Raw genomic sequence first — 89,302 nt, 5'->3', positions numbered from 1 at the left:
CCCAGCGGGCGGCACCGGTCGGGCTGGGCGTTGCGATTCCCGCGCATCGCGCGGTGGCGGACGGACAAGACTGCTTCCCAGGCGGATACGCTGGAATCGTTGGTCCGGCTGTATGAACAAGCGCAACGCGCGGAGGGGAATCAGGCAAAAGTTGACGCGCATGGCTCAACGGATCCTCGTGAAATTACCGAACAAGGCCAGGGAGGCCGCCTTACGGCAAAAAAACCAGGACCGGGAACAGCCTCCGCGGAAACGACGGAGGGGAACAAGCCCGCTTGGTCGCAGCAATCATTCTGGGAAGGCGAGGTCAATTGATTGTTCCACCTAGCTGGCGGACATTTCCGTGCTAAATCACCTTGATTATGTCATAGCGCTGGCTGCTTGTACTTGGTTATACCATTCACAAGGAATCATAGCGCAGCTTTTATCCGGATTACAAGAGTTTGCAACTCCGTTGGAGTAGGGGGGCATTCGTTATTACCCTCTCACCCAGGGTTGTTCGCTGCGCTCCAACCACTGGGCTGCGATACGGAACCGCTTCGCGGTAAGCTTTTACCGCAACGCGGTTGTGGTACTCAGCCCAGGGTAGTCGCGTAGCGGTTACCCTGCGAATTTTGCAAGCCAAAAATTCAACCGCAACGCGGTTGCGTAATTCCGAAATTACCCATCACAACTTCGTGCCTTTACGAAATGCTTGCTGCGCTAGATTTATCAAGGACTGGTATTACTTGGCCTGCAATTCCAACATCGCCTCTCCCATGGCGTGGCCGATGCGCATGAACCAGATCGCGCTTCCCAGGTAATGATAGGCAAAATCCCCGCCGGTGCGGTCCCATTCCTCGCGCTTTTCGCGCCAGTGGGGATAGAGCTCTTCGGCGGCCTTGTCCACCAACACGTCGGTGCGGATGGATTTCACATTTCCCGCGAATTCCGGCTCGTGCATGACGGCCAGTTGCGCTTCTTGAATGGTCAGCATCGCGCCGGTGGCGGGCTGGGAGCCGTTTTGGCCCATGGCGGCGATCACCACGGGCAGCCGCGGCGCGTCCAGGTCCTTGCGCACATCGCGGATTAAGTGCCGCAAATTCTCGGCGTATTCTGTTTCCGCCTGGTTATATTGATCGTTCCACCCCTGGAACCAGACAAACCCCGCCAACTCAAATTTTTTGTCCGCCAGTTCGGGAAATAGCTTGCCCAGTTCCGCTTTGGTTTGGCGGACTTCGGCCAGCATGTCTCGATAGGACGCTCCATAGCGGGATTTTATGTCCTCCAGCGTGGGGAGCGGATCTTGCTTGTTTTGCTTTTCGTTATTGGCCGCGACTCTTTTTTGATTTTCCGCCAGTTCCTGTTGCAGTCGTTCCGCGGAGGGCAAACCCGCGCTGGGGGGGCGAAAGTTTTTTTGTAGCGAATGTCCCCCCCAGGCGGTTTTGATCAGCAGCACCGGTTCTTCAAAGTGATCCCCCAGCATTGTTCCCAGTTCCAGTTCCACGCCGGTTCTGTCGGGAGAGCCATATCCCAGGGTGAGCGGGCCATGCCGATCAAAAAACTTGATGAACACATCGTCCCGCTTGATCCAGCCGTCCCCATTGCGCAAATGGGCAAAGAGCTCTTTGGTGGCGGGGGCCTGCGCCTGATATTCCCATAATTTATTGGGAGCCTTTCCCTCCATGTTAGATTGGCCAGCCAGAATAAAGACCTTGACCGTGTCCGCCGCGTCACAGGGATTTGCCACAAAAGCGATACCGCAGATCGCCGCGCACCAACAGGATAAGGCCAGCCGACGAAGGATCATGGCAAACTCCAGGATGAAAATACGGAACGGACCAGGGTAGGGTCAATGCGCTGGAGTTGAGTCGGGCAAATCAGCCGACGGGCGCGAACCCACGGTTGGTAAAAGGCAAAAACCGTGGGTGAGCGCCTTCTGGTTGGGCCGAAAACGAAGCGTTGACCGAGCGCCAGGGGAATAAGCATTGATGCTACCAGCCCGGCGTGCATGAGGCAACCAGCCGGGCATGTCGCGCTGGCGAATTAAAAGCGCGGAGGCCGCTCCACCGTTTGGCGAGCGCGGGGGCTAATGTCAAAAGAGGTGGCCGGAGCGGTCGCGGGCCGGTCCAACCATTGAAGCTGCCCCACCAACCGTTCAGCGTCGGTCGCCCCCGCGATCAGCCGCGCCTCCCACAAGGTGCGCAAGGTCCCCGAATCGCAAAACGCCTCGGGCGGAAAACAGCTCAGCAGGCTTTCGGCAATTTGTCGATTGAGGTCGGCATTGGCCGTGGCGGGAGGGGGGGAATCTTGAAATGTCGCCCGAAACGACGCCAGCAGCCACGCCGCGCGGGCCTGGGGAACGGCGCTGACCAGCGCGCCCGTCGGCCATTCCTCTTTAAAATCAATCAGCCGCGCCGCATCATGGGCAAATTCGGCGACATCGCCGCTGATTTGCAGTCGCGCCAACAACACATCGGTCCAACGCTCGCACCTCCAGCGCAAGCGGTTTAAAATTTGTCCTTCGTGCGGGCCGACTCCCTGATAATCCAAAATGAGTTCCAGCACCCGTTGGCGACTGGTGATATGGCCGTTTAGGATGCCGCGGGCGATGGGGCCGCCATCCGTCTGGCCGCAATGCCGATCATGCAGACACATAATAGCCGCCCACAGCCGGGATAAAATTTCACCCGTGAGAATTTCATCGCAGACCGCCTGAATAGCCCGCCAGCCCGGTCCGTTAAATCCAGGCTGAGTTGTGAAGTTTTCCCGGAGCCAGATTAACTCCCGGTCCCACCGGTCCAGTCGGCATTTGCAGGCAGCCCAATACCGCGCGAGTGATCCCGCGGGGAGCGCCGCGCGATGCTCCGCCAAAATGGGGCCTTGCCAAGTCAACAGTTCCGCCAAATTCAATAGTTCGCGGGCGTGCATAATTCCGGTGCCGGAAGGGAGATAAATGCTGCCCCAGGGTCCCCTCGCAGCCCGAGGGGACCAGGGCTGCGAGGGAACCGGGGCGAATCCCAATCACAAAGGGGCCGCATCCTGGCTGGCCCGTCAGTTTAGTAAGGCAGATGCCGCGCCGCGGGCGTGGCAACTTGCCAGAAAACCTGGTCCATCGACGCAAGTAGCGGCATTCAAAGAAGTTACGGTTAAATATTTCCGCCGGACAACTACCTGGGATTTTGGGAGCGAAGAGTCCATGTTGCCAAAACACCACATTTCCGCAACCGTTGGTGGCAAATGATGGCAAGAAATAATGCCATAAAGAGTGCTATGAGCGAATAGAGACGACTAGTGTCAATCCTGCCAATTCGCGTTATCCGTACGACTAACCGTTGAATTCTAGATTAGTGTGCGCGGAATTGATTGGCAAATTCAATTGTGGGCCATCGACGTTTGATCCTTTGCGGGCCAAAGGCCCGGCCTATCCCAGCCTAGCTGCCTGTTGAAAAATCCTTAGTTGACATAATTTATCGTGATTTTGTTGCGCGTCAAAAAAACAACCACTGGCCGGGTAAGTCGTTTGAGTTACGATAGGTGGCAAAGTAAACTTCGTTCGGTTTGAAGTTGCAACCTGATCCAGGTTTAACAGAAAAGCAATTGAACCACTAATCCGCACTGATCTTCGCTAATCCAGACGGAATTTCCAAGGTAAGCGGACCGTTTAGATCGATTGCGGTGGCAAAATATACTCTGGATTAGTGTTGATAAGCGAAGATTAGTGTTCACAAATTCTTCTTCAAGAACCTTTTTCACCTTTCATTTGCGATCTGTTGAAAAGTAATTGCTGATACAAAATGCCGTGGTTTTGACGAACAAACAGCAACCAGTTTCCATGCATGCGGTTTGAATTTCAACAGGCTACTAGGAGTTATTCCAGGGTTCCCCGTTCGCGCGCGTGCCGCACAACGTCACTTCGCAGCCGAGCGCGGCGGCACAGGCGGCCTTGGCCAGGACCAATTGATCCGCGGCGGCGGCATCGGTGGCGTAGGCCACCTGAATATGGTTGCTTTTATGCCGGGCCATCATTTGATCCCGTGTGATGCCATAAAACACCGTATGCATGATCGGCCATTGGGGAGTCGTCGCCCGCCACCGGCGTTCGGTCTCTTCCGGGGGAAGGGCGATCGCCCGCGCGCGCCCCAGATCCAGCTTTAGTTGTTGGTCCTCGATAAAAAAGCGAGACCAGACGATCTCGCCCGGTTTGCTGATCCCCTTCAGCGTTCCCCCGCCCAGGCGAAAGTACATGGGTGGCTGGCGTTCGCTGCTGGCTCCGGCATAGCCATTGATAAAATGTGCAGGGGGCGCGGCACCGCTGATCAGCAGGACCCACACATAGTCGGCGGTCGTGCCGGTTGGGTCGCGGTCCCCCCAACGCAGATCGTGCAGCGTGGTTTCAACCGGCTGGCCCAAAGCCGCGTGCAGGCGATTGGTCAATAGCGCGTCCAGTCCCGCGCACTCGTCCACTTCGTTAAAGTGGGGGATCGCGCGGTCGGCAAAGAGCACGCGCTGTCCATCGCGCCCGCGGACCGGCGGACGATCGGCGTTATTCAGGAGTCCCTCGACCAGATCGCTGGCGGGAAGCAGGTCTTTGAGTCCTTGTTGATACTGGATACCGATGGCATCGCAGCCAAAATCGTCCGCCAACCGGACCGCCGCGATATACATTTGGCACTGGCGGAGGATTTGGGCGTCGGTCAGATCGCTCGCTTCGTCCGGACCGGTGACAAAAGTCATCCCCCGCTGTTCTAGCCAGGCGCGCACCTCCGCCGCCTCCGCCGGATCGACCTGGGTGGTTTCATAATAGAGGGCCGATTGGCTAAGTCGTTCCTTAAATACGCCCGTGGGGTGTAAAAGCTCATCGGGTATGATGGCGTTAAACATGCCCATGCATCCCTCGTCAAAAACGCCGAGGATGGCTTTTTGCAGGCGCAGATTAACGGCGATTTGCGTCCCGAGTGCGCGGCAAGCGGGCGGAATCTTTACGTGGGCCAGAGGTTGCACATGCGAAGCGTCATGCCGCACCGTGCCGTTCGCTAGCCAAGACCGCAGTTGGGTGGTGAACCGTTCATCGGTAAAAGTTTCGCTCCAGAGCGTGGAGTAGGGGATGCCCGCCTTGGTCAAGGAACCGTTAAGGTTCAGCATGCCGACCAGGCCGGGCCACTGGCCCGACCAATTTGCCACGGTGAGGATTGGTCCGCGGTGCGTGGTCAGCCCCGCCAGGACATGATGCGAATATTGCCAGACAGCCTCCGCCACGATCAACGGCGCGGCGGGGTCCAATTCGGCAAAGACCCGCATTCCTTCCTTTTGCGAACTGATAAATCCATGCCGCCGATGCTCACAATAAGCATGCCCCCGCGACAATTTATAACCGCAAGCCGCCACCGCGCGGGCCAGGGCCTGCTCCATGTCGTGTTGCGCTGGCCAGCAGACTTGATTGGCCGATTCGCGTAAGTCGCCACTGGCCACCAGTTGCACGCGCGGCGGGAAATCGCCAGGGGAAGCAGAAAATGTCAACGGAAGTATCCCAAAAAAAAGAGAGGTTGGGTTGGTAAGTATAGAGCGTGTTAATCCGACTAATTCAACCAGGGAGCGGGGGGGATATGTTTAATACCCAGCCAATCGGCCAGTTGGGATTTACCGCGCATCCCGCGGATCAGTGATTCCCACAAGGCGTCGTTGGCGGCAAAGATCTGCGCGGGTTCGGCCGCGTGCACATGCCACCCGCCAGCATTCAATTCGTCTTCGAGCTGGCCCGGCCCCCAGCCGGCATATCCGCCAAACAGCCGCAGGGGATCGGCCTGCTGCTCTAGCACCTCGCGGATTTGTTGAATATCAGAAGTAAAGTATAATTCCGGCAGTACCTCGATTTCGCTTTGATCGGGGATCTGGTGCAGGGCCATCAACGGACCGCCGCAGGGACCGCCGACATACAGCGGCGCCTCCAACGGGCAAGGCTCGTTGCACAGTTTTTCCCAGACAGTGTTAAATTTGAGGGGGGCCTGGCGATTGAGCACCAGCCCCACGGCCCCTTCGTCATTATGGCGAACGATCAACACGACCGTCTGGCGAAAATTCGGGTCGAGCAATTGGGGGACGGCAATCAACAACTGGCCCACAAGTGTTTTCATTCCCCCATTGTGCGCGGAAAATCCCGCCTTTGCAAAGTGGAACCCCTGGCAAAATGCCGTTAAAAAAAGTCCACCAGCCCGGGTGGTCAAGGCCCCGGGCCGGTGGGAGTGGAATTTACCCCTAGCGGCAACGTTGGTTATTTTTTGCGGGTGTAATGGATCCGCATGGCCAGGGTTTCCTTGCCATCGGGGCCGGGGCCATACATCTCAAAAATTTCATGGTCGGCGTCGGTCATTTTGGTGACGGTCCGGCAGGCCATCTCTTTTTGGTGCATGGGGCAGTACATCGTCCCTTTGCATTCCACCAGCATTCCCCCCTTAGACGGGGTGCCATGGCCAACCATGGTGCCGGTCCCCATCGAATCAATCCAGACCGAGGTGTACTTTTTTAAATTGTTGTCATAACCCAGGGTCATGATCCCCTCAAAAGGCATCCCGGCCATCGTCCCCTTAAACTCTTCCTGTAAATATCGCCCCCCCATGATCATCGAGCGCTTTGCCGTGGCGGTGGACTTTTCCACCGGCATGCCAGGCATAAAGTGTTCGACCTGGGCCTCCCACTCGCCCACCATTTTGGCCAGTTCCTCATGGTGTTTGCCCGGTTTTGCGCTTTCTAAATACGCCTGCAGGGCGGCCGCCGCATCCGGCGCCGCTGCCTTTGCCGCGGGATCGGCGGCATGCACGACCAAGCAACCACCCACCAGCATACCCGCCGCCAGCAAAGCGCGGCACCATCCGGCATACAACGATTTCATCTTAAAACTCCTCTAACAAGAAAAGGGAACGCGCCCCAAAATATGAACATGCGTGCAGTATATCAGATTTTGCCGCTTTGGCAAGGGAATTTGAGAAAAATAATTTTCTCCCTGGCCCGCGGGCAACGCAAGACTTTTTTAGCCAAACTTAAGGCAGTTTTCTAGGCAAAATTCACCGGTTGGTTTTTTGTCGCTCCGCTCCCTTGACACCGCTGCTCGCGGGTTGCACATTGAACAGAGAAACTTGTTTGCGATTTATTATCAAAGCATTTTGTTTTGATGAGCGGTGGCTTCTTTGCGTTTTGATCGTGGCCCCTTTTGTCACGCGGAATTCTGCATGCCGGCCTTGCCACCAGCCAAACGCCATGCCCGCCAAATCGCCACGCGACTGCGGCGGCACTATGGCACGGCCGAATGCGCCCTGCGGCATGATTCGCCGTTTCAATTGCTGGTCGCGACCATTCTTTCCGCCCAATGCACCGACCAGCGGGTCAATCTGGTCACGCCGGCCCTCTTTGCAGCGTATCCCACGCCCGCCGATCTGGCCGCCGCCAGCTTGAAACAGATTGAGCGGTTGATTCAGTCGACCGGTTTCTTTCGCAACAAGGCCCGCAATATACAGGCCTGTTGCCGCGCGCTGGCGGATCAACATGGCGGGCAGGTCCCAAACCAGCTCGACCAACTGACCAAATTGGCCGGGGTGGGGCGAAAAACCGCCAATGTCGTCCTGGGTACAGCCTTTGGCATTCCCAGCGGCGTTGTCGTGGACACCCATGTCGGACGCATCAGCCGCCGCCTGGGCCTGACCCCCCATACCGATGCCGTCAAGGCCGAACAGGACTTGATGGCCTTGCTGCCCCGGTCAAGTTGGATCGACTTTAGCCACCAATTGATCCATCATGGGCGGGCCATTTGCGCCGCGCGCAAGCCCCAGTGCGAGATTTGCCCGCTGTTGGATCTGTGCCCCAGGATTGGCGTGGCGCCACCGGCCGTAACCGCGCGAGACAGAGCCCAAAGTTTGCCAAAAGAGCGAGTCCCCGTGTTAAAATCCACGAAACATTCCCGACCGATACTTTTGAATAAGGTGCAGCCATGATTTTGTCAGGCGCGGAAATCCACCGCCGGCTGGGGGAGGATATTTGCATTGATCCGTTTGAAGAAAGCCGCCTCAACCCCAACAGCTACAACCTGACGCTGCATGACGAGCTGTTGGTTTATGAGGAAATTGTGCTCGACATGAAAAAACCGAATCGGGTGGAGCGGTTGTACATTCCGCCCGAGGGGCTCATCCTGAATCCCAATCAGTTGTACCTGGGCCGGACGGCGGAACGGACCGAGACGCACAATCTGGTGCCGATGATCGAGGGGCGGTCATCGATTGGCCGGTTGGGGCTATTTGTGCATGTGACGGCGGGCTTTGGCGATGTGGGCTTTTGCGGTTACTGGACGCTGGAGATGTTTGCCGTGCAACCGGTCAAGATTTATCCCGGCGTGCCGATTTGCCAGATCTTTTATCATCAAATTTGTGGCACGATCAACGAGTACCGCAGCAATAAGTACCAGCATAACCACGACATCCAACCCAGCCTGTTGCACAAGGAGTTTTTATCCGAGAAAGAACGGGAAGCGCAGTTGACGCTATTTAGCGGCGAGCGGTAAGGCGGCAAGTGGGTAGTGGGGCGAGAGACGAGGAGTGGGATACGAGTGATGGGAGGCGAGAGAAAATGTAGGAGGCAACTCCGTTGCCGAATCTCCCCGTAACGGCGCATTTTACTTTTTAGCGGCGAGCGGTAAGGCGGCAAGTGGGTCGTGGGGCGAGAGACGAGGGGTGGGATACGAGTGATGGGAGGCGAGAGAAAATGTAGGAGGCAACTCCGTTGCCGAACAACAGGCTGCACCCCGTAGCGGCGAGTTTTACTCGCCGAATTTCCCGTAGCGGCGAGTTTTACTCGCCGAGTTTCCCGTAATGGCGAGTATTTCTCGCCGAATTTCCCGTAATGGCGAGTTCTACTCGCCGAGTCTCAGCTATCGTTCCGCGCTGCTAGTCGGACATGCCGCGGGTTTACTGGTACTTAAACGCGGTTATCAAGGAATGGCTTCCCGCCGCTTCACGGCCCAGGAACAAGTTCCTGGGGTAGCCGTTTTGATCATGAGTGCTAATCGGGAGTACCCGGTTTTCACATTTCTTCTTGGATCGGGGGCGAACGAAGCAATCGTTACCTCAAGCCTTCTACTTTTTTTCAGTTTTGCCCGTGTCATACTCGGTTGGCATGAATTTTGGCACAGAGCGACGATGTTCGTTATAGGATTTTCCCTTGCTTTTCGCCAATATCATGCAAGGCCTTCAAGCAGGACTTCCGGACGCGTCGATCAGTGTCATTTAGCAATCGCTTTAGCAGCGGCACAACGGTGCTTGCGACTGCTAAATTACTAGCCAGCATATCGGCAGCCATTCGACGCGTCACAACATCATTGGATTTCAGGCCATCATCGATAATTGGAATTATGCTCTCCAAATGCCCCTCTACAGACCACAAAGCTTGAGCAAATAAAATTCGTGTGCGAGTGTCCATTTGCGGAAGTTTGCTTTTCAGAATTGATGTAGCTTGGTCAGATTTAACGCTACTCTTTTGAATCGCAATCGATATTTCAATCGCAGCGTCCGGATGTGCATCAAGAACACCTGCAAGCGCATTAGTGATTTCAATCGTGTCGACGCCAAGTCGTCCAATTGCCTGGATAACCATATTTCTAACCCACTCGTCATAGTCATTAATAAATGCTAGTAGCTGTGAAATACAAGGCTTACACTCGGAACTCGCGCCGCGAAGTGCAATAGCCGCTGAACGTCGAATTTCAACCCTTGAATCACGAAGCTGATCGATTTTTAGTAATGCTTCCGGTAAACTAAGCCGTGGAGGTTGGTCAAAGCGGTGCCAAGACCAAACTGAAATCGCGAGTAAAAAGGCTATCGCTGCAGCGGCATATAATAATGCCCACATTAGACCTCCAACGATCGCACCTAAAACCATAGAGGCCATTGCTACGGAAACTAGTAGCAATGGGCTTGGTACAAAAAAAGGCTTGAAGGAAACCATGATGGCAACCGTTCACAAAGTGCATGAGAATTGTGTTGGCGATTACTAATCTGCACAATAGCACAACACCAAACCCATCGGACGATCTGGATTCAAATTCTGTAAATAGCAGATGAAACGGTTCATGTACCCAAGGTTTATTTTACCGCCACCAGCACATGTGCATACACACACGCAATTCGGTCCTTTTATGGCAATATAAACAGCTGCACCAATCGTCACAACACCTGCTACGATTAACCGGGTACCCCAGGAACTTGTTCCTGGGCGGCGCAGCCGCAAGAAGCATTTCCCAGAAAAAACTCACCATCCGGATTCATCTCTTCCAGACCTAGTCACACTCCACCCAGCGGATCGGCACGGCGGGGTGGCACTGACGAATGCTATGCATTTTGATTATAGCCATGCCCTGTTCTTGCTGATAGTCATTTCCTTGCACCCCCACGAACAACCAAAAACTTGGCCATTTTGTAAAACAGTCGGGTGCCACTGGTGGAACACCAGTGCCGAGACGGGAACTTGATAATTTGAGACGGATGGAACTGCGAGAAAGTCTTGACCATAAATTTCTAAGCTATTAGCAGTGGCATACCCTTTGGCTAAGCACTGTCAAAATGACAGTGGCACCCCAAGTTTTTTGAAAATGGCTAAGTCTGGTGCAAGGAAATGGAACCGGCAAGAGCAGGGCCAAGACTTGCTGAAAAGGAAAACTTCAACGGTGCCACCCCGCCGTCATTTTGGGGTTGCACTTATTTTGGCACAGGGCGAACTCTTCGCAACTTGTTTTATTCATCCACCAAGTGCTTGTAGGTGCTGCGCATAAATGATAATTGCAATAAAGCCAGCAATCTTTATGATTGTGCCAATTATAGTTTCCTGATTGGCTATATACGCAATTAAACGTGATAAAATAAATATACAAATGCTAGTTCCATACATTGGTGTGTAATGATACAATTCATGGGAACGTACTGGTGTGTATAAGAAAAAAATCGCACAAACTAGCAACATGCTTTCAGCCAATGAGGCAATCTGCAGAGTGTAACTTCGCGAAGAAAAAGCTAGTTCGGCAAGGTTACTTTTCATAGTACGGGATAGGGTTGCAAAGGATGATAGGGAAATGGATTGGGTTGCGGTGGAGGATTTGCCGGCACCGAACTGTTTATTGGGTTGTGAGGCGGCGGGGTGGCACTGACGAATTTTCTCTATTTTATTCTAGCTTTGCCCAGTCCATGCTGACAGCCATTTCCTTGCACCCCAAGAACAACCATAAACTTGGCCATTTTGTGAAACAGTCGTGTGCCACTGGTGGAACACCAGTGCCGAGACGGGAGCTTGATGATTTTAAACAGATGGAACTGCGAAAAAGTCTTGACCATGATAATCTAAGCTATAGGCAGTGGCATACCCTTTGGCTAAGCACTGTCAAAATGACAGTGGCACCCCAAGTTTTTTGAAAATGGCTAAGTCTGGTGCAAGGAAATGGAACCGGCAAGACAAGGTCAGCACTGGTTGTAAATGGAAACTTTAACGGTGCCACCCCGCCGCGACCCAGGAACAAGTTCCTGGGGTACCCGTAAATTGTTAGGTGTCCCGGTGTTATCCGTAAATGTCACCTTGGTTTGGCGGCCCAGGGCGTCATGGGTGTAGCCAAACGTGTTAAACGTGGTCCAAGAGGCCCCGGAATTGGTGGAGGTTTAGGCGAAATTTTTTTTAATTGCCATTTCCAAAGTACTTGACAAAAGTACAGTTATATGGTATGTTGAGTCGATCCAGCTATGGCGGCTATAATTCGTTTTTAACTCGGCGGGTGTGCTGTTGCAGCTTGCTTAGCATTTGTTCATGCCTTGTTTCCACACACGGGAGACCCCCTGATGGCCACGCTTACTTGGCACGGACATGCCACCTGGACGGTACGGACCGGCGGACACACCCTGCTCGTTGATCCTTTTTTTACCGGCAACCCCGCCGCCAACCAGACAGCGCATCAGGCCAATGCCGATGTGATCCTGGTCACGCATGGGCACGAGGACCACACGGCCGACCTGGTGGAGATTGCCCGCCGGACCGGCGCGGCTGTTGTGTGCAACTGGGAAATCTCGGAGTGGTTGCGCGGCCAAGGGATCGATAACACCGTCCCCATGAACATCGGGGGGACGGTCAAGTTTGACTGGGGAACGGCCAAGATGACCCCCGCGCTGCACAGTTCGTCCTGGCCGGATGGAACCTACGCCGGCAATCCGTGTGGCTACCTGCTGACGCTGACGGAAAACAAAACCACGATTTATTTTGCCGGTGACACCGCCCTCTTTGGGGATATGACATTGATTGGGCGGGGGGGGATTGATGTGGCGGTGCTGCCGATTGGCGATGTCTACACCATGGGCGTGGAGGATTCGCTGGTGGCGATTGACCTGCTGAAGGCCAAAAAAGTGTTGCCGTCCCATTACAACACTTGGCCCCCCATCGCCGTCGATGCCAATCACTGGGCGACACGGGTCGGACATGAGGCAAACGCCCAGCCGATCGTACCGCGGGTGGGAGAGGGGGTGGAAGTTTGAAGTCAATTAAGAATTACGAATTAATAATTAATAATGCAGAACAGCTTGTATAATCAAGAAAATGCGATCGTTGCTAGCATGCTAGCTCTTTTCTTTACCCCCTAAACTGCTCTAGGTTCCCGCGGCACCGCCAGCTAAAATCTGGCCCGCTTTTGGCCGCGCGATCGCGGTCGCTCTCCGTCCGTTTACGGAATTATCCCATGCCGCACGCCCCTCTTCGTATTTTCGCGCTATCCTGGATCCTTTTGGGTGGCATGGCGAGTCTGGTTCACGCCCAGGGTCCGGGCGTTCCGGCGACGGTGCCCCCACAAAATCAGCCACAGCCCAATCAGCCGCAACCGTATCGGCCGCAACAAAATCAGGCGCAACCGAATCGGCCGCCAGTTTCTGCCTATCCGTCTGGCAATTATCCCGCGCCGCGCCAGCCAGCGGGCGCGGTGCAACCGGCCAATTTTCAGCAGCCGAATGTGCAAAATTTCCCCCCCACGCCGGGTCAGAACGCCGGCGCGGCACAGCCCGTCCTGCAACCGGGGCAACTCTTGCCCGCGCCCGCCGGACAGTTACCCCCCGCGGTCAACGGCCAGCCCCAACTGCAAAATGGACAACAACCGTTGCAAAATGGCCAATTGCCATTGCAGAACGGCCCTCCCCCGGTTGGCCAGCCGCTGCCGGGCATCCCTCCCGTGGCGATTCAAAAGATCAACCAACCATTTCAACTGACGCCGCAGCAGTTTCAAGAGCTCGAACAGATCCTCGACGCTTGGGAAAAAACCAGCGCCCAGGTCAAGACGTTTCAGTGCGACTTTACCCGCTGGGAATATGATCCGGTGTGGGGCCCCGCCCAAGGGCCAAAAACCGAATGCGCAGGCAAGTTAAAATACCAAGCCCCCGACAAGGGGCTGTTTCAAATTGTCACGCCCAAGATTTTTGATGCCGCCACCGGCAAAATGGTCGCCGGTACGGAAGAACAAATCGAGCATTGGGTCTGTGACGGGACGTCGATCTACAACGTCAAATACAAAGAGAAGGTGATGGAGGTTTCGACCTTGCCGGAAAATATGCGGGGGCAGGCGATTGCCGACGGGCCGCTGCCGTTTGTCTTTGGCCAAAAGAAAGACAAGATGCTGGCCCGTTATTGGGTGCGGGTGAACACGCCGCCGGACATCCAGGGAAAGGAAATCTGGCTAGAGGTGTTTCCCAAATATCAGGCGGACGCGGCGAATTATATGAAGGTCGATGTGATCCTGAGCGCGAAGGATTTGTCGCCGCTGGCGATCCAGACCCACGACCCGGGGGGCAAAAATCGGACGGTTTTTCGTTTGTCCGGCCACGCGGTCAATGGACTGTGGGACAATTTTATAACAAACTTTATTGAGCCCAAGATGCCGTGGGGATTTAAAAAGGTCGTGCTGAATGATAACCTTCCGCCAGCAGCGCCAAACAATCCAGCAAACAACCAGGCGCAGCGTCCGCAACCGGGCCAGCAAGGATTTTTGCCCCAGCCCCCCGCGGGCGCGCCTGGCAATCCGGGGGTGGGCGCGAATCCCTCTCCTAACACAAATCCGGGCTTGGGCGTCAATTTGCCACCCACTGGACCAGGTACGAACGCGGCTCCTCAGAATTTTCCCGCGACGAATCCAGCGACGAATCCCAATGCTCCGGCGGGTACTGTCACCCAATTCCCGCGCGGCAACGCACCGTCTCCTGGTCAACCTGCCCCTGGTCCGTATAACACCAACCCCAGCGCGACCCAGCCACGGGTGGGGAACGTGCCGGGGAGCTTGCAGCCGCGTTAGGGGGGAGAGACGAAATACGAATGCAGATTTTTTGCTCAAGCACGTTCACGCCGATTAGCACGCGTGGCCAATTAAACTGCCGCGTAGCGGCGGTGGATGCTAGCCGGGGGTGCCAACCCCCGGAATGGCATGCGTAAAAAGGGCACAGCCGCGCAGCGGCGAAGTCATTCCCACAGGTAACGCTCATCGTAATCGACTTGGTGCTTTTTCAAAAGTAATAACAGTTCTTCCTGATACGCTATTTCCCGATGATGTTCTGGCTGTGACAGAATGTATTTGCCAACAATGTCCGCATTGGATTGACTAACGGAAAAAATCGCGTAGCCATCTTGCCAATGAAATTTGCCCGCCCCTCCATGTGTTGCATTAATCCATTTGGAAGAATTCGCCTTCAATTGGCGGAGTAAATCAGGAATAACGATTGTTGGTTTAAGTTTTATTAGCAAGTGCACATGGTCGGCAACACCTCCGATTTGAATTGGCAACCCCCCTTCTCCCTTGATGATCCCTCCTAAATATCGGTGTAACTCTTCCCGCCAAGAGGAATTGAGACAGGGCAATCGCTGTTTGGTGCTAAAGACCAGATGATACAGCAGATTGGCGTATGTGCCTGCCATGAAATTATGTACCACGACTTCGCCGCTGCGCGGCTTTGACTTTCTACTTATCTTATCCGTGGGCTTGCGCCCACGGCTACGATACTGTACCGCTGCGCGGTGGATAATGCAATTTTTTCTTGAATCAGTCGCACAGCGGCGGACGGATTCTAGCCAGCGGTGCCGACCTCCGGTATGGCTTAGCTTGCATTTTACTCCAGCGCGTGCAACCGCGCGATTCCCGCCATGAGACTATTGCCGTCATCGCCACCAGCCGCTTGGAAATAGCGGTCGATTTGTTGCGCGTTATTCCCGTCCGCATCAGGTGTCCATAGCAATCCCCGCTGGGCACAATACAAAAACGGTCGATTGTTATATGGATCCAGCGGCAGTTCGGGAGCAATGCCGGACGAAACAATTTCCTCTAATGCAGTTGGCCGGCGCTGATGTAGCCGCTCAAAGATCGCGCAGAGAAACCGCTGATAGCTCAGCCGGTGCTGCATGACCGTCAGCCGATAACGGTGCATGGCGGTAGGTTTGCCGATCTGCTGAAGCAGAGCCTCTTCCAGCGAATACTCGTTGTAGGATGTTTCAGATACCCGCGAAGTCTCGGACTCTTCGCCAAGTGACTCCCCGCGAAGCTGTGCCCGGTAAATCGCCACCCAATTGTCAGCGACATTCACTGCGCAGTTTTCTTCGCCCGGGAACTGTTCAAGTGGCCCGCTCAGCAGATCGCGGCTCAGTTCCGGTTCGTGAAGGCAAATGCGTTCATTGAGCAATTGCTCGAATACCGCTGTGCGATCAAGCGGCAGCAAGCGAGTGGAGTTGCCCCGCGCGAATCGCAGCAGTTCTTGGTGCCAATTCGACTGGCGCGCGGCGGAATCGCTAGCCAGTTCCCGCATTATCGCGCTCATTTCTCCGGCAATCACGGGATCGGGATGAATTTCACTGGCTGGTTGTGGCTGCTCTAGCGGATGCTCGCTTTGTCCCACCACGCCAACTCCAAATATCGCCAGGTATTGATTGACGATATCGCGGCATTGCGGCAACCGCGCCAGCGCGCTCAATCCCCATTCCTGGAACTCCACTTGCCGCACGCGGTTCTCGCCCGGCGGTAGTAATGCCGCCGCGCGATACAGGGGCACCAGCCCGGAAAGTTTATCAGTAGCATAATCGGGATGCCGCGCCAGCCAGTCATACAGATTAGCAAGGATATTGCATATTCCACGGATAACGAGAAAATCCATTTGATACATCTTGCCCGCGGCCAAGCGATCGGCAATGGCCAAACCGCGGGAGATTGTTTCTTGCACCGCATTCCAATCCCGTTCCCTGATTTGGGCATAACCCAAAAACGATAGCATCAGGATCGCTTTGCGTATATTGATGTCGATAAGTCCAGCTTGAAAATTGGAGTCGTATTCGAGTTCCTGGGACTTGTACGTGGAAATATAATCACACTTTTCCGGCAGTCGCTTTAGTCGCGCTAGCGATTCAAAATGAGCGTCCAGCCAGACTTTTACTTTGCGATATTGGTCCTCGTCCGGCCAGGGTATGAGTTGGTTTTCTTTCAAGTCCCATTCTTCGTCAAGTTGGCCGCGCTCGTCGGCGGTAGTCGTGGGCGTGGCGTAAAAGTCGGTGTAGAGCTGCAACGACTCATTGATCTCCCGCAGTTCCTGCGCGCCGTTCCGCGCGTCGGACGGCAAAGGGGAGCGATAGCGGTACCGCTCGGGGATTTGGGCCACATATTCGGCATACGTCCGCGCCGCCTGGTCGTGATCATAGACCAACTGTCGCAGTTCGGGCATTTTTGGGCGACTAAACGGCCACAGGCGGGAAAAGAAAGACATGTGTACCCCTGATAGACGGTGCCTGCCGCATTCCTACTTCGCCACTACGCGGCTTCTGCTTCTTTGTTTTACCCAACCTTGGGCTTGCGCCCACGGCTACGATACTGTACCGCTGCGCGGCGGGAAATGCAATTTTGCTCTTTCATTGCCGCGCAGTGGCGGCGGAGCTAACGCCCAGGGGTCGGGAGTCTCGTTAGAATCAGCCTGCTTTGCCGTAAACTTTGGCATCACTTCTTAGTACCGCTCCCCCAGCGCCTAACGCGATTCTATTCTCAACACTGCGGTGGCCCGCGACTGATTTTTACGCTCCACAGGTTGTGCGGATCGCAGTTTTTACGCTCCACAAGTTTTGCGGGACAAACATTCCCCACCACAAATTTCCGCGAAAAATGAACATGATAGATCTTAGGGCGTACCCTGCCCAAATAAAAGTCTTGGTGTTCGCTCGGACTTGTGGCAAAATGCAATCCGCGACGAGTGATGCCACTCCCCCGGGTCGCCTGAGGTGCGCAATAGCCACGGCGACCCCTTTGATTACTTTTTTGGAAGGGATGATTTCATGATTGGGCGTGCTCTGGCGGACTTGGGGATCATCTCCTTGTGCGGGTTGATGTTATTGGGTGGGGTCGTACCCTCGCGCGGAGAACCGGCGGACCCCGCCGGCGCGGCGACTCCCGCCGAGGCCGCCATTCCTTACGAGGTGGCGGTTCCCCCATTGCCAAAGGACTTTCCCCCGCCGCGCGAGTATGTTTGTCCCAAGACGGCTGCGCCTCCGCGCATTGACGGCGCGCTGGACGATTCCGCCTGGGAGCAGGCCCCCTGGAGCGAGGATTTTGTCGATATCGAAGGCCCCGCCAAGCCCGCGCCAACCCATCGGACGCGCATGAAAATGCTCTGGGACGATCACGCGCTCTACATTGCGGCGGAAATCACCGAACCCAATGTCTGGGGGACCATCACCGAACATGACGCGGTGATTTTTCAGGATCCCGACTTTGAAGTATTTCTCGACCCGGACGGAGACCGCCTGCTGTATGGCGAATTGGAACTCAATCCCCTCAATACCACGTGGGACCTGCTGTTGCCCAAACCGTACAATGACGGCGGCCAGGCGATCAATGGTTGGGAAATTATCGGCCTGCGCACGGCCACGCGCGTGCAAGGAACCCTAAATGACCCGCGTGATCGGGATACCGGTTGGACCGTGGAAATTGCCTGGCCCTGGAAGGGAATTAAGGAACTTACCAAACAACCCCTTCCCCCCCGGCCCGGCGACTCCCAGCGGATCAATTTTTCCCGCGTGAACTGGGATGTGCAAACCGTGGAGGGCAAAGTGGTCAAGATACCCCAGCGGCCAGAGCACAATTGGGTCTGGTCCCCCCAGGGACTCATCAATATGCATGTGCCGGAGCGGTGGGGGCGGGTGAAATTCGCCCCGGCGTCAAAGTAACATCCGAGTTCCCTAACTCCATTTTGGTTGGTTTTCGGGTTAACGTCGCTTTCATGGAACATGGCTTCCCGCCGGGAAACCCACTTTTTTGGGGGGAATAAACTAGGTCTGGCCAGACGAATACCTTAAAATAGAGTAGTCGGTAAAAATCCTTAATTCTTCCCCCTTGAGCTTGTCCCTATCGTAGGTGCGTGCATGCCCCCCCGTGTTGTCCTTTTGCTACTGCTGGGCCTGCTGGGGTTGCTCTATCAGCAGAGTGGGCTTATAGCGGCGATCACGCCCGAACAGAAAAAAAAAGTAGAAGCGGCGGCCACAGCCCTGGGCAAGGTCGAGGCGCAACTCAAGGCGGGCAAATATGACGCGGCGGCCAAGCTGTTGCCCGCCGCACAGGATGCGCTTTTGGAATTTGCCGCCCAGCCGGAAATGGCGTTGCCTGTGGGCAATTTGGCCAAACGACTGGACGCCGCGCGGGGTGAGCTCGAACTGCAAGGGGTGACCATCCCCCCCTTTACTCTGCCGATGGTCGAAAAACCGGCTCCAGGGACCCCCGGCAAAGGAGGGGGCACGATCAGCTTTGTCAAGCAAATCGCGCCCTTCCTGGTGGCCAAGTGCGGCAATTGCCATGTGAATAACGCCCGTGGCGGGTTAAATTTTGCCAGTTACGAAGTCATCGAAAAAGGGTCGCAGGGGAAGCTCCTCTTACAAAAAGGGGATAGCAAAAATAGCGAAGGGGTCCGCGAGATTGAAAGCGGCAACATGCCCCGCGGCGGATTAAAGGTCGAACCGGCGGAACTGGCGGCCTTTAAAAAATGGATTGACGAGGGGGCCAAATTTGACGGTCCCGATCCCAAGGCCCTGCTTACCAGTTTGGTTCCGCGTGGCAACACGCCCCCGCCCATGCCCCTCGCGATGCCGATGTTGGACGTCGTGGCCGCGACAGGCAAAGAGACCGTCTCTTTTTCCCGGGACATAGCGCCGATTTTGACCAGCACCTGTTTTGATTGCCATGGAGAGGGGCAAGGGGCCGACCGGGGGGGATTGCGATTCAATCATTTTCGCAACCTGTTAAAGGGGGGGGATAGCGGCGCGATTGTCGTTCCCGGAAAGCCTGGCGATAGCCTGCTGATCAAAAAGCTCAAGGGAACCGCCGGCGAGCGGATGCCGCTTAACCGTGATCCGCTGGCGGACACCCAAATCGCCCTGGTGGAAAAATGGATCACAGAAGGAGCCAGCTTTGACGGCGGCGACGCCATGCTCAATCTGGAAACCGTGGTCGCCACGGTCAAAGCCAAAAGCGCGACGCACGATCAGCTCAAAGCCGACCGCCGCCAACAGGCGGAGCGGTACTTTCGCACGGCCGTTCCCGACGAGCAGCCCAAGATTTTTGAAACGCATAATGTCCTGGTCATTGGCAATTGCAGCGAGGATGTGCACAAACAAATCGGCGAGGCCGCCGACGCGCAACTCCGGGCGCTCGCCGTGCAATATAAAATTCCCAGTGACCAGCCGCCGGTCAAGGGACGCATCACACTCTTTGCCCTGCGAGAAAATTTTTATTATCGCGAATGGAAACTGGTCGAAGACCGCGAAATCCCCATTGGCTTGCATGGGCATATCCGCTATGACGTGATCAACGCCTATGGCGTCATCTGGCCTCCGGCAAAATCGAGCGATTTTTCGCTGAAACTCTTAGCCCAAGAGCAGGCCAGCGGTCTGTTTATTGGCAATTTGGGCATGGGGCAATTTCCCAGTTGGTTTGCCACGGGGGCGGGCAAGGTCCTGGCGGCGAAGCTCGAACCGCGCGACCCGCGGATCAAATATTTTGACAATAACATCGCCGCGGCGTTGGGTGGCACTCGCAACGTCGGCCAGTTACTGTCCAACAACGTGGCGGGAGAAGCCAACGATATCCTGGCGTACGGCTTTGTCAAAAGTGTCTTCATGGGCAAGAACACGAACTTTAATAATCTGCTGGCGGCGGTCCGGGGAGGAGCGAACTTTGAAGCTGCCGTAAGAAAAATCTATGGCGGCACCGTACCGCAACTGCTCAGCCAGTGGAGCGGCAGGCGCTAAACGCGCGGCCAGCTCCACAGCCGCCACAAGATTTTTTTTATTGGCCACAAAAATTTGTATTAGCCACAAGAAAAGCAAGAAAGGCAAAAAATGCGAATTGCAATAATATGCTAGCCAGGCGAATACCCCTTCAGATTTTGCAATATTTATTATTCTTGCAAATAAGCAACTCTTATCACCTATTGCTTTTTTTGTTATTCTTGCGGCACCCAGCATTTTTATTTTTGCCTTTGTTGTCCTTCTTGCGGCACCCTCTTTCTTGCTGTTCTTATGGCTAAGCGCGAGAATCCCTACGAAGTCGCCTTTGCCGCTTATCTGCGGCACCGCCGCGTCCCTTATGTGGCCATTCACGAGTCCCACCGCCACAGCCTGGGGGATGGCTCCATCAAAAATCTCGACTATCTGATCTCGCTTCCCGGCGGCATGTCCTGGCTGATTGATGTCAAGGGGCGGCAGTTTCCCGGCGGCGGCAAGCAAAAACAATACTGGAAAAATTGGGCCACTCAAGAGGACTTGCGGGGACTTTCCGCGTGGGAGCAACTCTTTGGCCAGGGAAGTTGTGGGCTGCTCGTTTTTGCGTATTTGCTGACCGGCGAGCAAAGCCCCGTGGCCGTGCCGGAACTTTTTTGCCACGCGGGGCAATGGTACGCCTTTTTGGGGATCCGTTGGTATGATTACGCCAGCGCCGCGCGGGTGATTTCTCCCCGCTGGGGAACGGTGGCCCTGCCAGCGACCCGCTTTCGCGAACTAGCCCGCCCCATAAGCGAATTCTTGCAACCGGGGCGGCAGGTGGGAGACGGTATTCATTCCCAGTCTACGGTAACTTAAAAAAGTGGTACACTCAGGAGTTTATTTCTGCGGTAAACGGTATTTTGGCACTTCTTGAATAAGCATGAAATCATTGGCATTTATGACAATATTTCACACAACTGTTAGAGTAGTACTTGAGTGGATTCAAGTAATCAACCCATATGTGTTACTTGTAATTAATTGTGCTGTTATTGTGTCAGTGCATTTTCTATATCTAGATAAGTTTCAAATTTCATGGGACACGACCATGGTGTCTAGCAGGGGTTTGTTTGCCCATTGGATCTATCTATTGTTTGCATGCATCTCCAGCGTGGCAATTGTCCGTGCAAGAAATGGGTAAATTTAATTCTAAGCTTTGCCTAACGCTAATCGCAGTGTTGTATTTTCTGTTGATAATTGTAGGACTAGGAAATATTGATGCCGTGACACATGTTAACGCGGATGATGATTTTCTAATGAAAATTGCATATTTCCGCTTTTTTGTTGACAGAAACTTTCTGCCTAATATTATGAACATGCTGATTGTTATTATCTGCAACTACTGGCAAAACAGCGTTAGCCTGCAATTCGATCTTAAATATTTTATGATCAACTTTACTACTGCGGGAATTTACTTGTGTGTATTGGATTATTTGTGGGTATCTTAGCCATTGGGCATCCCGTTTAACGCTTCATCCAATCGGCAACCTTAGTAACGTATTCCTGAACCCGTAACGCCTGGGAGATCGGCGACGGAGTCGCCTCCTACAATTCTTCCGCCCCCCCCGCTACCGCTCCAGCAGCTGACTAAGTAGCCATCGGCGGCTTTGTTCACCGTTCCCCATCCCCCATCCCCCGTTCCCCGTTCCCTCACCCCTCACCCACCGCGCAGGCTCGCCGATTCTTCCATAACAAACGCGATCAGTTCTCGCATCCACCCCGCCGAGTGCGCGGCCTTTTTCTAATAGCTGCCCACACTCTTGGCCGCGCAAGGGACCAGCGGCGAAATCCACGCCGATATCGATGTTTTAGAAGTCTGCGGCATTAACGATTGGCTGCTGCGCAACACCGGTTCGCCAGCAAACGATGCTACCCGCGGTTCGTCCTACTGCGGCTAGTTCTTGTTGATCGGGTTGATTTTTCGCCATTCTTCGTATTTCTTGAACGCGGCTTTGCGGGTTTCGTCTTTGGTGAATCCGGAGTATATCCAGTTTTCGAACATATCGCTGTGCGAGCCAAGAATGTCGAATCCGTAATCCTGAAACGATTGCCCGCTCAGTTTCACGCAGACCGCCAAGGCATAATCGCAAGCGCGGGTTTCGACTTTGATCTTCATTGCGCCGTTCAAATCGAAGCCGACGACTGGTTCCAACGTCGTCTCGTCCTTGAAGAGTTCTTCCTCAAAAAAAGCAATCCGATCATTCTTGGAGATGCTCGCCACCGCCACCAGCGACATCGCCACTCCCTTATGGTATGGCAGTCCCCGTGCGGAGGTCGAGACGGCGAGATCCATGAGGAATTCGAGGGTGTCCGAATCGCTCTTTAGATTCATAACCTGTTTGTTGATCATGTCCTGGATGAAGAACAGGAAGGATGACATGGCGAGAGGTTCGGGGAGTCGTTTGGCCCAACCGAACAGCAGCTTGCGGAAATAGGGTCCGTTGTTGGCATCCATCATCACCGCCTCATATTTTGGCGTCCAGAGGAGCCCGATCAAGCGGAGGTAGTTGCGGTCGCCCCCTTTTGGCTGCTGGCGATTCGCTTCTTCGATAGCTGGGCCGATTTTCTCGTCGGCGGCGATCAGCAACAGCGCGGCGACTTCCGTTTCCGGACTGAAATCGCCCTTGCCGCGTTTTTCGATCTCGTTGATGAGATCGATAAAGTTTTCGCCCATCGTTTGGGGGTTGTTGGCGGCGTATTCGAGCAGTTGCAGGTGGTTTTTACAGAGCTCGAAGTAGAACTTGCGGGCATTCTCGTCTTTACCGCAGATTTTCACGTAGGTGGCGCACAACGGCAGGGTCTTTGCGATGCGCCCGTCCTTGTCGTCGGCTAACAGCTCGATACGCCGCTTGAGATCGTTCGCGCGAATCGTTTGGTTCAAGAATTTGCAACGGGCCACTATCTCGGCGTCGGGATTTTTGCGACCTTCCTCGATCGCCTTAAGCGCGCCGAGGCCCAATTTCACCAGTTCCTGGCTCGCCGCTTCCCGTTCCCGGTATTCGGGGTGGCCGAGTTTGCCGACCAATTCCTTGGCCAAGGTCTCGATCTCTTGCGGAGTTTTCTCCGATTCGGCCGACTGAGCCGGTACGGCGAACAGCAACGCCACGGCCAACATTAAAATCGGAATAAATATTTTCATAGAACCACTCTGATGAAGAGGAGACCGACATCGTCGGACCGAGAATCATGACGAACACCAACGCATCAATTCCACATAGTTTAGTCTCCCGAGGTCGTCGAGTTTCTCGCGAATTGTGCAAACGAATTTTACACTTGCCACCCCGTCACGGCCAAGATGACACATCACTTGGACTTGGCCTGGCGAACGCAGTACAGATGATCGACCCCGCGGAGATAGAGGTCACCCCCCGCTACTGCCGGCGATGACCAGAAGTTGTCATCGAGCTTGCCGTTGCCAACCACCTCGAACTTCGGCCCGGCTTTGATTATCGCAGTCGACCCATCCTCGTTCGTCACAAGCACCTGGTCCCCGGTTCCGACCGGGCTGGCAATCAGCCTATTCATGTTCGGCAGGCGCTCCTTATATTGCTCCTTCCCGGTCTTTGCGTCATAGCAGGCGAGCACGCCCTTGCCTGGGACGTACAAGTATCCATTATAGGCCAGCGGGGATGACCAGCCAGCCCCGCCCCCGGTCACGTTCCAGGCCACGAATTCGCTGGGCTGATCAACCTTAGTGGTGATGTCCCCACTCGCCCCAGCCCGGATGGCGAACAGCGGGCCGCCCGAACTCTGGCTGCCGTTGGAAAAGTAGAGCGTGTCGCCGTCGACAGTCGGTGACGAGGTGAACGGCTGGAACCCAGACAACCGCCAGAGTTCAATCCCTGTATTAGTGTCCAAACCTAATACACTGTCGGGGCCACAGACCACCAACTCGGTACGCTTACTGTTCGCCCAGACCAGGGGGGAACTGTACGTGGTCACGCCCCCGTCCGACCATTTGAACCGCCACACTTCTTCGCCCGTCTTGCAGTCGAGGCCGACGACGAACCCCGATGCGTTGCTGAAACTGGCGACGAACACCTTGCCTCCGCCGAGCGCTGGCGACGATCCGCTTCCCCAATTGGCCGCGGTCGGATATACGCCGAGTTCCGCCTTCCAAACCTCGTTGCCTGTGTGGTCGAACGCCGCGAGCGTTCCCGTCGCCCCGAAGTACGCGTATACCCGTTCGGTGTCGGCGCAGGGTGTCTCGGTGGCGTAGCTGTTGCACGCGTGGACCGGGTGCTTCGGCTTCCCCTTGGTTGCCGACTTCGCCCAGAGAGTCTTGCCAGTATTGCGGTCCAGGGCGACAACCTGCCAGTCGATCTCCACGTCCGGTAACATCTCCCGCCCAGTTTCGATGACCCCCTGGCCAAAACTCTTTGGCTTGCGGAGGTTGTCAGAGACGGCGGCGGTGACGAACAGTTTGTCACCGACCACCACCGGCTGCGACAAACCGGTGCCGGGCAGTTTCACTTTCCAGGCGAGGTTCTTGTCCGTCGACCACTCGCTCGGTAGAGCCGCCCCCCTTGTCGTTCCGGACCCGGTCGGGCCGCGGAACTGGGGCCAGTCCTCGGCCGTCACGGGAGTGGACACATAGAGGCCAAGGCCCAATGCCGAGGCGAGGATAAATCGTATCATACGGTCTCCAGTGATCAGGAAGGTGTCAAGTTTCAGGTCGATTGCGAATCGCTTGCCATAAACCATACGCCAGGGTCCGCCAGACCACTCGGCCAGCCCGAAGTGAAAATGGGTGAGCCAAAGCGGGCTGTACACAAGTGAAAACGAGTTAGGCTAGCCAGATATCTACGCACGAAAGCCGCGGGTCGCCAGGGGAGAGTCGGCGGCTGCTTTGAGACAGCAGCCGCCCCGGATCACCCGATTGAGGTCCCAATCAGTCGCAATCGGATCAGTTCCCCTCGGCTTGGCTTAACTCTTCTTGCGACGGCTCCGACTCCTGGGAAATTTCTGGAGAACTCAGAGCCACGCGGAAGCCGACGTAGTCGGAGCGAACACTCGGTGGGAAACTGCTCCGGACCCCCGATTTGAAGATCACGGCATCAAACATCCAATTGCCACCACGGAAGATTCGGAAATCGCCCTTCTGTGGGCCAGTGGGATCGGTGACCGCACCCTCCGGGTAATCACCGGCCCAGTCGCTGCACCACTCATTCACATTGCCATGCATATCATGCAGACCCCAGGCGTTCGGATCCTTCTTGCCGACCGGATGCGTTTTGCCTTGACTGTTCGAACTGAACCAACCGTGGTCATCGGCTAGTTCCAACCCGCCAAACGAGAACGGAGCGTTACTGCCAGCCCGGCAGGCGTGCTCCCACTCCGCCTCCGTCGGCAGGCGGTACACCCGACCAGCCGCCTTCTCCTCGGGCAACTCCGACAGTTTCTTGCAGAATTCGACAGCGTCCTCCCACGAAACTTGATCGACGGGATGATTGGAGCTATCACCGACCTGATAACCTTGAAAGTGACTCGGGTTGTTGCCTATCAGCTTCAAATATTGGCCCTGAGTGACCTCAAAAGCGCCCATGTAGTAGTCCCGAGTGATTGTGACTTCGTGCCGGGCCTCCTTAAATCGGCTTGAACCCCCCGAGCCCATCTGAAGCTGCCCCTTGGGGATCGGCATCAGCTTCATGCCAACGCTGTTGGTGATTGCCTTGTCCGCTTGTGCCTTGGCAGCTTCAGCACTGCTCAGACGGGCTTTCTCAAGCGCAGCCTTCACATCGTCGGGAAGATGCTTGGATGCGCTCGAGATGGGCTGAACCTCTTTAGGCTCTTGGCCGCGAAAGATAATGGTTTTTTCCGAGAGGTCGATTTGCACTCGCGCGTCGACCTTGCCGGCCTGTCGGAGGTGAACGCTCCCCTCGGTCCGCTTCACCTCGGTGTAGGCAACACCACCGCTCATCCAGGTGTTCGGGCCGGTCTGTACGAACGACTTCTCGATGTCGGTGCCCTGATAGGATATCTTTGTCACGGTCTGACCATTGATATCGGGGTCGATGGCTGGCTTCGAAACCTCTGCCGGCCAACTATTGCGGACCATCCGGAACCCGATGCTGAAGCATTGACTCGCCCCCTGCCACCGATAACTGCGGGTCGCCAGCCGGCAGCGGGCGGCTTCCTTGAACCAGCAGCCGCCCCGGATCACCCGGTCGAGACCGATTTCCTTCGCAATCGGATCCGTTCCGCCCGGCAATTCCACGTAATAACAATCCTGAACCCACTCCCAGGTACTCCCGTTCATGTCGTGCAGGCCCCAGGCATTCGCCGTCTTGGTGCCAACCGGCTTCAGATAACCGCCGCTGTTTCCATCGTGCCACGCCACCTCATCCAGATTGCCGCCGGGGTACATTCCTGCCTCACCCGCTCGCGCCGCGTATTCATACTGCGCTTCGGTCGGCAAAGACATCTTTCCGCCATCCTCGCTCCCAAGAGTGGAATTGACCTTTTCCATAAACTTCTGGGCATCGTCCCAACTGACGCCCACGATGGGGTGATTCGGGCCTTTGTTCTTATCGGAGAAAGGCAAGCCGTAGGGGCCTCGATCTTTCAGTGGATTGCTCGCCATCACTGCTACCCACTGCGACTGGGTCACTTCGGTTTTTGAGACCCAGAAGCCCTTGCTGAGGGTGACTTTGGCCTGATCTTCGCGTGTGCCTTCTCGGCCCTGCTCGGATGGGGGGCTCCCCATGATAAACTCACCCGCCGGGCACCAGCAGAAGGTCATCTTCACGCCGGGCGCGATCTCGAACTCACGCTCCTCACCCGCACGGCTACCCCTGAGCTTTGCGTAAGCCTCTTCACTAGGGGCAAGGGGGGTAGCGACGACCAGTGACTTGGATGGTGTTTCTTCTGCCGTTGCCAGGCTTGCCATGGCAACGATGACAGCGACTGTTTTCAGGAATGTTTTCATCATTGTGGTTCCGTATGGTTGTTCCGCATCTCTGTTTGAACCCGGAAGTGGGTTACCACCAAGAATTCGCTGAAATCAAGAATGCGGATTCAAAAAAACGCTTTTTCTTAGAAAAATAGCGAATGTTTTCTTTGAAATTGAGGATTCGGGCTGCGGGGGTCCCCCTCACCCGCCGCGGATTTTTGCCGATTCTTCCTTAACAATCGCGATCAGTTCCCGCACCCGCGCGGGGTCGGTTTGGGGGACGATGCCGTGCCCCAGGTTAAAGATGTGTCCGGGGCGCGATCCCGCCGCTTCCAAAATGGCCCTTGCTTGCCGCCGCAGTTCCCCGGAACTGCCCAAGAGCACCAACGGGTCCAGATTTCCTTGCACCGCTCGCGCGTGGCCCACGGCTTGCCAGCCCGTGGCAAATTCCGTCCGCCAGTCCAGGCCGATGACATCTCCCCCGGCCTCGGCAATCAGCGGCAAGAGCGCCGGATTTCCCGCGCCAAAATGAATCACTGGCGCGCTGGGGGTCAGGCCCGCGAACAGGCTCTGCATGTGTGGTAGCACATAGTGGCGATAATCGGCGGGGGAGAGACAGCCCACCCAACTGTCAAAAATTTGCACGCAGTCGGCCCCGGCGGCGATCTGGCCGTTCAGGTAACGGACAATCGCGCGGGTCAGCAATTGACACAGGGCGTGCCAGGCGCCGGGGTCGGTATACATGAGCCGCTTGGTATGGGGGTATTGGCGGCTGCCGCTCCCTTCGATGGCGTAGCTGGCCAGGGTAAAGGGAGCTCCCGCAAACCCGATGACCGGGATGTGGGGTGGTAGGCCCGCCTTGGTCAGGCGGACGGTCTCTGGCACAAACTCGAGCGCGGCGAGATTTTCCAATTCACGCAAGCGGGCCAGGTCGGCCCCCGTGCGCACCGGGTTATGAATGATCGGTCCTTCGCCGGGGGTAAATTCCAGTTCAAAACCGAGCGGCTCCAAGATGGGAAGCAGGTCGGCAAAGATAATCGCGGCGTCGACTTGCAGTTCCTCCACTGTTAGCAGCATCACTTCGGCGCACAGCTCGGCATTTTTGCACAGTTCCAGAAACGTGGTCTTTTCGCGAATCTGGCGATAGCAAGGCAGGTACCGACCCGCCTGCCGCATGAGCCAGATGGGTGTTCGCGGCGTGGGCTGCCGACGGCAGGCGCTAAGAAAGAGGCTAGACATGGGCGGAATGGATATGAGGCTGGCTGGCCGCAGTCGGACAACATGGAGAATGGGCTTGGAATGCTCTTTAGCGCAATTTATAATAGTCATAATAAGCTATTTAACGACTAAGATCACCCGGTATTATTATTCACCACAGTGGTTTTTCCCATGAGGTTGTGGTTTTGCCCAGGTTTGCAGGCAATTTCATGCAGCCAAAGTCTCTGATAAACGCGGGGAAGGAAAACGATGATTCTCGATCCTCGACAAATGGCGGCGGGATTATTGATCGCTGACGAGACGGCATGGCTAGAGGCAACAGCCAGTCTGGTGCGGCAGGGACGCTGGGACCAAATAGAAAGCCAAAATCTTGCGGAGTATTTGCTCGATATAGCACGACGCGATCGCCGCGAGGTGGATAGCCGGCTCACTGTATTATTGACCTATCTGTTAAAGTGGGAACAACAACCGAATAAGCGTTCGGCCAGTTGGCGGGCCACGCTGGTAGAACAACGCCAAGAATTGGAAAGCCTGTGTGGGGTGGGCAAGGAGTGCTTTACAACCACGCCCAACATGTCTTGGCGGAAAGTTATGCCAAGGCGCTTGAGCGTGTCGCGGCGGAAACGGGTCTGCCCGCGGGAGTTTTTCCGTCAAATTGCCGGTACACCCTGGACGAATTGTTGGCGGGTACGGTCGAGATGTAACTATTTGAAAAGTACTGCAACTTACAAAATCCATGCAAACATACGATTCGATCTTCAATGCGGCCGTGCAATTGCCCCTCGCCGATCGCCAGCGACTGCTGGATGAACTGGCGGCGAGTTTTCCCGAGGAGGTTCCCCCGCGACTTTCCGACGAATGGCTTACGGAAATTGATGCGCGTTACGCGGATCTTATTTCCGGCAAGGTCCCCGCCGTGTCTGGCCAGGACTTTATCCAATAAGTTTTCCGCGATGCTATCAGGACTACTAACCTTTCAAATCTTCGCAAGGTGCAAAGATAATTCGTTGACTAAACATTTGCGGGCCAAAGGCTCGACCTATCCCAGCCTAGGGCAAGCGCAGCGTCGCCCTAGGTAAATGGGAAATGAAAAATGGAAGGGCCAACGGCCCGATTTATCCGCTTTGACCAAAGATTCAACAGTTCCTTGGGTTTCGGGCTAAAGCTCGAACTACGATTCATCAGGTTCAGGTCGGGTAAGATTTTAATATACATTCGACGAATATCCAGCGATTTACACTGAACACGGCGAGTCTTAATCGTAGAAAATCATTTTTCCAGCGAAGTAAAAAATGTCAACCGTGAACTGCCCCTCATGTAATCGGGAAATAGCACTGGACGAGGCTTCCAGTGGTCTAGCCAAAGCTTGTCCAGCATGCGGGCAAATGATCCAGATGCCGATCTACATCGCGGTTCCCCCGCTGGGTTCGGAAATTAAGCAAGCGAGATTAAACACATCGTTCGATCAAATCGCCAAAAGAGCCTATCACGAATTTTTTCAGTCCATCGTGAGCAAGCGTTTTGAACCTTCCAACTCGATATTCGATATTTTTGATTGGAAGTTTAAGAAATATTTGACCCCTTGGATCATTCGCTTGACTTGGATTTTTGTATTAGTCATCGCATTTGGCCTATTGCTATACATGTTGTTGGCCGACTTGGTATCGTTGACCCACGACGATGATCGTGGTAATTCCAAGGGAGATTTTGTGCAGGTGAGGGTTCTTTCCCCGAAGGAACCGGAGCAACGAGTTACCACATCTCTGCGAATTCCCGAATACTTACAAGAGTACTTTAACTATGCGTACCGTCGGGCCACACAATTATTGATACTTAGTTTTACACTCTTGTATATCCGGGTGCTATTGGAGTCGGCGATTGTGCTATTTCATATTGCCTACACATTAGCGGGCATTCAAAGGACACTGGAGGAAACCAGGCAATCCCCGCCATAGCTGTCGTTTTCCCATATCGGATTCCTTATGGTATGATCATGTTTCGCGTTGGGCCTATGCCAGGTATCCAAAGTTTGCTGCCCATCCTCTCGACCAAATGTTGCCCCCATGTCCCCCTGGACCCCGTTTGACATTTTACTGTTCGCCGCCGCGGCCTACGTGGCGGTGTTTGCCCTGCTCAAGCTGGTCGCCGCCCGGCGGGAAACGCTGCTGCGCGAGTTAGAACAAGACATCGCGCGGGAACAAAAAACGGCCAAGAAATCATAATGCCATAAAACACAGATGGCGCGGATTTGACTCATTCCCACGGATCAGAAGTTTGTGAAAACCAACCTGGTTCCAAGCAACATTGTTAAGCATCTGCTCTGTGAATCTCCCGCATTTCCTCCGTGCTAATCATATTCATAAATATCGAACCCCACTCCCCATGAAATATCTTTACATCGAAACCGTCGGCTGCCAGATGAACGTCCTCGATAGCGAGCTCGTCGTCGCCGCGCTGCGCAAGGATGGCTACCAACTGACCGACTCTCCCAAACAGGCCGACACGATCCTGTTTAACACCTGTAGCGTCCGCGCCCATGCCGAGGATAAAATCTACTCCGCCCTGGGCCGCCTCAAACACGCCAAAAAGCACAACCCGGATAAAATTATCGGCGTGATTGGCTGCATGGCCCAGAATCACCAGCAACTGGTGTTTGACCGCGCTCCGTTTGTCGATCTGGTGGTCGGTCCGGGCCAATTGCACCAAATTCCCCGCCTGCTGGCGGAAATTTCCGCTGGCGGGGGCCAAAAGCTAGAGGTCTCCCTCGGCCGCAAGGAAGGCTCCCGCGACGAGATCGAGCGTTCGTTCGAAAGCTACGACCCCGCCCGCGATCCCGAGATGCGGCCCTCGCCGTTTCAGGCGTTTGTGCGCATTCAAATCGGCTGCGACAAATTTTGCACGTATTGCATCGTCCCCAGCGTCCGCGGACCGGAACAAGGCCGCGATCCGGCGCATATCGTGGCCGAAGCCGCCAAATTGACCGCCGAAGGCTGCCGCGAGATCACACTGCTGGGCCAGACGGTCAATAGCTACAAATTTCGCCACGGCGATGGGCGGGTGACGCGGCTATCCGACCTGCTGACCCAACTGAACGACATTGAGGGGCTCTGGCGAATCAAATTTGTCACCAATTATCCGCTGGACATGACGGACGACCTGCTGGCGGCGGTGCGGGACCTGCCCAAATGCTCGCCGTACCTGCATGTGCCGGCGCAAAGCGGCAGCGACGCCGTGCTAAAGCGGATGAAGCGGGGCTACACGGTCGGCCAGTACCGCGAGATGCTGGCTCGCATCCGCCAGACGATCCCCGCCGCCGCCGTGACCAGCGATTTTATCGTGGGCTTTTCTGGCGAAACCGAGGAGGATTTTCAACTGACAATGGACCTGGTCCGCGAGTCGCGGTTCAAGAACAGCTTTATCTTTAAGTATAGCGAACGCCCCGGGACCAAGGGGGCCGAACTGTACGCCGACGACATTCCCGACGATGTGAAGCGGCGACGCAATAATGAACTGCTGGCCCTGCAAAACGAAATTAGCGAGGCGGACTACGAGCGCTTTCTGGGCCAGGCGGTCGAGGTGCTGGTCGAGGGGCCGAGCAAGCTAGCGCGAAAAGAACACGGAGAGGGAATCAGCACTGGTGGCACTGCTGGCGTAGCGAGTAGTACTGCTGGCTCGTCCAGCAGTGAACCGGGCCATGCCGCCGAGCCTGAAATCCTGCACCACATCCATCGTGAAGGGGATTTCCATCAGGATGCCACTGCTGGCTCTTTGGGTGCCACTGCTACCTTGTCCAGCAGTGAGCGTGGCTTGTCCAGCAGTGTTTTGCAAGGAGATTTGCCTTCAGCCAGCCCATTTACCGTTCAACTTGTGGGCCGGACCGCCTGCGATCGGATCGTGGTCTTTGACGGCAATCCACGTTTGACCGGCCAGCGGGTCGACGTGGCGATCTATGACAGCAACGCCCATACGCTGTTTGGGGCGGTGGTGACGCGGCATGTCACGCCAGCGAGCAACCGGGAATTGTACGTGCTGGGGTAGGGTCTCTCGCAATATGGTTTTTGGTTGCTGGATGTAGCTCGCGGAAATACCCCCGGACTGCCCTATTTTTTTTCCACGGCTGGTTGGATAGCGGGGGTGGGCTGTGTCTGGGGTAGTTCGACGGTGATGGTCTGTTCCGCTCCGGCGGCGGGGGTTGTAAAGGAGATCGCGGCCATTTCCGCCTGCGCGGTGTAGCGGTTATGGGGTATTAGCTCGCACGTAAAATGATCATTGATGTCCGCGGTCTCATCCCGGCTTTGGCCCCGCAGGGCCGGTTTGTCCGTACCTTCCTGTGCCACGGTGATTGTTGTCGCCACCCGCTCGCCCCGGGCATTAACCACGCGCACCCGCACGGTGGCCATGGTCGCGGGCGCAGCCAATGGGTCTGCCGGGACATACCGCCGCGTCACATCCTCGGCAAAAACCGTCCGGTCGCCGCGATTCCAAACCAGCGGAAAATAACGCTCCGTCCTGGCAAAGCTGGCCGCGTAAATCGCGTACCGCGGCGGATCGCTTTTGGCCTGGGCGGCGCGACCGGTGAACCACCCATGATCCAGCCCGCGATTATCCTGTTCATTTGCCCCGGTAAAATGCCAGCCCTGGTCCCAGATTTCCACCCAGGTGTGGTTGCCGCTATTATCCGACCAGCGTGGCGTCCCCACCACCCGTGCGGGGACGCCAACCGCGCGGCAGACATCAACCAGGATGATGGCCAATCCGGTGCAAGTGGCATAACCGCTCGCGCGTGATTCGGACGGGCTTTGGTTGGGAGCCTTACGCTTGGTGGAATAACGCACTTTAAGCAGCGGAAAAAATTCGCGATTTAAGCGGATGGCGGCCTCGGTGGGCGTGCGGCACTCTTTGACTAAGGGGAACGCCAACTGCCGAAACTCGGTCCGCCAGTCCTCCCGTTTTTCGTCCAGGTTGGCATACGGCAGGATATAGTTAAAAAAAAGCTCCTCGGACAGATCCTTGCCCCAGGGGGCGGTGTCGCGGGCTGCGTAGGCCAAGCGGACATTCGTTAGCAAGAACTCGCTCGAGAGCGACTCCAAATCACGTTGCGGCATATTTGCCAGCAAAAATTCCAAGCCCCGCCGCTGGGCGGGGGGGACATTGTCCAGGGCCAAACGTAAATTGGCTTGGTTGTTTCCCGCTGTGGCCAGTGCCGCCAATGCGGGAGCGGACCATTGATCCGCATGCGGGGGGGAATCCGCGGTGGCTGCCACCGCCGGGGGGATTTTGTCTGTCAACGTAAGCTCCCGGATCTGCGCGAGGACCACAGGGACGCCAAAGTTCAGGGTACAAAACAGCAGAAAAATTAGATTGAGCCGCCGCCAGTCAGGGCTGCCGGCCCAGAGCGCTGGTGCAATTTGATGTGGTGACATGGATTAGCAAATTCGGTTCTTGTTTGATTTTATAATGATGAAGAAATTCTTCGTTTTAGGTTAGCATAACCAGCGAACCGACTCCAAGACTTTTTTGTGCACGTATTCGTCACACTTAGGTTTTATCAAGGGAGATATGGAATTAAAGCGGAAAGTCTCCCATGCGCAAAACTCACGACCCGCACACGCATTTCTAATGATTGTCCGTTAGGCTCTTCGAGTCTGGAGTAATTTTGAATACATCTTGTCCATCTACTGAGGGAGTCGCTCATGCCACAGAATCTTGGACGTTTTTCTTTGGCCGCCCTGGCTATTGGTTTATTTTGCGCGGCCGATAGCATGTCGACCGCTTACGCCCAATATTCGGTGACGGTGCTGCATAATAATGACGGCGAATCCCGCCTCATTAGCTATACCGATAGCTTGTCGCAGTACGGCGGAGCGGCCCGCTTTAAAACCCAGCTTGATCAGACCCGCGCTTATTATCAGTCGCTCAATCATGGCGTTGTGTCGATCTATGCGGGGGATACCTTCCTGGCCGGGCCGCAGTTTCAGGCCAGTCTGGACAGCGGCGCGCCCGGCAGCCGGACTTTTTATGACGCCCTGGCGATTAGCCGCATGGGCTATGACGCCTCGATTTTGGGTAATCACGAATTTGACTTTGGCCCGGATGTGTTGGCCGAATTTATTGGCGACGCCCAAACGACTAATGCCACGACCTACCTAAGCTCCAACCTCAATTTTGCGGCGGAAGCCGGATTACAATCCTTGGTGACGGCCGGGACGATTGCCCCGACCAAGATGCTCAATGTGACGACCGCCGCGGGGATAAAAAAGATAGGCATCATTGGGGCCACGACCGAGACGCTTAGCTTTGTTTCCTCGCCGGGCGCTGTGGTGGTCAATCCGGTCGCCGCCGCGGTCAATACTCAAATTGCAAATTTACAAATGGCGGGCGCCGATCACATTATTCTCGCCGGGCACCTGCAGGGGATCAGCACGGACAACACACTGGTGGCTAGCCTGAACCCAGGCATTGACCTCATCATTGCCGGCGGCGGGGACGAAATTTTGCGAAATCCCACCGCCATCTCGCCTAAGGTCGCTTATACGCCTAGTGCTCCGGCTAGCATTGTGGATACAGGTCTGATTCCCGGGGATTCTCCGGTGACGTTATCCGGCAGTTTGACCGGCGTCCCAAATAATTACCCCCTCACCAGCACGGTGACGGATTTAGGCGGAAATAATATCCCCTTGGTTACCACCGGCGGTAATTACGGCTACTTGGGCCGGGTGACGCTCAATTTTGATAATAGCGGCAACCTGACCGGGATTGATAATTCCTCTGGCCCGCAACGTGTCGCCAGTACCGTGGTCGACGCCACCCATGGCGTCGCCGCCGATCCGCTGGTCCAGGCTGAAGTGGTAACTCCCGTGCAAAACTTTGTCGCGGGTCTGGCGGCCAATGACTTGGCCAATACCAGCGTTCAACTGTTGCATGGTGGATCGCCCACGATTCGCTCGCGCGAGACCAATCTGGGGAACGTGGTGGCGGACGGCCTGCTGCGCGCCGCGCAACAACGAGCGGTGGACTTTGGCGTGGATCTACCTGCGATTGCCATCGTCAACGGTGGCGGCATCCGGGCGAATATTGCCGCGGGAGATGTCACCCAACTGAATACCTTTAGCGTTTCTCCCTTTGGCAACTTTGTGTCGGTGGTGGAGGACGTCAAGCTGGCCGATCTAAAGTTGCTTTTGGAAAACGCCTACTCGCGCACGACCGATGGACCGAATCCCGGGATCGACCCCGTCGGCGCGGATGGACGGTTTGCCCACCTGGCCGGGATGGAAGTGGTGTACGACATTACCAAGCCGGGCTTTGCGTTTAATAGCGCTGGCGTGGTCACCACCCCCGCGCAGCGCGTGCTGGAGATTGAAATTGGTGGAATCCCCGTGCTCCAAAACGGCATGTGGCTGGTGGACCCCCTTGCCACCACCGTGGATATGGCCACGCTCAACTTTAGCGCTGGCGGCGGCGACCAATACTTCCGCACCTCCATCGGCGGATTGAATACCTACATGTCCCAACTCTATGGCTTTACCTCGCTGGGCGTGACCGATCAAAACGCCCTGCAGGACTACATAGAATTCATGGCCAATGGGAACGCCAGCTTTGATGTCTCGACATTTAAGCCGGAATACGCCATTCAACAGCGGTTCTCTGGCGGGCGGATTTCCGCCGTGCCGGAGCCGGGGACCTGGATGCTATTGGCCTTTGCCGGCGCGGCGGGACTGATCGGGTTACGTCGGCGGATGGCCTAGTGGGGAAATTTGGTTCTCTCAAGCCGTTATTGATTGGGATTCATCACCCACCCACGGGCCATTCCCCGTGGGTTTTTTTGTTGAGTTGCGCGGGTTAAAATACAAAGCCGCCGCTGGCATCGACGGTTTATAAAGGAGCGGGGGAGCAGGGGTGAGGAGGAGCTAGGGTGCGGGGTGGCTGGGGTGGATAGCCGCGAAGCGTGTATGGGCCTAGTCAAAAGTGAGAATGAAGCAGGCGGAATGTTTGGCATTCAATTCTTAATTCCTAATTTTTAATTCTTAATTTCTATCCGTCTCCTTTGCCCAACTCCACCGCCCGCCACATGTACCATGCCGCCAAACTGCGGTGCGGTCGCCACGCCTCGGCTGGCTCGTGCAGCTCGCGGGGGCGGGGCATTTCCGCCAGTGCATGCGCGATGCGAAACCCATTTCGCACGCCAAAATCGTCCACCGGCCAGACATCCGGCCTACCGAGGTCAAAAATTAACAGCATCTCGACGGTCCAGCGGCCAATGCCCCGCACCGCCGTTAGCCGCTGGATGATTTCTTCATCGGACAGCTTGAGGAGCACGGAGCGCCGGGGGACGACGCCGTCCAGGGTTTTTACCGCCAGATCGCGGAGCGCGGCGACCTTGGCCGTGGAAAAACCCGCCGCGCGGATCGTCTTGTCGGGCAAGTCGAGCAATTCCGCCGGCTGGGGAAACCGTCCCCGCAGAAAGGGGGCGCACAACCGGCCTAGAATTGTCTTTGCCGCGGTGCCGTTAAGTTGTTGATGGGCGATGGCACGGCCCAGCGTTTCAAAGGGATTGCGGCGCTTGGCAAAGAAGTCAAATTCGGGGCGGGGACACTGCCGAATCAACCGGCGCAGAACCGGCGACCGCCGCGAGAGAGCCCGCAGCGCGGCTTGCAAATAAGCGGGATCGGCGAGGGTGGGAGGGGGGGTAGCGGGCATCGGGGCCAGCTAATGAAAATGCTGTGACGGGAACGGACTTTTTGGCTTACCGCACTTTGATAACATACGTCTTGGGCAGCTTGTCATGCCAGCCGCGTGTGGGAGTACCTAAGAACGAAAACGCCTCAAACGGGATCAAGCGGGCAAAGGAGCGGCCGAGTATCTGCCCCAAGCTGGGTTTCCCCCCTTGCTCATTCACGACAATCGTGCCGGTCAAGAATTTGCCAATCGTCCGCTGGGTCGTCGCTTCCATCAGGATGTAATAACTCAAAAAACTCGGCAGGCCAACCAAGGCATCGGGGGTTTTATCCAGTGATTCCTCCCCACCCACAAATAAAATCAGCAGAGCCACAATGAAATTCAATCCCAGGATGGCGAATTGATCAATAATAAAGTTCATCAACCGCGGCCATTGGCCGGCTGGCACGATTTCATGCAACTCTTCCCCCTGGATATAGCCCGCACTAGCCGTTTGTAATATTTGCGGCGCGGCGTACGGGTTCTCATTCTCGTGCATAGAAATTCCCCGGGAATAATCGTGAAATAAACTACAGCACAGTGGCGTACCGCCTGATGCCGGATATGCGACTTCGTAAATTGAATATTAATCACCGACGAGAAGTAAACATGCTGGCAACCAGATTGTTTCGACATTCAACCGGGAATAGCCGTGGAGCGCAAACCATTCTTCGTATTTGTGATCCTCAAAAAGCTGAATTCCGACAAATCGCTTCTTTGACTGGCATGTTCCAGCGTGATGGAGACCAGATTTCCCAATGCATCTAAATCCAAATAGATATCTTCCGAAATTTCCCGGGTTTCGACGGGCGTGCCGCTACCAATTTCCAAAAGCGCGGTGTCTGTATCTTCAAAATATTTGATTTTCATGTTAGTTGTTCTCCAAAGCCCCTGTCGAAGAATGCATTGTGTACTGTTTTTCCATCCTCTAAGAGAATGACTCTCAGCGCGCGGTTTTCATATTCTGTGATCCTCGCCCAACGCCGAATCCGGCCATCTGTTTGTATTTCTTCATGTTCCGGCGCATTTATGGTTCTCATAATCCATTCGTCAAGAATAACCGCTCGATCAGGACGTAGTCGCATATGCAGAAAGTATGCGGTATGCGGGAACGAAGGCATTGTCTTTAATACTCTGAAATAAGGCTAGGCGGGAAGCCAACCGATCACTTGATGACTTTCCCCCCGCACAACTTTATTTTTTCCAAATGACTTTATACTAACCGCTTAATGGTCAATTGTCACGCAACCAGTCCCGCAATTCGTAAACAACCCTCACCACAGCCACCATTCCCCCTGCGCGCAAACGTAAATCCCCAACAGCAAATTCGTCACGCCATGCGCGACGACGGCGTCCCACACGTTGCGCGTGCGAAAGTACAGCCAGTGCACCAGGCCAAACCACGCCGCCGCGGCCAATATCTCGCCCGGATGTAGCAGCATCGGCAATATCGTGCCCGCCGCTAGGGCCGATGGCGCGTAGGTTCCCCAGGGGACATCCCACCAATCTTCGCGAATGGGATACCGCATGACAAAGCCGCGCAAAAACATCTCTTCGATGACGGGGACCACGGCCGCCAGACCCAAAAATCGCACCGCCAAAAAACAATACAATAGCGCCGGCTGATCGCCGTAATGCTCCCACGGGTTAAATGCTGGGCGCTCCCCCCCCATGCCCACTGCCGCGAGGACGCCATTTAGCCCGCTCACCCGTTGCAGGTGCGCCAGCGCAATCCACAGCACCACGCCGACCACGCCCACTCCCCAGGCCAACGGCGATATTTTACCCAATGTCGGGTACCCCCCCCAAACCGCCGCCACGCAGGCCAGCGTCAGCACAATTTTTGCCGCATAGACATAGGGGTAGTGTGCAGCGGTTAGGCCCGTCCAGTGGGGCGCGGCGGTGGCCTCCATCACGGCGCTCGGTTCGCTGGACGTCCCCACCATATAAATGATGAATGGCAAGAGAAACACCACCCAGGGATTGCGAAAAAGTGCCATACAAGCCTGCTGTAAATATAGGTAATTTGGGGTGTTTGGTTGTGGGTTATATCTGTTGGGTCATAGATGAAGGGGTGGTCACAGCAAATTTTGCGCTGGAGGGGGTAGCAATTACTAGCGGGCAGGACGGGGATTTATCAAAATCTCATACACCAGTAGTCTACTTGGTATTTACCGTAATTCTGTCGCAAACCTAAGGGGCCGTGAACCTTGCGCGGAATTTTTCGTACTAAATTAAGTGGGGCTAGCGGCGGTTGCCAGGGGCATTTGCCCTTTCGGCAATTGTCCCAAAAAGTTATTTTAGAGGATTATTCGATTTTTGGCGGCATTTTGACTATTTAGCATTACCGGGGCATTTTCCCTGGTCGTGCCTGGGTGTGTTTTTTTCCTTTTGAGGCTTGGTTATGGATCTGTCGAAGGTACGCAACATCGGAATTTCCGCGCATATTGACTCGGGCAAAACGACCTTGAGCGAGCGCATCTTATATTATGCCGGGCGCATTCACAAAATTGGCGAAGTGAAGGGGCATGGCGATGGCGCGACCATGGATTACATGGAATTGGAAAAGGAAAAAGGGATCACCATCACCAGTGCCGCCACCACGGTGGAATGGGCTGACAACAAGATCAACCTGATCGATACGCCGGGTCACGTGGACTTTACCGTCGAGGTCGAACGGAGCCTGCGCGTGTTGGACGGGGCGGTGCTGGTCCTGTGCGCGGTTGGCGGGGTGCAGTCGCAGTCGATGACCGTTGATCGGCAGATGAAGCGCTATCATGTGCCGCGGTTGGCCTTTATTAACAAGCTGGACCGCCAGGGGGCAAATCCCTTCCGCGTTACCAATATGGTCCGCGAAAAGCTGGGCTCCGACGCCGTCATGATGCAGTACCCCATCGGGCTAGAGGACAAGCACCAAGGGGTGGTGGACCTCTTGACCATGAAGGCGTACTACTTTGACGGCGAAAAAGGGGAAAAAGTCCGCGAAGAGGCCATTCCCGCGGATATCCTCGAAGAATGCAAAAAAGCCCGCCACACCATGCTCGAGGCACTGGCCATGTACAGCGACGAGCTGATGGAAATCATGCTCTCCGAGGAAGAACCATCCGAGGAGCTACTGCACAAAATCATCAAGCAAGCCGTCCAAACACAGGATTTTACGCCTGTGTACATGGGAACCGCGTTCAAAAATAAAGGGGTCCAAAAACTACTGGACGCCGTCGTCCGCTATTTGCCCTCCCCCCTGGAACGACCTATTTCGGCCAAGGTCTGGGACAACCCCGCCGAAAAATTCCCCCTCGTCGCCGATCCCGCCAAGCCCTACGTGGGCATGGCGTTCAAGATCGTGGACGACCCCTATGGCCAGTTGACGATCACCCGCATTTACCAGGGGACCGCCCGCAAAGGCGAAACCTATTACAACCAGCGCACCGGCCAAAAGCAGCGCTTTAGCCGAATCGTGCGGATGCACGCCGACAAGCGCGAGGAAATCGACTTTGCCGAGGCAGGGGACATCATCGCGATCATGGGCATCGACGCGGCCAGCGGTGATACCTACGCCCAGGAGCCTAAATACTGCTCCCTGGAAAATATGTTCGTGCCGGAGCCGGTTATTAAAATGGCGATCAGCCCGACCACCCGCGACAGCGGCGACCGGCTGAGCAAGGCCCTGCAACGCTTCTCGCGCGAAGATCCCACCTTCCGCATGTTCACCGACGAAGAAACCGGCGAGACCGTCATCGCGGGCATGGGCGAACTGCACCTGGAAATTTACGTGGAACGCATTAAGCGCGAATACAAGGTGGAAGTCGACGTTGGCGCGCCCAAGGTGAGCTACCGCGAGGCCCCCACGCAGACCGCCGATTACGACTACAAGCACAAAAAGCAAACCGGCGGGTCCGGTCAGTACGCCCATATCAAGGGCAAATTTGAGATTTTGCCCGATGACAGCACCGAGGAAAATTTTGAATTTGTCAATGAAGTGAGCCAGGGGCGCATTCCCAAGGAATACATTCCCTCGGTGGAAAAAGGATTCCGCGCGTCATTGGGCAAGGGTCCGGTGGCGGGTTTTCCCATCGTGGGGATCAAAACAACCTTGAGCGACGGTTCGTACCACGATGTGGATAGCTCCGACATGGCGTTTCAGATTTGCGCGCGGGATTGCTTCCGCGAGACATTTATGAAGACCAAGCCGGTGTTGCTGGAACCGATCATGAAGATGGAAATCGAATGCCCCAGCAACTTTCAGGGGCCGGTCACGGGGAACCTGACCAGCCGCCGCGGCATGGTGGTGGCCAGCGAAATCCAGGGGAATACCTCGGTGATTGAGGCCGAGGTGCCGCTGGCCGAAACGTTCGGCTATTCGACCGACCTGCGCAGCCTGACCCAGGGGCAGGGGACATTCACGATGGAATTCGCCAAATACGCCCGAGTGCCGGGCTCGGTCCAGACCGAGATCATCGCCGACCGCAAGAAGCAGCAGGGCCAACTGGTCGGGGCGAAGTGATAAATTGAGAGTCAAGAGTGCTGAATACCGCATCTGGCAACCGAGGGCATGGGTAGAGACGAGACGTAAATGTAAATTTCGCTCTTGTCTTCCTACCGCAACGCGGTTGTAGTACATAGCCCAGGGTTGGAGCGCAGCGAACTACCCTGGGAAAGCGAAACACTCTATTAAAAACTTCAGCCATTGCCATATAGCCACTTGATGAGATTTATCACCCAGGAGCATTCTTGCTCCTGGGTTTTTTATTTAACGGACGTGGCGGTAAGCAGTTTTTATGTGTCGATTTTTGGAATTCGAGATGGAATTTGGTAAGCTGAAATGACATCAATCCCGCGAGAGTTTGACAACACCAGCGGAGCGTGTGGGATGGACTTTGCAAAGCTTACGGTTCGGCTTCATCTGTATCCTTGTAGGCAAACGGTCCGGCCTTTACCTGCTGGCCTACAACCAAACAATTTCCTGTGGGCCAAAGGCCCAATCCATCCCAGCCGTGCTTCATGGAATTGTGGCAAGCGCAGCGTCGCCCTAAGTAACCAAATGATCATTTTGAGCAGGGCCAACGGCCCGATTCATGATTACCGGATAGAATTCGGCTTGATAGACTTGCCAGTTGAAAAACCAGTATTTCCGGGTGGGTAACCAAAATCATAATTTCGCAGAATTGATTTGCCATGCCCCCCATAAACCCCTATGAATCGCCGCGGATGCTCCAGCTATCCGCGGAACGGCCACCCCTGAGCGCCGACGGGGACTTGTTGGATTTCCGCCTGCGACAAAGCAGCACTGTCTGCTTAGCTGCGTTAATGATCCTGGGGTGTTCACTGGTGCTATATCCGCTTTTTCCGGTTGGTTGGGCGGTCAATTGTGTGCTCATTTGCAAAGGTCTACGGGAATGGAATGCCGCGCATGATGGCCTTTGGCGCAACTCCCTCAACTGGCTGGTGATCGTTACTCGGCTTGCCAGTTTGGGGCTTCTACTAATGGTATTTCTCGCTGTTTTCCGGGCAATTGTAATTGAGGGTGTCGAGTTCAACGATTATGCGAGCTTATATTATCGTTCGATTGTATGGGCAATCCTGGGTTGCGGGTGCCTTGCATTGTCTATCGTGGTCGAGTTCTGCTTTTGGTTGCGGGAGGCAATACGGCTGACGCCCCGCACAACGCAACGGCTTTCTTATTTTGCCTGTGTTTGCGGATTTTTTTATGCTTTGTTCTTTATTGGAGCCATGTTCACGGCGGAAAATGCCGCGATATTCGTTGTCTATGCGGGTTTAGCAATTTTACTAGCACTGACGATCCTAACTTTCTTCTGCGGTATCGGCTCAATTGTCTTGCTCGTCGCGATCCGCAATGAGCTCGCGCGGCGTCTGGCGGCGGAAGTCGAGCCACTAACAGAGTTAAGATAATGCCCCCCGAGAATCCCTATCAATCGCCGCAGGTTGTGGATAAACCGCAGCGGGGTACTATCAGCGGGGATGCGACATTGAATCAACTCGATCTAACGCCGACACAAGTAGCTTCGCTTTATCCGGTTATTGCGGGAATGAAGCTTTGCCTGGGAAGCATGATTGGTATGTTGCTGTGGCCATTTTTGCTGGTCTTAATAATTGTGCTCTTTTTCCGCAGGGGTGATTCCATCAGTGGCTTACATATTGTCCTGATGGCTGGCGTACAAGTCCCACGCTGTGTGGGGCTTTCATACTACTTTTCATATAGCCAGCAGCTTTCGTGCGCAAGACAAGTTTATCTTGTCTTATTTGCGATTGTTTGTTTTTCGGTCCCCTGGCTGCAAATGGTAAGCATGATTGGTACACGTGATAGCATGGCTGGACTCTATTTGGCGTGTGCCGTAATATGCCTTGTGTATTCGTATTTTCTGGAACTGCGCTTTTATCGCGGAATGGCAATCAAACTCAAGCTGAATTCGGAGATTCGTTTTTATTATGTCATCCTTTGTGTTTGCGTGCTGGTCGCCCTTTGCCTGCCGGTAGCAGGCTACTTTTCTTTTTATAGCGAAGTCATGCGGCACCCGATAGAACGCCGGGGTGATGCCCTATTTGGTTGCATTTTTGCGTTGCTGATCGGTGGTTGGATTGTGGTATTATTAATGGTCATTGCGGGAATTCGCTTACGGTCCCGGCTTGTTGAAATTACCGCGCGCATGCCAGCAAATCCTGGCCCCAGTTTGCAATAATATATTCGGCTTGGCTAAACAACAGTTGAAGTACCGACGCTTTACTCCCCACCCCCTATTCTGCATTCAGCATTCATATTTCAGAATTCTCCTGCCCATGCTCCCCGAAAACCCCTACGCCGCGCCGCAGACAGTCCAGCAGCAACAGCCGGACATGCAGCTGTCAATGACTCATGACCAACGGCACACTCTCCAAAGTCTGAGTGAGGGATTGCAATTGTACATGGCCAGCACAACCATTTTTCTCTTATTTCCCCTGGCAGTCTTATGCACGCGAATGATCATGAAAACCCTTCCACTCTTGGGCGTGACGGGACTGTTGGTGGTGGTGGTCTTGTTGCAAATAATGCTGGTCATGGGGCTCATCGCTTGCTGTCGTGGAGTGTCAAGCCGTCAATGCCAGCAACTGCTCGGTGCGGCATTACTGTTCAAAAGCGTGACACTCTTGGGCTTGTCATTCCTCGGCTGTCTTAATCTGTCACTTTGGACATCGGTTGAGTTGATCAGAATAGTCTATGGAATTCTGTTTGTGGCAATCGTCGGGATTGTCCTGGAGATGGGAGTATGGTCGCGGATAGCCGTGAGTGTAGGCTCTCGGTCGGCCGGGGGTAACGCCCACAGTCTGCAATATACGTTGGCGGTGATGGGGTTGGTGGTCTTGTTGCGGTTGATTAGCAACGAAGGGTTTTTGCCAATAATATCGCAGCTAGTTCACAACCGGGAGATACTCTTAAGTTATCTGTTGATGTTAGCGGCATTCCTTTGTTATGGCCTCTTCCTCATGGTGATGCTCACACTCCAGGCGCGGATTAAAACATTGTTACTCCCCCCGCGACCTTCCGCAAAGAGCATGGATTTTTTGCGGCACGAGCAACTCGAAACGCAAACCGACCAAGTGCTGCCGCAAGCGGAGAGGGCGGACGATGAATCTTTACCCTGCATCAAAATTTAACGCCGACTGACGTATAAGTCAGTATAGATAATTTGGGCCGGTCGCCCCGAACGAACCTAGGAAGCAGAGGCTACCATGCTCCCCGAAAACCCCTACGCCGCGCCGCAAACAGTAACGTGTGCCGAATCGCGCGTGGGCAAACAGCCGGAGACGTCGCAATTGGCCGCACGGCAGCTTAACGCATTGCCCGGTTTGATAGTAGGCATGAGATTTTGCCAGTTTAGCTTGATTTGCATTGTCCTGTACCCGGCATTGTTATGGGCTGGGCTCTCGTATTTGGCATTTAAATGGGAAGTACGCAGCAGTATGCTCCTGGTCATTTTTCTAGGCATCCAAATTCATAGAATCGTCGGAGTTAAAAAAATGGTGCTTATTGGTGTCGGCTTTGGCATTCAGGGGACTGCTCACAGCTTGCTCTTGGCTATTTATGGGATAATCAGCTTTACGATAAGTTTATTGATGACGCTTCTTAACCGGATTGCAATCGAATGGTGTTATTTGCTCTTCATGGGAGGGTTCATTTGCCTCATTGTTTCTTATTTTATGGAATCGCGGGTTTATGGGCAATTGTTCAAAATCACGGGCAAGCACGCTCGAGAGTCGGGACTGCGAGAATTTTCCGCACTCCTGTTCGTATTTGGACTTTTGCTGACTGGATGCTTATTGTTCGCTCCCATCCTGAAAAACAGATCACATAGACTTGAGGACGCCATTTTCTACATGCTGATTGTTTTGTTTTTGGGCTTTTTGTACTGGATTTTCATCATTTGCCTGACTCTCCTGGGTCAGCAGCTTCATCGTCAACTGTATCGGCTTATGATTCAAGCTCGCGATAACCAGTCCCAGCCATGAGCGAATACACCACCCCAACCCCGCCTCCCGTGATTTCGCCGACCCAGGCCCAGGAACCGGCAGCCGCCAATTCCACGCTTTCTCACCAGAAAAAAGCCATTTTGCGGCACGCCCAAGGGGGTATGTGGCTGTTGGGCGGGGTTTATTGTTGCCTGCTGTTACTAACGATTATTTTGCTCAACCAATTCTGGCAGTCGCGGCGATTTCCTTTCTCAGGGGAATTCTGGGGCGACTTGCGGGCAACTAGCTTATACACCTTCCAGCTTTCCCGGCTAGTTGGCTTGGCATTTTGCCTGCGTTGGGCCAGCTTGCATGGTTATGCTTGGTTGCTGTGGTTCGCGCAGTTTCTGATTGTTATATGGTTGGTGGTAATGTCTACCGGACTGACGGAGATGCAGGATCAAGTGATCACGCTCTATAAAACCTATTATCATATACCAATTCTGTTATTGCTGATTTCCTTGTTCGTCGAGAGTTGGTTTTTTTGGCGAATTTGCTTATCGTTGCGTTATGCCACAGCGGAATTCAGTTCGCTGTTGGCCCTGATCGCTAGTATTTACCCGCTCTGGACTATGTTTGTTGAGCTTTATCAACATCCTTTGGTGATGGGAGGATGCGGACTTTCCTTTCGTGGTGATAGCTACCGCCAGCAAGAGTTGTCTTTGTTGCTGGCCTGGTCGGGACGCTCGCTGGCCATGCTTGTCACGTTATGTTTGTTACAGAGTCGCTTGGGCTATTTCCGGGGTCAAGGCGTCCGGGCAAAAGTGGATGCCCAACCGAATTGATTTGACCCGGCGCATTATTCATAGCTGGAACTGACACAATGCCCCCCGATAACCCTTACGAATCGCCGCGGGTAGTTTCATTGGAGGAACTATCGCCAGTCTCGCTGAGTGACGAGGCGCCAAAAGAGTTAGTAATGACACCGGAAGTCGCAGAATCGCTCAAACTGTTGTCGTGGGGATTATTTTTCTGTTTTCTAAGCATCCCTTGTCTTTTGATCTGGGGCATATTTGAATATGCAATCTCTCTGATCTTACGTCCACGCAGAGCAGAAGATTATGCCCCACTAGTGCATTTAATTGCAACACAATTGCCGCGTGGAGTGGGATTGCTCATGTACGTTCCCTTTGGTCGGTTATTTTCGTATTTGAGAAACGTCTATGGCATCATGTTTGCGTGCATAACATTTTCATTTATTCCATGCCTGGGCGTTATAATACTGGATAATTATTTAAGGCGAAATGGAATCATCACTTTTAACCTTTTTGCACTCTTGGCTTATGTCGTGTTTGTCTATAGCTATCTGCTGGAAACTCGCTTTTATTACCAAGTAGCGCGGACCTTGCGACAAAGAGAATCGGGACTGGTTCTGTTTTACTTGACCATTTGGTTCTGGATTTCGCTGGGGATAAGCCTGATATTTGTGGGCTGTGAAATTTGCAACTTGTATGCGCCTATGGTTGCAATTACCAATGTCTTCAGAACGCTCTTTGGAATTTTTCTATTTGGTAATATCATTGCCTTTTTGTTTCTGCTGGTCGCAGGTTTATGGCTCAAATCGGGAGTGTGGAAAATTCTTAACGGATTGCCACCAACCGATCACTCAACCTGCAACGTCAACCAGTAGATTGGAAACATCATGCGTTGGTAGTTTCAACAAAATTTCAACTTATCGGTTTTTCCATGCCCCCCGAAAATCCCTACGCCGCGCCGCAGGTTGTGGAAACGAAGTCGCCCATGCGGGTAGCGACGCTGGGGGATTTGACGCCGGAGGAGCGGCCGTTACTAGCGAAGCTGGCCCGTGGGTGCGAATTATGCCTGTGGGGAATGTCTAGTGTTTTACTGATTCCAGTGTTGATCTTACCTATCACGGTAATTTTTTCTGCTTGGGCTAAGTGGCTGGGGGGCATTAGCATTGGGATATTGGTGTTTGCTCCGGTGATTCTACAGATTTCTGGCTGGTGGCAGTGCCGGGCGGGATCGCGGCATTTTTCCAGCGCGGGCCTGCTGGGCATTGCCACTCTGCTGCGCCCGGTTGTTTGGTTTGCCGCTGGGATAGTCGTATTACCCCGAATAAACAGTCACGGCCAGAATTTCCTTCTCTGGTTCATCGTGCTGATTGCCAGCTATTTGATTGCCAACGGTTGCGAACTGGTCTATTGGTCGCGGGTTGCGGATCACCTGCGGTGCCAAAATGCCAAACTTTGCATCCAGTTGGCCAGGTATGGCCTATCCGCCACGTTGCTGGCCATGCTCTTAGCATTTCCTATATTTATAAATGTAGATCATCTTTTTGAGGCATATATTGAAAGGATTTTTGACGCCGGTTTAGTGATGCTCTTCATTTTGATCCCGCTCCATTTCTTTCTAAGAATATCATGCGTTTACATGCTGCAAGACCGGATACAGAAAATGCTGCAAGTTCAACCGCCGCCGGTGAATCTGACATTTTTGCAAAATTTGCAGTAAGCGTTGAATCGTTGAGTGACAAATTGATTGCGGAATTTTTTACCGTTATGCCGCCAACTCCCCGACGGCGTCCGCCGATGCCATCGGCGGCTTTGTATGTTGGTTGTCCCTGATTCCTAATTCTCAATTTCGCCTTTCCCATTCGGATTCCCCATGCCCCCCGAAAACCCCTACGCCGCGCCGCAGGTGGTGGAGTTAGGCCCGCCCGTGCCGGTGGGCCGCGCGGAGGAAAACCAACGCCCAGCCAGCAGGGAAGAGCTGACACTGTTGGCGCGGGAGTGGAATTGTGCGCGCGGGGACTGGTGCTTGTAAATGCAGAAGGATGAATGCAGATGTCAGAATTAAGATAAATCGAACCCATTTCGGCAACGGAGTTGCCTCCTCCAGGTTTGGCGTGTCATATTCCCCCGTCATCCTCCCGTCTCTCGCCTCTCTTCTCTCCGCACAGTGCTCGTACTCCCGCCACCCAGACGGACACACCCAGTCATCTCCCTCGCAACTGTGCTTTATGGCACACTTTAGGCTCGTAACATGGCATCTGGCATGGGGTTATGTGCCGGACTGTTAAACTCTGCGGGTCAATATTTTCTTTATTTAAATTGCAGCCAGCAGAGACGAAATACATCCATAGCCGCCGCGCGGCGGGTGCAGCCGCGATGATCCCGGGGGCGGAAAATCATGGCGGCGGCCTATTAGGCGCGCAAAATCATTTCACGGAGGAGTTTGCCGTATGTCCCGACGTCTACTAAATAAACTTTTGTCCGCAGTGATCCTGGGGGGCGGGTTGACGCTGGGAGCAGTCACGCTTTCGGCCCAAGTTCCCGGCGGATACGACGTGTGCGAGGCTTGCCAGGCGTGCCCGGAATGCGCCCAGCCTTGGTCGATCTGTGATCTTATTCAACCGAGCGACGTTTGTTATCAGGACTTTATTAGTCCGATGACCAACCCGGTCTTCTTTGAAGACCCCCGCATGCTCACCGAAGCCAGGCTGATTTATATACATCATACGCTGCCGGAATTGCTGGGCGGAGGGGATGTCGATCTGATCGCCTTGCAATTGCGCGCCAAACTGACCGAACGGCTGTCGTTGATTGCCAACAAGGATGGTTTTATCTTTTATGGCGATGACGTGGGGTTTGCCGACGATGGTTGGGCGGATGTCGGGTTGGGCTTAAAGTATCTGATTTATGGAGATCCCACGACCCAAACCATCGTCAGCGGCGGGGTCTCTTTGGAATTGCCCGTCGGTTCAACCCGCGCGCTGCAGGGGAATGGCGATGGGGAGTACAACCTGTTTTTGACCGCCGGTCAAGAATTTTGGGGTAACTGGCACTATCTCACGGCGACAGGTTTACGCTTGCCAGGCGATCGCCAATCGGAAAACCAGGTTTTCTATTGGTCGCACCACATCGATTATCAGTTTGCGCCGACGTGGTACGCCTTTGGCGAGTTAAACTGGTATCACTACATGAGCGATACGGCCGCGGGAGGGGTGCCGGGGATCAATGGCCTGGACCTGTATAACCTGGGATCGGCCAATGTCGCGGGGTTGGATATCGTAACGATGGCGTTCGGCCTCAAAAAACGGTTTGGTTCTTATAACGAACTGGGTGTGGCCTATGAATTGCCTGTAACCGACGAAGAGGATTTGCTGCACAACCGCTTTACGTTTGATCTCATTTTACGATATTAGACAACAAGCAAGGGGACGCGCATCGGGAATAGCGCTTAGCTTCCCATAAATTGCCGTCGCGTGACGCGGTGTATATTGTCGCCAAAGGTCGTCATAGCGGGGACGTTTCACTCGCCAGCTAATCCATTCGCTCCACGGCCAGGGCAATCCCTTGGCCTAGACCGATGCACATGGTCGCCAGGCCATAGCGGCCGTCGGTCCGATGCAGGGCGTGAACCAAGCTGGTGACTATTCGCGCTCCAGAGGCCCCCAATGGGTGGCCCAGCGCAATCGCCCCTCCCAGCGGATTGGTTTTTTCCACCGGCAACCGCAAATCCGCGATACAGGCCAACGCCTGCGCGGCAAACGCCTCGTTGAGTTCGATGTGGTCAAAGTCGGCTAGCGCTAATCCCGTCCTCTGGAGCAGTTTTTCCACCGCCGGAACGGGACCTGTCCCCATGAGCGCGGGGGGAACGCCGACAACACTAGCCGCCATAATTGCCGCCAGCGGACGCAGGCCTAGTTCCCTCGCTTGCGCTAGCGACATGACCAGGAGCGCGGCCGCGCCGTCACTGCGGGGAGAGCTGTTTCCCGCGGTCACCGTTCCCCCCGTGGGTTGAAACGCGGGTGGCAACGCCGCCAATTGGTCCAGACTGGTTTGAGCGCGCACCCCCTGGTCACGGTCGATTTGCAGGGCGTTACCGGCGGCGTCATGTCCAGGCACAGCGACCAATTCCGCGGCAAAGTGCCCCGCCTGATACGCGGCCGCACCCCGTAGGTGCGATTGTAGCGCGTACTCATCCTGGGCGTTGCGGGAAATGTTTCGGCTAGCGGCCAAGAACTCCGCCGTCAGGCCCATGTGCAGGGCGGCGCGGCTGGTGACCTGGAGTAATTCGGGGGGGATGTCCCAATTTCCTTCCACGGGGCAATGGTGCATATGTTCCACGCCAGCGACAATTTGGGCCTGTTTGTCGCCGGCACGAATCGCCCAAGCCGCCTGAGCCAGGGCCTCTAGACTGGAGCCGCACCAGCGATTGACGGTCGCCCCGGCGACAGAAAAAGGGAGTCCCGCGGCCAGGGCGAGTACCCGGCCCAGGTTGCCCCCTTGCTCGCCACTTTGTTGGGCACAGCCGCAAAGGAGGTCTTCGATCGTTTCGGGGGGGATGCCCGTGCGCACGAGCAGTCCCTGGACAACGCGTGTTCCCAACTCGAGGGAGCTGACCTGGCGGTAGCAGCCTTTGTCGGGATGCGCCCGGCCGAGGGGCGTACGGACAGCGTCAATAATGACGGGCGTGTTGGGGGACATGGGGGGAGGGGAGGAGTGGAGTTTGGAGGAGTGGAGTTTGGTTTTTGGATGATGGTTTTTGGTGTTTGGATAAAATGGTTGACACTGCGGGCTAGTTTTTTTCCGTTTCCTCCCATCCGGTGACATACGGCAGTAGTTTGGTCATCGTCTTGGGGCCAATTCCCTTGATTCGACGGTCAAAGTCTGCTGGTCCGCGAAATCGCCCCCGCTCGGTTCGTTCGGTGACAATCGCCCGCGCGGTCTTGGGGCCAATCTCGGGCAATAGTGTTAACTCTGCCCAGTCCGCCTGATTCACATCCACCAGCAACCGCAAGGGACGGCTGGGCCGCTGGTCCAGGTCGACCACTCCCGCCGGTTGGGTTTGCCGCCAAACAGCCCAGACTGCCATTACTATTAGGCCCAGGCCAACGCATCCCGTTAAAAAGGCCTGCCCGACGGAAGAAAGCGTCAACAGTTCCACCAAGCTGGGGGCAGGGGGGCTGGTCGCGGCGGAAGGGGGTTTGTCATTGGGAACGCCAGCCATACAACTTGCCCTGTTTTGCCAAATTGAAAAATTCGTGATGATGGAATCATCCCCGGTCGTCATTCGCGGGCAATTCTTGGCCTTGGCGGGCGAATATCCCGCTGGGAATACAACCGGGGAAAATTGCCAGCTTACTCCAAATCAACAGGAAAATCCCCCCAGCTCGCGGGATTTTCCCCAGTGATAAAATGAAAATGACTGTTAAATTCCGCTTAGCTCAATTAAAACAAAAGATAAGGCGTTGCGGCAAATCTTTTGCAAATTTCCGGGATGTGGGCCATGCTTCGATATTATTTGGCGGGTGGGTTGGTTAGCGCGGCGGTTTTGGCGGGGGGGGTGATGGAGTATTATCGCCGCAATCCCTCCACGACAAACACGGGCACCCAGGCAAATTTGAACCCCGAACTCCCCTCGGATGTGGAAGCGGTCCAACCTAGTCATGATGACTTGCCGCAGGTGGAACCGCGAACCCAGAAAAAGACCAAGGCGCAATTGGAAGCGGAATTTGCCGCGTTTCGACAAAAGCCAGCCGCGCCAGAGAACCTGACCGTCGCCGCCAGTGCAGTCGATAAATCAAATAAGTCGCCGGTTTCTCCGGGGACGGCCAATTCCCCGGAAAAAGACCTGGTCAAAGCCGCCACCGTCGAGCAGCCAGCCGAACCAGCGCCCACCCATGAAGGAGTGGCCCCGCGAAATGACGCAATCAAGATTACCGCCTCACCCTTGGCCCAGTCCCCGGAATTAGCTAAAAGCGCCGCGACATCTCCAACGGCCCCACCAGCGACCACGGCGGAAAAAGAATCAACAGACAGTGATTCGCCGGACAATGAATCAACCGACAGTGATTCGCCGGACAATTCCACAAAAAATGAAGTGGTGGCCAATAAAAACAACGCTAATTTAGACAATAACAAGTCTCGCGAGCCTGCCCCCTCCCAGCCCACCTTGGCTGCGGATGTCACACCCGAGCAAGAACGCTTTACCGTACTGCGGCCGCTGCCGCCAGATCGGGTAGAATTGCGCTTTCCCGGGACGGCGATGGAATGGACGGCGTATCAAATTGGGACAAATTATAGCGGCCTGAACACGCCCGCGGGTCCACCGAACAATCCTGGTGTTTTGGGGGCCAACGCCAACAATCAAAATCCGCTTAATAATAATCCCGCAGCCACTCCCCCCGGGCCGCTTAATCGGAATGTGAATCCTAATGGAATAAGTCTGGATGCCGCCGGCCCTGTCAATCGGGGCGCGGGGACTACCGGGCCCCTTAATAATTTGCGGGATGCAAATAACGGCCTGGTCCGGGATAATCCGGCCACAGCGACGTTTTCCCAGTCAAACGGCGTAGTTTCGGACAATCCGCAACTGGCCGCGGACGCCAACAATACCGAGTCAATCAAGGCCGCCTCGCGCGATTCCGACACGCTGTTACGCGGGGCGCAATTGGCCTTTCAGCAAGCGACATTTCCCGAGGACCAAGCCCTCAGTGGCAAATTGGTTGCCATTGAGGATCTCTTGCGCGTGGCTGGCGATCGCGAGCGGCGGATCAAGCTGCTCAAGGGGTACTGGACCTTGGCCGCCGCCATGGCCGAATACCACTGGGCGACGGAAGAATTTTATCAATTACGGCATGCCGCGGATTTGGCCCAAAAAAACGCCGGTTTGACGGGGATGGACCCGACCCAGCAGCAGTACATGGCCGCGGCGATCAACGCGGCCCTGGCCCGGCGGCTAGAGACCAAGGCGAGCGCGATCTCGGCCCAGCATGAATTGGCGGTGCTCATGGGCATGGGCAACGGGCCGGGCGAACTTCCGTTAGCGGTGGATGTCCCCTTGGTGGGGACCTATCGCACGCGGATTGACGAGATTTTTTCTGATCGGCGGCCGCCAGCGCGGCTGCAATCGATTGCCAGCACGATCGATCTGAAGCGGGACACGATTAATTTTCGCGCGTTTGCCATAAAAATGAACTGGAACGCGTTTGACCAAATTTTAAAGGAATACCAGGATCGCAAAGGCGATGCGCAGTTTGTGGTGCTGGCCTATGAGCAATTGGTAAAACAGCGGCGGGCGTTTTTGGCAGCGGTGCGGGATTATAACGGGGACATTACCGATTACACGATGAATGTCATCGATACCCGCATCACGCCCGAGGACCTGGCCCAGCGGCTGGTGCGCACGCCCAATCGAGCCCAACTACGGGCGGCGTCAAACGCGGCGGCGGGTCTGGACCGGGTCAATTATAGCGCCCGCCAACCGACCTTGGCGGATGACTGGAGCGGCGGGGAGAGCGCCCCGGCGGAAAATCCCGTGCAGCGGACGACGTTTGTGGAGGGGAGCGGCAACGGCGCCAACCTGAAAAGCGTCCTCAAACAGAAATAGGTAATTACAAATTACAGATTTCAAATTACAGATTTGAGATTTGAGATTACGACTAAGGATAGCATTCCATCGAGTGCATTGAACATTAACATTCTGTATTCACTATTCTGCATTCATACTTCATCATTCATCATTCTGCATTTCCCCATGCCCCTTCCCCTGCACATCGGCCCGTTGATCGTTGATCCGCCGATCCTTCAGGCTCCGATGGCGGGCTTTACTAATTATGCCTTTCGCCAGATCGTGCGGCAGTTTGGCGGCGTCGGCCTGCAAGCGACCGAGATGATCGCCGCGCAGGGTTTTCTCTGGTTGGAAGCCCATGAAAACGAATATCCCGACCGCTTGTGGGGGATTCGCGATGAACCCCGCCCCCTGGCCGTGCAAATTTGGGATAACGACCCCGAAACCCTGGCCGCCGTCGGTCAAAAGCTGGCCCGCGAGTTTTTGGTCAGCGTGGTGGATATCAATTTTGGTTGCCCGGTCAAGCAAGTGACCGCCAAGGCGCACAGCGGATCGTATCTGCTGCGAGAACCGGACCGGATTGGCCGGATCGTTGAACGGGTCGTAGCCGCCTGCGCTCCGACCCCCGTCACCGCCAAAATCCGTCTGGGCTGCACGCGCGATAAGCTGGTCGGCTGCGAAGTGGCCCAAATTGTCGAACAGGCCGGCGCCGCCGCCCTGACGGTGCATGGGCGGGTGGCAGCGGACTTTTTTACCGGTTCCGCCGATTGGGACCGCATTGCTGAGATCAAGACCCACCTGCGGCGGATGCCGCTGATTGGCAATGGCGACTTGGCCACGCCCCAGGCCGTGGTGCGGGCCTTTGACGCTTATGGCGTGGACGGCGTGATGATCGCCCGCGCGGCCCTGGCCAAGCCCTGGCTGTACGCCCAGGCGGCGGCGGCCCTGCGGGGAGAACCAATCCCACCCGACCCCACGCCCGAAGAAGAACGGGCCCTCATTCGCTGGCACTATGAATTGGTGCGGGAACGCTTTGGCGACGAGCGGGGAACCATGCTGATGCGCAAATTCGCCACGTGCTACGCTCAGGGGCGGGCCGGGGCGAGGGAATTTCGCGGACGGATCTCCCGCGTGGAAACGGCGGAGGAATTCCTGGGCGTGCTAGAAGAATACTTTCCGCGGACGGAAGCTGGGGTGAAATTAATTAAGAATTAAAAATTAGAAATTAAGAATTAAATTCTTAATTTTTCATTCTTAATTGACTAAAACGCTCCGTTCTTGCCCGCGGCGGGGGGGACGCGGGGGCGAAAGTTCGGATTGACGATGTCCGGCGAACCATCCTTTAACCGGGGACGGCCGGGAATCAGTGTCGCCCCCGATTGCGGCTGGGTGGCCACGCTTTGCGATTGCGGGGTATAGCCCACGCTATCCAGGAATTTATCCAGGTTGACTTCACCAATACCAAACTTCTGGGCATCTTTTTTGATATCGCCCCAGGCTTTTACCAACTTGGGATCGGAACGATCATCGGGTTGCGTCCCCAGAATCAGGCTTGCCGTGTCACTGGTGATCTGACCGATGAAGTCTCCCTTTTCGTTGACGTCGGCCACCACCACGCCGCCGTTGGCGGAAATAATATCCCGCAGTTGGGCCCGGTCGCTGACGCCATCCTTGTCAAAGTCGATCAGTCCGGCGATCGCGAATTTTTGCTGTTTGCCGGGATACCACAACTGCGAATCGATAAAGTCCCCCGGCATGATCGGGTCAGAGACGCTATTTTCCAGGATGCGGGCCTTGGCAAATTTGGGGCCGATGACCTCGATCACCTCGATCGCCCCTTTCTTTTGGGCGGAGGCGGTGTCGTTGGTCTCATTGGAATAGACGCTAAAGCTGACACGGCGCTGCAAGTTATCATCAAAGCCGATATTGACGTACGCCTCGTGCGAGCGCTCGTCCACATACACGATCTTGCCATCGGTCAATGTCGGACGGGGATCGGCAATTTTTTCTATTTCTTTGCGCTGCTGTTTCACAATGTCCTGGTAAAATTTGTCTTTAGCGACAAGCTGCTTTTGTAAATTAGTAACCTTGTCATTAGCCGCCACAAGTTGCGCCTGCAGTTCATTGATCTGCGTGTTGGTGTCGGTTTTATATTTGTCCCATTCGGTACGGTTGGTTTTATATTCGGTCTCGTTGTCGGTATACTTCTTTTGCAACGTGGCAAAGTTGGCTTCCACTTCTTTTTTGGCGGCGTCCAGCTTGCCCACTTCTTCCTTATAGGTGGCGTCTTTCTTTAGATTGTCATCGTTGAGGCTGTTGATGGTTTCATCCTTGGCCTTGAGGGCCTTGTTTAATTCCGCGGCCAGCTTGCTGTAATCCGTGATGGTTTGCTGCACCTTCTTTTCCGAAAAAGCGCTGTAAGCCTTGAGCGCTTCACCCACCTTGGCCATGATGTCTTCGTGCTTGTCCTCGGCTTTGTGGCCCAGATATTCCACTAGTTCATTGCGCTCGCTGGTCTTTTTAGCGGCCAGGGATTCAGCCAACTCGGCTTTTTTGTTGGTCTCTTCCAGACTGACCTTGGTTTGCTTCCAATTGTCAAAGCCCAGGTACGTGGTGACGGCTAGCACAATTGTCAGCATGACAAAGATGATGAGCGCAATTTGCAAACCTTGATTTTCACGGGCAGCCATGACCGGTACCTCTTTTATTGCTGGGGATGCTTTATGTAACCCGCTCGCCCACCCAACCGCTGTGAGTCCACAACAGGTTTTGTTCCGGGGTGTGCCAGAGAATCAGTAGATACAAACAGGATAAGTCCGCCGCGGGGGTAAAGCATGACAGGGGCAATGAGCGGAAACATGTCCGCAAATTTTGTGCCCGCCGCCACCTTTCCCGCCTCGCAGAGATTCCTTTATCATAATTTGACGGCTAGAGGCGTGTCAAACAATTTGCCACACCCTCGGCGGGAAATCGGGCGTTTTTGTCATGGCGATGCAATTTCCAGCGGAATGTGGCGATTTGGCAACATGGCGGTGGCTTTTTGGACCGGCGGGAGAGGCCGCCCTGCTGCGGGCGGAAAATTTGGCGCAGGCGGGTGTTGAACCGCTCCGGCTGCTTTCCCAACTGCGAAAAGACCTGGCTCCTCCCCAGGCAAATTTAGTTCTAGAGCAAATGACGCTGCGGCAAACCGCCTTGCGCAAATTTCCCTGGGGGGACCAGCTTTTTTGGACCCGCCGGGCCTTGGAGCAAGCCAGCGACGCGGCCATTGCCGCCTATAAGGGGTATCGCGCGGCTGCCTTTTTTGCCGGCGGGGCGGAAACTTTGCACAACGCTATGGGGCCGGAATGGCAACCATTGCGCGGGGCGAGTTTACCCTTGCATGATCTTTGCTGTGGACTGGGGGGGGATGCCTGGGGATTCGCCCGGTATTTTTCGGTGACGGGGTACGAAGCGGATGAACTGACGGCCCTGATTGCCCGTGAAAACGCCGTCCGCTGGGTAGAACTGCTGCGCCGGGAGGAACCAACTTTGAATTTGTCACGGCTTGCCATCCTGCATCAGCCGGTGGAACGGATTTGCCTTGGCGAAATACAGAACTGGCATATTGACCCCGACCGTCGACCGGCAGGCTCCCGCACCACCGAGTGGCAATGGCACAGTCCGGATGGCGCCTTTTTGCAACAGTTGGTGGCGAACTCACCCACCGGCGTGATCAAGGGAGCCCCCGCCGCGCCGCGGATAGCCGAGTTAGCTGAGCCGCAAACGCGGGAATGGATCAGCACACGGCGGGAATGCCGGCAACAATTGGTCTGGCTGGGCGACTGGAGCTACGCCAGCGGTCACCATGTGGCAACGCGGATCGTGGCGGAGCGGGGAGAGGCGGGAGATGGGAGGCGAGAGGCGGGAGAAGAGAGGTGGGAGGCGGGAGAAGGGAGGCGAGAGACGCAGGCACTGGGATATGGGGAATCTGCTTTTCACCCTAATCAAGGCATGCGAACGAATTTCTTTGCCGATTCGTGGTGTCGGTATGCGGCGTATTCATTTGTGGGTGAACCGGGGTTGAGCGCGGCACCATCAGAGACCTGGGGGCCTTATTTATACGAGCCTGATCCGGCGATCTTGGCCGCGGACTTGGGCGGAGCGTTCGCGCGTCAATGGGATTGGGGACAAGTTGTGCCGGAAGTTGCCTACTACAGCGCAGCGACGTCTCGGCGTCATCCCCTTTGTAGTTGCTTTGGCGTGTTAGCGGTCCTACCCTGGAGAGCCGGTCCAGTGCGAGCCTGGCTAAAGGAAAATCGTCGATATGTGGCGGAAATCAAAAAACGGGGAGTTCCACTCCGCCCCGAGGATGTGCGTCAACAGCTGGCGGCGGGGAGCGCCGCGGGGGATCTGCAACCAGTGGTTCTGTTGCTGACTAGCCAGAATAACCGCGTTGTGGCCATCATTGCCGAGAGAATTACTTAGCCCGCCGCGTATCACAGGCACTGGCAATGGCACAACCCGTGGCGCAGCTTGCGCATCCGCCATGGCCAGCGGCGGCTTCCGTTCCGCAATCCGGCCCGCAGCCCGCGGCCAGTGTCTCGCCAAATTGGGTCAGTTGGGCGACCGTATCGTATTGCACCGCCAGCTTTTCCGTCAGGTCCGCCACGGATGCCGGGACATCCCCCAAAAAGTGAAAGTAAATCGCGCTCCCGTCAAAGAGCACCTCGACATCCATCAGTGTCGCATCGAGTTGTTCTTGCCGCAGCAGATTTTCGCATTCGGCGATGGCGGTCAGCTTCCGCCGTTCCAGCCGCGCGATCAACAACTCATCTTCGACGGTTACGCCGCGCAGGATCGACCCATCACTTCCATGCCCCGTGGCACTTTCGCCACTATGTGCTGTAAAGAGGTCCGGGGCGGGGGCCAGCACCTCGGCCACCTCTAAACCCCGCCGCGTGCGCGCAATGACCCGGCTGCCGCGTGGATAACTCACCGCGTCCACCGCGGTAAACCGGCCCACATGGCCCAGATTCCCCACGCGTAAATAATGAAACCTTGACATAGTTCCAATTTAGGTTGTCAAACCAGAAAAACCAAGCGTCAAATCGGTTTAATACAGGCCCACAGAGGGGGGGTAGCCGGTAACTGGCCCAAACCGCCCCGCCTGCCGTTGGTGGGTTCTCAGTCCGCGAGCAAAATTTTAAACAAGTTGCTGTAATGGTCGGTCCAGATGGGGATTTCCGGCCAATCGTAATCCACGACCACCTCAACCAATTGTCCGGTGCGCGGATCAACCTGCGCGCGGCGGCGCGGTACGGTTGGCACCGCCGCCAAGAGCGCCGCGTCATTGCTAATGATAAAATAGTGGCTCCGCTGCACATAATCCCGCCGCCGGGATTCGCGGTACACGCTGCGATAGTCCATATCCAACACTCCCCGCGCGGCGTTCTTTGCCACCGGATAAAGGTTGAGGTAGCTATTGGTAATATGCACCGCGAGGCAACCCGCGGGACGGCCATTGGCATCCTTTCGCAAATGCCGCCGATAAATCTCAAACGCCTCGCGCGTCAGCAAGTGGGCGGGTATGGAATCGCCGCTAAACGCATCGAGCACAATCAGGTCATAACCCTGGGGGGCCTCTCGTTCCATGGTGAGCCGCGCGTCTCCCAACCGCACCTCCAACGGCCGACCGGTTCGCTGGGCATAATCGCCGAGATACCAAAAATGTTCCCGCGCGATCCGTTCCACCAAGGGATTAATTTCGTACATGACGCATTCATCCGCCCCGCGCGACTCTCCATCCGGCAGTGTTTCCCCTCCCCGCGCATAGGCGGCCAACGAGCCAACCCCCAAGCCGATCACCGCAAATTTGATGGGTCGCCGCGGATTTGACCGCAACAGATGCGTTAGCGCCTGCCCCACGCCCGACTGGGGATCGTAGTACGTGAGCGGCTCGTTCCGCCGGTCGGGGGACATAAACTGCTGGCCATGCAGGATCGCGCCGCTTTTAAAACGGCGATTGTTATCGCGGGGAGAGCGGGCAATGCCCCCATTTTGCTCGGGGGATAATTCACCTAAAAAGAGATCCTCATAGACACCGACAGTCCCGTAAAAATTTCGCGCTTTAAAAAGGGTTTGCGTGGTCGTATGCGCGTTATTTGTGGAACCGCCGCCAAACCAGTTCCACGGATCCACGCCATACGCCAGCAAACCCCAACCGACACACGCGGCCAGGCCAAAACCGAGCGCCCCTTGCCAGCGGTTAGAATTATTTGCTGGCCGCCAATTGGCATATTCCCGCCAACAAACCAAAATGGCAATCCCCAAACAGATCGCCAGTCCGATCGGCCATTCGTAGTAATCATCAAAGAAATTTGTCGCCACAAAGCTGATAAACAACCCCCCGCACGCCCCTCCCGCGGAAATTAGCAGGTAAAATTTGGTCAAATCGCGGGGATTGGCGGGACGGAGGCGGACCAATTCTCCGTGACAAACCAGGCACATCAGAAACATCGTGGCAAAGATCAAACCGACCTGCGGCACATAGGTCAATTCCATATCCAAATGCCAGCCATCGGGCCGTTGCTTAAACCAGCCTTGCGCGGCGGAACTGACGCTTTCGTACACCACCGCTTGCCAGAGCCAATCCGCCAGCTTTTGATAAATGGCCAAGGTCATAATCGCCGCCGCGCACAACGGAGCCCACCACCCGCGGACATACCAGGCGGGATGGTCAAAGGCGATAATAAACGTCAACAAATACAGGGCCAGCGGCACGATCCACAAAAATGGCGTCGGCGCGACATTGTGGCTCACCTCATTGGCAGTGGCGATAAATACCAGCGACGCCACCGCGGGCAAAGCCAGCCAAGCGGCGGGCCGCCACCCAGGAGTGCGCGTTTCGTCCCTCGTGTCCGTCCCTTTCTCGGATTCAGGTCCCGCGAAATGATGGGCTTCGCCCGCGGTCCGCAGCTTTGCCACTTGCCAGGCGGTCCAGAGCCATAAGCCGACAAACACCCAAAACCCCACCATCCAAAATCTGCCCAATGTCGGCAGTTCCCAATACGGCTCAAACAAGAACGGAAACGACAACAACGCCAACAGGGACCCAAAGTTGGAAAGCGCAAACAGCCGATAGGGTGACTGCCCCGGATAGGCCCGGCTGAACCAAGTCTGAACCAGGGGGCCCGTGGTGGAAAGCAAAAAATAAGGCAAGCCCACGCTCAACGATAGCAGGCCTAGGATGCTGAGGGTGGGATTTTCTTCGCCCGTGGGCTTGAGCGAGTCCGGCGGCACCACCCACCAGGCCAACACGGCGGCCAAAAGCAATAATCCCCCTTGCGTCAAGAGTTGCTGCCGCGGGCTAAGATGCCGGGCGGCCAGATGTGCGTATAAATAACCCAAAAACAGCACGCACTGAAAGAACAGCATGGCCGTAGTCCAGACCGCCGGACTGCCGCCATACCAGGGAAGGATAAATTTGCTGATGAGCGGCTGAACCTGAAAGAGCAACAACGCACTAACAAAAATTGTAGCCGCCAACCACCAGACGAGCGTCCAGGCCGGGGGCTGCGTGTGTTTCGCAGGCAAACGAGAGGGGGACGGTGCCGTCTGTTTGTGAGCGGATTTTGGATGGCTAGGCGGAACCGTTTTTCTGTTTTCCTCAGTTTTTGACTCTGCCATGTCTCAACTATTTTGCGTGGAGGACTTAGAATGAAAAGTGTAGCCGCCATTATAAAGCGCATGGCGTGGAAGCGGACACTTTAGACGCCCTTGCCCTCACTTTGATAACAACTAACGGCGATTTTCATCAAATTTTCACATACAAATGCTGACTGGCGTTTTTATTTGCCCAGCTTGCCCGTCCAATCTTGCCTAACACGGAAACTTTAACTATGGCCCGCGGCCCCTGGATTATCGCCACTTTTGTCCTTTTGGGAATGATCGCCGGAACCGTCGGCGTGTGGTGGAACGGTTGGGTGGGTCGGCAAGCGATGAACTTTTGGGGGGGGGCCGCGGGTCGGATGATACGCATCGCCCCGCGGGTGGAAGTTTGGCGGCTGGAGCCCGTAAACGTGTCGGCGAGCGTGGCAAATGGGAATGCGGATGACAACCCGTCGGTAAATAATCTGCTCTCGGTTAATGACGCGGATTATCGCATCGTCCAGCGGCATGACCTGAGCACGGCTCCGGGGCTGGTGCATTTACGCAATGCGTTTTTAGTGGATGATCAGTTTGACTGGCAAAGCGACGCAACAAACAGGCCTGTCGCGCCGGAGTATGCGCTCAGCTTTGCTGATCATGACACGGCACTGATCGTGCTGGTTGATTTGCAAAATGCCTGGGCGGGACCACTGTTACCAGCGGACACGGCTGCCGTCAAGTTAACGCCGCGGGACGCCCCCGCAGGTGTTAATTCTGAAAATGCGGTACCTACAGCGCGGGGCAATGTGCGACAACGTGTGGCATTAGGCCCCTTGGGGGCGAGCTTTGTCAAATATTACCGCAAAGTCACCGGGAGCGGGGGGGCGGCAAATGGTGGAGACGTGAATCATAAAGCGGCCTCGCCCGCGGCGGCACCCACACCGCCTATGAAATGAACGGTATGGGGCAAACAGACCAGGGATCTTAGCACAAGTCTTGGCACAAAATCAAACATGGGGAGGAGGAAAATTTAAGGCTCACTCGCGTTGGGTTTTGCATCCGCTTCGTCCAGGCGTTCTTGCAGCACCTCTAAATGCCAAGCGGGCGGATTATCTCGTGTGGTTTCGGGAAGGCTATCCCAAATCAATTCAATAAGCTCCAGACGTTGGTCCGGGTTCAGTTGTTCGATACCGAATTGGGCTAGACTCAATTGCATGATTTCCTCGCGATGAAAAGCAACGAGTCATATTGCACCGACGATACCATCGTCGGCTTTGTTTACACGCCAATGCCGTTCGCCGTTTCATAAGCGCGGATGGCGGCCTCGTTTTGCAATGTCAGGCCGATATCGTCCAGCCCATGCAGCAGGCAATGCCGCCGAAATGGCTCCACCGTAAATGAAATCAGCAAGCCGTGATTGTCGGTCAGCGTCTGTTCCGCCAGATCGGCGGTTAACTCATACCCCGCGAATTTGGCCCCCCGCTGAAACAGATCCTCGACCTGATCCTCGGTCAGGCGAATGGGCAGAATGCCGTTCTTAAAACAGTTGTTATAAAAAATATCGGCAAAGCTGGGGGCAATCAACACGCGAAAGCCGTAATCCGCAAGCGCCCAGGGGGCATGTTCGCGACTAGAACCGCAGCCAAAATTGCGGCGGGTGAGAAGCACGCTGGCACCACGATACTGGGGGCGATTGAGTTCAAAGTCGGGATTATCAGTCCCGTCATCATGGAACCGCCAATCAAAAAACAGGTACTGGCCAAAGCCGGTCCGCTCGATCCGTTTAAGGAACTGCTTGGGGATGATCTGATCGGTGTCGACATTGGCCCGGTCCATCGGGGCAACCAAGCCGGTGTGTTTGGTGAAGGATTGCATGGGGGGCAGGGGGAGTGGGTAGTGAGGAGTGGGTAGTGAGGAGTTGGTGGTGGAGATGAGGGACGGGAGGGGGGAGATGGGAGACGGGAGAAATAAAAGTTAAAAACTAGACTTACGGTTGCTGCGTAAGCTCCCCAGGCAAAATGCTGGCCAGCCAGCTGGAATCAAGTGTCCCGCGGCGCACGTGGGACTGAGTGAATTCCTCTGCCACCGCCGGAAAGCCCAAATGCAACCAGCATTCCGCCCGCAGGTAATCCAGCACATTGACGTTCAGCTCGGCTTGGTGCGCGCGGAGGAATGTCAAAAGCTCCAGCCTCTGGCCTTGTTTGTGCAGTTCTTGAATCTGCGGCAATAACCGGTCGCTATCCGTCTCAGTCTCGGGAGGGTGGGGGGCCTGGTCGATCGTGTATAGATCGGCGGAGAGGCCGTTGGTGATTTCAATCTGCTCCTTAGTCAAACTTTCCCAGGGTCCATCCATTTGATCACGCAAATTCTCCGCCTCCTCACCATCTCCTTTACCGGTGCTAATCATACTGTGCAATTGCACAAGCAATTCAACATACTCCACAAAGCTTGGTGATGTTACGAACTGGGTATTATTCATGATAAAATCCCTTCTTCCTCATCGGCTAGTCGCCATTGTGGCCGAGTGATTGCAATTGACTGTTCATATTCAACTTGCGGCATGGAATGACTTGGTTAAACGATCCCGTGCTCTGCGGGTTTGTCCACTCGTAATCTTAAATTATTGCTAATTTCAGCATCGCTGAAATCACCGCTCCCCAGGCACCATACATACAAGTTGTTTTTTCCGCTCGCTGCTGAAAAAAGTCTTTTCAATCTCATAGGGACGCGATGCTGGGGTAAATTTTGTAAATCGGGACTTACCGACATACCTCCTGTAAGGGGATGGACCCAACCCGCGGTATCAGCTTCAATATCAGCATATTTGCCAAGAGTTATCACTCCTAAATGCTTTTTTGAACTGCCAACAGCAGGTTTTCCGCCATTTTCCAGCATAGAACGATACATCAACGGCATTCAAGTAGCCCTTTTTCAAATGTAACTTTTGCTATCTTCATTATCCCCCTCTTTACCCCCTATATTCCCACTCCCGGATATCCACAAAGTGCCCCCGCACCGCCGCCGCCGCGGCCATTGCCGGACTGACCAGGTGCGTCCGGCCCCCTTTGCCCTGCCGACCCTCAAAGTTGCGGTTGCTGGTTGACGCGCAGCGCTGACCCGGCGTCAAGATGTCCGGATTCATCCCCAGGCACATGCTGCACCCCGCCTCCCGCCAGTCAAAGCCCGCTTCCTTAAAGATCCGGTCCAGTCCCTCCGCTTCCGCCTGCTTTTTGACCGTACCACTGCCCGGCACCACCATCGCGCTCACCCGGTCGCTCACTTTATAACCCTTGATAATCGCCGCCGCGGCGCGCAAATCCTCGATCCGGCCATTGGTGCACGAACCAATAAACACCCGGTCCAGTTCGAGCGCTGTCATCGGCGTCCCCGCGCTCAGGCCCATGTACTCGAGCGCGCGGGCGGTGGTTTTGCGTTCGGTTTCGTCGGTAAAGTCCTGTGGGGCGGGGACTTTGGCCGTGACCGGGACGACCTGGCCCGGATTGGTCCCCCAGGTGATTTGGGGCGTAATATCCCCCCCCTGAAAAACCAGCGATTTGTCATAACCCGCCCCGGGATCGCTGGGCAGCGTGCGCCACTGCGCCACCGCCGCGTCAAAATCCGCGCCGCTGGGGGCAAATTGCCGTCCACGCACATAGGCAAACGTTTTTTCGTCCGGGGCGATCAGACCCGCGCGGGCTCCCGCCTCGATCGACATATTGCAGACGGTCATGCGCTCCTCCATGCCCAGGTTGCGGATAACATCGCCCGTGTATTCAATGACATAGCCGGTACCGCCGTCGGTGGTGATCTGGCCAATGAGATACAAAATGAGGTCCTTGGCCGTGACACCGGGAGCCAGTCGCCCATCCACGCGCAGTTCGAGCGTCTTGGGCAGGGACTGGAGCAGTGTTTGCGTTGCCAGCACATGCTCGACTTCGCTCGTGCCGATGCCAAAGGCCAACGCGCCAAACGCCCCGTGCGTGGCCGTGTGGCTATCGCCGCAGACAATTGTCATGCCAGGCTGGGTCAACCCCAGTTCCGGCCCAATGATATGCACAATTCCCTGCTGCGGATCATTCAGATCGTATAGCCGGATGCCAAATTCCCGGCAATTGTTGCGCAGAGTGTCGATTTGCTGTTTGGAAATGGGATCGGCGATCGGCAGCCGCCGGTCGGACGTGGGGACGTTATGGTCCGGCGTGGCGACCGTCCGTTCAGGACGACGGACGCGGCGACCCGCCAAACGCAGTCCTTCAAACGCCTGGGGGCTGGTCACCTCATGCACCAGATGCAAGTCGATGTACAAAATCGCCTGCTTCCCCGGTTCCGCCAGCACCACATGCCGGTCCCATATCTTTTGAAACATCGTGCGCGGCTGGGGGGGTGAAACATTGCTCATGGCGGCAAACCTGACAAAAAAAGTAAAGTAATGAGTGTGTATCGGCGTCGGACGGCAAACTTAAGGCAATTTTTAGCAAAAATTGCGTTGGTATGATCGACTTTGACATATTTTAAGCAAAATTCCCGCCCAATGTCAGGTCTGGGGAAGATGGGAAAACATGACCGGCACCCTAGTTTTGACCAATAAAAATCCACTGAATTTCGCACCCCGCCGCAGTCGAAGAGTGTAAAGCGCCCCGCCGAAAGATTCGTCGCGGGACGTGTCAAATCTCCCCCCATTTTCCGGATTCCGTGTGCCAAGGAGGGCAAACGGTGTCGCTCTTTTCCAAATTGTCGCGGGCTTGGTTGTTGCGCTTTGGGCAACCGGCCAGCGAGCGGATCCTGTATCGCGAGGTCACCGACCGGCCGCCACAACGGTGGCTGGAAGTTGGCTTAGGCAATGGCCAGCGCACGCTCAAATTGATCGAACTCGTGCGGGAGACGCTCCCCCAGGCCGACTTGCACTTTTATGGGATTGACCTGTTTGAGGGGCGGCCCAACTATCAGGCCAAGACCGATTGGAGCTATAAGAGCGCGTATCAAGCCCTAAAAAAAGCGGGAGTCAAGGCGCAGCTTTTGCCTGGTGATCCGCATAGCGCGTTGTCCCGCGCGGCCAACGGCATCCGCCAGCTTGAGTTAGTGATTATCTCGGCGGATCAACTTGGCCCGGCGCTAGCGCAGGCCTGGTATTATGTGCCACGGATGCTGGCCCCCGACGCGCGGATATACTTGGCCGATGAGCAAGCGGCTAAAACGGGCTATCGGTTGTTGACAGTGCTGGAACTGCAGCGCCTAGCCGCTCCGCCGGCACGGGCCAAAGCGGCGTGATACAATTACAAATTACGAATGACAAATTTGGGTTAACATCTTAGTCCGGGATATTACTCAGCCCGCCGCGTTAGCAAGGGACATCTGATACCCAGCCGCGTTAGCCAGGGACAGAATGCGCATTCTTCACGAACTGACGTAAAAGAGTTCGCGGCATACACCCTTGGCGTGGATTGCGGATTTGAGATTGCAAATTTGAGATTTCAGATTAATGACCAGAATAAAACCCTCTACTACTCACTACTCACTACTCACTACCCACCCGGCCTGTCATGAATTCTGCTCCGCGCTCATTCCCGCGACCAGGCTGATGACGCCAATCGCCGTAAACGCCACGCCCAGCCAAAACCAAAAATGATTATAACCGCGGTAGGCCTGCTTGGCCGCTTGCAGTCGGGCCTGTGATTCCTGACTTTTTTTGTGCCAATGGTTAAATTCCTCTTCCGCCTCCGCCGCCTGGGGTGTGTTGTTAAATTTATGCTGATTCAGCTTTTGTAACGCGGCGTGGGCCTTGGAAGAAATCTCTTGATGTTGGCGGGCCTGCTCCTCGGACCAAACGGCCGTGCTAGAGACCACGCCGGGAGTAAGCAGATTGAGCGCGATGGCGGAAATTCCCCCCAGGATAAACAAGGCCGACACGATGCGCCGCCATATTCCCCAACCGGCGGTCGATGCTGGCAAACGCTGCGACATGATAACGGGGGATTCAATTCTGGGTAAAAGACTAACGGACGGCGTTTTGCAGATTGACTATTTGGCCGTCATTGATCGAGATCAAATACCCCATCGTGAATTCATCCACTTCGTCAACCAAAAATTTAACCGAGTTATCCCCAAAGGTCACAAACACGCCGCCGGGATGCGTGCTGCGCGGAGCGGCGGATAGAAAGTTATTACCGCCGCTGCTGCTATAGTTATCGCAGGGCATTCCGGTGAGCTGCGCATCGGCTAAATTGTCGCAATCATACAGCATGTCCATGTTTGGTCCGGGATTATTGGGCAGTTGCGTATATCCTTTGCTGTGACTAACGGGCCGATAAGAGCTACCCCGTATATGCGGCACCTTGCCCCAAAATTCGCCGGAATAGGTATTCTCGCTGTGCAAATCAAACGCCAAGAGGGTGCTTCCCGCCCAGGGCAAAGCCCAAGCCCCGCGCTGATCGCGGGGATTATCGCGGGTACGGACTTCGGACAGAAACATGGTCTTGCCCGCCCCGTCGGGAAATTTGCCAGAACGATGTTTGCGGTCGGCAATCAAAGCGCCCGGTTCATGGCTTTGAAATTCCACATGAACCGGACTGACAAACGCGGCGTAGTTCCCCTTGGCAAAAGGTTTGTTCCTCGTCAGCGTGGGATGTTGAAACAACGATCGATTGACCGTTTCGCTAGGGCAAAGCATCGTTGGCAGCACTTTGGCCTGGGGATCGTTGGGCTGTTTGAGAATGGAAATTTTGGGATCGATTTGCTTGGCCAGCGTCCCTTCCTCGATAAATGGCAATATCTGGACCACCCAACTTTGCATGACGCCGCTACGGCCGTCAAATTGTAACTCTGGCTCGTAGTAACCTCCTGAAAAGCCGGCATTCGCCACCAGCCCCGAATACGGCAAATGCTTGCGTGAGTCCTCAAACAGCTTAATCCCCAGGGAGACCTGCCGAATATTGTTTTGGCAGGTCACGCGACGGCCCGCTTCCCGTGCTTTTTGTGTGGCGGGCATGAGGAGCGCAATGAGCAACCCAATAATGCCGATGCAGACCAAGAGCTCGACAATGGTAAAGCCCCGCGCGCGGAAAGCCGCGGGTCCTGAATGAGGTGCATGCAGTGGCAAACCCTGCCCACCCAGGTGCGGCGGTTCGCCGAAGAAAAAAAATCGCGAATTCATAACGAGGCCGACCGCCGGAGAAGCGGTTGTCAATTTGGAGAAAGGATAAGGCCTCAACTAACCCCATCTTTATTCTTACCAAGATTCTCCCCAGGGGACAATCATTTTTTATATTTTCACCCAGATTTCGCAAAATACAAAAAATTTTAGCATCATATCGAAGACCCGTCCCATTCACCAGCGGCAAGCGGCCGTTAGATTTCAAATGAACAATCGCGGGCCTCAAGCTTCCCCTAAATTTCCCAAACTGGTCAAAAATTCGCGCATTTCTCCGGCGGCATGAGTGTTACCAACCTGATCCGCCAAGGAGATTCCCGAGCGGAGCAAGGTGCGGGCTTCCGCCAAGCGGTCCAGCCGGACTAATTGTTGGGCCGCCATAAAATACGCAGGTACATGAGGGACTGGGTCGGCTTGAAGACCGGCCAATAAAGCCAGGCTTTCCTCGTGCCGGCTCTCCTTATCAAACTCCATTGCCAGCGCGTAGCGCAAAAACTGATCCTGGGGATCAGCGGCCAGCATCGATTCAATTTGTTCGCGACGCGACATCGGGGGGAGGGGAGTGGGGGGTGGATGGTGGATAGTGGATAGTGGGGAAGAGAAAGCTACATAACTAGTAAGCAGGCAGAATAACTGTACCTAATTTGTAATTCGAAATTTTTAATTTGTAATTACTCACAGCTCTCCCACGATCTTTAACAACTTCCCCTGTTTATTCGCTTGTTCCGGGTTTCCTCCCTGGCCCAACACGGTGACGTATAAGACTCCGGCGGGATCAAAGACCATGGCGGTGGGTTTTTCCAGGCTGGTGATTTTGAGGGGTTTGATGACTTGCTGATTATTTTCGATGGCCGAATCCAGCCGATATAGGCCCCCCGCCTGGCTGTCATTACCAGAAAAATCCAAGGCGTACAGGCGTTTTGTCTTGGGGCTGTACGCCAGGGCCGTGATGTCGTGCAGATGGGCGGGCAAACTCAGCAGTTTTTTACCATCTTTGGGGTTGTAAAATGTCAATTGGCTGTCGCGGGGCTGGTCCAATTCGCCCATTTGGCCGACCACCACTTCGCCGCGTTCACTCATAGTGATGCCCAGGGGGGTGGAGACGCCGGTTTCGATTTTAGTTTTGATAAACGGTTTTAGCTGACCCGCGGTAGAGCCATTCAGGTCAGCTTTGAGAATCCAACCTTTGGCGTCGTCCCCCTGGGCGGTGACAAAAATTGCGGCGGGAGTCGCGGCCACGCCAAAGAAGTTCCCTTCGCCGGGTGTACTTACTTCGGGATTTGCGGCGATCGGCCCCAGCTTTTGGGAGGGGGCGTCGGCAGTTAGCGGTAATTTGGCCGCATCGGTGGGGAGCTTAAAGAGTTGCACCACTTCGGCTCCTCCCGCCGCGCTCCCATCCCCGACGACCAGCGTGTCGGCGTTTAAAAACGCCAGGCCCAAGGGGCCAATCGCGTATTTTGGCCCTTTGCCATAGATATCTTGGTTGTAGCCGGTAATGACGGGGGTTGATTTGTTGGGTTGGGCGGGATCGACCGAAACAATCATGCCCGCCGCGCTATCGCTGACAAACAGTTCCCCTTTACCGGGTCGCAGGGCCATGCCAAAGGGATTGCTCAGACCATCCAGCACGACTTCGGTCGTGACGGCGGGGGGTTTTTCGTCGGCTGCTGACGCGGATGCCCCGATGATCCACAAAAGACAAAACCAGGGTAGAACAGAAAAAGCGAAAAATCCGCGCATGGAAGTTCCTGAACGACATGAATTTTATGGAAAGCGGAGCTGGTCATTTACCCCGCCGATTTGGTGATTACCATTTGATTTTAGCACTCCGGGACAAGCGGCAACAACCGGTGGCGGGGGAAATTGCCCGGGGGCGGATGGATTGGCAAGGCCGGGGAAAATGCCGTAAAATCAGGAAACCGCCTTTCTCCTGGCCCCGGTTGAGCTATGCTGACATGGCGAAATCGCCCCAGGGAAATGACCCATGGTACCGCCAAGCGCTTGGGTTGGCGAAGTTTTATTTTTTGGCGAGGGGACCTACCCAAAGTGATCCATGCCCGCGGAAACTTTGCAAATCGATAGCCGGATCGAAATTATCACACCAGAGAATATTGCCTTTCAATATCGCCTGGCGGGACCTTTTCGTCGCTTTTTTGCGTTTAAACTGGACCTGCTGATACGCTTATCGCTGTTTTTGGGAATTTTGCTGTGCGGCTTTTTTTTATCCATCGGTTTGCAAAATCCCGTCTTTGTGGCCGCATTCTTATGTTTGGGCTGGTTTGGTATCTCCTGGTTTTACGGGGGAATTTTTGAAACGTATTGGAATGGCCAGACGCCAGGCAAATGGGCGGGGGGGCTGCGCGTGGTGGGGGTGCGGGGCCAACCGATCCAGGCCTGGCAGGCGGTGCTGCGGAATATCTTGCGCGAGGTCGATCTGCTGCCGGTGATACCGCCGGTGTTTTTGCCAATGTATACAGAGTTGGCGGCGGAAGGGACCGTGTTGCCGCCGATTTTTCCACTAGGGCTAGTGGGTATATTTTGCTGCGCGCTCAGCAGTAAATTTCAGCGCCTGGGAGATTTGGCCAGCGGCACGATCGTGATTGTCGAGGATGCTGGCATGCAGGCGGGCCTGACCATGCTCAAGGAACCCGCCGCGCTCGCCGTGGCCGCGGATTTACCGCCAAATATTCGGGTATCCCGCCAATTGGCGCGCACGCTGGCCATGTACGTGCAACGGCGGCTCATGTTTACCCCGCCGCGGCGGGCGGAGCTGGCGCGGCGGCTGGCCGACGCGCTGCGCTGGCGAAATCGGATACGCCCCGATTTGTCGGATGATCTATTGCTTTGCGGACTGTACATCCGGACGTTTATCGCCGACGCCGCCGGGGCGGAACAAGCGCAGCAACAACTGCAATTGGCGGCGCGGCTGGCGGCGGCGGGACAACGCAATCCCCCGGTGGTTGGCGGCCCCCCCTGGCAACAAGGGAGGAGCTGATCCCATGAAAGTCGTGGAATTGCTGGAAGCGCGGCGGCTCTATTGGCGAGAGCTGGAACAGCTGTGCTCCCGGTTAGAAAAAACGTACGGGACCAAGTCCCCCGATAGCGTGCTGCGACTGGGAACCCTATACCGGGCGGCATGCGCGGATCTGGCGCTGGCGGACGCTTATCAATTGCCGCCAAACACCATCTCATATTTGCACCAGTTGGTGGCCCGGGCGCACAACCATTTGTACCGCAGCCGGCGGTTTGATCCGCGGGCCTGGATTACCGAGATATTTGTGCATGTGCCGCAACGGTTGTTCCAGGATGGTTATTTGCGGTTGGCGTTTGTGCTGTTTTGGGGGTTGTTTATCACGGCGTTTTTTTTAGCGCGCAACTCAACGGATTTTTGTGAGAATTTGCTGCAGCCCGAAATGATGGAGCAAATGCGCAATATGTACAGCGATCCGCCGCAGGGGCGCGATATCAACCAAAACATGGAAATGTTCACGTTTTACATTATGCATAACGCCGGCATCGGCCTGGAATGCTTTGCCTGGGGTCTGCTGCTGGGGATTGGCGGATTATTTAAGACGGTCTATAACGCGGCTTATCTGGGGGGAGTGTTTGGTTATATGGCCAGCCTGGAGGGACCGGAAAGAGAACATTTTTTTGAATTTGTCACGGCGCACGGGCCGTTTGAACTAACGGCGATCATCCTGGCCGCCGCGGCGGGGATGCGGATGGGGTTTTCGCTGATCAGCACCCGCGGCCTGACCCGGGCGGCCGCGTTGGAATTAGGCGCAAAGGAGGCCTTTCCCACGGCCTGCGCTGCGGTGATTTTATTTATTTTGGCCGCCAGTATCGAGGGGTTTGTCTCTCCCTCGGCCATGCCTTATTGGTCCAAAGCGATGATCGCCGCCATTTCCAGCGGACTGTTGATTTACTACTTTGTGGTTTTGGGCTATCCCCGGAAGGAAGCGCATGTCCGATCTGAATAATACCCTGGTGGTCATTCGCGAGCGGACGCTGTGGGAGCTGTGCGACCTGGCGATGCAGGTGCTGCGCGATCAGTTTCGACCGTTGATATGCGCGGCGGCGCTGACCATGATCCCCGCCGCCCTTTTTAATTATTGGTTTTTATCCGGCAATTACCTGGAGCTAAACGAAGAAGTCAACGACTATTGGTTTCGACTCTTTTGCCTGGGATATTACCAGATTCCGCTGGTCACCGCCCCCGTGACGCTGCTCCTGGGCCAGGCGATGTTTCAGCGGAAATTAGACTATCGCCGCGCGGCGCGCGATCTGGCGGCGTCGCTGCCGCAGTTGATCGGCTATCAGGTGGTGGCCCGCTTTTTGTTTTTTCCCCAGGGGCTATTATGGGGCGTGGCCGATGATATCTGGCGTGGCTGGCTCATGTTTCTTATATTGCTTTGGATTTGGCCAGCCACGCGTTGGGCCTACTTGAATGAGGTGATTTTGCTAGAGCGCAATCCCTGGTGGGGTGGCGTGGGACAACTCTCCACCCGCCAGCGCAATAACGCCCTCCATACCGGCGACCTGGGCATGATTTATGGCCGGGTCTTTGCCCTGTGGATGATCGAGCAGCAACTGATTTTTTTGTTGTTATGGGGGTTATGGTTTGTGCGCGGACAATTTAGCACGCATTTAGTGATCGACGCCTCCTTGCATACGGTGCTGTTGCCCATCGTGTTTTGGTTTGTGGCGCTCTACCTGACGGTTGTGCGGTTTTTGTGCTATCTTGATCTGCGCATTCGCCGCGAGGGCTGGGAAGTCGATCTGGCCCTGCGAGCCGCGGCCGAGCAATTGCTGCGCGTGGGCGGAACAATCGAGACCCACCCCACCGCCGCCGCACCCCAACCCCTTCCCCCCCAAGCGCCAGCGGGATCAACTCCCCCAAAATTCGCCCCCGCGGGTTAAGGCGGAGATTTTGCCGGGGTGAAATCGGCTTGTCCTTGTTCTAAAAAACTCCTGTTTGCCGCATGAACCAAGAAGCCCTGTACCTGCGGTTGCCCGTCTGGCTGCAAAATTTGGCCTGCAGCTATGAAGGCTGGCGCATCCAGCGGGCCCGGTACAACGCCGACTTTTGGCGGCGATTGGCGGAGTCGGAGGAACGCCTGGGATGGCCGGCGGCCCAACTGGCCAACTTTCGCGATGAACGCCTCCGGGGTTTTTTGCGGCATTGTTACGAAACCGTCCCCTATTACCGCCGCACCTGGGACAGTCTGGGGTTAAATTACCAAAAAGTGCAAACCTTGGCCGATCTGGCGGCTTGGCCCATTTTAGATAAAACCACCGTCCGTGCTAATTATGCGGAGCTGCTCTCCACCGCCGTGCCGGAAAAAGACCGCGTCATCGCCCATACCAGTGGCACGACCGGCGCGGGATTGCGATTTGCGGTGACGCGGGAATTTCAGCGCGAGCAATGGGCCGTATGGTGGCGGTACCGCCGGTGGCATGGGATTCAGACCGACACCTGGTGCGGGTATTTTGGCGGGCGTTCACTGGTGCCGCTGGGACAGAGACAGCCGCCGTTTTGGCGGATGAATCATCCCGGTCGGCAAATCATGTTTAGTGGATACCATGTCTCGCCGACAAACTTGCCCGCCTACGTGGCCCAGCTGAATCGCCTGCGGCCGCCGTGGCTGCATGGGTATCCATCACTACTGGCGGTGGTGGCGGGATATTTGCTGGATCAAGGGGAAAAGCTGGATTATCAGCCGCAATGGATCACCACCGGTGCCGAAAATCTGCTGGCGAATCAAACCGCGCTCATCGAGGCGGCCTTTGGCGTGCGTCCGCGCCAGCATTACGGCATGAGCGAAGGAGTGGCGAATATCTCAGAAACTGTCACGGGCAAACTGGTCGTGGATGAGGACTTTGCCGCGGTGGAGTTTGTGCCGGCAATCAGGGGAGCTAGCCCCGGTGACACGGGAACTCAACATCAGGGCCACCGCATCATTGGGACAAATTTGGCCAATTTGGCCTTGCCGCTAGTCCGTTACGAGGTCGGGGATATCGCCCAATTGCCGCCAGTCGTGAACGACGAAAAAAATACGACCGGGGGAGAACTAGCGGGGCGCAGGGTCGCGGAAATTGATGGGCGGCTGGAGGATTACATCGTGTTAAAAAACGGTGCCAAGCTGGGGCGGATGGACCATATCTTTAAGGATTTGGTGAGAATCCAGGAAGCGCAGCTCTACCAGAACGAGCCGGGTAAAATTTGTATTCGCATTGTGCGCGGCCAGGGATACACACCCGCCGACGAGGCGCAACTCCTGGGCGAATTTCGCCAGCGGGTTGGCGATCAGGCGGAGTTGCAGGTGGAATACCACCCGGCACTAGCCCGCACCCCCACCGGCAAATTACGTTTCGTGGTCTCGCAAATTCCGGAGGGGAGGATCTGAGCTGGTGATTGTTATTTTTAAGTTTGCGGATGGCAGTTTTTTGTGATGGAAATCTGAAATCTCAAATTTGACGCTTATTGTTCGGTAACGGAGTTGCCTCCTACAACATGTCTTCTCCGCGCGCCTCTGTGTCTCCTCCGTTTCTCCGTGATAGATGTATTCTGTCCCTTGCTGACGCTGCGGGCTGGTTCTCTGTTTCCTCTGCTCCCTCTTGTTCAAAATACCTCCCACTTGTTCAATCATGTTGGGACCGTGCCGGGAGTGTGCTAGCGGTATACAGGATTTTATTGGCAGCTGGTCCCAACCTTCAGTTCGGTAACAATAGCGCAGATTCGGCAACGGAGTTGCCTCCTACAATATGTCTTCTCCGCGCGCCTCTGTGTCTCCTCCGTTTCTCCGTGATAGATGTATTCTGTCCCTTGCTGACGCTGCGGGCTGAGTGATATCGGAATTCTGGCGAATTCCGCTACGTGTCTGGCTGAATCTGTCCCTGGCTAACGCTGCGTCTCCACTATCCACTATCCACTATCCACTATCCACTATCCACTACCCACTGACCCCTTGCTCACGCTGCGGGCTAAATCAATTTGTAATTCGTAATTTTTAATTTGTAATTACTTATAGCAAATGCCGGGCCTTAATATCCAAGTACGTGTTAATCAGGGGGGCGGTGACTTCCTCGGGAAAAAGATCGAGCGACCGCACGCCCAATGTACCCAGCCGCGTGATCACCTGCCGCCGCCACAGAAGCAAATCCGCCGCCGCGGCCGCGGCGTACAGTTCTTGGTCGCCGCGGGGGGTGTTTTCCACCGCGTCAAACAGCGTCCGGTCCCGTAATAACACCCCCAGCGACAAGTGCCGCCCCGCGATCGCCCCCAGATACCGCTGCACCTGCTGGGCGTTGACTTCGTCGATGATATTGGTCAAGAGAATCACCAGCGAACGTTTGCGGCAATTGGCGGACAAGTACAAAAAGGCCTCGTCGTAGCGGGATTCGACCAGCCGGGGAAAGCGGTTAAACCCCGCATGCAGCAGGCGGTTCATTTGCGTTCCCCCCGAGCGTGGGGGAACGTAACTGTGGATTTCGTTGGAAAAGCACAGCATGCCCACGGCGTCCCCCTGCCGCAAGGCCACATAGCTGAGCATCAGCATGCTATTAAGGGCGTGATCCAGCAGGCTTAGCCCGGCGGCCTCGTTGGTCATCATGCGTCCGCAATCGATCATAAACACGATGCGCTGGCTTTGATTGGCTTGAAAATCCCGCACGGTAAGCTTGCGTCGGCGGGCGGTGCTGCGCCAGTCCAGATGCTTGTAAGAATCATCGCGGGTAAAGTCGCGTAGCCGCTCAAACTCGTTATCCTGGCCAATTTTGCGGGTGCGCCGCACGCCCAGTAGACTGAGGCGGTTGGTGCGGGCCAGGATGGCGTATTCCTCGAGTTGCTTCATGTCGGGATAGACATGCAAGAGGGTATGCAGGGGATATTCCAGGTCGCGGTGCCACAATCCCCAGCGGCTGCGGACACGGAGATAAACCTTTGTAAGGGTTAGTTCTCCCCGCTGGTTGGCGGTGAGGGAATATTCCATGAGGGAGCGGGTTTGGGCAAACAGGACCGCGCGAAATTCAGCTGGTTCGGCTATGGCGCCGGGGGGCAGGTCATCACGAATCTCCACGAGATAGCCGCGGCGGCTATAGTTTTGAACCTCTAATCGGATGTGTTGCGGCTTGCGCAAGGAGGCGATTTTTTGGGTTTCGCGCTGCACGGCAAAGTGGGAACGCCGCGGCAACGAAAACAAGTCTATCATGGCCGCTAACACCAACGCCCCGTCCAGCAGCAACACCAGCCACAAGCCCCCCGGATAAATAATAAGAATAAGCGTTACGCATGCGGCCAACAACGCAAAGCCCAACTGCGGCCAACGGGGATAAACCCGATAAATAGCGGCCAGGCCCAAGAGTGGCAGCAGACTGGCCAAGAGCCACATCACGGGATTGAAATTTTCCCACGGCCACGCGGCAAAGAGGAGGGGCAGGGAAGGCATGGAGATTGGAGGTTTGAATCTAGTCTAGTGGTTGGAGGTTGGCCGTTGAAAGCGTCTTTGTGCTCCCTCGTACTTCCTAATTGAAAAATCTTTGGATAGCGCCGTCGAGGTTCCATCGATATAAAAAAAATTCGTAGGCGGCTGGTCCCAATCTACGATGTATTGATAACCTACTGCTCGGCAACGGAGTTGCCTCCTACAAAATGTTTTCTCCCTGCGCCTCGGTGTCTCCTCCGTCGCTCCGTGATAAATATATGGTGTCCCTTGCTGACGCTGCGGGCTAATTACATTCGCGGGACTTCGATCGTATTGAGCAGTTGTCGCAGTTGGTCGTCCACCTGGTGTCCTTCCACATCGGCCTCGGCGGTCAGGACCACCCGGTGACGCAGTGCGGGGAGCACAATCTGGATCACATCGTCAGGCACCGCATAGTCCCGCCCATGAAAAGCGGCCAAGGTGCGGGCCCCCTGCACCAGGGCCAGGCCCGCGCGGGGGGAAGCCCCCATATGAAACTGCGGCCAAGAGCGCGTCAACCGCACGATATTATTAATGTAATCAAATAATTTATCCTCGATGCGCACGTTGGCGTGTGATTTGGTCAGGGCGGTGATTTCGGCGGGGGAACTGACCACATTCACTTCGTCCCGCAGTGTCGCGTCCAGGTCGGCTTGTTGCCCATGCAGCCGCAGAACGGTCAATTCCTCGGCGGCGGTGGGATAGTTGACCGCCAGCTTAAACATAAAGCGGTCAAGCTGGGCCTCGGGCAGGTTATAAGTTCCCTCGCTTTCAATGGGATTTTGCGTCGCGAGCACCAGGAACGGACGCGCGATTTGGTGGCTGGTCCGTTCGATCGTGACCCGGTATTCCTGCATGATCTCCAGCAGCGCCGCGTGCGTCTTGGCGGGAGAACGGTTGATCTCGTCCGCCAGCAAGATCTGCGTAAAAACCGGCCCCGGATGAAACCGGAACTCTTGGGTTTTCATATCAAAGATCGGCGAACCGGTGATGTCGGAGGGCATCAAGTCCGCGGTAAACTGAATCCGGCCAAATTGGCAGCCCAGCACGCGCCCCAGCGCCCGCACAAAGAGCGTCTTGCCTAGTCCGGGGACGCTTTCGATCAGGACATGCCCGCTGGAAAACAGGGCGATCAAGGTTCCCAGGATCAACTCATCCTGGCCGATGTATACTTTGCGCAGTTCCTGGACGATGCTTTGAAACGTGCGCATGGTGGGGGACATATCTCCCCCCCGGCCTTGGCCCCCCAGATTTGCGCCCGCCAGCATGCGCGTAGCGGTCGTGGTTGCCTGATCCCCGCCGGGCATTTGCAGATCGGTGGCGTTGGACGCCTTAGATGCGGAGGAGGAAGCGGGTTGGCCGGCGGGGGTGGCCGGTTGATAAGGGACCGTCCCCGCTAAATTTCCGGGTTGAAACTGTCCCAACCCCGGGGAACCAGCGGTTCCACCCCCAGAGAAAGTGCTCACCGGGGGAAAGGAGGGAGGAGCCGCCGGACGTGAGTTGGGGGGCGGAGCGGGGGGAAGGGAAAATGGCGTCGGGGAGTTGGACGCAGTCGCGCCATTGGGCCGGGGAGGGGAGACCCGGTAATCCAGCGTGTCCGCGGCGGGATTTTGCCCACCAAAGCTGTTGGCGTCAAAATGGTCCCCCACGGTTTCGATCGGCACGGTATCTTCTGGCGGGCTGGGGACCACCACGATCGCCCGGCAACCGGGACATTGGGCTTGTCGGCCGGCGTGCTCGACTTTGATCCGCAGCATTTTATGGCAGGTCGGGCAGGAAAATTCCACCATCCCGTTTTGCCATCGTGTCCGGTTTTCTTCCGATTCCAGCATGTTGCAGCGATGCGAAGCACGCCCCCGTCAGTAGGAAAAAATGCGCCAATAATAAAAGCGCAGGCTTTGACTGGCCTTGGCCCTGGACTGATTGATTAGCCGCGCGGTGCCCGCATTGTAATCGGGCCGGTGATCCGTTGTAAGGGAATTTCAGGCGCAGCCCGGACCAAAATTGAAGGCCCAGCCGTGCCCGGTTATGCGGGTTTGATCTCCAAAAATCACCCCGCCGCGCGCCGTGGGGGAATGGAAACAAAAGAATTCAGGCAATTTTAGGATGAGGGAAATTTAATCGTGGTGTCCACCACCTGGCCCCGCGGAGCGTCCGGGGTGGGAATCTCGCCGGGTATTTCCACTATGCCCGCTTGGTGGCGGTATTGGGCGATTTTTTCCCGGGCGAATTGGGGTTGTCTGGTCCGGGCCAGTAAATTGGCCAGGGCCTGAAGATGCAAACCAAAATCGAACGCCGAAACCCGGGGGAGCGGTCGAGGCCGACCAAAGATGGGCCAGCGTATAAAACAAAACATAATCCCGATCCAAGCCAAATGCCCCAAGATCATCCCCAAGGGCTGAATGGTAAAGAATTCCCAGCCGTTAGGGCGTTGGTCGATGGTATTGGTGTCGCGGATGCGGGGGCCATTCCAGTCGCTTTCCAAAAAGTCCACCCGCCGCGCGGAACCGACTTGGTTGATCAACTGCAGGGCCAATTGGCGATGCTGGGGATTAATCAGGGGATAATTTAACAAAAACGAGCCATTGTTGACGCAAAGCCGCCAACTATCCTGCGAGTTACGGCCCAGGGAAAAATTGCCGCGCGGGATGCGCTCTAAAAAAGCAAAATCGAGCCCATCCGCCCGCAACAAGGGAGTCAATTCCACGGCGGCCGTCGGCAGGACCAACTGGCTATTCTGCCGCAAGGCGAGCTTCGTTTGATCCAGCCCGACGCTCCAGGGGCCCGAGACGCTTTTTACCGGACCAGGGGAATGACTTTGGGGGAGTTCGGCGATTTGCAGCCAGGGAAAATCGCTTTTTGAGATGGCGTCCTTAATACCCGGTCTGCCATAACCACTCCAATTTCGATTGCTATAAATAAAATTGCCATTTCGCTCTTGCAAAAAGCGGTTCTCCGCCTCACCCAACCGCTGGGCCACTTCCACGGTTTGCTTGCTGAGGTTGCGGGACTGGACTTCCTGCCAATACAGCGGCTCGGCGTCAAAGTCGCGGTGAATGTAAATAAGCATCCGATTGGGCTGGGCGGTTAGCCAATTATCCAGCCAATCCCGCACCTTGTCATCCGGCAGGTTAAAGTTATCGGGAAACCAAACCAGCACCTCCCCATTTCGCTGTAATTCCGGGGTGAGTTGGCTGCGGGTGTTTACCGTATGGCCGGCATCGCGAAACATCTGCTGCAGGACGCTGGTACCGTTAACGCTGGGGCCGTAGGCCCGGCCATAGCGAACTTCCAGTTCTTCATCGCAGCCCGCGCAGGCCAACAACAATAGCCCCCAGGCGGCAACCCAGCCTCGGAGAGCCGAGGAGCAACTCTTGGACGATTGACGATCCACGGGGTAAGAGTCCAGCGATGAAAATATACCGCTCATGCTTGACCCTCCGCTCCGGGACGCAGCCACAGCGGGACGTTGGGCCAAGCGGCCAAAAATTCCCGCAGCAGAGAAGGGGGTAACTCATGCCCGCCAAAAAAGCTCTCTTCAAAGGCGAGCATGACCCGATGAAAGTAATCGCTTAATTCGGGCCGCGCCTGCGCCGCGGGGGATTGGCGGATCTCGCGGTAATACTGGCGGTTGGTTTTGCCCTTGGACAGGTAAATGAGCTGATATTGATCCAAAGTCACCAAGAGATGGCTGTAGAGATAGATAATGGCCAGCCGGGTATCCCCCGCCTCGGTCAAGCGGGCCGCCTCGGACAATAAGTCCCGCACCGCGGGGTTAAGCTCGACTGGCAGTTCCTCGAGCCGCGCGGCCCGGATGACGCCACCCGGCGCGCGTACCCGCGTAAATCCGTCGTTGTCCCCCCGCCAAAACATGCGAATGACAATCCACAAGATTCCCGCCAGCAATAACACTACCACCAGCCAAAAAAAGAGCTGGATGATATCAAGCGCGGAGGTCGTGGGGGGCGTGCCGGGATTAATCGGTTGTTGCGACTGCGATGACCAGTTGGTGCGCGGGGGAGGAATGCGAATCGCCCGCGTCTCATCCCGCGCGCGATCATACCAGGGAAAGTTGCTCGTGCCAGCGAATGCCTGCTTGCCCGCGGCGGTCGCCTCGGCGGGGTCGATCTTTTCCCCTTCATACTCGACAATTTCGGGACCGGACGGTGCCGGAGACTCTGCCGGTGTTTCTATGGCGGATTGGGGTTCATCCCAATCCTCGGGAAACTCAGCTTCCTGGGCGAGGCAGTTCCCCCAAAATGGCGCCCATGAGCCCGGCATATCAAAACAAGCCAGCATCACCCCGATCGCCACGCAGGCAATAGCGCGCCAACCAAGGGACTGGGGGTATCTTGCCGGAGGTGGCTGAATGTCCTGCATAAAGTCGACTTATTTGGTGCGTGCGGCCTCGATATGACCCACCCAGCCAAAGTGGGGCCGGGTGTGCAGCGTCGCCGCGCTACCGGTTAATTCTCCTAACGTGCCATTCCACTCGGGCCGGTTGCTGGCTAAACGTTTTTCCCGCCAGTTGCCAGTGGAAATGGGGAATCCACGTGCGTGAAAGGCCTGCCGCACAATGGGGATTTTATCGACATCATACCCTAAAATCACGGCCGATGCCGCATCCACCACACCGGGATTACTGCCAAAGAGGATGCAGCGGGAGGCCAGCGGATCGGGATCCATGGGGCCGTTTCCTTCTCCCCCCAGGACGCCGTCGACAAAGCACAAATAGGGCTTGGCGGCGGGCAATTCCGCCGGGCGAAAAGTGCCGTCGGGGCGGCCATAGAGCACGATTTTATTCAAATCCAGGCACATTCGCCATGTGGTATCGTTGCCGTGCCAGTTACCGCTGCGGATGGTTTGATTTCCATCGCCAAACGCTTTTTTACCGGCGCGGCGGGCCCGCTTGAGCAGCCAGGTTCCCACGCCGGGGAGCGCGAGCGCGGTTTTGCGCAAGGTCTGCGCCCCGGTGTGTTCCAGCCAGGTCTTCCAACTGCGGTTGGGAAATTGGTCGCCGCCGTCAGCGGGGGTCCCCACGGTATGGTGCGGCAGCCAGTTTTTGTCGCCGTTGACGCCGACCAGATTTTTTAGATTGACCGTGATTCCCGCTTTTTTATGGGTTTTCAGTTTAGGCAGGTTGATATACACATCGCAGGCGACCGCCGATCCGCTGATCAGGTACTCGTGTTTGTCGGCGGTGTGGTGGCGATTGAGTTCATCATCGTCATAATCCGCGCCGTAATACCGACCCACGCCGGCATGTTGGAAAAATTCGCTGCGGTCGGCCAGATCGTAGGCTTGGTAACCGCAGGGATCGCCGGCCAGTTTGCGCCGCTCGACGATCACCTCGTCCACATTTTCCCATTCTTCCTTGCGCAAATCGACCAACTCCAGGTTTTGTCCTTGGCCGCGGTAAAAGTCCGCCAACCGGTCCAGTTCCATCAATTTGACCATCGCTGAGAATTTGCTATCCGTTTGCGGAGCGTCGGCCACCATGACCCGCCCCCGGCCCGCAAGCGCGATCCACACATAATCAGCCACGGCGCGAATCACGCTGCCATGCGTGATGACATAAATCCAGCCGTCCGGATCACGGGGGTGCCATTCCTTGACCAGGTTGGGTTTGAGCAGCACAAACTGACCGGGGCGGATGAACTGGCCCAGGGGATTCCAGGCCGACGTGCCAAAGTTTGCCGCGTCCAGTCCCGCCAAGCGAAGTGATTCGCGCACAGCGGCATAGATTTCGTTGGGTTCCGTCCCCAGCAGCGCCCCGAGGGGAGCGGAGCCTTCCGTTTGGCGGTAGGGGTATTCGGGATAAGACTCGCTGGGATGATACGGGGAAGTGCGCGGATAATCCGCATGCGCGGTACAAGCTGCGGCGACAAGGTCCGGCAGGTGGCTCATGGGGCAAGTGAATCGTTGTGGAAAACACGTGAAAGGATAGGTTCCCCACGCAACCGAGGCGCGGCATTTTTGCGGTTTGGGCCCGACGCTCCCTGCTCCGCTGGCTCACTTTGATTATACTAGCTTGTTTGACGCGCGTCTGGCGATATCTTCCGGCGGGGTGTCGGCCAAGATGCCATTTGTGTCAAATGAGGGATTTTGACAAATCGGTATTTTAGCAAGCGGCAGTCGTTTCGCGCGGTCTCACAAATAATTTGTCCAGCTATGCCCCGAATTTTACTCAATACGACCGTCATCAACAAAGGGGGCGCGCTGCAGACCAGTAGCAACTTTTTAGCGTATATCCTCCGCCAACCGACCGAATTTGAATGGGAATTGGCTCTTTCTCCCCAGGTTGCCAGCGCCGCTGAAAGCCTGGGGGTGGCCTTTTCCCGATCACCGCGGATCTTTGCCAATTCCCCCGCGCGCGACAGCGCCGCCCGGCGTGACCTGCGCGCCTTTGCGGATGAAGTGCGGCCGGACGCGGTCTTTACCTTTAGCGGTCCGGCGTATGTGGCCTTTGGCCAGCCGCATTTGCTGGGTTGCAGCGAGCCCTGGGTGACACACGCGGGATTGGCCGCCTATCGCAGCTTGGACTTTCCCCGCGAATGGTTCAGCTTTGGCCTGACCACGCTGTACAAAATGTGGTGGGTGCGGCGGGCGAATCGTTGGGTGATGCAGACCGAGGCCTCGCGCCAGGGTCTGCACCGGCGGTTGGGGATACCGCTGGAAAAAATTGATGTGATCAGCAACAGTTGTGGCGCGGTTTATTATGCCCACCGCGATGCGGCGCGGCCATTTCCCCGGTCGGACCGGCGGTTGCGGATTTTTTGCTTTTCGGCGCCGTACAAGCATAAGAATTTACAAGTGCTGCCACGGATCGCGGCGGAACTAAAACGGATCATGCCGGAGAGATCGTTTGAAATTGTCCTGACGCTGCCGCCGGATGGGCCGGACTGGCAAAACCTGCAATCGGCCGCAGCCGCGCTCAATGTGGCGGATCGGCTGACCAATCATGGCCCGATTCCGGTCAGCCAGGGACCGGAACTGTTTTCACAATGCGATTTCTTGCTCCTCCCGACCGTGCTCGAGACCTTTAGCGCGACCTATCCCGAGTCCATGGCGATGGGCCTGCCGATTGTCACCTCGGATTTGGATTTTGCCCGCGATATTTGCGGGCCAGCCGCGCTTTACTTTCCCCCCCGTGATGCAAACGCGGCGGTGGGGCAAATTGTAAAGTTGCTACGGGATGAGGCGCTGTGGAATTCGTTGGTCCAGGCGGGAAAAGAGCGGCTCAAGAATTTTCCTGAACCCGGCGAACGAAGCGAAGCCTACCTGGATGTGCTGCGCAAGCTACTGGCGGAGACGCGGCCATGAATGCGCCCGAGAGTCTCCCCGCCGCACCAAGCTACCAGGACGCGCCGGCAATAGATACGACGACATCCGCGGCCCCGCTGGTGAGTGAGTGCCTGGCGGAAATGGCGCGGCGCTATCCGCAGCAAATCGCCATCCGCGATCCGCGCAGCCAGGGGTTTTACCGGGATACGGCCACGGGCCGCTTACGCCAAAGGTACCGTGAAATCACGTTTGACCAGTTAGCCGCGAATGTGCGGGATTTATCGCGGGGACTAGTCCAGGAAGGGGTGACTCCGGGGACGCGACTAGCACTTTTGGTCCCCCCCTCGATCGAATTTATCACCCTGGTTTTTGCCCTGTTACGCGCGGGGGTGGCGCAAATTCTCATCGATCCGGGCATGGGTCCCCAGAACCTTATACGCTGTCTGGCCGAGGCCCAGCCCGCGGGATTTATTACCACCCCCCTGGGCCACGCTGTGCGCTGGTGGTATCAGCGGAAATTTCCGCAGGCGCGCTGGAATTATGTGGTGGGTAAGTCGTGGCTAACGGGCTTTAAAAGTTATGCGCAACTACTGCAACAGGGAAGGGTAGGGGGGGATGGCCCAGCCAGCGTGGATGGTGGGGTGTCCTCTGTAAACAATATTAACGATCATCCTAGGATGCGGCCCACGGATCCCGCAGCGATCATCTTTACCACCGGCAGCACCGGCGTGCCCAAGGGGGTTCTCTATCGCCAGGGAAATTTTGCCGCGCAAGTCGCCGAACTGCGCAACCAATATCACATCCAACCCGGCGAGATTGACGTCCCCTGTTTTCCCCTGTTTGGACTGTTTAACGCGGCTCTGGGCGTGACCACGGTTTTGCCCGTGATGGACTTTTCCCGTCCGGCAAGCTGTGATCCCCGGCGCATCTGGGGAGACGCCATAGGCGATAACGCCGCCACACAAAGCTTTGCCTCGCCCGCGGTATGGCAAAAAATCGCGGCGCGATATGCGCGGGAATTGAACGCGACAAAGCCGGAAACTACCCGCGAAATCATATCACCCCCCGCGACGCTAAAAAGAGTGCTTTCCGCCGGCGCGCCCATCGCGGGGACCCTGTTGCAAGAGCTGGTAAAGTGTCTTCCCCCAGATGCCGAAATTCACACGCCTTATGGCGCGACCGAGGCTCTCCCCGTCGCCACGATAAGCGCCCGAGAAGTTCTCGCCCAGACTTGGCCGCGCACCCAAATCGGCGCCGGTGTCTGCGTGGGACGCAAGTTTGCCGGGATCGACTGGAGGGTGATTCCGATCGTGTCGGGGCCTGTGCCGCGGCTTTCCACGGTCACGACCTTGCCCACGGGAGAGATTGGCGAACTGATTGTGACCGGGCCGGTGGTCACCACCGAATACGTTACCCGCATCGAGGCCAACGCCCTGGCAAAAATACTGGATGATCACGGTCGCGTATGGCACCGGATGGGGGATGCGGGTTATTTGGACGAATTGGGACGGTTCTGGTTTTGCGGGCGGGTGGCGCATATTGTTTGGACCAGCGGGGGACCGCTCTTTTCCACGCCGATCGAGGAAATTTTTAATGTTGTGCCAGGCGTCCGGCGGACGGCGCTCGTCGGCGTGGGGCCGATCGATCATCAGCGCGCTATTTTAATCGTCGAGCCAGCCGCCCTACGCAAAAATTGGCGGGGAAGAGCCACATTGCCCCCCGCTAAGGCACTGGAAACTTTGCGAAAAGCGATCCTCGCGCGCGGGGCGCAATTTGCACAAACCGAGCAGCTGCGAGATATTTTATTCCACCCCAATTTTCCCGTGGATATTCGGCATAATGCCAAAATCTTTCGCGAAAAATTGGCCGTGTGGGCCAGTAGCCAGGTGAGCGGCCAAGTCCCAGAATAAATCGCAACGCGTTAACCGTAACAGCCAGCTAACGTGGCAACTTATGTCAAAAACCTTGGTCACGGGCGGAGGGGGATTTTTGGGACGGGCGATTGTGGCACAACTGCGCGCGCGGGGGGACGCGGTACAGGTGCTGGGCCGGGGAAGTTACCCCGATCTGGCGGCAAACGGCGTGGAGGTGGTGAGCGGGGATGTGCGGGATGTCAAGGCGGTCGAACGCGCGGTGGCGGGTTGCGACGCGGTGATCCACACCGCGGCCAAGGCGGGCATTTGGGGAAAGTGGCCAGAGTACCACGAAATTAACACACGCGGCACAGAGTTATTGCTAAGCGCGGCGCGGCGCGCTGGCGTGGAGCGGTTTGTCTTTACCAGTAGCCCCAGCGTGACGTTTGCCGGTGGTGACCAGTGTGGTGTCGATGAAAGCGCGCCGTATCCGAACACATGGCTTTGCGCGTATCCCCGGACCAAGGCCCTGGCCGAACAGGCGGTTCTAGCGGGGCATGATCCGCAGGGGCTACGGACCTGCGCGCTGCGGCCGCATTTGATATGGGGGCCGGGAGACCCGCATCTGATTCCAAGGTTGATCGCCCGTGCTAGGGCCGGTCAACTGCGGCGGGTGGGGGATGGCACGAATTTGATAGATACGATTTATATCGACAATGCCGCGACAGCGCATCTGCTGGCGCTGGACCAACTGGCGGCGGATGGCCCGGCGGGGGGGCGGGCGTATTTTCTAAGCCAGGGAGAACCCGTTAACTGCTGGGACTGGATCAACCAAGTGTTGTCGCTCGTTGATTTGCCGCCGGTGACGCGCGGCATCTCCACGGGACTGGCGTGGAGGATTGGTGGAGCGCTCGAGACGTGGCACTGGCTGACGGGGAACGCCCGTGAACCGCGCATGACGCGTTTTTTGGCAGCGCAACTGGGCAAGTCGCATTACTTTGACATAACTCGAGCGCGGCGAGAGTTGGGTTACGAGCCGCGGATTAGTATGCCCGAAGGAATGCGGCTGCTCAGAGCCTGGCTACAAACGACCAGGGCATAAATCATTCTTCGCACTTCACACTACCCACCCACCACTACCGACTTACCGCTTTCGCAGCAGGCCCGCGCTCGATTCGTAGTATTTGCGGCGGCGGAACGTGGTTTGTTCAACGGCTTCGGCTTGTTGGGACTGCAGATCCGCCAGATTGGCCGCGCAGTACCGGCAACCGATGGTCTGAATATGAAACCACAGATAATCGGCCCGGTCCTCATCCAAGATGCCGAGCAGCAACTGGCTCAGGTCCGCCCGGCTGGCACAGGTCAGACGAGCGCGGCGCCAAATTTCGGCGACGGAGTGCACCCCCGCGTCGCGCCGCTGGACAATGCGCTGCAGTTCCGGCAGCCAGTGGGGCTGGGCGCGCAGGGCCAGTTCGATGGCGGCCATTTTTTCCGGAGCCAAGGTTTCGTCCAGGTAACCTTCGAGTTCGGCGGTGGTGAATTGCATCGGGTGTTGAGGGGGGGTATTTCAAATTAATAATTTGAGATCAGCTGTTGGTTATTTACAAATTACTCAATTCCGGAAACACATCCGCGTCCAGTTGTTGCCGGTGCAAATGCGTGCGCAGCCGCTCGATCATGTCAAACTTTTGATTCGCAACCGCTTGCTCGGACATATTCAACAACTCGGCCACTTCCTTATTTGGCTTGCCCAGCACAAACAACAGTTCCGCGCAGCGGATTTTGGTCCATTCCCCTTTTTCCTGCCAGCGGGTAAGGATTGTCTCCAGCGCGGTTTGCAGCGCCCCGGATTCCAGGTTGCGGCGTTCCGCGCTGCGGGCGATGACGCTGGCGGGACGCTCCTTACCCGGTAACGACCAATCGCCGCTGCTGTCCGAGGAACCGCTGAGCGGCAGCGTCGGTCTGCGCCCCAGACGCCGCAAATAATCGGTCAATTTGTGGGCGGCAATGGAAAACAGGTAATTCTCTAGCGAGCGGCGGCGATCAAAGTTGGGCAGGCTGGTCAAAAAACCAATCAGGGTTTCTTGCACCACGTCTTCGCTGGCGGCCCGGTTGCGGAGCCGTTGTTCGACATAGCCCAAGAGTCGCCCTTCATACCGCGTGATCAACTCTTGCCAGGCGGCGTCATCCCCCGCCTGAATTTGATGGAGCAGCAGTTGTTCGGCGTCGAGCGTCACAAGTCACGCGAGGGAAAAAATAGAAAACGCTGGGTCGGGGCCCTATAGGTACAAGCCTGATTAGGAGGCGGCTTTGGCCAACAGTTGCGCCGGTTTTCGCCGCTCGCGCCATTTTAATCCGCCATACACCAACGACAAGAGCGCCAACCCCGCTCCCACGCCAAACCCCACGCCCGTGACCCGTTGTTCAACCACAATTTGCTTCCCCACCTCTGCCATACGTTGCCGATGTTCAGGGGTAAATTGGACGCGGGCGTGATAAATATACACCGGGCCAATGCTGTCAGTTTCGCGCTGTTCCAAATAGCGTTCCACAATCAGTTGATTCAAAAAGTCCGCTGGCAAGGTCCGTTCAAATCCCACACCCCGCGGCAGTTGCTGTCCCAAGTCCAATTCCACCCGCTCGATCGCTTTATTCCAAACCCGGCGATCCAACTCATCACGGCAGGATCCCAGGTTTTGATGCGGATCGGTGTTCACTGTGATGTATATGTTCTTTCCCAAGATGGTTTGATCTTGTGTCGCCCAGTTCGGTAGTTGCGGCAGACGAGGGGTTGATGCAATTGTGGGGGGAATGGAAAGTGTGTTGTCAACGGGCTGTTCAGCCGTTGGGTCTGCGGACTTTTCCAAGGGTGGGGGAGATGACTCCGTGCTAGCCTCGGGGGCCTCGGCCGGTTTGGGTTCCGTGGGCGCTGCTAAGGCGGGCGCTGGTTCGCCGGCAGGGGGTGGTTCTGGGGAAGTTGCCTCCG

The 89,302-nt window shown here is 55.9% G+C and carries 78 protein-coding genes; 38 read left to right on the top strand and 40 right to left on the bottom strand.

The features are described from left to right. Positions 1-315 (top strand): hypothetical protein (locus tag SFX18_07860; GenBank protein MDX1963053.1); only part of this gene is annotated, 315 nt, incomplete at its 5' end. Between the two features lie 409 nt (positions 316-724). Here the strand turns inward: SFX18_07860 and SFX18_07855 are convergent. The 5 genes from SFX18_07855 to SFX18_07835 all read right to left on the bottom strand — a co-directional run bounded on the left by SFX18_07855 (position 725) and on the right by SFX18_07835 (position 6,868). Continuing rightward, entirely contained in the window at positions 725-1,789 is a 1,065-nt protein-coding gene (locus tag SFX18_07855; protein ID MDX1963052.1) for a sialate O-acetylesterase, read from the bottom strand. Positions 1,790-2,025: 236 nt separating this feature from the next. Further along, a complete protein-coding gene (locus SFX18_07850; GenBank protein MDX1963051.1) occupies positions 2,026-2,910 on the bottom strand; it encodes a hypothetical protein in 885 nt (294 codons plus the stop codon). Positions 2,911-3,843: 933 nt separating this feature from the next. Next, on the bottom strand, positions 3,844-5,499 hold the full coding sequence (locus SFX18_07845; GenBank protein MDX1963050.1) for a fucose isomerase: 1,656 nt from the start codon (positions 5,497-5,499) through the stop codon (positions 3,844-3,846). Between the two features lie 59 nt (positions 5,500-5,558). Further along, positions 5,559-6,113: a YqgE/AlgH family protein gene (locus SFX18_07840; protein MDX1963049.1), complete on the bottom strand. Its 555-nt coding sequence runs from the start codon at positions 6,111-6,113 to the stop codon at positions 5,559-5,561. A 137-nt stretch (positions 6,114-6,250) separates the two neighbouring features. Further along, positions 6,251-6,868 (bottom strand): DUF1579 domain-containing protein, encoded by a 618-nt coding sequence (locus tag SFX18_07835; protein ID MDX1963048.1) that lies wholly within the window; start codon positions 6,866-6,868, stop codon positions 6,251-6,253. A gap of 337 nt (positions 6,869-7,205) precedes the next feature. On the opposite strand from SFX18_07835, the gene nth reads away from it, so the two are divergent. Next, positions 7,206-7,964 (top strand): endonuclease III, encoded by a 759-nt coding sequence (gene nth / locus SFX18_07830; protein MDX1963047.1) that lies wholly within the window; start codon positions 7,206-7,208, stop codon positions 7,962-7,964. Then, positions 7,961-8,527 carry a dCTP deaminase gene (dcd, locus tag SFX18_07825; GenBank protein MDX1963046.1) on the top strand — a complete coding sequence of 189 codons (567 nt, stop codon included), beginning with the start codon at positions 7,961-7,963 and terminating at the stop codon, positions 8,525-8,527. Before nth ends, dcd begins: the two co-directional genes overlap by 4 nt. Positions 8,528-9,168: 641 nt before the next feature. Here the strand turns inward: dcd and SFX18_07820 are convergent. Then, positions 9,169-9,966, bottom strand: a complete 798-nt coding sequence (locus tag SFX18_07820) for a HEAT repeat domain-containing protein (GenBank protein MDX1963045.1) — start codon at positions 9,964-9,966, stop codon at positions 9,169-9,171. Between the two features lie 789 nt (positions 9,967-10,755). Next, positions 10,756-11,052 carry a hypothetical protein gene (locus tag SFX18_07815; protein ID MDX1963044.1) on the bottom strand — a complete coding sequence of 99 codons (297 nt, stop codon included), beginning with the start codon at positions 11,050-11,052 and terminating at the stop codon, positions 10,756-10,758. A 788-nt stretch (positions 11,053-11,840) separates the two neighbouring features. Here SFX18_07815 and SFX18_07810 point away from each other — a divergent pair. Then, on the top strand, positions 11,841-12,527 hold the full coding sequence (locus SFX18_07810) for a metal-dependent hydrolase (GenBank protein MDX1963043.1): 687 nt from the start codon (positions 11,841-11,843) through the stop codon (positions 12,525-12,527). A 200-nt stretch (positions 12,528-12,727) separates the two neighbouring features. After that, positions 12,728-14,323: a hypothetical protein gene (locus SFX18_07805; protein ID MDX1963042.1), complete on the top strand. Its 1,596-nt coding sequence runs from the start codon at positions 12,728-12,730 to the stop codon at positions 14,321-14,323. A gap of 164 nt (positions 14,324-14,487) precedes the next feature. On the opposite strand, the gene tnpA is transcribed toward SFX18_07805, so the two are convergent. Together tnpA and SFX18_07795 are read right to left on the bottom strand one after the other, a co-directional pair. Further along, entirely contained in the window at positions 14,488-14,940 is a 453-nt protein-coding gene (gene tnpA, locus SFX18_07800) for an IS200/IS605 family transposase (protein MDX1963041.1), read from the bottom strand. Positions 14,941-15,131: 191 nt separating this feature from the next. After that, a complete protein-coding gene (locus SFX18_07795) occupies positions 15,132-16,769 on the bottom strand; it encodes a hypothetical protein (GenBank protein MDX1963040.1) in 1,638 nt (545 codons plus the stop codon). 559 nt (positions 16,770-17,328) lie between these two features. On the opposite strand from SFX18_07795, the gene SFX18_07790 reads away from it, so the two are divergent. The 4 genes from SFX18_07790 to SFX18_07775 all read left to right on the top strand — a co-directional run bounded on the left by SFX18_07790 (position 17,329) and on the right by SFX18_07775 (position 22,199). Beyond that, entirely contained in the window at positions 17,329-18,219 is an 891-nt protein-coding gene (locus tag SFX18_07790) for a carbohydrate-binding family 9-like protein (protein MDX1963039.1), read from the top strand. A 195-nt stretch (positions 18,220-18,414) separates the two neighbouring features. After that, positions 18,415-20,292 (top strand): c-type cytochrome domain-containing protein, encoded by a 1,878-nt coding sequence (locus SFX18_07785; GenBank protein ID MDX1963038.1) that lies wholly within the window; start codon positions 18,415-18,417, stop codon positions 20,290-20,292. A 270-nt stretch (positions 20,293-20,562) separates the two neighbouring features. After that, on the top strand, positions 20,563-21,120 hold the full coding sequence (locus tag SFX18_07780) for an HYExAFE family protein (GenBank protein MDX1963037.1): 558 nt from the start codon (positions 20,563-20,565) through the stop codon (positions 21,118-21,120). Between the two features lie 941 nt (positions 21,121-22,061). Next, positions 22,062-22,199: a hypothetical protein gene (locus SFX18_07775; GenBank protein MDX1963036.1), complete on the top strand. Its 138-nt coding sequence runs from the start codon at positions 22,062-22,064 to the stop codon at positions 22,197-22,199. Here the strand turns inward: SFX18_07775 and SFX18_07770 are convergent. The 4 genes from SFX18_07770 to hemE all read right to left on the bottom strand — a co-directional run bounded on the left by SFX18_07770 (position 22,196) and on the right by hemE (position 28,432). Continuing rightward, entirely contained in the window at positions 22,196-23,440 is a 1,245-nt protein-coding gene (locus SFX18_07770; protein ID MDX1963035.1) for a hypothetical protein, read from the bottom strand. The two genes, SFX18_07775 and SFX18_07770, sit on opposite strands and share 4 nt — an antisense overlap. Before the next feature lie 164 nt (positions 23,441-23,604). Continuing rightward, on the bottom strand, positions 23,605-25,005 hold the full coding sequence (locus SFX18_07765) for a PQQ-binding-like beta-propeller repeat protein (GenBank protein ID MDX1963034.1): 1,401 nt from the start codon (positions 25,003-25,005) through the stop codon (positions 23,605-23,607). Positions 25,006-25,207: 202 nt separating this feature from the next. Then, positions 25,208-27,232, bottom strand: coding sequence for an SUMF1/EgtB/PvdO family nonheme iron enzyme (locus SFX18_07760; GenBank protein ID MDX1963033.1), 2,025 nt, complete (start codon positions 27,230-27,232; stop codon positions 25,208-25,210). 162 nt (positions 27,233-27,394) lie between these two features. Then, positions 27,395-28,432 (bottom strand): uroporphyrinogen decarboxylase, encoded by a 1,038-nt coding sequence (hemE, locus tag SFX18_07755; GenBank protein MDX1963032.1) that lies wholly within the window; start codon positions 28,430-28,432, stop codon positions 27,395-27,397. A 530-nt stretch (positions 28,433-28,962) separates the two neighbouring features. On the opposite strand from hemE, the gene SFX18_07750 reads away from it, so the two are divergent. From SFX18_07750 to miaB, 5 genes are all read left to right on the top strand, one after another. Beyond that, the gene (locus tag SFX18_07750; GenBank protein ID MDX1963031.1) at positions 28,963-29,115 is read left to right on the top strand and encodes a DUF29 family protein; all 153 of its coding nucleotides are present in this window, start codon (positions 28,963-28,965) and stop codon (positions 29,113-29,115) included. Between the two features lie 32 nt (positions 29,116-29,147). Beyond that, entirely contained in the window at positions 29,148-29,354 is a 207-nt protein-coding gene (locus SFX18_07745; protein ID MDX1963030.1) for an addiction module protein, read from the top strand. 451 nt (positions 29,355-29,805) lie between these two features. Further along, on the top strand, positions 29,806-30,366 hold the full coding sequence (locus SFX18_07740; GenBank protein MDX1963029.1) for a hypothetical protein: 561 nt from the start codon (positions 29,806-29,808) through the stop codon (positions 30,364-30,366). Positions 30,367-30,474: 108 nt separating this feature from the next. After that, positions 30,475-30,633, top strand: coding sequence for a hypothetical protein (locus SFX18_07735; protein ID MDX1963028.1), 159 nt, complete (start codon positions 30,475-30,477; stop codon positions 30,631-30,633). Between the two features lie 160 nt (positions 30,634-30,793). Then, positions 30,794-32,449 carry a tRNA (N6-isopentenyl adenosine(37)-C2)-methylthiotransferase MiaB gene (gene miaB / locus SFX18_07730; protein ID MDX1963027.1) on the top strand — a complete coding sequence of 552 codons (1,656 nt, stop codon included), beginning with the start codon at positions 30,794-30,796 and terminating at the stop codon, positions 32,447-32,449. A 62-nt stretch (positions 32,450-32,511) separates the two neighbouring features. Here the strand turns inward: miaB and SFX18_07725 are convergent, their stop codons facing one another. Continuing rightward, positions 32,512-33,834: a transglutaminase-like domain-containing protein gene (locus tag SFX18_07725; GenBank protein MDX1963026.1), complete on the bottom strand. Its 1,323-nt coding sequence runs from the start codon at positions 33,832-33,834 to the stop codon at positions 32,512-32,514. Between the two features lie 270 nt (positions 33,835-34,104). On the opposite strand from SFX18_07725, the gene SFX18_07720 reads away from it, so the two are divergent. Next, complete coding sequence (locus tag SFX18_07720) at positions 34,105-36,156, top strand: 5'-nucleotidase C-terminal domain-containing protein (protein MDX1963025.1); 2,052 nt, start codon at positions 34,105-34,107, stop codon at positions 36,154-36,156. 286 nt (positions 36,157-36,442) lie between these two features. Here SFX18_07720 and SFX18_07715 read toward each other — a convergent pair whose 3' ends face one another. The 4 genes from SFX18_07715 to SFX18_07700 all read right to left on the bottom strand — a co-directional run bounded on the left by SFX18_07715 (position 36,443) and on the right by SFX18_07700 (position 39,126). After that, the gene (locus SFX18_07715) at positions 36,443-37,108 is read right to left on the bottom strand and encodes a hypothetical protein (GenBank protein ID MDX1963024.1); all 666 of its coding nucleotides are present in this window, start codon (positions 37,106-37,108) and stop codon (positions 36,443-36,445) included. Between the two features lie 46 nt (positions 37,109-37,154). Next, positions 37,155-37,625: an RDD family protein gene (locus SFX18_07710; protein MDX1963023.1), complete on the bottom strand. Its 471-nt coding sequence runs from the start codon at positions 37,623-37,625 to the stop codon at positions 37,155-37,157. A gap of 137 nt (positions 37,626-37,762) precedes the next feature. Next, a complete protein-coding gene (locus tag SFX18_07705; protein ID MDX1963022.1) occupies positions 37,763-37,996 on the bottom strand; it encodes a DUF2283 domain-containing protein in 234 nt (77 codons plus the stop codon). 404 nt (positions 37,997-38,400) lie between these two features. Continuing rightward, on the bottom strand, positions 38,401-39,126 hold the full coding sequence (locus tag SFX18_07700; GenBank protein MDX1963021.1) for a CAAX prenyl protease-related protein: 726 nt from the start codon (positions 39,124-39,126) through the stop codon (positions 38,401-38,403). A 404-nt stretch (positions 39,127-39,530) separates the two neighbouring features. Between SFX18_07700 and fusA the strand changes: the two genes are divergently transcribed. From fusA to SFX18_07650, 10 genes are all read left to right on the top strand, one after another. Continuing rightward, positions 39,531-41,630, top strand: a complete 2,100-nt coding sequence (fusA, locus tag SFX18_07695; GenBank protein ID MDX1963020.1) for an elongation factor G — start codon at positions 39,531-39,533, stop codon at positions 41,628-41,630. Between the two features lie 671 nt (positions 41,631-42,301). Continuing rightward, a complete protein-coding gene (locus SFX18_07690; GenBank protein ID MDX1963019.1) occupies positions 42,302-43,036 on the top strand; it encodes a hypothetical protein in 735 nt (244 codons plus the stop codon). Next, positions 43,036-43,824 carry a hypothetical protein gene (locus SFX18_07685; protein MDX1963018.1) on the top strand — a complete coding sequence of 263 codons (789 nt, stop codon included), beginning with the start codon at positions 43,036-43,038 and terminating at the stop codon, positions 43,822-43,824. Before SFX18_07690 ends, SFX18_07685 begins: the two co-directional genes overlap by 1 nt. Positions 43,825-43,921: 97 nt before the next feature. Further along, positions 43,922-44,776 (top strand): hypothetical protein, encoded by an 855-nt coding sequence (locus SFX18_07680; protein ID MDX1963017.1) that lies wholly within the window; start codon positions 43,922-43,924, stop codon positions 44,774-44,776. 75 nt (positions 44,777-44,851) lie between these two features. After that, positions 44,852-45,628, top strand: coding sequence for a hypothetical protein (locus SFX18_07675; GenBank protein ID MDX1963016.1), 777 nt, complete (start codon positions 44,852-44,854; stop codon positions 45,626-45,628). Further along, positions 45,625-46,413 (top strand): hypothetical protein, encoded by a 789-nt coding sequence (locus SFX18_07670; GenBank protein MDX1963015.1) that lies wholly within the window; start codon positions 45,625-45,627, stop codon positions 46,411-46,413. Before SFX18_07675 ends, SFX18_07670 begins: the two co-directional genes overlap by 4 nt. A 38-nt stretch (positions 46,414-46,451) precedes the next feature. Further along, on the top strand, positions 46,452-47,258 hold the full coding sequence (locus tag SFX18_07665; GenBank protein MDX1963014.1) for a hypothetical protein: 807 nt from the start codon (positions 46,452-46,454) through the stop codon (positions 47,256-47,258). A 56-nt stretch (positions 47,259-47,314) separates the two neighbouring features. Next, complete coding sequence (locus SFX18_07660; GenBank protein ID MDX1963013.1) at positions 47,315-48,100, top strand: hypothetical protein; 786 nt, start codon at positions 47,315-47,317, stop codon at positions 48,098-48,100. A gap of 153 nt (positions 48,101-48,253) precedes the next feature. Then, positions 48,254-48,412, top strand: coding sequence for a hypothetical protein (locus tag SFX18_07655; protein ID MDX1963012.1), 159 nt, complete (start codon positions 48,254-48,256; stop codon positions 48,410-48,412). Positions 48,413-48,830: 418 nt separating this feature from the next. Continuing rightward, a complete protein-coding gene (locus tag SFX18_07650; GenBank protein ID MDX1963011.1) occupies positions 48,831-49,793 on the top strand; it encodes a hypothetical protein in 963 nt (320 codons plus the stop codon). 118 nt (positions 49,794-49,911) lie between these two features. Here SFX18_07650 and SFX18_07645 read toward each other — a convergent pair whose 3' ends face one another. Both SFX18_07645 and SFX18_07640 read right to left on the bottom strand, forming a co-directional pair. Then, positions 49,912-51,078, bottom strand: a complete 1,167-nt coding sequence (locus SFX18_07645) for a thiolase family protein (GenBank protein ID MDX1963010.1) — start codon at positions 51,076-51,078, stop codon at positions 49,912-49,914. 91 nt (positions 51,079-51,169) lie between these two features. Beyond that, positions 51,170-51,601: a helix-hairpin-helix domain-containing protein gene (locus SFX18_07640; GenBank protein MDX1963009.1), complete on the bottom strand. Its 432-nt coding sequence runs from the start codon at positions 51,599-51,601 to the stop codon at positions 51,170-51,172. A 37-nt stretch (positions 51,602-51,638) separates the two neighbouring features. Between SFX18_07640 and SFX18_07635 the strand changes: the two genes are divergently transcribed. The 3 genes from SFX18_07635 to SFX18_07625 all read left to right on the top strand — a co-directional run bounded on the left by SFX18_07635 (position 51,639) and on the right by SFX18_07625 (position 55,159). Then, the gene (locus SFX18_07635; protein ID MDX1963008.1) at positions 51,639-51,785 is read left to right on the top strand and encodes a hypothetical protein; all 147 of its coding nucleotides are present in this window, start codon (positions 51,639-51,641) and stop codon (positions 51,783-51,785) included. 95 nt (positions 51,786-51,880) lie between these two features. Further along, positions 51,881-53,983, top strand: coding sequence for a hypothetical protein (locus SFX18_07630; protein MDX1963007.1), 2,103 nt, complete (start codon positions 51,881-51,883; stop codon positions 53,981-53,983). 147 nt (positions 53,984-54,130) lie between these two features. Next, positions 54,131-55,159 carry a tRNA-dihydrouridine synthase gene (locus SFX18_07625; protein ID MDX1963006.1) on the top strand — a complete coding sequence of 343 codons (1,029 nt, stop codon included), beginning with the start codon at positions 54,131-54,133 and terminating at the stop codon, positions 55,157-55,159. Positions 55,160-55,206: 47 nt separating this feature from the next. On the opposite strand, the gene SFX18_07620 is transcribed toward SFX18_07625, so the two are convergent. After that, a complete protein-coding gene (locus SFX18_07620) occupies positions 55,207-56,634 on the bottom strand; it encodes a hypothetical protein (GenBank protein ID MDX1963005.1) in 1,428 nt (475 codons plus the stop codon). A gap of 295 nt (positions 56,635-56,929) precedes the next feature. Here SFX18_07620 and SFX18_07615 point away from each other — a divergent pair, with 295 nt between their 5' ends. Then, positions 56,930-58,408 (top strand): hypothetical protein, encoded by a 1,479-nt coding sequence (locus SFX18_07615; protein ID MDX1963004.1) that lies wholly within the window; start codon positions 56,930-56,932, stop codon positions 58,406-58,408. On the opposite strand, the gene SFX18_07610 is transcribed toward SFX18_07615, so the two are convergent. Continuing rightward, on the bottom strand, positions 58,401-58,988 hold the full coding sequence (locus SFX18_07610; protein ID MDX1963003.1) for a PSP1 C-terminal domain-containing protein: 588 nt from the start codon (positions 58,986-58,988) through the stop codon (positions 58,401-58,403). The genes SFX18_07615 and SFX18_07610 overlap by 8 nt on opposite strands. 119 nt (positions 58,989-59,107) lie before the next feature. After that, positions 59,108-61,516 carry a fused MFS/spermidine synthase gene (locus SFX18_07605; protein ID MDX1963002.1) on the bottom strand — a complete coding sequence of 803 codons (2,409 nt, stop codon included), beginning with the start codon at positions 61,514-61,516 and terminating at the stop codon, positions 59,108-59,110. A 305-nt stretch (positions 61,517-61,821) separates the two neighbouring features. Here SFX18_07605 and SFX18_07600 point away from each other — a divergent pair, with 305 nt between their 5' ends. Beyond that, entirely contained in the window at positions 61,822-62,526 is a 705-nt protein-coding gene (locus tag SFX18_07600; protein MDX1963001.1) for a hypothetical protein, read from the top strand. A 74-nt stretch (positions 62,527-62,600) separates the two neighbouring features. On the opposite strand, the gene SFX18_07595 is transcribed toward SFX18_07600, so the two are convergent. From SFX18_07595 to leuC, 5 genes are all read right to left on the bottom strand, one after another. After that, a complete protein-coding gene (locus SFX18_07595) occupies positions 62,601-62,786 on the bottom strand; it encodes an addiction module protein (protein MDX1963000.1) in 186 nt (61 codons plus the stop codon). Positions 62,787-62,848: 62 nt separating this feature from the next. Next, entirely contained in the window at positions 62,849-63,445 is a 597-nt protein-coding gene (gene leuD / locus SFX18_07590) for a 3-isopropylmalate dehydratase small subunit (GenBank protein ID MDX1962999.1), read from the bottom strand. 112 nt (positions 63,446-63,557) lie between these two features. Then, the gene (locus tag SFX18_07585; GenBank protein ID MDX1962998.1) at positions 63,558-64,049 is read right to left on the bottom strand and encodes a hypothetical protein; all 492 of its coding nucleotides are present in this window, start codon (positions 64,047-64,049) and stop codon (positions 63,558-63,560) included. 95 nt (positions 64,050-64,144) lie between these two features. After that, positions 64,145-64,486 carry a hypothetical protein gene (locus SFX18_07580; GenBank protein ID MDX1962997.1) on the bottom strand — a complete coding sequence of 114 codons (342 nt, stop codon included), beginning with the start codon at positions 64,484-64,486 and terminating at the stop codon, positions 64,145-64,147. Between the two features lie 52 nt (positions 64,487-64,538). Beyond that, a complete protein-coding gene (gene leuC / locus SFX18_07575) occupies positions 64,539-65,969 on the bottom strand; it encodes a 3-isopropylmalate dehydratase large subunit (GenBank protein ID MDX1962996.1) in 1,431 nt (476 codons plus the stop codon). Positions 65,970-66,283: 314 nt separating this feature from the next. Here leuC and SFX18_07570 point away from each other — a divergent pair, with 314 nt between their 5' ends. Continuing rightward, a complete protein-coding gene (locus SFX18_07570) occupies positions 66,284-66,838 on the top strand; it encodes a hypothetical protein (protein ID MDX1962995.1) in 555 nt (184 codons plus the stop codon). Positions 66,839-67,108: 270 nt separating this feature from the next. Here the strand turns inward: SFX18_07570 and SFX18_07565 are convergent, their stop codons facing one another. The 4 genes from SFX18_07565 to SFX18_07550 all read right to left on the bottom strand — a co-directional run bounded on the left by SFX18_07565 (position 67,109) and on the right by SFX18_07550 (position 70,457). After that, complete coding sequence (locus SFX18_07565; protein ID MDX1962994.1) at positions 67,109-67,531, bottom strand: hypothetical protein; 423 nt, start codon at positions 67,529-67,531, stop codon at positions 67,109-67,111. A 31-nt stretch (positions 67,532-67,562) separates the two neighbouring features. Beyond that, a complete protein-coding gene (locus SFX18_07560) occupies positions 67,563-68,720 on the bottom strand; it encodes a DUF1559 domain-containing protein (GenBank protein ID MDX1962993.1) in 1,158 nt (385 codons plus the stop codon). A gap of 222 nt (positions 68,721-68,942) precedes the next feature. After that, complete coding sequence (locus tag SFX18_07555) at positions 68,943-69,266, bottom strand: hypothetical protein (GenBank protein ID MDX1962992.1); 324 nt, start codon at positions 69,264-69,266, stop codon at positions 68,943-68,945. Between the two features lie 126 nt (positions 69,267-69,392). Further along, complete coding sequence (locus SFX18_07550; GenBank protein ID MDX1962991.1) at positions 69,393-70,457, bottom strand: hypothetical protein; 1,065 nt, start codon at positions 70,455-70,457, stop codon at positions 69,393-69,395. Between the two features lie 313 nt (positions 70,458-70,770). On the opposite strand from SFX18_07550, the gene SFX18_07545 reads away from it, so the two are divergent. The 4 genes from SFX18_07545 to SFX18_07530 all read left to right on the top strand — a co-directional run bounded on the left by SFX18_07545 (position 70,771) and on the right by SFX18_07530 (position 75,124). After that, the gene (locus tag SFX18_07545) at positions 70,771-71,712 is read left to right on the top strand and encodes an RDD family protein (GenBank protein ID MDX1962990.1); all 942 of its coding nucleotides are present in this window, start codon (positions 70,771-70,773) and stop codon (positions 71,710-71,712) included. A gap of 4 nt (positions 71,713-71,716) precedes the next feature. After that, positions 71,717-72,697: a stage II sporulation protein M gene (locus tag SFX18_07540; GenBank protein ID MDX1962989.1), complete on the top strand. Its 981-nt coding sequence runs from the start codon at positions 71,717-71,719 to the stop codon at positions 72,695-72,697. Continuing rightward, complete coding sequence (locus SFX18_07535) at positions 72,681-73,637, top strand: hypothetical protein (protein ID MDX1962988.1); 957 nt, start codon at positions 72,681-72,683, stop codon at positions 73,635-73,637. The genes SFX18_07540 and SFX18_07535 overlap by 17 nt, the downstream gene beginning before the upstream one ends. A gap of 62 nt (positions 73,638-73,699) precedes the next feature. Continuing rightward, positions 73,700-75,124, top strand: coding sequence for a hypothetical protein (locus SFX18_07530; protein ID MDX1962987.1), 1,425 nt, complete (start codon positions 73,700-73,702; stop codon positions 75,122-75,124). 618 nt (positions 75,125-75,742) lie between these two features. Here the strand turns inward: SFX18_07530 and SFX18_07525 are convergent. The 5 genes from SFX18_07525 to SFX18_07505 all read right to left on the bottom strand — a co-directional run bounded on the left by SFX18_07525 (position 75,743) and on the right by SFX18_07505 (position 83,086). Further along, the gene (locus tag SFX18_07525; protein ID MDX1962986.1) at positions 75,743-77,164 is read right to left on the bottom strand and encodes a DUF58 domain-containing protein; all 1,422 of its coding nucleotides are present in this window, start codon (positions 77,162-77,164) and stop codon (positions 75,743-75,745) included. 284 nt (positions 77,165-77,448) lie between these two features. Continuing rightward, positions 77,449-78,603, bottom strand: a complete 1,155-nt coding sequence (locus SFX18_07520; GenBank protein MDX1962985.1) for a MoxR family ATPase — start codon at positions 78,601-78,603, stop codon at positions 77,449-77,451. Between the two features lie 677 nt (positions 78,604-79,280). Next, positions 79,281-80,609 carry a hypothetical protein gene (locus SFX18_07515; GenBank protein ID MDX1962984.1) on the bottom strand — a complete coding sequence of 443 codons (1,329 nt, stop codon included), beginning with the start codon at positions 80,607-80,609 and terminating at the stop codon, positions 79,281-79,283. Then, positions 80,606-81,559: a DUF4129 domain-containing protein gene (locus SFX18_07510; protein MDX1962983.1), complete on the bottom strand. Its 954-nt coding sequence runs from the start codon at positions 81,557-81,559 to the stop codon at positions 80,606-80,608. The genes SFX18_07515 and SFX18_07510 overlap by 4 nt, the downstream gene beginning before the upstream one ends. 9 nt (positions 81,560-81,568) lie before the next feature. Further along, positions 81,569-83,086, bottom strand: a complete 1,518-nt coding sequence (locus SFX18_07505; protein MDX1962982.1) for a DUF362 domain-containing protein — start codon at positions 83,084-83,086, stop codon at positions 81,569-81,571. A gap of 264 nt (positions 83,087-83,350) precedes the next feature. Here SFX18_07505 and SFX18_07500 point away from each other — a divergent pair, with 264 nt between their 5' ends. From SFX18_07500 to SFX18_07490, 3 genes are read left to right on the top strand one after another with little or no spacing between them, the layout of a single operon-like run. Beyond that, the gene (locus SFX18_07500) at positions 83,351-84,502 is read left to right on the top strand and encodes a glycosyltransferase (GenBank protein MDX1962981.1); all 1,152 of its coding nucleotides are present in this window, start codon (positions 83,351-83,353) and stop codon (positions 84,500-84,502) included. After that, positions 84,499-86,373, top strand: coding sequence for a fatty acid CoA ligase family protein (locus SFX18_07495; GenBank protein MDX1962980.1), 1,875 nt, complete (start codon positions 84,499-84,501; stop codon positions 86,371-86,373). The genes SFX18_07500 and SFX18_07495 overlap by 4 nt, the downstream gene beginning before the upstream one ends. Before the next feature lie 43 nt (positions 86,374-86,416). Next, complete coding sequence (locus SFX18_07490) at positions 86,417-87,418, top strand: NAD-dependent epimerase/dehydratase family protein (GenBank protein ID MDX1962979.1); 1,002 nt, start codon at positions 86,417-86,419, stop codon at positions 87,416-87,418. 42 nt (positions 87,419-87,460) lie between these two features. Here SFX18_07490 and SFX18_07485 read toward each other — a convergent pair whose 3' ends face one another. The 3 genes from SFX18_07485 to SFX18_07475 form a co-directional block, all read right to left on the bottom strand. Further along, a complete protein-coding gene (locus SFX18_07485; protein ID MDX1962978.1) occupies positions 87,461-87,862 on the bottom strand; it encodes a hypothetical protein in 402 nt (133 codons plus the stop codon). Positions 87,863-87,917: 55 nt separating this feature from the next. Beyond that, complete coding sequence (locus SFX18_07480) at positions 87,918-88,553, bottom strand: sigma-70 family RNA polymerase sigma factor (GenBank protein ID MDX1962977.1); 636 nt, start codon at positions 88,551-88,553, stop codon at positions 87,918-87,920. 60 nt (positions 88,554-88,613) lie between these two features. Next, the coding region (locus tag SFX18_07475) for a hypothetical protein (protein MDX1962976.1) at positions 88,614-89,302 on the bottom strand (689 nt) is incomplete at its 5' end.

This window comes from Pirellulales bacterium (assembly GCA_033762255.1).
In the GTDB taxonomy this organism is placed as follows: Bacteria; Planctomycetota; Planctomycetia; order Pirellulales; family JALHPA01; genus JANRLT01.
The sequence above is the reverse complement of the archived record's forward strand: the minus strand, read 5'-3'. Positions and strand labels throughout refer to the sequence as shown.

Excerpts from the sequence above, each read along its gene's own strand:
- SFX18_07855 (MDX1963052.1), bottom strand. The coding sequence starts at position 1,789 with ATGATCCTTCGTCGGCTGGCCTTATCCTGTTGGTGCGCGGCGATCTGC.
- SFX18_07850 (MDX1963051.1), bottom strand. The coding sequence starts at position 2,910 with ATGCACGCCCGCGAACTATTGAATTTGGCGGAACTGTTGACTTGGCAA.
- SFX18_07840 (MDX1963049.1), bottom strand. The coding sequence starts at position 6,113 with ATGAAAACACTTGTGGGCCAGTTGTTGATTGCCGTCCCCCAATTGCTC.
- SFX18_07835 (MDX1963048.1), bottom strand. The coding sequence starts at position 6,868 with ATGAAATCGTTGTATGCCGGATGGTGCCGCGCTTTGCTGGCGGCGGGT.
- nth (MDX1963047.1), top strand. The coding sequence starts at position 7,206 with ATGCCGGCCTTGCCACCAGCCAAACGCCATGCCCGCCAAATCGCCACG.
- dcd (MDX1963046.1), top strand. The coding sequence starts at position 7,961 with ATGATTTTGTCAGGCGCGGAAATCCACCGCCGGCTGGGGGAGGATATT.
- SFX18_07820 (MDX1963045.1), bottom strand. The coding sequence starts at position 9,966 with ATGGTTTCCTTCAAGCCTTTTTTTGTACCAAGCCCATTGCTACTAGTT.
- SFX18_07815 (MDX1963044.1), bottom strand. The coding sequence starts at position 11,052 with ATGAAAAGTAACCTTGCCGAACTAGCTTTTTCTTCGCGAAGTTACACT.
- SFX18_07810 (MDX1963043.1), top strand. The coding sequence starts at position 11,841 with ATGGCCACGCTTACTTGGCACGGACATGCCACCTGGACGGTACGGACC.
- SFX18_07805 (MDX1963042.1), top strand. The coding sequence starts at position 12,728 with ATGCCGCACGCCCCTCTTCGTATTTTCGCGCTATCCTGGATCCTTTTG.
- tnpA (MDX1963041.1), bottom strand. The coding sequence starts at position 14,940 with ATGGCAGGCACATACGCCAATCTGCTGTATCATCTGGTCTTTAGCACC.
- SFX18_07795 (MDX1963040.1), bottom strand. The coding sequence starts at position 16,769 with ATGTCTTTCTTTTCCCGCCTGTGGCCGTTTAGTCGCCCAAAAATGCCC.
- SFX18_07790 (MDX1963039.1), top strand. The coding sequence starts at position 17,329 with ATGATTGGGCGTGCTCTGGCGGACTTGGGGATCATCTCCTTGTGCGGG.
- SFX18_07785 (MDX1963038.1), top strand. The coding sequence starts at position 18,415 with ATGCCCCCCCGTGTTGTCCTTTTGCTACTGCTGGGCCTGCTGGGGTTG.
- SFX18_07780 (MDX1963037.1), top strand. The coding sequence starts at position 20,563 with ATGGCTAAGCGCGAGAATCCCTACGAAGTCGCCTTTGCCGCTTATCTG.
- SFX18_07770 (MDX1963035.1), bottom strand. The coding sequence starts at position 23,440 with ATGAAAATATTTATTCCGATTTTAATGTTGGCCGTGGCGTTGCTGTTC.
- SFX18_07765 (MDX1963034.1), bottom strand. The coding sequence starts at position 25,005 with ATGGTTTATGGCAAGCGATTCGCAATCGACCTGAAACTTGACACCTTC.
- SFX18_07760 (MDX1963033.1), bottom strand. The coding sequence starts at position 27,232 with ATGATGAAAACATTCCTGAAAACAGTCGCTGTCATCGTTGCCATGGCA.
- hemE (MDX1963032.1), bottom strand. The coding sequence starts at position 28,432 with ATGTCTAGCCTCTTTCTTAGCGCCTGCCGTCGGCAGCCCACGCCGCGA.
- SFX18_07745 (MDX1963030.1), top strand. The coding sequence starts at position 29,148 with ATGCAAACATACGATTCGATCTTCAATGCGGCCGTGCAATTGCCCCTC.
- SFX18_07740 (MDX1963029.1), top strand. The coding sequence starts at position 29,806 with ATGCCGATCTACATCGCGGTTCCCCCGCTGGGTTCGGAAATTAAGCAA.
- SFX18_07735 (MDX1963028.1), top strand. The coding sequence starts at position 30,475 with ATGTCCCCCTGGACCCCGTTTGACATTTTACTGTTCGCCGCCGCGGCC.
- miaB (MDX1963027.1), top strand. The coding sequence starts at position 30,794 with ATGAAATATCTTTACATCGAAACCGTCGGCTGCCAGATGAACGTCCTC.
- SFX18_07725 (MDX1963026.1), bottom strand. The coding sequence starts at position 33,834 with ATGTCACCACATCAAATTGCACCAGCGCTCTGGGCCGGCAGCCCTGAC.
- SFX18_07720 (MDX1963025.1), top strand. The coding sequence starts at position 34,105 with ATGCCACAGAATCTTGGACGTTTTTCTTTGGCCGCCCTGGCTATTGGT.
- SFX18_07715 (MDX1963024.1), bottom strand. The coding sequence starts at position 37,108 with ATGCCCGCTACCCCCCCTCCCACCCTCGCCGATCCCGCTTATTTGCAA.
- SFX18_07710 (MDX1963023.1), bottom strand. The coding sequence starts at position 37,625 with ATGCACGAGAATGAGAACCCGTACGCCGCGCCGCAAATATTACAAACG.
- SFX18_07705 (MDX1963022.1), bottom strand. The coding sequence starts at position 37,996 with ATGAAAATCAAATATTTTGAAGATACAGACACCGCGCTTTTGGAAATT.
- SFX18_07700 (MDX1963021.1), bottom strand. The coding sequence starts at position 39,126 with ATGGCACTTTTTCGCAATCCCTGGGTGGTGTTTCTCTTGCCATTCATC.
- fusA (MDX1963020.1), top strand. The coding sequence starts at position 39,531 with ATGGATCTGTCGAAGGTACGCAACATCGGAATTTCCGCGCATATTGAC.
- SFX18_07690 (MDX1963019.1), top strand. The coding sequence starts at position 42,302 with ATGCCCCCCATAAACCCCTATGAATCGCCGCGGATGCTCCAGCTATCC.
- SFX18_07685 (MDX1963018.1), top strand. The coding sequence starts at position 43,036 with ATGCCCCCCGAGAATCCCTATCAATCGCCGCAGGTTGTGGATAAACCG.
- SFX18_07680 (MDX1963017.1), top strand. The coding sequence starts at position 43,922 with ATGCTCCCCGAAAACCCCTACGCCGCGCCGCAGACAGTCCAGCAGCAA.
- SFX18_07675 (MDX1963016.1), top strand. The coding sequence starts at position 44,852 with ATGCTCCCCGAAAACCCCTACGCCGCGCCGCAAACAGTAACGTGTGCC.
- SFX18_07670 (MDX1963015.1), top strand. The coding sequence starts at position 45,625 with ATGAGCGAATACACCACCCCAACCCCGCCTCCCGTGATTTCGCCGACC.
- SFX18_07665 (MDX1963014.1), top strand. The coding sequence starts at position 46,452 with ATGCCCCCCGATAACCCTTACGAATCGCCGCGGGTAGTTTCATTGGAG.
- SFX18_07660 (MDX1963013.1), top strand. The coding sequence starts at position 47,315 with ATGCCCCCCGAAAATCCCTACGCCGCGCCGCAGGTTGTGGAAACGAAG.
- SFX18_07655 (MDX1963012.1), top strand. The coding sequence starts at position 48,254 with ATGCCCCCCGAAAACCCCTACGCCGCGCCGCAGGTGGTGGAGTTAGGC.
- SFX18_07650 (MDX1963011.1), top strand. The coding sequence starts at position 48,831 with ATGTCCCGACGTCTACTAAATAAACTTTTGTCCGCAGTGATCCTGGGG.
- SFX18_07645 (MDX1963010.1), bottom strand. The coding sequence starts at position 51,078 with ATGTCCCCCAACACGCCCGTCATTATTGACGCTGTCCGTACGCCCCTC.
- SFX18_07640 (MDX1963009.1), bottom strand. The coding sequence starts at position 51,601 with ATGGCTGGCGTTCCCAATGACAAACCCCCTTCCGCCGCGACCAGCCCC.
- SFX18_07635 (MDX1963008.1), top strand. The coding sequence starts at position 51,639 with ATGATGGAATCATCCCCGGTCGTCATTCGCGGGCAATTCTTGGCCTTG.
- SFX18_07630 (MDX1963007.1), top strand. The coding sequence starts at position 51,881 with ATGCTTCGATATTATTTGGCGGGTGGGTTGGTTAGCGCGGCGGTTTTG.
- SFX18_07625 (MDX1963006.1), top strand. The coding sequence starts at position 54,131 with ATGCCCCTTCCCCTGCACATCGGCCCGTTGATCGTTGATCCGCCGATC.
- SFX18_07620 (MDX1963005.1), bottom strand. The coding sequence starts at position 56,634 with ATGGCTGCCCGTGAAAATCAAGGTTTGCAAATTGCGCTCATCATCTTT.
- SFX18_07615 (MDX1963004.1), top strand. The coding sequence starts at position 56,930 with ATGGCGATGCAATTTCCAGCGGAATGTGGCGATTTGGCAACATGGCGG.
- SFX18_07610 (MDX1963003.1), bottom strand. The coding sequence starts at position 58,988 with ATGTCAAGGTTTCATTATTTACGCGTGGGGAATCTGGGCCATGTGGGC.
- SFX18_07600 (MDX1963001.1), top strand. The coding sequence starts at position 61,822 with ATGGCCCGCGGCCCCTGGATTATCGCCACTTTTGTCCTTTTGGGAATG.
- SFX18_07595 (MDX1963000.1), bottom strand. The coding sequence starts at position 62,786 with ATGCAATTGAGTCTAGCCCAATTCGGTATCGAACAACTGAACCCGGAC.
- leuD (MDX1962999.1), bottom strand. The coding sequence starts at position 63,445 with ATGCAATCCTTCACCAAACACACCGGCTTGGTTGCCCCGATGGACCGG.
- SFX18_07585 (MDX1962998.1), bottom strand. The coding sequence starts at position 64,049 with ATGAATAATACCCAGTTCGTAACATCACCAAGCTTTGTGGAGTATGTT.
- SFX18_07580 (MDX1962997.1), bottom strand. The coding sequence starts at position 64,486 with ATGCCGTTGATGTATCGTTCTATGCTGGAAAATGGCGGAAAACCTGCT.
- leuC (MDX1962996.1), bottom strand. The coding sequence starts at position 65,969 with ATGAGCAATGTTTCACCCCCCCAGCCGCGCACGATGTTTCAAAAGATA.
- SFX18_07565 (MDX1962994.1), bottom strand. The coding sequence starts at position 67,531 with ATGTCGCAGCGTTTGCCAGCATCGACCGCCGGTTGGGGAATATGGCGG.
- SFX18_07560 (MDX1962993.1), bottom strand. The coding sequence starts at position 68,720 with ATGAATTCGCGATTTTTTTTCTTCGGCGAACCGCCGCACCTGGGTGGG.
- SFX18_07555 (MDX1962992.1), bottom strand. The coding sequence starts at position 69,266 with ATGTCGCGTCGCGAACAAATTGAATCGATGCTGGCCGCTGATCCCCAG.
- SFX18_07550 (MDX1962991.1), bottom strand. The coding sequence starts at position 70,457 with ATGCGCGGATTTTTCGCTTTTTCTGTTCTACCCTGGTTTTGTCTTTTG.
- SFX18_07545 (MDX1962990.1), top strand. The coding sequence starts at position 70,771 with ATGCCCGCGGAAACTTTGCAAATCGATAGCCGGATCGAAATTATCACA.
- SFX18_07540 (MDX1962989.1), top strand. The coding sequence starts at position 71,717 with ATGAAAGTCGTGGAATTGCTGGAAGCGCGGCGGCTCTATTGGCGAGAG.
- SFX18_07535 (MDX1962988.1), top strand. The coding sequence starts at position 72,681 with ATGTCCGATCTGAATAATACCCTGGTGGTCATTCGCGAGCGGACGCTG.
- SFX18_07530 (MDX1962987.1), top strand. The coding sequence starts at position 73,700 with ATGAACCAAGAAGCCCTGTACCTGCGGTTGCCCGTCTGGCTGCAAAAT.
- SFX18_07525 (MDX1962986.1), bottom strand. The coding sequence starts at position 77,164 with ATGCCTTCCCTGCCCCTCCTCTTTGCCGCGTGGCCGTGGGAAAATTTC.
- SFX18_07515 (MDX1962984.1), bottom strand. The coding sequence starts at position 80,609 with ATGAGCGGTATATTTTCATCGCTGGACTCTTACCCCGTGGATCGTCAA.
- SFX18_07510 (MDX1962983.1), bottom strand. The coding sequence starts at position 81,559 with ATGCAGGACATTCAGCCACCTCCGGCAAGATACCCCCAGTCCCTTGGT.
- SFX18_07505 (MDX1962982.1), bottom strand. The coding sequence starts at position 83,086 with ATGAGCCACCTGCCGGACCTTGTCGCCGCAGCTTGTACCGCGCATGCG.
- SFX18_07500 (MDX1962981.1), top strand. The coding sequence starts at position 83,351 with ATGCCCCGAATTTTACTCAATACGACCGTCATCAACAAAGGGGGCGCG.
- SFX18_07495 (MDX1962980.1), top strand. The coding sequence starts at position 84,499 with ATGAATGCGCCCGAGAGTCTCCCCGCCGCACCAAGCTACCAGGACGCG.
- SFX18_07490 (MDX1962979.1), top strand. The coding sequence starts at position 86,417 with ATGTCAAAAACCTTGGTCACGGGCGGAGGGGGATTTTTGGGACGGGCG.
- SFX18_07485 (MDX1962978.1), bottom strand. The coding sequence starts at position 87,862 with ATGCAATTCACCACCGCCGAACTCGAAGGTTACCTGGACGAAACCTTG.